This window comes from Ruegeria sp. ANG-S4, from assembly GCF_000814005.1.
Classification (GTDB): domain Bacteria; phylum Pseudomonadota; class Alphaproteobacteria; order Rhodobacterales; family Rhodobacteraceae; genus Ruegeria.
The window spans coordinates 286,959-401,529 of record NZ_JWLK01000006.1 but is presented as its reverse complement, the minus strand read 5'-3'; the positions used below and the strand labels follow the sequence as shown (position 1 = coordinate 401,529).

112 protein-coding genes and 1 tRNA gene (2 of these 113 only partly in view) are annotated in these 114,571 nt (G+C 57.1%); 57 read left to right on the top strand and 56 right to left on the bottom strand.

What is annotated here, in order from left to right:
* The 3 genes from RA28_RS19800 to RA28_RS19790 all read left to right on the top strand — a co-directional run.
* On the top strand, positions 1-65 hold the end of the coding sequence (locus tag RA28_RS19800) for a TolC family protein (RefSeq protein ID WP_241481174.1). The gene continues 1,348 nt to the left of window position 1, outside the view; only the last 65 of its 1,413 coding nucleotides appear in the window; the start codon falls outside the window, past its left edge; it ends in the stop codon at positions 63-65.
* Positions 66-164: 99 nt separating this feature from the next.
* Positions 165-2,324 carry a type I secretion system permease/ATPase gene (locus RA28_RS19795; RefSeq protein WP_241481173.1) on the top strand — a complete coding sequence of 720 codons (2,160 nt, stop codon included), beginning with the start codon at positions 165-167 and terminating at the stop codon, positions 2,322-2,324.
* A complete protein-coding gene (locus tag RA28_RS19790) occupies positions 2,321-3,640 on the top strand; it encodes an HlyD family type I secretion periplasmic adaptor subunit (protein WP_039532510.1) in 1,320 nt (439 codons plus the stop codon). Before RA28_RS19795 ends, RA28_RS19790 begins: the two co-directional genes overlap by 4 nt.
* Positions 3,641-3,646: 6 nt before the next feature.
* Here the strand turns inward: RA28_RS19790 and RA28_RS19785 are convergent, their stop codons facing one another.
* Entirely contained in the window at positions 3,647-14,641 is a 10,995-nt protein-coding gene (locus RA28_RS19785; RefSeq protein ID WP_052261523.1) for a cadherin-like domain-containing protein, read from the bottom strand.
* Between the two features lie 320 nt (positions 14,642-14,961).
* Here RA28_RS19785 and RA28_RS19780 point away from each other — a divergent pair, with 320 nt between their 5' ends.
* From RA28_RS19780 to RA28_RS19735, 9 genes are all read left to right on the top strand, one after another.
* Positions 14,962-15,396 (top strand): hypothetical protein, encoded by a 435-nt coding sequence (locus RA28_RS19780; protein WP_039532508.1) that lies wholly within the window; start codon positions 14,962-14,964, stop codon positions 15,394-15,396.
* Entirely contained in the window at positions 15,393-16,058 is a 666-nt protein-coding gene (locus RA28_RS19775) for a MotA/TolQ/ExbB proton channel family protein (protein ID WP_039532506.1), read from the top strand. Before RA28_RS19780 ends, RA28_RS19775 begins: the two co-directional genes overlap by 4 nt.
* Positions 16,051-16,416 carry an ExbD/TolR family protein gene (locus RA28_RS19770; protein WP_241481172.1) on the top strand — a complete coding sequence of 122 codons (366 nt, stop codon included), beginning with the start codon at positions 16,051-16,053 and terminating at the stop codon, positions 16,414-16,416. The genes RA28_RS19775 and RA28_RS19770 overlap by 8 nt, the downstream gene beginning before the upstream one ends.
* 4 nt (positions 16,417-16,420) lie before the next feature.
* Positions 16,421-16,798, top strand: coding sequence for an ExbD/TolR family protein (locus tag RA28_RS19765; RefSeq protein ID WP_039532505.1), 378 nt, complete (start codon positions 16,421-16,423; stop codon positions 16,796-16,798).
* Positions 16,795-17,811, top strand: coding sequence for a TonB family protein (locus RA28_RS19760; protein WP_039532504.1), 1,017 nt, complete (start codon positions 16,795-16,797; stop codon positions 17,809-17,811). The genes RA28_RS19765 and RA28_RS19760 overlap by 4 nt, the downstream gene beginning before the upstream one ends.
* Before the next feature lie 874 nt (positions 17,812-18,685).
* Complete coding sequence (locus RA28_RS19755; RefSeq protein WP_039532502.1) at positions 18,686-19,102, top strand: hypothetical protein; 417 nt, start codon at positions 18,686-18,688, stop codon at positions 19,100-19,102.
* 258 nt (positions 19,103-19,360) lie between these two features.
* The gene (locus RA28_RS22705; RefSeq protein ID WP_152612116.1) at positions 19,361-19,717 is read left to right on the top strand and encodes a hypothetical protein; all 357 of its coding nucleotides are present in this window, start codon (positions 19,361-19,363) and stop codon (positions 19,715-19,717) included.
* An 849-nt stretch (positions 19,718-20,566) separates the two neighbouring features.
* Positions 20,567-21,064 carry a DUF995 domain-containing protein gene (locus RA28_RS19740; RefSeq protein WP_241481171.1) on the top strand — a complete coding sequence of 166 codons (498 nt, stop codon included), beginning with the start codon at positions 20,567-20,569 and terminating at the stop codon, positions 21,062-21,064.
* Between the two features lie 284 nt (positions 21,065-21,348).
* Entirely contained in the window at positions 21,349-21,564 is a 216-nt protein-coding gene (locus RA28_RS19735) for a hypothetical protein (protein WP_039532496.1), read from the top strand.
* 3 nt (positions 21,565-21,567) lie between these two features.
* On the opposite strand, the gene RA28_RS19730 is transcribed toward RA28_RS19735, so the two are convergent.
* Together RA28_RS19730 and RA28_RS19725 are read right to left on the bottom strand one after the other, a co-directional pair.
* The gene (locus RA28_RS19730) at positions 21,568-21,801 is read right to left on the bottom strand and encodes a hypothetical protein (protein ID WP_039532494.1); all 234 of its coding nucleotides are present in this window, start codon (positions 21,799-21,801) and stop codon (positions 21,568-21,570) included.
* A gap of 581 nt (positions 21,802-22,382) precedes the next feature.
* Positions 22,383-22,877: a hypothetical protein gene (locus RA28_RS19725; protein WP_193747435.1), complete on the bottom strand. Its 495-nt coding sequence runs from the start codon at positions 22,875-22,877 to the stop codon at positions 22,383-22,385.
* Positions 22,878-23,159: 282 nt separating this feature from the next.
* Between RA28_RS19725 and RA28_RS19720 the strand changes: the two genes are divergently transcribed.
* The 3 genes from RA28_RS19720 (at position 23,160) to RA28_RS19710 (ending at position 25,923) form a co-directional block, all read left to right on the top strand.
* The gene (locus RA28_RS19720) at positions 23,160-23,480 is read left to right on the top strand and encodes a hypothetical protein (RefSeq protein WP_039532493.1); all 321 of its coding nucleotides are present in this window, start codon (positions 23,160-23,162) and stop codon (positions 23,478-23,480) included.
* Between the two features lie 120 nt (positions 23,481-23,600).
* Complete coding sequence (locus RA28_RS19715) at positions 23,601-24,569, top strand: hypothetical protein (protein ID WP_039532492.1); 969 nt, start codon at positions 23,601-23,603, stop codon at positions 24,567-24,569.
* A gap of 247 nt (positions 24,570-24,816) precedes the next feature.
* Entirely contained in the window at positions 24,817-25,923 is a 1,107-nt protein-coding gene (locus RA28_RS19710) for a hypothetical protein (protein WP_193747434.1), read from the top strand.
* Here the strand turns inward: RA28_RS19710 and RA28_RS22900 are convergent.
* The 7 genes from RA28_RS22900 to RA28_RS19680 form a co-directional block, all read right to left on the bottom strand.
* A complete protein-coding gene (locus tag RA28_RS22900) occupies positions 25,920-26,066 on the bottom strand; it encodes a hypothetical protein (protein WP_193747433.1) in 147 nt (48 codons plus the stop codon). The genes RA28_RS19710 and RA28_RS22900 overlap by 4 nt on opposite strands.
* Positions 26,067-26,471: 405 nt before the next feature.
* Entirely contained in the window at positions 26,472-27,200 is a 729-nt protein-coding gene (locus RA28_RS19705; RefSeq protein ID WP_039532489.1) for a M48 family metallopeptidase, read from the bottom strand.
* Positions 27,200-30,475, bottom strand: coding sequence for a type I restriction endonuclease subunit R (locus RA28_RS19700; protein WP_039532488.1), 3,276 nt, complete (start codon positions 30,473-30,475; stop codon positions 27,200-27,202). Before RA28_RS19700 ends, RA28_RS19705 begins: the two co-directional genes overlap by 1 nt.
* 177 nt (positions 30,476-30,652) lie before the next feature.
* Entirely contained in the window at positions 30,653-31,117 is a 465-nt protein-coding gene (locus RA28_RS19695; protein WP_039532487.1) for a hypothetical protein, read from the bottom strand.
* The gene (locus RA28_RS19690; RefSeq protein ID WP_039532485.1) at positions 31,117-31,815 is read right to left on the bottom strand and encodes a DUF3800 domain-containing protein; all 699 of its coding nucleotides are present in this window, start codon (positions 31,813-31,815) and stop codon (positions 31,117-31,119) included. The genes RA28_RS19695 and RA28_RS19690 overlap by 1 nt, the downstream gene beginning before the upstream one ends.
* Positions 31,805-32,971: a restriction endonuclease subunit S gene (locus RA28_RS19685; RefSeq protein WP_039532483.1), complete on the bottom strand. Its 1,167-nt coding sequence runs from the start codon at positions 32,969-32,971 to the stop codon at positions 31,805-31,807. Before RA28_RS19685 ends, RA28_RS19690 begins: the two co-directional genes overlap by 11 nt.
* Complete coding sequence (locus RA28_RS19680) at positions 32,961-34,469, bottom strand: type I restriction-modification system subunit M (protein WP_039532482.1); 1,509 nt, start codon at positions 34,467-34,469, stop codon at positions 32,961-32,963. The genes RA28_RS19685 and RA28_RS19680 overlap by 11 nt, the downstream gene beginning before the upstream one ends.
* Before the next feature lie 460 nt (positions 34,470-34,929).
* On the opposite strand from RA28_RS19680, the gene RA28_RS22895 reads away from it, so the two are divergent.
* The 8 genes from RA28_RS22895 (at position 34,930) to RA28_RS19635 (ending at position 39,454) form a co-directional block, all read left to right on the top strand.
* Positions 34,930-35,211, top strand: coding sequence for a hypothetical protein (locus RA28_RS22895; protein ID WP_193747432.1), 282 nt, complete (start codon positions 34,930-34,932; stop codon positions 35,209-35,211).
* A gap of 324 nt (positions 35,212-35,535) precedes the next feature.
* Positions 35,536-36,027: a terminase TerL endonuclease subunit gene (locus RA28_RS19670; protein WP_039532478.1), complete on the top strand. Its 492-nt coding sequence runs from the start codon at positions 35,536-35,538 to the stop codon at positions 36,025-36,027.
* A 207-nt stretch (positions 36,028-36,234) separates the two neighbouring features.
* Positions 36,235-36,474 (top strand): hypothetical protein, encoded by a 240-nt coding sequence (locus RA28_RS22890; protein WP_193747431.1) that lies wholly within the window; start codon positions 36,235-36,237, stop codon positions 36,472-36,474.
* 410 nt (positions 36,475-36,884) lie between these two features.
* Complete coding sequence (locus tag RA28_RS19660; RefSeq protein ID WP_039532475.1) at positions 36,885-37,136, top strand: hypothetical protein; 252 nt, start codon at positions 36,885-36,887, stop codon at positions 37,134-37,136.
* Between the two features lie 168 nt (positions 37,137-37,304).
* Positions 37,305-37,595: a hypothetical protein gene (locus RA28_RS19655; RefSeq protein WP_039532472.1), complete on the top strand. Its 291-nt coding sequence runs from the start codon at positions 37,305-37,307 to the stop codon at positions 37,593-37,595.
* On the top strand, positions 37,592-37,981 hold the full coding sequence (locus RA28_RS19650) for a hypothetical protein (protein ID WP_039532470.1): 390 nt from the start codon (positions 37,592-37,594) through the stop codon (positions 37,979-37,981). The genes RA28_RS19655 and RA28_RS19650 overlap by 4 nt, the downstream gene beginning before the upstream one ends.
* Positions 37,982-38,359: 378 nt before the next feature.
* Positions 38,360-39,091, top strand: a complete 732-nt coding sequence (locus RA28_RS19640) for a hypothetical protein (protein ID WP_039532465.1) — start codon at positions 38,360-38,362, stop codon at positions 39,089-39,091.
* Between the two features lie 45 nt (positions 39,092-39,136).
* Positions 39,137-39,454 carry a hypothetical protein gene (locus tag RA28_RS19635; protein WP_039532455.1) on the top strand — a complete coding sequence of 106 codons (318 nt, stop codon included), beginning with the start codon at positions 39,137-39,139 and terminating at the stop codon, positions 39,452-39,454.
* A 490-nt stretch (positions 39,455-39,944) separates the two neighbouring features.
* On the opposite strand, the gene RA28_RS19630 is transcribed toward RA28_RS19635, so the two are convergent.
* Both RA28_RS19630 and RA28_RS19625 read right to left on the bottom strand, forming a co-directional pair.
* Positions 39,945-41,252 (bottom strand): hypothetical protein, encoded by a 1,308-nt coding sequence (locus RA28_RS19630; protein ID WP_039532450.1) that lies wholly within the window; start codon positions 41,250-41,252, stop codon positions 39,945-39,947.
* Between the two features lie 285 nt (positions 41,253-41,537).
* A tRNA-Thr gene (locus tag RA28_RS19625) sits at positions 41,538-41,613 on the bottom strand.
* Between the two features lie 262 nt (positions 41,614-41,875).
* Between RA28_RS19625 and RA28_RS19620 the strand changes: the two genes are divergently transcribed.
* Positions 41,876-42,670, top strand: coding sequence for a hypothetical protein (locus tag RA28_RS19620; RefSeq protein WP_241481170.1), 795 nt, complete (start codon positions 41,876-41,878; stop codon positions 42,668-42,670).
* Positions 42,671-42,993: 323 nt separating this feature from the next.
* Here RA28_RS19620 and RA28_RS19610 read toward each other — a convergent pair whose 3' ends face one another.
* Positions 42,994-43,278, bottom strand: a complete 285-nt coding sequence (locus tag RA28_RS19610; RefSeq protein ID WP_241481169.1) for a DUF2312 domain-containing protein — start codon at positions 43,276-43,278, stop codon at positions 42,994-42,996.
* A gap of 430 nt (positions 43,279-43,708) precedes the next feature.
* Between RA28_RS19610 and RA28_RS19605 the strand changes: the two genes are divergently transcribed.
* Positions 43,709-43,927 (top strand): hypothetical protein, encoded by a 219-nt coding sequence (locus tag RA28_RS19605; RefSeq protein WP_039532438.1) that lies wholly within the window; start codon positions 43,709-43,711, stop codon positions 43,925-43,927.
* Between the two features lie 9 nt (positions 43,928-43,936).
* Here RA28_RS19605 and RA28_RS19600 read toward each other — a convergent pair whose 3' ends face one another.
* Positions 43,937-44,152, bottom strand: coding sequence for a hypothetical protein (locus tag RA28_RS19600; protein WP_039532436.1), 216 nt, complete (start codon positions 44,150-44,152; stop codon positions 43,937-43,939).
* A 241-nt stretch (positions 44,153-44,393) separates the two neighbouring features.
* On the opposite strand from RA28_RS19600, the gene RA28_RS19595 reads away from it, so the two are divergent.
* From RA28_RS19595 to RA28_RS19580, 4 genes are read left to right on the top strand one after another with little or no spacing between them, the layout of a single operon-like run.
* Complete coding sequence (locus tag RA28_RS19595; protein ID WP_039532433.1) at positions 44,394-45,257, top strand: MBL fold metallo-hydrolase; 864 nt, start codon at positions 44,394-44,396, stop codon at positions 45,255-45,257.
* 27 nt (positions 45,258-45,284) lie between these two features.
* Positions 45,285-45,713 carry a YeeE/YedE family protein gene (locus tag RA28_RS19590; RefSeq protein ID WP_039532430.1) on the top strand — a complete coding sequence of 143 codons (429 nt, stop codon included), beginning with the start codon at positions 45,285-45,287 and terminating at the stop codon, positions 45,711-45,713.
* The gene (locus RA28_RS19585; protein ID WP_039532427.1) at positions 45,713-46,144 is read left to right on the top strand and encodes a DUF6691 family protein; all 432 of its coding nucleotides are present in this window, start codon (positions 45,713-45,715) and stop codon (positions 46,142-46,144) included. The genes RA28_RS19590 and RA28_RS19585 overlap by 1 nt, the downstream gene beginning before the upstream one ends.
* 9 nt (positions 46,145-46,153) lie before the next feature.
* Positions 46,154-46,585, top strand: a complete 432-nt coding sequence (locus RA28_RS19580) for a TIGR01244 family sulfur transferase (RefSeq protein WP_039532426.1) — start codon at positions 46,154-46,156, stop codon at positions 46,583-46,585.
* Between the two features lie 109 nt (positions 46,586-46,694).
* On the opposite strand, the gene RA28_RS19575 is transcribed toward RA28_RS19580, so the two are convergent.
* The 5 genes from RA28_RS19575 to RA28_RS19555 form a co-directional block, all read right to left on the bottom strand.
* The gene (locus RA28_RS19575) at positions 46,695-47,792 is read right to left on the bottom strand and encodes a flagellar motor switch protein FliM (RefSeq protein WP_052261522.1); all 1,098 of its coding nucleotides are present in this window, start codon (positions 47,790-47,792) and stop codon (positions 46,695-46,697) included.
* A 75-nt stretch (positions 47,793-47,867) separates the two neighbouring features.
* Complete coding sequence (locus RA28_RS19570) at positions 47,868-50,549, bottom strand: sensor histidine kinase (RefSeq protein ID WP_039532422.1); 2,682 nt, start codon at positions 50,547-50,549, stop codon at positions 47,868-47,870.
* Positions 50,537-50,845, bottom strand: coding sequence for a hypothetical protein (locus RA28_RS19565; protein WP_039532420.1), 309 nt, complete (start codon positions 50,843-50,845; stop codon positions 50,537-50,539). The genes RA28_RS19570 and RA28_RS19565 overlap by 13 nt, the downstream gene beginning before the upstream one ends.
* Entirely contained in the window at positions 50,842-51,222 is a 381-nt protein-coding gene (locus tag RA28_RS19560) for a response regulator transcription factor (protein WP_039532417.1), read from the bottom strand. The genes RA28_RS19565 and RA28_RS19560 overlap by 4 nt, the downstream gene beginning before the upstream one ends.
* Positions 51,223-51,300: 78 nt before the next feature.
* Positions 51,301-52,593 carry a helix-turn-helix domain-containing protein gene (locus RA28_RS19555; protein WP_039532414.1) on the bottom strand — a complete coding sequence of 431 codons (1,293 nt, stop codon included), beginning with the start codon at positions 52,591-52,593 and terminating at the stop codon, positions 51,301-51,303.
* Between the two features lie 175 nt (positions 52,594-52,768).
* Here RA28_RS19555 and RA28_RS19550 point away from each other — a divergent pair, with 175 nt between their 5' ends.
* From RA28_RS19550 to aat, 4 genes are all read left to right on the top strand, one after another.
* On the top strand, positions 52,769-53,305 hold the full coding sequence (locus tag RA28_RS19550; protein ID WP_039532412.1) for a helix-turn-helix domain-containing protein: 537 nt from the start codon (positions 52,769-52,771) through the stop codon (positions 53,303-53,305).
* 151 nt (positions 53,306-53,456) lie between these two features.
* A complete protein-coding gene (accB, locus tag RA28_RS19545; protein ID WP_039532409.1) occupies positions 53,457-53,960 on the top strand; it encodes an acetyl-CoA carboxylase biotin carboxyl carrier protein in 504 nt (167 codons plus the stop codon).
* 9 nt (positions 53,961-53,969) lie between these two features.
* A complete protein-coding gene (accC, locus tag RA28_RS19540) occupies positions 53,970-55,319 on the top strand; it encodes an acetyl-CoA carboxylase biotin carboxylase subunit (RefSeq protein WP_039532407.1) in 1,350 nt (449 codons plus the stop codon).
* A gap of 39 nt (positions 55,320-55,358) precedes the next feature.
* The gene (gene aat / locus RA28_RS19535; RefSeq protein ID WP_039532405.1) at positions 55,359-55,991 is read left to right on the top strand and encodes a leucyl/phenylalanyl-tRNA--protein transferase; all 633 of its coding nucleotides are present in this window, start codon (positions 55,359-55,361) and stop codon (positions 55,989-55,991) included.
* Here aat and RA28_RS19530 read toward each other — a convergent pair.
* From RA28_RS19530 to RA28_RS19505, 6 genes are all read right to left on the bottom strand, one after another.
* On the bottom strand, positions 55,955-56,314 hold the full coding sequence (locus RA28_RS19530; RefSeq protein WP_039532402.1) for a DUF2155 domain-containing protein: 360 nt from the start codon (positions 56,312-56,314) through the stop codon (positions 55,955-55,957). The genes aat and RA28_RS19530 overlap by 37 nt on opposite strands.
* Complete coding sequence (gene mlaD, locus RA28_RS19525; protein ID WP_039532400.1) at positions 56,311-56,763, bottom strand: outer membrane lipid asymmetry maintenance protein MlaD; 453 nt, start codon at positions 56,761-56,763, stop codon at positions 56,311-56,313. Before mlaD ends, RA28_RS19530 begins: the two co-directional genes overlap by 4 nt.
* An 11-nt stretch (positions 56,764-56,774) precedes the next feature.
* Entirely contained in the window at positions 56,775-57,158 is a 384-nt protein-coding gene (locus tag RA28_RS19520) for an NADH:ubiquinone oxidoreductase subunit NDUFA12 (protein ID WP_039532398.1), read from the bottom strand.
* A gap of 73 nt (positions 57,159-57,231) precedes the next feature.
* Complete coding sequence (locus RA28_RS19515; RefSeq protein ID WP_039532397.1) at positions 57,232-57,609, bottom strand: RidA family protein; 378 nt, start codon at positions 57,607-57,609, stop codon at positions 57,232-57,234.
* Positions 57,610-57,675: 66 nt separating this feature from the next.
* On the bottom strand, positions 57,676-58,941 hold the full coding sequence (gene clpX / locus RA28_RS19510; RefSeq protein ID WP_039532395.1) for an ATP-dependent Clp protease ATP-binding subunit ClpX: 1,266 nt from the start codon (positions 58,939-58,941) through the stop codon (positions 57,676-57,678).
* A 134-nt stretch (positions 58,942-59,075) separates the two neighbouring features.
* Positions 59,076-59,708, bottom strand: a complete 633-nt coding sequence (locus RA28_RS19505; protein WP_039532393.1) for an ATP-dependent Clp protease proteolytic subunit — start codon at positions 59,706-59,708, stop codon at positions 59,076-59,078.
* 369 nt (positions 59,709-60,077) lie between these two features.
* Here RA28_RS19505 and RA28_RS19500 point away from each other — a divergent pair, with 369 nt between their 5' ends.
* Together RA28_RS19500 and RA28_RS22560 are read left to right on the top strand one after the other, a co-directional pair.
* Positions 60,078-60,419 carry an ArsR/SmtB family transcription factor gene (locus RA28_RS19500; protein WP_039532390.1) on the top strand — a complete coding sequence of 114 codons (342 nt, stop codon included), beginning with the start codon at positions 60,078-60,080 and terminating at the stop codon, positions 60,417-60,419.
* Positions 60,420-60,517: 98 nt separating this feature from the next.
* Entirely contained in the window at positions 60,518-60,655 is a 138-nt protein-coding gene (locus tag RA28_RS22560; protein ID WP_082029870.1) for an entericidin A/B family lipoprotein, read from the top strand.
* A gap of 320 nt (positions 60,656-60,975) precedes the next feature.
* Here the strand turns inward: RA28_RS22560 and RA28_RS19495 are convergent, their stop codons facing one another.
* The gene (locus RA28_RS19495) at positions 60,976-61,425 is read right to left on the bottom strand and encodes a hypothetical protein (RefSeq protein ID WP_039532388.1); all 450 of its coding nucleotides are present in this window, start codon (positions 61,423-61,425) and stop codon (positions 60,976-60,978) included.
* A 187-nt stretch (positions 61,426-61,612) separates the two neighbouring features.
* Here RA28_RS19495 and RA28_RS22300 point away from each other — a divergent pair, with 187 nt between their 5' ends.
* On the top strand, positions 61,613-61,978 hold the full coding sequence (locus tag RA28_RS22300; RefSeq protein ID WP_052261521.1) for a hypothetical protein: 366 nt from the start codon (positions 61,613-61,615) through the stop codon (positions 61,976-61,978).
* Positions 61,979-62,577: 599 nt separating this feature from the next.
* Here the strand turns inward: RA28_RS22300 and RA28_RS22700 are convergent.
* Together RA28_RS22700 and lepA are read right to left on the bottom strand one after the other, a co-directional pair.
* Positions 62,578-63,438: a DUF2971 domain-containing protein gene (locus tag RA28_RS22700; protein ID WP_152612112.1), complete on the bottom strand. Its 861-nt coding sequence runs from the start codon at positions 63,436-63,438 to the stop codon at positions 62,578-62,580.
* A gap of 138 nt (positions 63,439-63,576) precedes the next feature.
* Positions 63,577-65,376, bottom strand: coding sequence for a translation elongation factor 4 (gene lepA, locus RA28_RS19475; protein ID WP_039532382.1), 1,800 nt, complete (start codon positions 65,374-65,376; stop codon positions 63,577-63,579).
* 53 nt (positions 65,377-65,429) lie between these two features.
* Between lepA and RA28_RS19470 the strand changes: the two genes are divergently transcribed.
* From RA28_RS19470 to RA28_RS19455, 4 genes are all read left to right on the top strand, one after another.
* Positions 65,430-66,524: a hypothetical protein gene (locus RA28_RS19470; protein ID WP_152612111.1), complete on the top strand. Its 1,095-nt coding sequence runs from the start codon at positions 65,430-65,432 to the stop codon at positions 66,522-66,524.
* A 260-nt stretch (positions 66,525-66,784) separates the two neighbouring features.
* Positions 66,785-67,885 (top strand): Hint domain-containing protein, encoded by a 1,101-nt coding sequence (locus RA28_RS19465; protein WP_082029866.1) that lies wholly within the window; start codon positions 66,785-66,787, stop codon positions 67,883-67,885.
* A 1-nt stretch (position 67,886) separates the two neighbouring features.
* Entirely contained in the window at positions 67,887-68,198 is a 312-nt protein-coding gene (locus RA28_RS19460) for a hypothetical protein (RefSeq protein ID WP_039532376.1), read from the top strand.
* Between the two features lie 67 nt (positions 68,199-68,265).
* Positions 68,266-69,207: a LysR family transcriptional regulator gene (locus RA28_RS19455; RefSeq protein WP_039532625.1), complete on the top strand. Its 942-nt coding sequence runs from the start codon at positions 68,266-68,268 to the stop codon at positions 69,205-69,207.
* 106 nt (positions 69,208-69,313) lie between these two features.
* Here the strand turns inward: RA28_RS19455 and RA28_RS19450 are convergent, their stop codons facing one another.
* Complete coding sequence (locus tag RA28_RS19450) at positions 69,314-70,180, bottom strand: FkbM family methyltransferase (protein WP_052261520.1); 867 nt, start codon at positions 70,178-70,180, stop codon at positions 69,314-69,316.
* 352 nt (positions 70,181-70,532) lie between these two features.
* Positions 70,533-70,982: a low molecular weight protein-tyrosine-phosphatase gene (locus RA28_RS19445; RefSeq protein ID WP_039532374.1), complete on the bottom strand. Its 450-nt coding sequence runs from the start codon at positions 70,980-70,982 to the stop codon at positions 70,533-70,535.
* A 28-nt stretch (positions 70,983-71,010) separates the two neighbouring features.
* Here RA28_RS19445 and RA28_RS19440 point away from each other — a divergent pair, with 28 nt between their 5' ends.
* Complete coding sequence (locus tag RA28_RS19440; RefSeq protein ID WP_039532621.1) at positions 71,011-71,718, top strand: NAD-dependent deacylase; 708 nt, start codon at positions 71,011-71,013, stop codon at positions 71,716-71,718.
* 58 nt (positions 71,719-71,776) lie between these two features.
* Entirely contained in the window at positions 71,777-72,385 is a 609-nt protein-coding gene (locus tag RA28_RS19435; RefSeq protein ID WP_039532372.1) for an HdeD family acid-resistance protein, read from the top strand.
* A gap of 83 nt (positions 72,386-72,468) precedes the next feature.
* Here RA28_RS19435 and RA28_RS19430 read toward each other — a convergent pair whose 3' ends face one another.
* The 4 genes from RA28_RS19430 to meaB form a co-directional block, all read right to left on the bottom strand.
* The gene (locus RA28_RS19430) at positions 72,469-72,930 is read right to left on the bottom strand and encodes a copper chaperone PCu(A)C (protein WP_039532370.1); all 462 of its coding nucleotides are present in this window, start codon (positions 72,928-72,930) and stop codon (positions 72,469-72,471) included.
* Positions 72,931-72,948: 18 nt separating this feature from the next.
* Positions 72,949-73,326 carry a hypothetical protein gene (locus tag RA28_RS19425; RefSeq protein ID WP_039532367.1) on the bottom strand — a complete coding sequence of 126 codons (378 nt, stop codon included), beginning with the start codon at positions 73,324-73,326 and terminating at the stop codon, positions 72,949-72,951.
* A 393-nt stretch (positions 73,327-73,719) separates the two neighbouring features.
* Positions 73,720-74,007 carry a 50S ribosomal protein L28 gene (gene rpmB / locus RA28_RS19420; RefSeq protein ID WP_039532366.1) on the bottom strand — a complete coding sequence of 96 codons (288 nt, stop codon included), beginning with the start codon at positions 74,005-74,007 and terminating at the stop codon, positions 73,720-73,722.
* 231 nt (positions 74,008-74,238) lie between these two features.
* The gene (gene meaB, locus RA28_RS19415) at positions 74,239-75,210 is read right to left on the bottom strand and encodes a methylmalonyl Co-A mutase-associated GTPase MeaB (RefSeq protein ID WP_039532363.1); all 972 of its coding nucleotides are present in this window, start codon (positions 75,208-75,210) and stop codon (positions 74,239-74,241) included.
* 132 nt (positions 75,211-75,342) lie between these two features.
* On the opposite strand from meaB, the gene hrpB reads away from it, so the two are divergent.
* Together hrpB and RA28_RS19405 are read left to right on the top strand one after the other, a co-directional pair.
* The gene (hrpB, locus tag RA28_RS19410; protein ID WP_039532620.1) at positions 75,343-77,799 is read left to right on the top strand and encodes an ATP-dependent helicase HrpB; all 2,457 of its coding nucleotides are present in this window, start codon (positions 75,343-75,345) and stop codon (positions 77,797-77,799) included.
* 74 nt (positions 77,800-77,873) lie between these two features.
* A complete protein-coding gene (locus tag RA28_RS19405; protein ID WP_039532361.1) occupies positions 77,874-78,332 on the top strand; it encodes an NUDIX hydrolase in 459 nt (152 codons plus the stop codon).
* 88 nt (positions 78,333-78,420) lie between these two features.
* Here the strand turns inward: RA28_RS19405 and RA28_RS19400 are convergent, their stop codons facing one another.
* The 3 genes from RA28_RS19400 to RA28_RS19390 form a co-directional block, all read right to left on the bottom strand.
* A complete protein-coding gene (locus RA28_RS19400; protein ID WP_039532359.1) occupies positions 78,421-79,395 on the bottom strand; it encodes a 2-dehydropantoate 2-reductase in 975 nt (324 codons plus the stop codon).
* 63 nt (positions 79,396-79,458) lie between these two features.
* Positions 79,459-80,424 carry a pirin family protein gene (locus RA28_RS19395; RefSeq protein WP_039532356.1) on the bottom strand — a complete coding sequence of 322 codons (966 nt, stop codon included), beginning with the start codon at positions 80,422-80,424 and terminating at the stop codon, positions 79,459-79,461.
* A gap of 113 nt (positions 80,425-80,537) precedes the next feature.
* Entirely contained in the window at positions 80,538-81,380 is an 843-nt protein-coding gene (locus RA28_RS19390; RefSeq protein WP_039532618.1) for a phytanoyl-CoA dioxygenase family protein, read from the bottom strand.
* A 157-nt stretch (positions 81,381-81,537) separates the two neighbouring features.
* Here RA28_RS19390 and RA28_RS19385 point away from each other — a divergent pair, with 157 nt between their 5' ends.
* Positions 81,538-82,017 (top strand): twin-arginine translocation pathway signal, encoded by a 480-nt coding sequence (locus RA28_RS19385; RefSeq protein WP_039532616.1) that lies wholly within the window; start codon positions 81,538-81,540, stop codon positions 82,015-82,017.
* A 3-nt stretch (positions 82,018-82,020) separates the two neighbouring features.
* Positions 82,021-82,617 (top strand): ferric reductase-like transmembrane domain-containing protein, encoded by a 597-nt coding sequence (locus RA28_RS19380; protein WP_039532353.1) that lies wholly within the window; start codon positions 82,021-82,023, stop codon positions 82,615-82,617.
* 13 nt (positions 82,618-82,630) lie between these two features.
* Here RA28_RS19380 and argF read toward each other — a convergent pair whose 3' ends face one another.
* Together argF and RA28_RS19370 are read right to left on the bottom strand one after the other, a co-directional pair.
* Positions 82,631-83,557, bottom strand: coding sequence for an ornithine carbamoyltransferase (gene argF / locus RA28_RS19375; protein WP_039532350.1), 927 nt, complete (start codon positions 83,555-83,557; stop codon positions 82,631-82,633).
* A gap of 74 nt (positions 83,558-83,631) precedes the next feature.
* Entirely contained in the window at positions 83,632-84,819 is a 1,188-nt protein-coding gene (locus RA28_RS19370; RefSeq protein WP_039532614.1) for an aspartate aminotransferase family protein, read from the bottom strand.
* 294 nt (positions 84,820-85,113) lie between these two features.
* Here RA28_RS19370 and RA28_RS19365 point away from each other — a divergent pair, with 294 nt between their 5' ends.
* Positions 85,114-86,004 carry a DMT family transporter gene (locus tag RA28_RS19365; RefSeq protein ID WP_039532348.1) on the top strand — a complete coding sequence of 297 codons (891 nt, stop codon included), beginning with the start codon at positions 85,114-85,116 and terminating at the stop codon, positions 86,002-86,004.
* On the opposite strand, the gene RA28_RS19360 is transcribed toward RA28_RS19365, so the two are convergent.
* A complete protein-coding gene (locus tag RA28_RS19360; RefSeq protein ID WP_039532346.1) occupies positions 85,986-86,789 on the bottom strand; it encodes an ABC transporter permease in 804 nt (267 codons plus the stop codon). The genes RA28_RS19365 and RA28_RS19360 overlap by 19 nt on opposite strands.
* A 126-nt stretch (positions 86,790-86,915) precedes the next feature.
* Between RA28_RS19360 and RA28_RS19355 the strand changes: the two genes are divergently transcribed.
* The 3 genes from RA28_RS19355 (at position 86,916) to RA28_RS19345 (ending at position 88,364) form a co-directional block, all read left to right on the top strand.
* Positions 86,916-87,485, top strand: coding sequence for a GcrA family cell cycle regulator (locus RA28_RS19355; RefSeq protein ID WP_039532612.1), 570 nt, complete (start codon positions 86,916-86,918; stop codon positions 87,483-87,485).
* Positions 87,486-87,674: 189 nt separating this feature from the next.
* Positions 87,675-88,055 (top strand): hypothetical protein, encoded by a 381-nt coding sequence (locus RA28_RS19350; protein WP_039532340.1) that lies wholly within the window; start codon positions 87,675-87,677, stop codon positions 88,053-88,055.
* Positions 88,056-88,061: 6 nt separating this feature from the next.
* Positions 88,062-88,364 carry a hypothetical protein gene (locus tag RA28_RS19345; protein WP_152612110.1) on the top strand — a complete coding sequence of 101 codons (303 nt, stop codon included), beginning with the start codon at positions 88,062-88,064 and terminating at the stop codon, positions 88,362-88,364.
* Between the two features lie 2 nt (positions 88,365-88,366).
* Here the strand turns inward: RA28_RS19345 and RA28_RS19340 are convergent, their stop codons facing one another.
* On the bottom strand, positions 88,367-89,443 hold the full coding sequence (locus RA28_RS19340) for a DUF2235 domain-containing protein (protein WP_039532611.1): 1,077 nt from the start codon (positions 89,441-89,443) through the stop codon (positions 88,367-88,369).
* Between the two features lie 686 nt (positions 89,444-90,129).
* Between RA28_RS19340 and RA28_RS23020 the strand changes: the two genes are divergently transcribed.
* The 3 genes from RA28_RS23020 to RA28_RS19325 all read left to right on the top strand — a co-directional run bounded on the left by RA28_RS23020 (position 90,130) and on the right by RA28_RS19325 (position 95,107).
* Entirely contained in the window at positions 90,130-93,426 is a 3,297-nt protein-coding gene (locus RA28_RS23020; protein ID WP_039532335.1) for a valine--tRNA ligase, read from the top strand.
* A gap of 145 nt (positions 93,427-93,571) precedes the next feature.
* Positions 93,572-94,735, top strand: a complete 1,164-nt coding sequence (locus RA28_RS19330) for a benzoate/H(+) symporter BenE family transporter (RefSeq protein ID WP_039532333.1) — start codon at positions 93,572-93,574, stop codon at positions 94,733-94,735.
* 39 nt (positions 94,736-94,774) lie between these two features.
* The gene (locus RA28_RS19325; protein ID WP_039532331.1) at positions 94,775-95,107 is read left to right on the top strand and encodes a DnaJ family domain-containing protein; all 333 of its coding nucleotides are present in this window, start codon (positions 94,775-94,777) and stop codon (positions 95,105-95,107) included.
* 14 nt (positions 95,108-95,121) lie between these two features.
* Here the strand turns inward: RA28_RS19325 and RA28_RS19320 are convergent, their stop codons facing one another.
* Both RA28_RS19320 and RA28_RS19315 read right to left on the bottom strand, forming a co-directional pair.
* Positions 95,122-95,904: a crotonase/enoyl-CoA hydratase family protein gene (locus tag RA28_RS19320; protein WP_039532330.1), complete on the bottom strand. Its 783-nt coding sequence runs from the start codon at positions 95,902-95,904 to the stop codon at positions 95,122-95,124.
* Positions 95,905-95,970: 66 nt separating this feature from the next.
* Positions 95,971-97,041, bottom strand: coding sequence for an SMP-30/gluconolactonase/LRE family protein (locus RA28_RS19315; RefSeq protein ID WP_039532609.1), 1,071 nt, complete (start codon positions 97,039-97,041; stop codon positions 95,971-95,973).
* Positions 97,042-97,135: 94 nt separating this feature from the next.
* Here RA28_RS19315 and RA28_RS19310 point away from each other — a divergent pair, with 94 nt between their 5' ends.
* Entirely contained in the window at positions 97,136-98,245 is a 1,110-nt protein-coding gene (locus RA28_RS19310; protein WP_039532328.1) for a pyridoxal phosphate-dependent aminotransferase, read from the top strand.
* Between the two features lie 74 nt (positions 98,246-98,319).
* Here the strand turns inward: RA28_RS19310 and RA28_RS19305 are convergent, their stop codons facing one another.
* From RA28_RS19305 to RA28_RS19280, 6 genes are all read right to left on the bottom strand, one after another.
* Positions 98,320-99,516, bottom strand: coding sequence for a pyridoxal-phosphate-dependent aminotransferase family protein (locus tag RA28_RS19305; RefSeq protein ID WP_039532326.1), 1,197 nt, complete (start codon positions 99,514-99,516; stop codon positions 98,320-98,322).
* Between the two features lie 51 nt (positions 99,517-99,567).
* Positions 99,568-100,200, bottom strand: coding sequence for a bifunctional 4-hydroxy-2-oxoglutarate aldolase/2-dehydro-3-deoxy-phosphogluconate aldolase (locus tag RA28_RS19300; protein WP_039532323.1), 633 nt, complete (start codon positions 100,198-100,200; stop codon positions 99,568-99,570).
* Between the two features lie 4 nt (positions 100,201-100,204).
* A complete protein-coding gene (edd, locus tag RA28_RS19295) occupies positions 100,205-102,010 on the bottom strand; it encodes a phosphogluconate dehydratase (RefSeq protein ID WP_039532321.1) in 1,806 nt (601 codons plus the stop codon).
* Position 102,011: 1 nt separating this feature from the next.
* Entirely contained in the window at positions 102,012-103,457 is a 1,446-nt protein-coding gene (gene zwf / locus RA28_RS19290; RefSeq protein WP_039532319.1) for a glucose-6-phosphate dehydrogenase, read from the bottom strand.
* 179 nt (positions 103,458-103,636) lie between these two features.
* On the bottom strand, positions 103,637-105,880 hold the full coding sequence (ptsP, locus tag RA28_RS19285) for a phosphoenolpyruvate--protein phosphotransferase (RefSeq protein ID WP_039532317.1): 2,244 nt from the start codon (positions 105,878-105,880) through the stop codon (positions 103,637-103,639).
* A gap of 46 nt (positions 105,881-105,926) precedes the next feature.
* The gene (locus tag RA28_RS19280) at positions 105,927-107,165 is read right to left on the bottom strand and encodes an aspartate kinase (RefSeq protein WP_039532315.1); all 1,239 of its coding nucleotides are present in this window, start codon (positions 107,163-107,165) and stop codon (positions 105,927-105,929) included.
* Positions 107,166-107,322: 157 nt separating this feature from the next.
* Between RA28_RS19280 and RA28_RS19275 the strand changes: the two genes are divergently transcribed.
* On the top strand, positions 107,323-107,679 hold the full coding sequence (locus RA28_RS19275; protein ID WP_039532312.1) for a hypothetical protein: 357 nt from the start codon (positions 107,323-107,325) through the stop codon (positions 107,677-107,679).
* Here RA28_RS19275 and RA28_RS19270 read toward each other — a convergent pair.
* The 5 genes from RA28_RS19270 to RA28_RS19250 all read right to left on the bottom strand — a co-directional run bounded on the left by RA28_RS19270 (position 107,673) and on the right by RA28_RS19250 (position 110,703).
* Entirely contained in the window at positions 107,673-108,311 is a 639-nt protein-coding gene (locus tag RA28_RS19270; RefSeq protein ID WP_039532311.1) for an SDR family NAD(P)-dependent oxidoreductase, read from the bottom strand. The genes RA28_RS19275 and RA28_RS19270 overlap by 7 nt on opposite strands.
* Positions 108,312-108,314: 3 nt before the next feature.
* Positions 108,315-108,764, bottom strand: a complete 450-nt coding sequence (locus tag RA28_RS19265; RefSeq protein WP_039532309.1) for a DUF1178 family protein — start codon at positions 108,762-108,764, stop codon at positions 108,315-108,317.
* Positions 108,765-108,836: 72 nt separating this feature from the next.
* Positions 108,837-109,298, bottom strand: a complete 462-nt coding sequence (locus RA28_RS19260; protein ID WP_039532307.1) for an NUDIX hydrolase — start codon at positions 109,296-109,298, stop codon at positions 108,837-108,839.
* A 107-nt stretch (positions 109,299-109,405) separates the two neighbouring features.
* Positions 109,406-110,155 (bottom strand): EcsC family protein, encoded by a 750-nt coding sequence (locus tag RA28_RS19255; RefSeq protein WP_039532304.1) that lies wholly within the window; start codon positions 110,153-110,155, stop codon positions 109,406-109,408.
* 53 nt (positions 110,156-110,208) lie between these two features.
* Positions 110,209-110,703 (bottom strand): GNAT family N-acetyltransferase, encoded by a 495-nt coding sequence (locus RA28_RS19250; protein ID WP_039532303.1) that lies wholly within the window; start codon positions 110,701-110,703, stop codon positions 110,209-110,211.
* Between the two features lie 73 nt (positions 110,704-110,776).
* On the opposite strand from RA28_RS19250, the gene RA28_RS19245 reads away from it, so the two are divergent.
* Positions 110,777-111,382 (top strand): flavin reductase family protein, encoded by a 606-nt coding sequence (locus RA28_RS19245; RefSeq protein ID WP_039532300.1) that lies wholly within the window; start codon positions 110,777-110,779, stop codon positions 111,380-111,382.
* A gap of 132 nt (positions 111,383-111,514) precedes the next feature.
* On the opposite strand, the gene RA28_RS19240 is transcribed toward RA28_RS19245, so the two are convergent.
* Complete coding sequence (locus RA28_RS19240) at positions 111,515-113,149, bottom strand: SulP family inorganic anion transporter (RefSeq protein WP_039532297.1); 1,635 nt, start codon at positions 113,147-113,149, stop codon at positions 111,515-111,517.
* Positions 113,150-113,353: 204 nt separating this feature from the next.
* On the opposite strand from RA28_RS19240, the gene RA28_RS19235 reads away from it, so the two are divergent.
* Entirely contained in the window at positions 113,354-114,226 is an 873-nt protein-coding gene (locus tag RA28_RS19235; RefSeq protein WP_039532295.1) for an S-methyl-5'-thioadenosine phosphorylase, read from the top strand.
* A 12-nt stretch (positions 114,227-114,238) separates the two neighbouring features.
* Here the strand turns inward: RA28_RS19235 and RA28_RS19230 are convergent, their stop codons facing one another.
* Positions 114,239-114,571: the 3' portion of an alpha/beta hydrolase gene (locus RA28_RS19230; RefSeq protein WP_039532294.1), read on the bottom strand. The gene runs 534 nt beyond the window's last position; only the last 333 of its 867 coding nucleotides appear in the window; the start codon falls outside the window, past its right edge; its stop codon occupies positions 114,239-114,241.

Below are 114,571 nucleotides of genomic sequence, written 5' to 3'. Positions count from 1 at the left end.
AAACCGGGGGCGAGCAGCGGCTGGACGCGCGGGCCTTCAAGGACTGGCGAAAGTCGCTTGACTGAGCGCGTCGGGGAACGCCCGAATACGGAGAGAACGCAATAGCAACCAAGGATCAACGGAACCGACCCCCATCAGCGCGTGTCAGCATCGCGCCGCGAGTCGTGTCTGGCGGCCCCAAGGACACGGCAGCACCGGATTGGTCATTTCAGAACCGCCCGTTTGATCCGCTTGCCAGTTCGATTTCCGAATGTTTGCGCCTTCGGGGTCGGGATGTCGGTGTCGATAGCCTGTTGTCGGGGCACGCATTGGACGGCGAGGGTCGCCTGAGCCCCCGCGAAGGCGTCAAGGCGCTCGAGTCCCTCGGGTTTCGCGCCCATTTGACGCGCCGGGACCTCGGCGACCTGCCCGCGTCGGTTCTGCCTGCCGTTTTGTTCCTGAAGTCCCGAGATGCCTGCGTGCTGGTGTCGCTGGACGAGGAAAAAGCAACGGTTATCTGGCCTGCCCGGTCTGACGACGCGTTGGAGCTTGCTTCGTCCGAGCTTCAGGACAGTTACGCCGGTCACGCTTTGCTGCTTCAAACCAAAAAAACAACGGACCAAACCGGAGACTCTCAGGATACACCGCGCCATTGGTATTGGAGCATCGTGAACCGGTTTTGGCCGGACTACATGCAAGTCATTTTTGCGTCTGCCATGATCAATGTGCTGGCGCTTGCGACGCCATTATTTACCATGAATGTCTATGACCGCGTCTTTCCAAATGCCGCGCTGATCACGTTGTGGTCTTTGGTCGCTGGCGTCGGCCTGGCGCTGTTGATTGATGCGGTTCTCAAATGGGTCCGCGCCAGAGTTGTCGACAAAGTGGCCCGGCGCGTCGATCTGGCCGTATCCTCCGAGCTTTTTCGCCACATCGCGGACCTACGGTTGGATGGACAGATACAAACGTCGGGCGGTCTTATCAACAACCTCAAGGACTACGAACAGGTTCGGGATTTCTTCTCGTCCCAGACGCTCGCCTCGTTGACCGATCTGGTGTTCGCCGTCCTGTTCATTGCGGTTATCGCCTATATCGGTGGTCCGCTCGCCTATCCGCCCGCGCTGGCACTCAGCTTCGTTTTGATCATGGGCCTGTTGATCCTTGTCCCCTTGCGCCGCGCTTCGAACGCGGACCGGCAGATGAGCGGCGTAAAAAACGCGGTTGCTGTCGAAGCTGTAACGGACCTCGAGACCCTTAAGGCCGTTGCCGGTCAGGGGCGGATGCAGGCGCGATGGGAAAAGATGGTGTCAGAGTCTGCAGGCACACAGGAACGCAGCCGCAGATTGGCGACTTTCGCCACGACCCTGACCGCCTTCGCCCAGCAGGTTTCGTCCATAGGGATCATCGTTATCGGCGTGTATCTGGCACTTGAAGGCAATCTGACGATGGGTGCCGTCATCGCCGCGATGATCCTGTCTGGCAGGGCAATGGCCCCAACCGCCGCGCTGTCCGGTTTGTTCGTGCGCGCAAGCTTTGCCTTTTCAACGCTGCGCGGTTTGAACGCGTTGATGTCACAGCCGTCTGACACCGAAGCCGCCGACACATCGCTAAACGCCCCAACGGAAGAAGGCGCTTTTGAGTTGCGGGATGTTTCGCTGCAATACGCTGGCGCAAAGGTTCCATCGCTAAAAGGTGTCTCGTTGACGACCCAAGCGATGGAGCGTGTGGGAATTGTCGGGCCGGTCGGCGCTGGAAAAACCAGCCTTGTGCGCGTTTTGTCCGGCCTTTATGCGCCAGCCGAAGGCATGGTTCTTCTTGATGGGTTGAACATGTCCCAGATCGCCCCTGCCCGCTTGCGCAAGGACGTTCAGCTTGTCCCGCAAGAGGCGGTTTTGTTTTCCGGGACGCTTGCCGAGAATGTCGCCTTTGGCGTGCCACAAGCCACGAACGCAGACGTTCTGCGCGTCGCCCGCCTGACAGGCGTGGACCGGATCGCCGCCGCACATCCGCAAGGATTTGCAATGGCGATCACAGAACGCGGCCGCAACCTGTCGGGCGGTCAACGGCAATTGGTCGCTTTGGCCCGCGCGCTTTTGCCCAGACCGCGCGTTTTGCTATTGGATGAACCTACATCTTCGATGGACACACAGACCGAGAAATTGTTTGTCGAAAATCTGGCCCGTGTTCTGGCGCATTGGCCGATGACCCTGATCGTTTCGACCCATCGCAGCAGCCTGTTGGCGCTGGTGGATCGTCTTGTCGTTCTGGACCAGGGCCAGATTGTCGGAGATGGACCCAAGGCCGATGTCCTTCAAAAACTCGCCGATGCCGGAACCAAGCCATGAGCGACCGGGATTGGGAGTTGATTGATTTTGCACAGGGGCGAGACGCCTCAGGTCTTCGACGTTCGTCCAGTTGGTTGTGGGCGGTGCTTCTGGCGCTGATTTTGATCGTGGGTTGCGCAATCGCTTGGGCATCCTTGGCCCGGATCGAAGAATTGGCCCGCGCAACGGGACGCGTTGTCCCGTCCGGGCAAGCCCGCGTGGTCGAAAGCCTGGAAGGTGGCATCGTGCGCAACATTCTGGTTCGCGAAGGCGACGAGGTGCAATCAGGCGAAATTCTTGTCCGGCTGGATGATACAGGCTCATCTGCCAGCTTGGGCGAGTTGCGGGCACAGCAAATGGCCCTGCGCGCCCGTGCCCTGCGGTTGGAAGCCGAATTGGGCGGCGCGGATGCGCCGGATTTCTCAAACGCCGGGATTGATCCGGATGGTTCTCTGGCGGTCCGGGAGATCGCGTTGTTCGACAGTCGCACGGCATCATATCTGGGTCAGAGCGCGGTGTTGGAGGCGCAGGTTCAGCAGCGCGTTCAGGAAATCGCCGAACTGGGTGCAGCGCTCGAGCGCGTGTCTGAAAACATTGCCTTGCTGGATGAGGAAATCCAGATCAAGACCGACAGTGGCATCGTACCCCGCGCGCAGTTACTGCCGGTAGAGCGTGAACGCACCGCGCGCCGACAGGAACGCGACGCGCTGAGCAGCCAGCGCGAACAGGCGCGGGCCGCTTTGTCCGAGGCCAACGCCCGCGTGACCGAAGCAGAATTGCAGCGCCGTGCCGAGATCAACATCGAACGCTCGGATACGTTGAACCAGCTCAGCGTAATCGAGGAAAGCATCAAGAGCGCAACGGATGTCGTGAACCGTGCAGCGTTGCGTGCGCCGGTGGATGGCATCGTGTCATCTCTGAACGTGCATACGATAGGTGCGGTGATTGCGCCCGGCGAAGAAGTTCTGCGCATCGTTCCCGCTGACGACAACCTGATGGTGGAAGCGCGCGCCAGACCCGAGGACGTAGCCTTTATCCGACCCGGCCTTCCGGCCAATGTCAAACTGACGTCGTTTGACTTCACCGTTTACGGCGCGCTGGACGCCGAGGTCGTTCGCGTCGGTGCTGACGCCGAACAGGATGAAGCGACAGGCGAGGTTTATTTCCCCATCATCGTCGAAACCCATAGCAACGCCTTGGAAAAAGGTGATCTTCGACTGGAAATTCGCCCCGGCATGGTGGCATCCGTCGATATCCTGACCGGAGAACGCACGGTTCTGGATTACATCCTCAAGCCGTTTCGCAAGGCGCGTTTTGAGGCATTGCGAGAGCGGTGAACTGGCTCAGATCACCGCCGTTTGCTGCGCCCCGCTGGCATCGTTGAAGATCACCTCGACCTGAGGCGGTACGCCGCCGCCAGTGACGTTGACGGTCGCGACCTGCGATCCGCTGACCTCCAACGCCCCGGAACCCGCGTTGAAACTGACTTCGGTGGCCAGATCGGCGGGATCGACGCTGACCAATGCTGTTAGGTCGATCTGATCTCCGCCTGCAGGGCCTTCGTAGTCGGTAATGACATCGGACACGGTCAGATCGGTCATTACAAATATGTCCGAACCGCCACCGCCTTGCAGCGTGTCCGCGCCATCACCACCGGTGATTGTGTCGTCGCCGGTGCTGCCAATGGCCCAGTCATCGCCAGAGCCAAGGTTTATTGAATAACCGTCCGCACCAGCGGAAAGATCGATGAAATCATCGCCGCCCAGCAAATCGAACCCTTCGATTTCCGCGTACGGAGATGTCAGAGACAACACCACTCCATCATTGCCCGACGTGCCTTTGGCAATATCATTCCCACCGACCGCGCCGGTTACATCGTCCAACAAGTCATATGTGCCTCCGCCCGGATCCGTCACCGGTGTTCCCGTACTTTCCATTTGGAGCGTGTCGATATCCAGGTTGGCTTGCGTTGACGTGCTCGCCGGACCTGGGCCGCTGTCCACCACATCATAGGTCAAAACAGGCGTGCCGACATAGGCGTCCGGTACCGTGATCTGGACCCCGGTCGCTTGGACATCAATGGTGACATCCGGGTCAGAGGTTGCAACATTCGCAACGCTCAACGGTTGGTCTGCGTCGGTCGCATTGGCCAGCAAAGTCGCAAAATCGATGAATAGGACCGGGTCCGTTGACGTCACGCTAACCGGTCCGGAAACATCCGGTTGATCGTTGATTGCGATGCTGAATGCCTCGTCCGGCGCGGTGCCGTGGTTGGTCGATACCGAAACCGCCCCTTCGACCGTACCGGCGAACGTACTTGGCAACGTGATTGAAAGCGCAGCGACAAGCAGCGCAAAATCGGCGGGTGATGTCGCGCCGCGGGTCAGCGTCAGTGTTTGCCGATCCGTTGAAAGGGTTCCGGCAGATACCGTTGTGCCCGCTGGCAAAGGCGCAGTGAACTGAACAGTGACCTCCTCCAAAGTCTCGGACGGGGCCGCCTGGCTGTCCGTGACCATTGCGTCGATACCAAAATCAACCTGCATTGGCGTTCCGGTTTGTGGCGCTGACAGTGGCATGGGGTCGATGGTGACCGTCAAGTCCAATTCACCATCTATCTCGATTGTAAAGGTGCCGGTTTCATCCCCACCTTCGTTGGTTGTGACCCGAAGTGAGCCGTCCAACGGTGTGCCGTTGGTGGCGAAATCGGCGGGGAAATTGACTTGCAACTGATTGAAATCAGCAAGGGTTCCCGCGAAGATCAGATCGCCTGTAACGGCCACGGGCGCCGCAGCGCCGATCTGATAGGTTGTCCCGGCGGGGACTCCAACAATCGTGTAAGTGACCGAATCCACAATTTCGGACCCGTCTGTGTCGGTGACCGTGATATCAAAATCCGGCGCGGGCGAATAACTGACCACATCATCCGTTTCGGTCAGCACAACATCCGGATCATTCACCGTGACAACCAAATCCGGTGCGGGCGTTATGGTCAGATCAATTTGCGCTGGTGGCGAGGTTTCGCTGTCCGAGAACCCACCGCCGACGGCTGTGTCGGTCGTGACTGAGACGATATCCAAGGTGATATCGCCCGCAAAATCAGCCGGCGGTTCAAATGTCACCGTTCCATCAGGCTGAAACGAAGTGCTTCCTGGAATTGACGCACCGGCCCCGCTTGGCAGGGTTACGACGCCGCCAACCGGAACCTGCTCGACACCATCCAGGAAAATCCGACCGCCCGGTGGCACCGTGATCTGGAATTCCATGTCTTCGTGGGGATCAGGCGTCGTACCTGAGATCGACAGCAAATATGTGGTGCCGTCATCCTCCTGCCCGGTCGCGGGAATGACAATGGCATTCACGGTCGGACCGTCGGCATCCGGTCTGACCACCACAAGGAAATCGGACGAACCGCTGGCACTGTCCGAATTCGCGAGTTCCAGAGTGTTCACCGTCAGCGTCAGCGGAATCTGCGCCGGAAGTGTCGGGTCCAGCGCGTCCGGCGTGCGGGCATGCTCATCGCGCAGAACAATCTGAATTTGCTCAAACGCGGCAGGGGTCATCGTGAACGTGCCATCGCCATTATCAATGAACCCTGTGGCAGGACCTGTAACCAGCAGGTAGTCAGGCACATTCTCCAGAACGATCGTGACCTCTTCGGACCCGTCCTGATCTGGTGAGTTCGCGTCGATGACATCACCCAGAGTGAACGGAATATCTTCGACAATCGTGATCACCGGAACCGGGCCGCTTTCGTCCACGAACGGCTGGCCCGTGTCCGGATCAACAACCGTTTCATCGAAGTCGAAGACCGGGACATCGGCAACCGGGATAATGTCCAGTGTCCGCGTAACCGTGCTGGACCGTGTCGATCCATCAATGTCTTCGCTGGTTGCGGTGATCCGATACTCCAACGGTCCGCTGTAGTGTTCATTTGCCGTGATCTGAACACTTGCCAAGTCGGCAGGACTTACCGTGTAAGCTATGAAACCACCTGCAACAGGCGTTCCGGCAATTGGATTGCCGCTGCCATCCAAAAGCTGACCTCCGTTGGCACCGTCTATCTCAATCACGATATCGCCCGTGGGACGTTCGCCGGGGTCAATCCCGCGAATTTCGATGTCCGGCGAAAATGGCGTATCCTCCAATACCGAACTGCCGCCCGTGGTTACGATTTCGGGACCGTCGACGACGGGATTTATGACAATGTTGAAGGTGCTCGTGGCGCTGTCGGATGTGCCGCAGGTGAAGTTGTTCAGCAGCATCTCGTATTCGAGCTGATTGAGGTTGTCGTATGGGTCGTCAGGACCAAAGGTCTCATCAGTCGGGAAGGGGTTTACCGGGCTCGATTCATGCTCGGGCGGGGTGAACAAAATGGATCCCGCCGTTTGCGTTGGATCAGCCGGATCGACGCCCAGCGCGTCGATGTCAATCGCATAAAGCCCTGTCACCGGGTCGAACAGGACCGCGCCCGGTGGATCACTGCTGAGCGTCGCGCCCGGAGGCAGATCAATTCCCAGGCCAAAATCGCCGACCACGCCATTTGGCAGGTTCGCGAGATCATCGATGCTGTCGTAAAATGGTGGATTTGGTGTGATCCGCAGTTTGAAGGCGATCTCGGTATCCTCGTCGCCGCTGCCGACCAGTTCCAGCACCGGTAGCGGCAATTCCTGCTCGGGCTCGCAATCATCCCCACCACCGCCATCGGGATCAGGCACCACGACGATCGTGAAATCCTCGGACACGACCGCGCCACCTGGAACCGCGTTGATTGCGGCAATTGCGGCCTCGGGCGACAGCCCCGACAAGTCAGGCAGGTTTGCGTCATTCTCGACCACGATCGCGTTGAACGTCAAATCGTAATAGGTCGGCTCGGCCACATCGACGGGAACAAATTCCAGGTTTGGCAATTGGGTCTCGGTTACCAGATAGCTGGTTCCGGTTGTGTCCAAAGGTGTCGCGTTGGTGAACGCGGTCGCCGGGTCGACGCCGGTGATGATGTAATAAATCGTTTCCGAGCCATCGAAATCCGCCGCCGGATCGCCTTCGGGCACAAGGATTTCCGTCATCACCCCTGTCAACGGCGTGACCGCCCTACTGAATGTCACATCCTCGACCGGTGAAAACAGCCCAGTTTCGATGCTGAGGGTCCTCAGCCTTTTGTCCAAAAGGAACGGGCCGTCATCGAACCCGGCATAGCCAAAAATTCGATCTGAATTCGGAATGCCGTCGACGACGTCACCGGGTCTGAAGCTTCCGTCTATGGTCGATGGATCAAATGGGTATCCGGTTTCGTCTTGAACCGTGATGACCGGATCATCGGCGACGCCGGTGACCGTCAGCGTCGCGGTCCCAGTCGCGACCAGCGTCTGCGTCGGGTCAATCGTTTCAAAGTATTCCAGCGATACGTCGAAGACAAAATCTTCATTGCTGTCTTGTCCGGGTAACACCCACAGGTTGGAGGCCTGCGCAACCGTCAGGTTCAAAGACCCCACGCCCCTGATAAAGAGCGGCGTCAACTCGACCGACGATGGATCGCTGGGTGGGCCGTCAAAAAACTGCGGCACGCGCCCGCCTGAATCGGGGATAATGTTGCTGATTATGACGATGTCCAGAATGGCCTCGGGCGATTCCGGCGAATTCGTCGGGTTGTCGATCAGGTTTCCGTCGATCGGGAAGAAAACCGCCCTGTCTTCGCGGGTTTCATAGCTTTCGCTCGGATCGCCGCCGTCAACCACAGGATCAATCGTCAATTGCTCGGGAAGCGTTGTAACACGGGTCCCGCCGCCGTCTGCTTCGGTCGTCACAACCTCGACGTTCACTGCGACCGTTCCCGCGAAATGCAAAGGTATGCCGCGCGCTTCCGCTTCCAGCCAGCCGCCGTTCTCAAGGCTCCAGGTGTTGAATCCGGGCGGCGTGTTCACCTCGGTCAGCAGCGCCGGAATTTTTGGCCCGCCCGGATTTGCCGGATCAGGGACGAAGATCTGAATACCATCGGGCACTTCACGCAACACGACAGCGGTTACCTGTTCACTGCCGTCCTGATCCTGAATGATGGGTTCAAAGGGAATTTGCCAGACACCGCCAGCAGCATCAATGACGCCCTCGTTGCCTTCGGGCAGTGTTAGGATGACGGCGAAGTTGTTCACCGGATCAACATCGACATCAAATGTCGCGTCCGAGACCTGATCATCCGTCGTGGCGGTGTTGTCGTCCTGCGTGGTCAGCGTGATGGTCAGATCATCGCCGAAGAAATCCCCAACCGAGGTGAACGGATCACCATTGTCCCGATCCACATCATAGTCTTCATACAAAGACGGGCGAAGTTGGATAGACGCTTCAAAACTCGTGACATCAGGCACAAAGGTAATCGTAAGCTCACCCGTCGCGGCGTCGTAGGTCGCGCTCTGGATTTTGTCCAGCTCGGCCTGCGTCAGAGGCGCAGTCCCGTCAGAGGTAAACAAAGCGGAAGGTTGGACCGCCGTTCCGCTCAGAAAGTCGGCAATCCAGTCCGACGGCACGTTCTCGACCACCAGCGTGCTCAGCTCTTCGGACCCGTCCAGATCGGGCGTGGACGCGTCGAGGCCAACAAAAAGCTCGACCTGCCCCGGACCGGACCCGTCACCCGTGCTTTCAAGCAAGGTCAGGATTTCCGCACCGCTGACGGAACCGTCCTCAACACTGGCAGACACAGCGGTGGGGCTGCCCGCGGCAACCTCGGTCGCCATCAGTACGAAAACAGACGCTGTCAGGTCAGCCTCGGCCCTTGGGTTGACCGTCTGGGTAATCTGGAAAACGCCAGTGTTGAAGTTGTCGCTCAGGTCGTCCTCGACATCGCCCGTGGTCGTTTCGTTCCAGGCTAGCGTGCCATCAAGGGTCAGGATTCCACTGAAATGCTGGGGAACAGTGGTTTGCAGCGATTCCAGCGCAGAAGAAAACTCGGCGTTGGTCGTACCGGGCGTGGGTTCGATCGAATAGGTCACGCTGTCCGCGGTTGAACCGGTCTGGGTTATGGTCGCAAAACCGCGTAGCGCACTGTCACTGACACGCAGCCCCAGTTGGTTTGGGTCCGAAGGATCGAACACATCGCTGGCAGTGGCCACCGAAATGGTTAGTTCGAGACTGGTTATGGTTTCCGAACCGTCTGTGTCGTCCAAAGCGGTTCCCGTCAGATCGACATCAATACGGCGCACGTTGTTGCGGTTTTCGTTGACCGTTGTGTCAGCTGGCGTCGTATTTAGATCGTCAACAATGGCGTCAACATCGACGTCAACGCTATCGGTCGCTGTCTGGGTATCAGTGGGAAGTGTCGCAGCCTGATCGACTGATGTCACAGTCGCCGTCAACTCATCGCCGACAATCGTGGCAACATCCCGGTCATCATTCAGCAAGGGTGCCATCCGCAGGGCACCGTCAAAATCGGTGACGCCCGGCGCCAAGGTTATGGTCAGCGTCGTTCCGGCAAGCGTGGCAGAGGTGATCTGCGCGGCCCCTTGTTCGAACAGGGCCAGATCGACGGCGCCACCGATATCAGGAACCCAACCTGCCGGGATGTTCTCGATCACGATTTCGGTCAGCGCCTCGGACCCGTCCCGATCCGGGGTCTCAGCATCGATCAGCAGAAGGAACGTCGTGTCTTCGTCAACGATGAAATTGTCGAGGCCGCGCTCGTCCACATTCGGCGTGCTGTCATCGACGGACAGAACGATGGTCGGCTCGGCCACCGGGGTGACATTCAATTGGAAGCTTTCCGTGGCAACCGTGGGGTCGCCTTCATCCGTGTCCACCGTAATGGTTATGTCGATGACACCGGAATAATGTGTAGGCAGGCTCGCAACGGCGAGAGCCCCTACCTCGGCCTGGGTTCCGGTCCATTGCGTGTTCGCGGCATTCAACACCGTTCCATCGCTAAGGATCGTGTCTCCGGCAGGCAGATTGGCGAAATCCAGAGTGATTGACGTGATGGACTCGGAACCGTCGATGTCGGTGATATCGACATCAAGATTCAAGGGGATGGGCGTGCCCAGATCCTCGATCACAGTGATATCCTGCGACGTTATTTCAACGTCTTGTTCTGATGACACTGTAATCGAGAACACGCCGGTTTCGACCCCGTCGTCCGGGCCCGTATCCGTTTCACCGGCCAGCAATGCCTCGTCGGTGGTAAAGGTCGCGCTACCCGTGATCGGGGTCGTGGTCGAAAAATCGTCCGGCAGGCGAATAATCACGTTCTCGTAGTCCGCCAGCGACGACAAAGTCAGGTTGAAAACCGGTCCTGTCGGAACGGCTTGGAACGTCACGCCCCCATTCGTGGAATATTGCGTACCGGGCGGCAGGCCGTTTACGACCAGATCGACCGATGCAATCGTTTCCGAGCCATCCGCGTCGGTGGCTTGTCCGGTCACAGCATCAGCAATCCGCACATCCAGCGGGGCTTGGCTGGTGGTATCTTCGTCCGTATCGCCAGGCGCGTCATTTTCAGCAATGGCAATCACACCGGGTCCGCTTAGGTCAAGGTCACCTTCCGCATCCAGAGTGATGGTCAAAAAGCCATCATCGACACCGTTTTCGTCTGTTGTGGCGACTATCTGGGCCTCAAGCACCGATGCCGGGTTTTCGGTCGAGAAATCTGCCGGAAGCTCGATGACCAGGTTTTCGTAGGCCGCAAGGTCGCCCACAAAATTCAGCGTCGCAGTCGCCGGACCAAAACTGGCCCCGCCGTCCGTCGACACGCGCGTTCCGGGCGGCAACGTATTGAATACAACGGCGACCTGATCGACGCTTTCCGACATGTCGAGATCCGTCGCACGCGGCAAAATGAAATCTGACGGGGTAATGAGGACAACCGAGTCGGTCTCGGCCAGCGCAACTGTTGCGTCATCTACGACGACATCTCCCTCGAAATTGACAGTCACGGGTATCGTCCCGGTCGAAGGCCCTTCGTTGGTGACAACGTTCAAGGTCGCCGACAAATCCACCATGGGGTTTTCGGTCGAATAGTCGGTTGGGAAGACCAGCCTGACGTCACGCGGATCAGTGCCGGTGCCTGTGAATTCAAAGAGAAAGTCAACTGTGCCGTCGGGGTTTGTGCTGAAAGCGCCAACAGGGGTTCCCGAACCATCCACGGCCAGCGTTCCCGCCGGCAAACCGTCCAGATCGAATGTCAGAGACTCGATCGTCTCGCCAGCCGGGACCTGAACGTCGATGAAAGCAGATAGCAGAACTTCGACCGGCGCGTCGGTTTCGTCGACAATGACCTCTCCGTCAATCACGACGTCCGTAACCGGTTCAACCACGATGACCTGAGGGACCGCCGATTGGCCTTCGGGCGTCGTGACTGTAATCACGTTGAGGATGGTGCCGTTATAGTCGCCTGGCAAGTCCAACCGCAGAGCCTCGGCCTCCGCTACCGATCCGGTCCAGACGCCGGTTGCGTCGTCATAGGTGCCTGCGGAAAACACTGTCCCTGTCGGGATACCGGTGAACAGGATCTCGACATCGGCCGAGAAAAAGGAACCGGGTGTCTCGGTCTCGGACCCGTCGATGTCCAGCACTTCGATCTCAATCTCCAGATCGACCGTGACACCGGCCGAGCTGTCGGGAACGCCGCCATCTTCTTGGGCTTCAATCAGAATAGGTGCGGTGAGTTCGATATCGGGCTCAAAGTCGATTTCGACCACACGGGTTGCCGTCGCGGTTCCGTCGACGGGCGTGTCGGTTGTGGGGTCCTGATCCTCGTCCGTTTGCACGTCCAGTTGGAACGTCAGGGGCAGCGCGGTGTTGCCATTGGTGAGATCAGCCCGGTTTGCCGTGGAAAAATCGCGCGGAAGCGTCAGTTCAAACGCATCATAAGCGGCTAAAATGTCAGCCGTCGCGGCAGAGGTCATCGACAGCGTCAGCGTGGCCGCCCCGGTTGTGGGGTCGTCAACCAGAGTTGCGGTGGCACCTGCTGGCACTGTGATCAACAGTGACGCAAGGGTCGAACCGGCGGGCAGGCCATCGATGGTAAGCGTCAAGGTCTCAAGCGACTCTGAACCGTCCTGATCCGTTACCACAGGCATTAACAAGTCGGACGGTGCGATCAGTGTCGGTGAATCTGTTTCGTCCGGCACCGTGTCGGGCATGGTGTCGTCTATGAACACATCCCCTTCGGTCTCAATCACGACATCGATTGTTTCTGAAACAGGCGCTGTCAGGACGCCATTCTGGCGCGTCACGACGGTCAGATCGGCCTGAAGCGTGGTCGGCGGGTTCTCGGTCGAATAATCGGTCGGAAATTCTAACGTGACGCCAGCTGGATCGTAAGGCGACGTGTCAACATCATAGCTGAGCGACAAGTTGATTGTACCGCCTGCCCCCGGATCGCTGGTACCAATAACGTTGCCGTCTTCGTCCAGAATGCGCGTACCGACCGGCACGCCATCCAGCGTGAACTGAAACTGTGCAAGCGTTTCGTTCGGGTCGCTGATCCGGATTTCGATGAAATCTGACAGAACGACTTGTAGCGGCGCGTCGGTTTCCTGTGTCAGGATATCACCAATAATCTCGACGTCAGATGTTGGTGTAACCACGATCAACTGATCGACCGTTTCGCTTCCTTCGCGTGTTGTGACCGTGATGGTAGCGTCGATTTCTCCGGCATAATCGCCCGGCAGCGACAAAATCAGCGCCTCGGCCTCGGGTACCGTGCCGGTCCAAGTTGCGCCGGCCAAAGTCCCGCCATTGACGCTTGTTCCGGGTGGAAGCGTGCCAAACTCCACCGTGACCAGACCCCGGAAAACCAAATCGGTCGGATCTTCGGTCTCGGATCCGTCGATGTCGTCGATGGTGATCTCGATGCCCATATCGACATCCACCCCAACGGAGGAATCCGGGACACCGCCATCTTCCTCCACTTCGATCCGGTCCGGTGCTGTCAGGTCGATGTCTTCCTCAAAACCGATGTCGACGACACGCGTTACGGTGACCGTGCCGTCATTCGGTAGATCATCGGCGGCAGAAACATCTTCGTCGGTCTGGATGTTCAGCGTCAGGCTGATAGGCAGTTGCGTTCCGGATGTCAGGTCCGATCGGTTGTCAGTAGAAAAGTCTGCCGGAACGGTGATCTCGAGGCTCTCGTAGGCGGTCTGAATATCCGCAACCTGTGCCGCATCCATCGAAACGGTCAAAGTCACCGATCCATCAACCGCCGTGGCGACCGAAGCAAACGCCCCGACAGGCACAACCAATCCAAGACTTGCCAGAGTTGAACCGCCGGGCAAGCCCGTCACGACCAATTCCAGCGTTTCGTACCCTTCGGAGCCGTCTATGTCAGTGACTTGCGGTTCCAACAACTCGGACGGCCGGAACGTAATCGGATCGTCGGTTTCATCCGGGACCGTATCGGGCAGCGTGTCGTCTATGATCGCGTCGCCTTCGGCGAAAACGTCAATATCAAAATCCAGCTGAGCAGAACCTTGGTAGTTGGTCTCGAATGAAACGGAGGCCTGCAATGGGCCGGGCGGGGCATCGTTGCGGCTCTCGGTTGAGAAATCCGTCGGGAACGTCAGCGTAAGTGCATTAAACTCTGATTCAGAACCGGTGAACGACAGGGACGCCACACCTCCGGCAGCCGTTATCTGCCCGAAGTTTGATGTCGTACCCAGAGGCAATCCATCAATCGTTAAAGTGACTTGCGTAACCGCCTCGCCCAGATCCGCCTGATCCAGATTGAACTGAACAAAAGAAGCGGGCCGGAAATCAAGCGGAGCATCCGTTTCATTCGCCACCGGCGGACCGGACAACGTGATCGAGTTATTGCCTGGCCCCGGCGCCCCATCATCGTCAAAGGCCTCGCCCGCAAAGAACTCCTGCTGTCGCTGCAGTTCCGGCGGGTAGTCCGTCGGCGGCAAGAGGGGGTTGTATTCCAACCCTTCCAGTGGATCGCCAACGCGAACCGGTTCCTGCTCGCCTGTTCCGGGCCGGGCCGTGCCAAGGTCCAAAAGCTGACCTAAAGTCAGGCGCGGGGCATCGCCCAGTGTGTCATAATCGCCCAGTGTTTCTATGGCGTTTCGAAGATTTATCGCCGAAACGGGAAAGCCATCGGCCAAGATGACAAAGTTGTTTTCGGCGCCAGCAAGCAGGACAACGACCCGCCCATCGGGGTCAATCAGAAACAAATCGTTGTCGACAATCAGAAACCTGTCTGCTGAAAACCCATCGGGAAGCTCGACTGCCTTCAAGCCATCCGCGTCGACAACCAATTGAAACTGCTCCGGGAATTCCCCTAGTGCGGCCACCAATTGAGCAACGGTGGTTTCATCGGGAAACTGATGAACTTGATCAACCGTGTCGCGTGCCAAAGCCGAAGCCTCTTGTCGATTAGAGTTAAAATTATGTTAATTTATCATCTAAAATGAATGCGCCCAAGCAAGTTAATTTGCGGGTTCCGTAGGGTCAGGTTTGAGCATCGAATCCACCAGTCCGCCACGCAGAAAAATCAATCCTGAACTGTCGTGTTGAATTTCGGATGTCGCGGCGTATTTGATTTGCCTGCACCTAATGTGATCGAATTCGCAACCACCGCCCCTTCCCCGCCGTTTCCGGCTGCGGTAGACAGGTGTAAGCCGACGAACCGGCCGCCAGAAGCCGGTTTCCGGAAGCAAGAGATTTGGAGCGGTCCATGATGTTACGAAGCCTCGTTCTTGCAACACTTTGTGCCGGGATTTTACCGTCGGTTACGCTTGGGCAATCTGCAGACACGTCATCGTCGGGATTGCTTGTCGAATTGAATGCCATCCAGGATGTCGACGGGGCCTGTCGCCTTACGTTTCTGATCCAGAACCAGACGGGCACATCCATTGACAGCGCCATCTTCGAGACCGTCATTTTTGACGCCGAGGGCAGTTTGGTCAGCCTGTCACTCTTTGACTTTCGCGATCTTCCGGCGGACAGGCCCAGAGTGCGCCAGTTTGATCTTTCCGGCAGACAATGCGCCTCGGTCGGGCGCGCGTTAATCAACGGCGCAAACACATGCACGGTCGATGGTTCAGACAGTGATCTGTGCAACAAGGCCCTGACGCTCAGCAGCCGGGTCAGAATGGAGCTTTTGGGATGAACCCTTTGACAGCCCTTCGGGAAATTCTGGCGCTCGGCGGACCGGTGGTGGCGATTTTGATCGTTATGTCGGTTCTGACCCTAGCCGTGACCCTCTACAAACTTTGGCAATTCGCAGCCTGCGGCGTCGGGCGCCACCGCGTCCTGTCCGAGGCGCTGGCCGCCTGGGACGCAGGCGACCGAAGTGCGGCCCGTATGCGGCTGAACCAAAGTAGCAGCTACCTCGCGCCGATCGTGGGTGCTGCGATGGACGCGTCGGATGTTCCGGGCGTGGACGACCGTTTGGATGCCGAAGCGGGATTGGCACTCGCCGGTTTGGAACGCGGCTTTCGCTTGTTGGACACTGTGGCTCAGCTTGCACCGCTGTTGGGCTTGTTCGGAACGGTCCTTGGGATGATCAACGCCTTTCAAAGTCTTCAATCCGCCGGATCATCCGTCGACCCGTCACTTTTGGCAGGCGGGATTTGGGTTGCTTTGGTCACCACAGCAGTCGGTTTGGCCGTTGCCATGCCGACGTCGATGGTATTGTCGTGGCTTGAAAGCCGAACGGCCCGTGAACGTGTTTTTGCCGATAAGGCGCTTCGGACCGTTCTGGTGCCTGGTCAGGCCATTCCGGCCACCGATGCAGCCAGCAGTCTTGCGGCCACGCCCGAGCATGCGTAACCCGGCACCCTTCGTGCGCCGACCCATGTCGATGACACCACTCATCGACGTGATCTTTTTGCTGCTCCTCTTTTTCATGCTGTCTTCGACGTTTTCAAGGTTCGGGGAAATTGAGTTGACGCAGGCATCCGCCGGAGCCGCGGAAACCACCGAACCGTCAGAACGTTTCTTCGTTCAGCTGGGTGCCGAAAGGTTGTCATTGAACGGCGTGCCGCTGGCTCTGGACGAATTGGCAACTGAACTCCAGGCCGGCCAGGTACTCGTCAGTCTTGATCCGGACACTACGGCACAGCGCCTTGTGGACCTGCTGGTTGTTTTGCGCGGGCAAGATGATCTGGCGGTCACCGTTTTGGAGTGACGCTATGATCCGATACGCCCGCCCCCGCCACAAGCGAGACTCGACCATACCCTTGATCAACGTCGTGTTCCTGATGCTGATCTTTTTCCTGATCGCAGGCACAATCGCAACGCCGTTGGATCCAGATCTTGAACTTGTGGATACTCGGGAGTTAGAGGGGCGCGACCCGCCTGATACTCTGGTTCTGCGTCGCGATGGAACGCTCCGTTTTCAAGGGTCGCCGATTGATCCCGAGACCTACATGGCCCGTCATGCCACGGAACCGGTACGAATTGTCCCGGATCGCGACGCCTTGGGTCCCCGCTTGATCGAAGTCACTGCACAGCTGCGCGCGTTTGGTGCGCAATCCGTGCTTCTTGTGACGCGGCAGGCGCTGGAATGATCCGCAAATCCGCATTTGTCGCGGTTTTGGCCATTTTATTGTCCGTGGGTGCGCATCTTTTTGGGCTCATGTTCAGCACTGCAGATCTGCCAAGACAATCTTCGGAACAACGGCGTTCCAATTCGGTTGAGCTGACGACCACGTTCGAGGATTTCGCCGATCCTGCGCCTCAACCGGTCGAACCGGAACCAGAGATTGAACCGGAACCGCCCGTCGAACCCCCACCCGAGCCTGAAAGCGCCGAAGTTCCGACCAGCGACGCGAAAGTAGCCTCACCTGATCCTCAGCAGGTCTTTGCCCCGGACACCGGCGCTTCGGCAATCATACGACCAAACACGCCAGAACCCGATGTGACAGAAACTGTTGAGCCGTCCGAGGACTCAACGCCGTCAAACGCCGAGGCACCACAGACGGTAGAGCCAGTTCAGCCTGCGACAGAAACAGCCGAAAGCGCAGAACCCGTCGAAGCGCCAAGCCCTGAGCCGCCGCTTTCCCCTGCGCCGACCGAGGAAGCAACCACGGCGGCCGAGGAGTCGGATCTGGCCGTCACCGCGTCAATTCGGCCCCGTCTGCCAGAAGAAAGACCGCTCCAACCGCAAGACAATGCCGAAGAGGAATTCGATGAGTTCGCGATTTTTCGCAACCCGCAGCGAACCGTCGTTTCACCTCTGGCGCAGTACCGGCAGGACGGAACCGACGCTTTCAGTTCCAGAAACCGCGCGTCCCGGTCTGGCGGGCGCGGACCCGGCAACGCCGACGAGACCAATTATGCTGGCGAGGTTTTGGTTCATTTGAATCGCGCGCCGCTTGTTTACGTGGCATCCAAAGGTTTTGCGCAGGTCTTCTTTGAAATAAATCCTGACGGCTCTTTGGCATGGGTCGATGTCGTCGACAGTTCAGGCTCGCCAGACATTGACCGCGCGGCGAAGGACCAGGTTCGAAGTGCCGCCCCCTTCCCGCGCCCGCCGGGAGGGGTCAGTCGCAAGCTGTCGTTCTTTTACCAGATCAACTGATCCGCCCGGATTTCCCAAGCAAAATCTGGATCGTCAGTCTTGTTCGGTTTGGGACCGTTTGTTGATGCTGGGTTGACCGGCCAAACTGACCAAAGCAAAGAATGCTCTGCGTCGTGCAAATGGTACGACGCGCCGAACTCGTACCCCCTCAAAGAAAATCGTCAGACATCCCCAGACGCGCCGCACCTGTTGGTTAGACCGAATACATGGTTGAATTGTGACAGTTTGATTAAGTGTTGAGCCCTTTGGCAAAAAGCGATCAGCCACTGATTTTGTTGGTTCGCGTATTTTGGAGGGATGCGGTGGGGCGGCACGTCGTACTCATAACCCCCTCTAAAGCCAGTTTAAAAACCAGTACATACTAAAATCTGGACATGCCGCCCGCACACTCACATTGGCATTGTGGCGAAATTGTGTCCACGATTCTCTTGGAAACTCACTGTTTTCGGGCGTGAAACCATAACCGAAATGCAACAAAAACTGCGTCTCTAGGGGATTCCCCTAATACCGCGCGATCCGAAACCGAGATATCGTCATTCGCAAGGACAATAAGCTCAACGCGAATATCGCGCAGTGAACCCGGACCCCAATAGGCTTTTACCCCCTCAGCCTGTGTGGTCCGGGTTTAGTCTTTTTGGGTTCCGAGACAATTGATCGTTGATTGGAGAGCGAAGAAGCGCAAGGACCCGGCGAATGACTGGACTTGTTTTGAAGCCGGAGCCGACCCAATCCGCGGCCGCAATCCCAAGCGCATGCAAATCAACTTAAAGCGAACCGCTTGAGACTACCCTCGCAACCCGGCGTTCAATAGCGAGCGTCGACAGATACCTGTAGTCGTGGCATTGCTGGTTTCGTCTCGCTTACAGGATCATCAATGCGCGCCTTTGAAATCCTCTGGATAGTCTTGTTTCGGTTCAGACCATTGTCCAGGCTCTGGGCCGTTTGTCTGATCCTCGTAAACCTTGCATCGCTCCTGTTCCTCGACAGCTACTACGCTTGGTACAATCTCATTGCGGTTGGAGTTGGCGTTTCCCTGATGATCGTCATCTACCTACGGCTCGGGTTTGTGAGGTTGCTTGGGATTGGCCATGCTTTATGGATCCCCATGATCGGTATCTTTCTTGCCGACATGCCGGACCGGTCAGCAGAACCGGCCCTGTATGTTTGGCTTGTTCTTTTGATCGCGTTCAACACCGCTTCACTGGTGATCGACGCTGTTGATGTCGCGCGCTTTGCCCTGGGCGAGCGTGCGCCGCACTATTCATGGGAACCGCGCGACCCCGCCCTGTGAAGCTTTGGATCGGTTTTCGATTGGAAAGGTGAATGTGCTGAATCAAGTAAGGCGGTGGCTACCCTGTCGCGGGATAAACCCAGACTTGCAAAGTCAGATGCAGAACGCTCAAAAAAGCAGGGAAAACGGCCAAGTCTTGCACTTATCGCTTTGAACTTTTCAAGCGCGACCTTAACAAAGACAGATAGGTATTTTGTTCCGACGGTAAGCCGTATTGCGCATGCGAACTACGCGCTGGCCATTTTTTGCGAGTTTGAAGTGAGTGATATTGTCCGAAGTGATAGCCTGAACGGGCCTTCTCAGCCGATCGCCGAACTGCTGCGCCCAAAATTTCTGACCAATTCATTCGGGGTCGTCGTGGCAGCCGAGTTACCGCAACTCGGGTTGTCGCGAGTAAGCCGGTTTGTTGATGAGGCTGAGGCTGATTTTCGGGAACGCGTGCATCTGGAATTGGTTAGGGCTCACTACAACTGGTCCGGCCCATTCTACGAGTTGCTCGACACATCGACGCTGACGGCGTGCAGAACCGCGATTGTGGCTGCGCTTACGACGCGCAACCCAGATCAGGACAAGAAAATCCACGACAGCGGAGAGTTCTATTTCTTGTCCGATTGAGGTTTCCGAAAGCAGTAAGGTGCGACGCGCCCCACTCGTACCCCCTCTTTGAAATCGCAAATCCCATCAAGGCGCGCCGCCCTGCATTGGTACATGTGTTAATTGTTCCAATTACGACTGTTAGATGAAATATGCGCCCGTCGCGTGACATTCAAAAAACGCAATTCGTTCTTCAATTACTGACAGAAGGTTTCGTGGGGCGACATGCCGTACTAGGTAACCCCCTCAAATCCAGTCGAAAAAACCAGAACGTGCTAAAATCAAGACATGTCGCCCGCAAACACAAGATCGCATTGCGGCAAAATTGTGTCTACGATTCATTGTGAAACTTACAGTTCCCACACTGGAAACAAACCGTTTCGACTTAATTTGAGGCATTACGGGAATCCCCCAATACCGAAAGGGCGTCCAATTGCGTAGCCTGGGAACAGAAATACCACTCACCCCCTCGAATCAAAGACAGGGGCTGGTTTCTACCCCCTCAACCAGCCCCTACTTTTTTCCCCGTCCATTTAAGCCACTGTCGCAAGAACGAAACCAGGACAGCTTGATGCGCCAAAAGCGGGCAAGCAGCTGTTCAAAGGCGTCGCATCGCCATCATCGCAGCGAACCGTGCCCGAGTAGATAATTGAAAGCCCCGAATTCTGCGAAACCTTATATTGCAAGATGGCAGCGACCACGCGGCGTGAACCTGACAAGGCCGCTTGAAGGGTCGCAGATTTGCTTAGTTGCATCGCTTTCGACATAATGTGATCCGGCAAGGTGCCCCTTTTTGGGCCCGTGCACAGGATCGTTTTGCGGCAACCACGGCTGAAAACGCGCCTGTTCACGCTGCCAAATACAAACGACGTGAGTTTACAAGTGTTGGAGGAAATAATGAGAAACGTCGCATTTTTGATCGCAACTTTCACGGCTGCATTTTTTGCAACATCTGCCTTGGCAGAAAAGAAACCGAAGGGTGCAAAGCCCACGGATCCTCAGCAAATCGCCAGCCTTTATGCCGGTAAGACAAGCCATTGGAACAATGGTGGATTTGCATATTGGGGTCCCGGTGGCGAATACCAAGGTCTTAACAAAACCGGCGACGCTATCGGTGTAGGAAAGTGGTACGTGACCAATCGTGGCAAGCTGTGTCACGAAAGCAAGTGGTATTGGGAAGAAGGCGGCGTCGCCAAAAGCGATGACGGAACCTGGTGCTGGGATTTTGTAACCGCACCGGATGGCGTGGTCTGGGAACGTTTCCAGGAAGACAAAAAGAACTGGTATCGTCACAGCGCAGAGAAACAGCGCAACGGGAATACTCAGAAGAAAAAATTGGCCTCAATGAGGGCAAAATTTGGAATATAGGCTCTGGAGTTGCGCAAGAAGATAAGCGCACATTAATGATCTCTCCCGATGGTCGAGGCAAAAATGCCCCACGGCTGCGGGTGATAGGAAAACGGGGCGCGCCTATTTTAGGCGCGCCCCATTAACAGGGAGAAAAAATTTCGCGTTCTCAAACACACCAACGCAACATACCAATGTGGTCAGAATGATCGATTCCGAGCGGGCGGTCAGTAACCCAATTCACGCAAGAACTTTTGATTTGGATTCTTACCCGCAAAAGGTTTGGATAAAGCCGGAGGATCACGATGAAAAACCCGGAAAGCTTTGAAAAATTCTACTTTGCCAAAGTTGGTATGGGCGAAGCCTGCGGTTGCGCTGAAAGGGTCATTGATGTGTACGAATTCAACCGACAAGGCGGAAAACAGGCGAAAGAGCCGATAAAAAAGGGACGTCGAAAACGGCGGTCCTTACGATCCTGGGCCGTGAAGTACGGATTGCTCAGCCGCAAGCGCGGGACATAGACCTCAATGCAAGCTCAACAAGACTTCGATGTCTCTTTGACTGAGGCGTTTCAGCAGCGACTTCTCCTCAGCCAAAAGGCCAGAATCGCCATCTATGTATTTGGTCAAAAACAAAGCGATTTCGCTGGTGGGTCGATAGTATAAATCTGGCTCGGTCCGGCTCAGGTCCTCGACAAGCTTTCTAAGCAACCGCTTTTGTTTTTCCGAGTCCAAGTCCTTGCGTTTATCTTCCAACATCCGCCCAAAGCCCTTTTGTTTCCCACCAAAAACCTAGGACGTCGGGCACGTTTTCCAACGGATTGTTGTCGTTTGGGCGGAAAGCCCCATGCAATTTGACGCCAATTCCTTGTCGCGCACGGCGTCGTTTGCTTCGCCCACCATGAATTGGAGCATTCCCTTCCCCGCTCAATGGCGACACGGCTTTGGCACCGACATCATTTTTGAAGCATCAAGGCTCGGGCCAAATCCTGAGTGCCAAGCTCCTAGACAATCTCTTTCCTACCGAGAATTGGATGGTAGCTGGTCAGTACAGACGTTCTTTCTGCACAATCTCCGCTAGCTTCAAGAGGCCTTTAGGTAACCGAACATCCATAACAAAAAGCCCGAGTTCCATTCACATGAAACGGAAAGACCTTTGAAAATAATCATTCTGGTGCCCCCAAACGAACAAACTTCGAACCAGATTTTGGAGGAACTGGCGGACTGGTCAAAAGTAATAAATCAGATGGCCAGCACCCCCTAGAGTCAGTGTTAATTGGTTGACCTTGTGCAGTTGTCACTTGTCACAAGGAAAGGATAGTGACTCCGTGCATGCCTGACTACATGTCAGCCCATTTGACTATGACTTTGCCCTTTCTCTTGGGTATGTCCTTTCGGTCGACAAGTTTGCGAGACAGGTCAAAGTCTTCGTTAATACGAACCACTAACAATTTGCTGAAGTTCCCATCCATGTTGACGACGACCTCGTCTCTATTCTTGAATGGTGTAATCGTCTTTACCTCAACGAAATCATTGCCCATGCGCCCGTCTGATCCCTGTGCGTAGTTCCTATGAAGCTCAAGACCGTAAGTGATGGCGCCATAAAGTTCACCGATGTCACCGTAGACCTGAAGATGGCTGCCTGTGGTATCGTAATACGCGGCAGCAGCGTCCAACAGTTGCTCGAAAATAGGCACAAGTGAGAGCCGGGCGTTCGGATACCTTGCTCGCCACTCTTTGCACTGAATCTGCCAGTTGATCTCATCCCAGCTAATCCACTCACCGTCGCCGAGCCAAATTGCGTTGTGAGGACCAAGTTCATTTGGTGTAGTCAAATTGTAGCTTCCGTTCGATCAAGAATTCATTGGCGGCAATGCCTTGATTTTGCTTGGCAATCGCAAGAAAAGGCAATCTTATCAAGCGATTTTTCCGGCAAAGACTGTTGCAGCGAGAATTTGGCATATCCCTGTATCTGACTCTTCACTCGATGATAGCATGCTGTGATTAATTCTGCTCTCTCAATGAGACAAATTGTTCGATACGAAAAAAGTCGTATCGGACGTCTTCCATGTGTTGAACGCATGCGTAATGGTTGCAACCAACCATGAGGTGATTAAATGAAGAACGAAACAACTATTGGTATCGTAGTGGCACTAGGATTGATTTTAGCTATTCCGACGATGGCACAGGCATACATATCTTCTGACGGGGTTCAATACACCGCCACTAGGAATGAGCACGGTGCCGTTCTTAACGGCGAAAACGGCGACTTGATATATTTGGGAAAACGCTGTGATGCGGTTGATCCAGATGCTGGCAAGGGATCCTGGAGCTGGGCAAATGGCGGGTTTTGCGTGAACCTTCCGGCAAGAAAAATTTGCTTTGCACGTCAAGAAGTTCCAGTTGAACTAGAGGGCCCCAACGACTGTTTGATGTGACCAGGTAGGCTTGGCAGCTGCTCGGAAAACTTCCACTACCGCCGATAACATTACACCAGTTAAGGTGGGGTGTCCTTTGGCTACCTCTCTCTAAGCTCACAAAAAATACAAAGGTTTGAAATGACCGACCTGTTTGACAACGCCGTCGCCTCAATCCGCATGGGTGTCGAGGATTTTCAGCGGCAAGACCCGGAGCGAGATGTTTCTGCTGTTAGAAATGTGTACGCCGGCGTGCTTCTCCTAGCAAAAGAGGCTCTCATTCGAGCGGTTCCAGATGCAGATCCAGATTTAGTCATCGCGGCAAGGCTGAAGCCAGTGCCTGACGAAGAAGGAGGCCTAAAACTTGAACAGACAAGCAAGGCAACTGTAGACTTTGGCCAGCTTGGTGAGAGGGCCAAAGACTTCGGAGTTCCTCTGGATCCTAGTGCCCTAAAAACCCTGAACCGAATTCGCAACGACATGGAGCACCGCTGCTCGACAGAATCTGTCGGCGCAATCAGGGAAGCGATCAGCATGGCTTTTCCTGTTGCGGCAGGGCTCTTCAAGCATATTGAAGAGGATCCCATAGTCCATCTTGGTGAAGCATGGGCCGAGATGCTGAATACGAAGAAACTCTACGATATTGAACTGGCGGCCGCGCGGGAGACGCTTAAGGACGTCAAATGGATTTCTCCCTCGATTGACGGTTCCAGTTTTCGCTGCCCTGACTGTAGATCCGACTTGATCGAGCAAATCGAATCCGAGAACGAGGTGCAGGAACACGTCGAATTGAAGTGTCGGTCTTGTGGTACTATGCCGGAATTGGGTGTGACCATAGAAAACGCACTCGAAGATCTCTTTGGGGCCGACAGCTACATACGGGCGCGGGATAGTGCAGAAGATGGGCCGTTGTATTCTTGCCCGGCATGCAGTCGCCACACCATAATTGAGACGGAGCTCACATGTGCCGCATGTGGGGAAACCATCGACTTTGACCATGAGTGCATCCGGTGCTCGAACGGTATTAGCATCCAGGACTATCTTGACGGCCTGGATGGCGGTCTCTGCTCCTATTGCACATATGTGAGTGAAAAAGCGCTAAGGGAGTAAACTTATGTTCAGCACTAAGCGTATGCGGCTTCTATTTAAAAACGTTATCCAAGATCACACGGGCGAGCTGGGGTTGACGGTTTAGAAGTAGGCCCATCGAGAAAGCTAAGCAGCGCCTTCAGCGTGGACGTCAGTGGTTTGATGGCCTAAACGTGGCGAGTAGACTGAATATCGTACGGCTTGCTTTCAGGTATATCAATGGAGTGACCAGTTGCCCGCCTCGGTCGGTAGGTGGGTGCGAAAAACTGTGTTTATCAGCAGTTTTTCTCCAATTTCAATTGCGGAAAAAAACGATAGAGCCAACGAAATGTACTTTTTCCCGGAACCTCAAGACGCCTTCAAAATTGTTGGTCGTAACTACGCATCTCATATCTTGGGGGGTAAATCGGGCAATGAAACCGCCTACAGAGCCCTCCAGAGGGCTCTTCTAAAAAACACACCGGTTGTTAAGATGAAGAATAGTGAAGGTGGGCGTGCTGCCTTGAAGGCATTCGCTGAGCTAGTCAAAAGACTGAATATCAAAGAGGCGGATCTAGAATGGTATCGCACAGCCACTCTTGAGGATGTCGAGACCCGCTGGTCACTTTTTCTTTTTATGTGGAAGCTGAAGAAGACTATTCCGCAAACGGTTCACTTTGCAAACAGGCTCGCCAAGAATTCGATTATGTGTCGCCACCTTTGGGATAGTGGGGATCGCGCAGCTGCGATTCAGATGGTGTCTCATCTACCTTGGGCACACATGAACACAATGCAATGGTATCTGTCTGTTCTCCGGACGAATGAAAGAGATCTCCCTGAAGAGTGGCACTTGCCGGCTCAGGTTATGAGCTTGTTTGCCATCACGCAGATGGCGGTTCTTGAGGGTTTGGAGCTCGGATCTCCGGCAGATCGCTCATGGAACGTTTATGAATTGATGGCTGCCAGACATCCAGATACTGGTCAACTTGCAGCTATTTGTTACTTCCTGGAGCGAACGAAAGCAGCCACCAGCATTGAGACAAATGTTGAGTTCGATAGAGCGGCGTTCGGGTGTATTCAAAACCCAGAAACCTGGCATCGTGAAATAAAGGCATACCGGGCAGGGAAAAGCATTCCATCTCACCAGACATGCCTAAACATCAACTCAAACATGATCGTCCACATGTCAAAGAGATCGGCCGAAGAACTATATTACCTCGCCAGCGCTGCGTGCTTCTGTCAAAAGGCATTTGATCGCTTGCAAAAAACTCGTGACCTTACGCTCGAACCGATCTCTCTTTTTGACGATTTTCAGGAGTTTCGCGGAATGTCTAAAGAGGCATTGTGGGAGACTTCAAGCACTAAGAACTCACTTGATCCCGCTATGACGCCTTAGTCGTCTTCGTAAGCACTCTCCCAGTCGTGCGGTCGCTCATCATGGCCGCGGTCGCTCCAGTATGTGTCGTTGTTCGAGTTCATCTGATCCGAGTGATTGTCATTCTCGTCCTGGCTGTGGTCGTTTCCGTTGTAGCGTCCCATGTGCTTTCCTTTCGTTGCTTGGGTATCTACAACATAGGTAACGGGAGAATTCCGCGGCAGTGGGGAATTGGGGACAAAAACTCACCTCAAGAAATCACTTCAAGGCGGAATCTCAGATCAGGAACAGGACTAGAACGTGACCCTCACGCACCGCTTACGAACCTGAAGCGCTTGAATAGCTTAGCAAAAGAAGCAAGTCGGATCTGTCACAATTTTTTTGCAAGAGGCGAAGCACGAACGATGCGTTGGTCCCTGAACCAAAATAATCAAATCACGTCGAAGATCGCTTGCTTGTGAAATTCCTAAAAACCGTTTAAAAACAATGTGCAGTATCCAAGATACTTTAGGCGCTAAGCGAGATAAAGTCTAAAACCGACTATATCGAGTGTGATCCAGGAATTCATCTCACTCCACAGTTAATAGCTCGACCAACTCATCTAACTCCGTTTTCGCTTTCTTCCACAAAGGCTGATGCGTTTCGATTAGCTTCCAAAATTCGGCACTATGATCGTGGTGTTTTAGATGAGCCAGTTCATGCAGAATGACATACTCAATACAATCTCGCGGAGCCTTGATCAGATGGGGGTTCAGGATCAATTGCCCTTCGGGTGAACAACTGCCCCATTGCTTGACCATATCCATCAAACGGAATGCTGGGATGTCTTCGACCCATGGCAGTCGTTCAGACGCTTCCGCAACTTTCTTAGCAAAATAGTCCCGTGCTTTCACCCGATACCATGCACGTACACGCCCCTTTAAGTCATCAGCTTCATCGGACCTAGTTTCGACTTCCAGCCTATTTCCTCGAAGGCGAACACCTTGGGGTTTCTGATCCGTTCGGACTACCTTCAGCACGTAGCGCCGCCCCAGATACATAATCTGCTCACCAGAGACGTATTCCCGGGGCCGTACATGCGCGAAACGCGTCAATGCCTCCCCGACATGCCCCGCTACCCACCTGGCCCGTTTCTGGACCGCAGTATGTATTGCAGACAGATCAAAATCAGGCGGGGCATCAACGACGACCGAACCATCAGGTTCGACATGGATCGCAATCCGTACATGGCGCTTTGGATCGGGTTTGATGGTGTAGGGGATGACCTGATCACCATAGATGATCTTGTGCGTGGCCATTAGTAACCACCCTTGGCCGCACCAGCACGAACAATGCCAATCACCCGTTCGATTAATCCATTCGCGTTATCTAGAGCACCGAAGAAGTTGAAGTAGCGCGGCAACATGGATTTGCGGATTTCAGCTTCGATACTGGCGGGATTGATAGAATGGGACTGTACAGCATTGTTGACCGCATCATCGATCCAAAGGGCTTCTGTGACCAAATCATCTTCTGATTTATCGTGGGCCTTTTCTCCCAATTGATCGAGGAAGGCACCGTAGTACGCCTGCGCACGTGGACGATCAGTGAACCTATCAGGTACGCCAGGGGTGGCCCGCGCATCCAGCATCTCTTCGAGGTCCTTGAAAAGGGTGTATTGCTTGTTTGGGTGATCAAAATAGGCTTCAGCATTCGCGATAGCCTCTTTCAACATCTCCGAGAAAACCTTCTGGGCATGAGGGTCATCGATCAGTTCTTGTTCAATGGTCTTTCGCAAACGGGTTTTGATGACATCCGCCTCTGAACGAGTTTTCTCATCGGACCACTCTTCAGGGTTATCACTGCCCAAAGTGTCCACGAGGATCACGCCCTTAGGGTCGGTAATATCCTGCCCCACTACCTGCTTGTCCACAAGTTTGCGGATCTGTTTTTCATAAACGGTGAAGTCCACAGTCTCCTGCGCATCTTGTTTGGCTTGGGCACGGAGATGGGTGAAAAACTTCAGGTCGCCTTTGTATTTCTGAATGGTTGACTCATCGAATGCGCCATCTTCAAAGAAGGCACGGGATGACAGTGCGAGTTTCAAACACATTCCGAATTGGGTCAGTGCGTCGTAAAAATCCTCCCTGATCTTCTGGTGATCATCTACGCTGGCACCACTGTCGTCGGTCCTAAATGAGGGGATCAGCACCTGACGGTATTGTTCCATGTCAGCCTTGTTTTTCACATCAGCAAAGATGGCCCAAAGCGCATCATGCAATGACGGCAGTCTTTTGTACTCGGTCGAGACATTTGTAATGGTTCCAGCAAGATCATCGATGTCAAACCCAGCTTGCGTCTGTGCCGCGAGGTCTTGGTAGTCTTGAATTGATGTATCAAGTTCAGCAAGAATACCACGATAGTCCACCAGCACGCCATGCTGTTTGGCTTCATGCAGCCTGTTCACCCGTGCAATTGCTTGTAGCAGGTTGTGGCTCTTAAGATGCTTGTCGATGTAGAGCACGGCATTGCGCGGCTCATCAAATCCAGTGAGCAGTTTATCCACGACAATCAGGATGTCGGGATCGCCATCCGTGGCGAAGCCTTCAATAACGCGAGCCAGATAGGCTTCTTCGTCGCTGCCGACGTTTTCCTTCCACCATGCCTGCACTTCAGGCAGCTTACTCTCATCGGTGCTCTCATGTCCCTCACGGGTGTCCGAAGCCGAGATGACAATCGCGCTTGTGACCATACCCGTGGCATCAAGGGCCTCTTTGTATCGGATCGCTGATAGTTTGCTGTCGGTCGCCAATTGCCCCTTCAGGCCCAAGTCCAGCGATTTGAAGTTGGTATTGAAATGCTCGGCGATATCCCATGCGATAAGATCAATCCGATTGGCAGCGCCGTAAATCTGTCCTCGTGTCGAGTACTTCTTTTTGAGATCGGCCTTCTGCCTTTCACTGAGACCTGCCGTGATTTTGTCAAACCAGGCATCGATAGCCTTGTCGTTGACATCGACGACCGGTTTGCGTTCTTCGTAAACAAGCGGCGTAACAGCGCCATCTTCAACAGCCCGCTGCATGGTATACGCATGCAGGATCGGGCCGAACTTGTTTCGGGTTTTATCGTCTTTCAGAAGCGGTGTGCCAGTGAACGCTATGAACGCAGCATTAGGTAAAGCCTTGCGCATCCGTTCGTGATTCTCGCCTCCTTGGGAACGGTGTCCTTCGTCCACCAGAACCAACAGCTTGTCGGACGGGTTGTAGCACTCTGGCATCCTGGTGGCCGAGTTGAACTTCTGTAGCAGTGTAAAGGTGATGCGATCATTGCCCTGACCAATCCGCAGCGCCAGATCACGACCTGATTGGACCTTAGCTTTCTCACCATCCTTCTTTGTCGCAACAGCCGATCCAAAAGCTCCGCCTGTCAGGAATGTCCCTGCCAACTGCTTTTCAAGATCGACACGGTCGGTGACGATGATAATGCGAAAGTTTGCAAGGGCCGGATCAAGCAGTAGCGCTTTTGTCAGCAATACCATCAGGTTTGACTTCCCGGAACCAGTGGTATGCCAGATCACGCCTCCCTCACGGCTACCATCGGCTTTTTGTTTCGAGACCTGGTCAACGATGGACTTCGTACCTTGCACCTGTTGATAGCGCGCTATGATCTTACCGATCTTCTGATCGAAGAAAATGAACCGATGCACCATGTCGAGCAGCCGGTCAGGTCGAAGTATTCCGATAATTACCCTGTCTTGCTCTGTGAGCGCCACAGGGCCTTTGTGCAGAGACTCGTAGCCCTTGCACTCGTAATGTGCCCTATCGGCGAACAGGGCGCCTTTCTGGGCCTTTGTGAGGGGTGTGTTTCGGATCGCGGTCATCTCCGCGTCTGACAGGACTTCCTCTCGCCAGATTGACCAAAACTTCTTGGGTGTATTGGTCGTGGCATAGCGCCCATCACTGGCCGAGATCGACAAAAGCACTTGGGAATAGGCATAGAGGTCTTGGATACCATCGCCCATCTGGTTGCGGAGGTTTTGGCTGATGCCTTCGTCAACCATAGCCTTGTCCTTGGTCGAGGATACCGGGCGTTTGGCCTCAATGACCGTCAGCGGAATGCCATTCACAAAACCAACAATATCGGGTCGGTACATTCCCTTGCTGGCCGGACGTTCAACCGACATTTCCTCAGTCACATGAAACGCATTGGCATCTACGTTCGACCAGTCGATCAGCGGCACAGTGACCGATGTCTTCTGACCATCCACAAACTCGGTGACGGTCACCCCTTTGGTTAGTTTGACATAGAGCGCGCGGTTGGCGGCCAGCAGGCCCTCACTCAGGCCGGTTGATGAAACCTCACGGATGACCGCATCGATCCCTGCGGGTGACAGAGCATGTTCCCTCCCTTTGAAGTGGAAGCGATGTTTCTCCAGCCATTCCCGCAAAACAGGTAACAGCAAAACAGCTCGCTCAGATCCACGCAGGGCCAGAGCTTCGGACGGGCCTAGATACCGCCAACCCATCACCATCATCACATGCAATGCAGGCAGTTTGGCAGCGGCTTCTTCGCGGGTATCGGGAACTTCAATCATCGGCTTTTGCCACTCACACAATCAAATAAGTTTTCAACACGTCAAAGTGCACCCATCGGCCTGTGCATTGACAAGCCAGTCAAACAATACATATAGAGGTAGTGAGTTCGCTGCCTATCGGCATTGAATCAATCGAGGTTTCGGTCGCTGAGCCAGCGTAGCAAATCAGCGACCATATCACACTCCCAACGCAGTTCGACATTCTTCCAACGCCCATGCTGGAGACTGTCTAATCTTACCAATACTGTTGTCTGCAAAGTAGCAGGTCATGAAATTTGCCGCCAATTGCCCATCACGGCGTGCGTGAAATCTCAACACCACCACAAAGTCCCCGCAAGCAACAGCAACCGAACGTGTCGAATCATAGGTTTTAGTCCGTCGGATCCAACCCTTGTACCAGTCAGCATTTGCATCGTTGATAGTGTGTAGAATCCAATCCATTCTCTGCGAACGGTCAGCCGAAAACTGATCCTTCACGCCATTGCGTTGAGTAGACTCAAAGAACGCGTGTCCAAAATCGGCTTCTTTAAAGTGTACTCGAATACCGTGATGCGTTGTCACTTCGGCGTGTACAAAATTAGCGTTGAAATGCGCGCGGTAAGCCGCTTCGTCAGGCAAGTTCAAAAATGGAGGTAGTGTCATTACCAACCGCCACGAAGGTTGATTTTAAACACGTTAAACTTACGCTCGTTTTGCCATGTTGGTGCGATTTGACGACCTAGGCGTTCTTCGATTTTATGCACGACCGCTTCCTTTGCGGACCCTACACGCAGTGTTCTATTCAGACGACTGCCCGCCGCTCCTAGCAACAAATCAGCCAGTTGAATGAGTACCACCTCACGTGATGGTAATGCTTGAACGCACTCGACCTCTGCATCGAGGTTCGCATTGCTCAACACCTTGCGAAGCTTGCCGAACCGTTGCGGGTCCCGGTTTGATTTCATGTCGCAGAAAATGCGGTAGGTGTTGTTGTGCAAAATCCAGTGATGCAGCACCTGATAGTAGAATTTGTAAAACCCAAGCTCATGATCATCTTCATGATGGGCCATGTTCACATTTGCATGGTTTACTGCGATGCATCGAAAGCGCATTGCGTCTCCGAAACCAAAGAACATGTCCACAAGATCTAAATAGAAGTCTATCTTTGATGGGGACACTTTGGTCCATTTGATCTCCCCCCATACACTATGCTTTTCTCGCAACTCTGCGATACGTTCTTTAGCTTGGGCCCGCAGATCAGACGGCAACCAAAGGCTCCCAATCATCAGATAGTCAGCATTGGGGTTTTGGGATGTCAACAGATCGGGAAATGCTTCATCACAGTAGACATCAAACTTCATGGCAGCCCTCCACAACAACCCTCCGTTTGCCGGTGAGCAGTTGCTGCATCAGGGCTTTCTTCTCGGTGCGGAGTTTGGTGATTTGGTTTTCGATGTTGACCACGTCACTGTCACAAATGGAAAGGGTTTCAGCGATCTTTCTTTGCTCGGTCAACATAGGCAATTTGAGTTTAACCGAACGAATGTCTTTGCCAATGATTTGTGGCTGTGCTGAACCAGATATTATGTCATCAAAGCCTCTTTTTTGTAGCGCAAAGAAAAGAAACTCATCATCCACACGAGTGGCGTCGACATCATCGAGAGACATCGCATTTCCTGTAATGTATGTGCTTGGAGGCGTCCGGCTTACGGTTCCGCAGGTTGCACCCCGACATGTGACAACTGTGGTGGGGTGTTCGTGATTGAATTCAGAGTAGAAGCCAATAAACCCATTGGCACCAAATACGGGATAGCCGCTATCAGTCATATCGTTTTTGCCAATAGTCGGCCACTGTTTCGGAGCGCAAACATCCCCTAACCTAACCTCTTTCCACTCTTCTGCTTCGAACTCTGGGAACCGGCGTTTGCCTGTTAGGAGTTGCTGCATGAGGGCGCGTTTGGAGGTGCGGGCGGCCTCTAGCTGGGCCTCGGCCACCTCAACCGCCCGATCCCATGTGGACAGGATTTCCGCGATTTTGCGTTGCTCGGTGATGGGGGGGAAGTTGAAAGTTAAAGATTCTATCTCCGCACCGCTAACATTTGGCTGCGCTCCACCAATTGCCTCGATGCTTACCAGGTATTGAAAACGTTCAGTGGATATAAGATGCCATACAAAGTCTGAGCAGAGAAGATTTTCGTCTTTTATCTGAAAGCGGCCAACTCGCTGGTTTAGGTACGCGTTAGGCGTTGAATTAGACGCAAAGAATCTACCAGTCTTGCCGGTTGTCGCCCCAGACATAGCGATAAGAATATCGCCATCTTCGAGAAGAAACCGCTCTAATTTAATGTCTTCCTCGTAGCAGGGCGCTCCATCTAGTTCGACTATTTCTCCCTGTATGTTTGAAATACGAACAATTGGAATACCAAGCTCGCCAAACTCGCTACTCTTAAAGGCAAAACCACCTTGCAGATTGATACTGCGACCCAGTGCTTTTGTTGTCCACCCCTTAGGCACCATAACCCAACTCCTTGAGATAAGCCGCCATGCGGGTTTCCAGATCGGCCATCTCTAATGCCAGTTCCTGACGCTCAGCTCGTACCGCCATCAGATCGATCTCGGCCTCTTCCTCGAACGTGTCCACATAACGAGGAATGTTGAGGTTAAAGTCGTTTTCCGCGATCTCCTCCGCCGACGCCACATAGGCGTATTTGTCCACTGTTTCACGGGCGGTAACGGTGGCGGTGATCTTACTCAGGTGATCCTCGGTCAGGGCGTTCTGGTTTGTGCCTGCCTCGAACTCGCGTGAGGCATCGATGAATAGCACCGTGTTGTCACTCTTGGCCTTGTTGAACATCAAGATCGCGGCGGGGATACCGGTTCCAAAGAAGAGCTTTTCCGGCAGGCCAATGACAGCGTCGAGCAGATTTTCCTCGATCAGTTTTTGCCTAATCTTGCCCTCGGACGAGCCACGAAACAAAACGCCGTGGGGCACCACCACGGCCATGCGACCGGTGCGTGGTTTCAGGGTTTCGATCATGTGCAGGATAAAGGCGTAATCGCCCTTTGTCTTGGGCGGGATACCGCGGCGGAATCGCGAGAACTTGTCCGTCTCAGCCGCTTCTATACCCCATTTGTCCAGACTGAACGGTGGGTTAGCGACCACCACATCAAAGTGACGCAGCATATCGTCAGAGGTGCGCAGTTTGGGGTTGCGGATGGTGTCGCCCCATTCGATCTGGTGGTTGGTTTCGCCATGCAGGAAAAGGTTCATTTTTGCCAGGGCCCATGTGGAGCCAATCGCCTCTTGCCCATAGAGCGCGTATTGCTTGGTGCCAGTGGCCTCGCGCACCTGGCGGCCACATTTCATCAAGAGCGATGCAGAGCCACAGGTGGGGTCGCAGATGTCATCCCCTTGCTGGGGATGCACCAGACGGGCCATGAGGTCCGAGACCTCGGCAGGAGTGTAGAATTCCCCAGCTTTTTTCCCAGCGGACGCGGCGAACCGTGAAATCAGATATTCATAGGCCCCGCCGATGATGTCCAGATTGCCCACACGGGATGGACGCAGGTCGAGTGCAGGTTTGGCGAAGTCTTCCATCAGGTGGCGGAGGATGTCGTTCTTCTGTTCCTCATCACCCAGTTTGTTGGAGTTGAAGCTGATGTCCTGAAACACGTCGCGCAGCTTGTCGCCATTGGCTTCTTCGACAGCATGCAATGCCTTGTCGATACGTTCGCCATTCCCAGCCTCGTGTCTGCGGGCATGAATGGCATCAAAGGACGCATCCATGGGCAGTTTGAAGCTTTCCTGCTCCATCATAGCCGCAACTAATTCGGTGTTGTCTGGGTACTGCGCCTCATAACCTGCTTTGTGGTCCTTCCACACGTCAGAGACATATTTCAAAAACAGCATGGTGAGGACGTAATCTTTGTAGATTGACGGATCGACCACTCCACGGAAGGTATCACACGCGCCCCATGCGGCCTTGTTGATTTCGGATTGGGTTACTTGGTTCATTCAAAACTGCCACAGAGCCAAAACAGGCTAGGTGCCTCTCTACTCAAATTGTTGGTTTACCGGGACCATGAGTTAATTCTCAAAAGGATTCAATTGGCTGTTTGCAAATGGCGGCTAGCGGAAAAGGCTGGTGACGAGTTACTAGTTCTACTAGCCCCGGGTTGTAGTGCCGCAATCCTAGTAATAACAACGCTTTGTCAGTATGAAGAGGCGCAGAATGAGCAGACGACACCCCATTTGGTATGGCATAGGCATTACTATAATCCCCTTGGTCGTTCTGATTTTCGGGTACTTAAATATCCACCCAGAAATCTATCGAGGAATCCCACAAGGATTTGGATCAGAGCGAGACTCCTCGCGATCTGGTATCGCGTGGGATGATGATGAAAAGGAAGATCCGCCCTTGGAGTATGTGTCTGATTCTTTTGAGGGATTGTACATTTCAACCGAACGGGCGTCCGTGACTAGCTTTTGGAGCCTTTGGAACGCGCCAAGGTCAGAAATCGAGTATGAATGGCGATACCGAGTTAAGAACCTGACTGATGATGACCTACGTATTTCCGTCGAATATGAACTCGTTGGAAGACATGATCGGGTTTTTGCTACGTCTGACGGCTACGAAGATGCCGAACCCGGCGAAACGGTGGAAATCACCGGCAAGGGCCGTATCGACTATTTCGACGCCAAACAGGTTTTGGGCTCAAGTTGGGGAATTCGTCGAAGGCCAGTTCCTGGATCGTAGCACCAAGAGACTACAACGAGCACAGGGTTTGCCGCAAAACAAGGACTCAGGCACAGTGTCCGCACGGGGGGTAACCGGGTAGGATTGTGCCCGCGGACACATCTAAGTGTGGCATGAGAGGCACTTCACAACTGTCACATCTTGAGCTATGCCTAAGGTATGACTTGCAACGTACACCAATTGAGCACCCGAATAACTCGCTGACTCAGTGAGCCTTTGGGAGTGCCATGGTGGGCCAGGAGTCTTATAAGCTCTTTACGCCAGATTAGCGTCGACGGTGAGGGATCATGCCCCTCCACTCCTACCATTTAGGAGGAGTCCGTCATGTCGGATAGCAATATCGGCGTCGTCGATTATGACGACATCAAGAATTCAGTTGAGAAAGAGTTGGGTTACACGCCCGACGGCTGGGCAGGTCAGGTCACGGATCTTTTCCAGAAGATCAAGGAGCACTGCGACAAGCAGGAGATCGAGTATGCGGGCAGCAGCCTCTATACGCCAGCCGAGGAACGCGGGTACGACATTGACGGGTCAGAACCTGATATTCTCGCCATCCGTCAAACCATTCAGGGGTTGAACGCGCCCATTCAGCGCATTGAGCGACAGATGCTCGAAGGCAAACTGATCGCTGACAATGGTCCGGCGTTGGCATGGTGCGTCAGTAATGTGCTGATTTCGCAGGTCGGTGCGAATACAAAACTGGAGCGGGAACAGCAGGGCGGCAAGATTGATGCATTGGCAGCGATGATAGATGCTGCTGGGATGATTGTTATGCGGCGTCCGCGCGTTGTTGATTTGGCTGCGATGATTGGGTGACTTATGGCACAGCTAAGAGCAGCGCGAGAGAGGCTAATTTCAGCCGAAACCCGGCTATCCCACCCGGAAAAACCAAACCACCTTTCTGCAGACGCTTTAGAGCGCGAGCAGCTATATTTGGGTGACAAATGGCGTTCTGTGCGCCGCGCGGTTCTGAATCAGTTGGGACCATCGCCAAAAGAACGTTCCTGCAATATCTGCGGCGCTATGGGCGCCAATCAGTTGGACCACCTTTACGGCCATATTGACGCGGTGGCTGACGAGTTGGAATTTTGCTTGGTGTTGGGTGCTGCGCCGCATTGGCGTGACCGGTTTTACACTGGCCCGTTCATCCTGCTTTGCCACCACTGTCACTCCCGTAAGACGATGCACGAACAGCGCGGAACATTGGTTGATTGGGTTCAGGCGAATTGGGACGTTTTGAAACAGCTCAGGCCGACCGCCTAACAAAACCCAGGTTCTCTCAAGTCTCTGATAACAAAATAAAACCTTTAAAAATTTCGTTAGGCGCACATACGTCTACACGCTAAAGTTGTAGGCACTTAAAAGTCTGTCTGACGGGTAGCTGGTGGGTCCCATATTTTGGGACGGTGTCAAGACATCGCCACCCACTCCTTAGAGCCCACCGGCTGGTTTACCGGCTTTTAGGTATCCGCAGTGCCGACGCTAGAGGCCCAGCGGACTTTAGTAGCGGGTTGAAGGTTGGCGTGTTCTTACGAACCCACGCAATTTATTGGCCCCGCGTTTCAGTTTCTCGCGCCAAGTGGCGCAGGCAACGGAGGTAGAAAGTGTTTGTTCGTAACGTCCCTACGGCCAAGGTAATGTCGCCAGATTTTACATTTACGTTGTCCTGAAAGGTGGGTTCCGCACTGGTAAAAGCCGCCACGACCTTTGTCGTCGGTTTGAAAGGCCCGGTGCTGAAATCCGAAACACTGGACGACGCGCTTGACCGCCTTGAGGACGCCCACGTAACCGTTGACCTGATTGACCACTATTTGGCCGGAACTGCCGCAGAAATTGCGCAGTTGAGGGCCGCGCTTAGCGTTTTGAAGGGGGCCGAGGAAGTTACAACGAACGGCGCATTGGTAGAAGCCGCAGTTAGTGCCTAAACGTATCTTGAGGCCCTACACGCCGCCGACCCCGACCTTGAACCCCTGGACGAACTGGACGCCGCCAAAAACCTTCTGAACAAAACCCTTGTAGAACTGGTTGCGCAGCGGGACGCCGTTACGCGCAAGCGCAAAGACCTTGACGCCAAGTGCCGGCAGCTAACGCTTATGGCTGCTACGCACAAAGACCTTGGCGTTAAAAACGCGCAAGGCACGACACCCACAATTTGGGTTATAACCAACCGCTTTGAACTGCCCGCCGATATAGCGGCAGACGCAGAGGCCATTGGTTCGTCGCGTGAGGCCACTGAATACGTGAAAGAGCTTGCGTTACAGGAGCTTAAGAACGCTTCGACCGCGGCCAAATTTAAGACCCAACGGTCGCAGGCCAGCGCGGCAAAAAGCCGTAAGGCCAGCGCCGACCGGGCGAAATCAAAAATGCGGAGGGCTTGGGAATGAATAAACCGGTAAACGACGCCGCGACCAAATTTGCCGAAAACGTCCGCAAGATTCACAAGCCTCCCCCGGCCACCCCCGCCGCACCGACCATTGAAACCGTTGGCAAGGCGATTGGGGCGGCGTTGCGCGAAGAACGCGCGGACGTAGACAAGGCTTTGGGTTCAGTTGAGAAGAACCTACGGCAAGAGCTTGAAGGCCAACGCGCCGAAATTGAAAAGCAAATTGCTGCGCTGGACGACAACCGTTTAGCCAAGGGGGCAACCACAGACCTCGCCAGAGGCCACCTAAAGGCCATCATATCGCACTGCGAAAGCATTATGCTGCGCAAGTCGGCAGTGGTCGCCGGTTCGCCGCCCAAAGGTATGGGGGTCGTGTTCTGTGAGTAACCGAATTCTTGTACACGAACTGCGGCATATTTGCGGTGCGGCCATAGCGTTCCCGGCTTTGGGCTTGCCCGAATATATGTACAACGCCAGCGAGGTTTACATTGAAGCCAAGACCCAGGAGGGGTCCGCTTTGGTGGTTTTGCCGGACGCAGAAAACGTGCGCAAGGTATTCCGAAAAAACGAAGAGGTTATGGCCTTGTGCGCTTTGGCCCCGTTAGCGCGAGTTGGGGTTGATAAGGCCCCTGAAATTATCCGACGCGGGAACACCGACGAAATTGTAGAGGCCGGGGGGTTACCTCTATTTCCGCAAAGGCATTGCGTTTGTGTCATTGCCGTTGGTTGGTGGTTCGATGACTTTAAACGCTGTGAAGTTTGACCTTGGAAGCAACTGAAGGCGAACCCCAGACAGGCACGTCGATCTGCGTGGATGACCTGCGAAACGGCGATTTCCTGTTGCACAGCCCGATCAACAATGGCTTGCTGAAAACTGCCAAAATTCAACACTTTGGTTCGTTTCGTGGCAGGAAATCACAAGCGAGCGAACACCGGCCCGACTATGTGCCGAAAGAAGGAGAACCGGACATGAAAAAACTACTTATCCGCGCATTGGTTGGTTTTTTAGGACTGTCGGCCTCAGCTTTGCTTGGGACAAGTGCGATGGCGCAGGGTTGGCAGTACGGCGAAATCGTCGACCCATTCACTGACGAGGTCATGAAATTTGCTGGAATTACATCCAAAGAGCAGCCAAGTCCAAATTCAGAACAACCGCAGGGCCTAATTGTCGCCTGCGACAGTGACGGTACATTTGCAGTCGTTGCAACGACTGGATTTCTTGGCAACGTAATAGAAGTTCCTACCCGTTGGCGGTTTCTAAGCGAGTATTATGGGAACGCTCCAGCTCAGAGCGGCATATTGCTTCCTACGCAAGATCAGGAGGGAGTACACTTCGAAATTTCTGACCCAGAGTTTTTTACGCAATTGAGGCAGATGGATACGTTGGTCATTGAATTCACGATGGCCGACGATAAGACGCGATTACTCACAATAGAGAACTTGCCGATTAAGTCGCCTTCCGTAAGCAGGGTGATGAAACACTGCGAAATTGAATAACCGGCGCACTCTAGGGTTGCTGGACCTAAGATAAGGAGCGAGACGATGAGCATAGCAAGCAAGTTTTGGGGCTTGGCTGGTCTCGGTGTTGTTGGGTTCGTGGGCTATGGAGCGTTCCAGTATTTCACTGATCCCAAAGCGCCTCACAACCTGACGTGTAAGCAGCTTTGGTATGAAGCACTGCAAGACGCGGGCAATTCGGACAAGGTTATTTGGGGTAACGTGACCGTTTGGGAAAAACTGACCGACACCCGCTATCGAATTCTCATCCGGTTGGAAGACAAAGTTGGCATGGCGGTGGACCCCGGCGTTTGCCTTTATGACAGCAATACCGACGAGGTGTGGATGGTTCCACTCACCTGACCTTACCTACAATAGTTGACCAGCGAACCCCGCCCAGCGCGGGGTTTTGTTTGCACCTTGACCAGAGAAAATGCGCCGGTATTGTAAGATCGCAGGACGATGTTGGGTGTTTAGGCGACTACTTGACTAAATGTAGCAGAACATCTATTAGTCTGCGAAACGCAATATTCCGTGTGACGGTTTGAATCGCTCCCCCCGGTGGGAGCTTTTTTCGTTTCTGGGTCTGCGTTTTAATCACACAACCAAAATGAGGTTCCGCGTGGATCCAATCTTATTGATTGTGATCGGCGCTGGAGCACGTTTGCTGGTCGGTATCGCTTTGGTCGAATACCGCCGCTTTCGTGACTCCTCGCGTCGTCGCTAACCCCTGATCTGAGTTGACGCCTTAGCCCAAGGCCAACTCTCGTACCTTTTGTGAAAGGCGATTCAGGGCGCGGGAGAGGTGTGTCTTGTGGGAACCTCAATTTATTGGATTGATAGAGCGTCCTGCTCAAGTAACCTTCTTTGCATCATTGGATATTTTCTTCGCGCTTTTTTCTGACACGTCCATCTTGGTCCCGTCTGGACCAACCGACAATGAAACGCCGTAGCCCATTAGCATTCTAAGGGCTTCTGTTGGACCGCTAGCCTGTTCTTGTGCATTCGGCCGCTCAAACAGTCCGTTGGTTACACCTTGTATCCAGGCTTCTGGAACGTCAGCATCGTGTTCGTGTTTTACTTCCAAAATCGTTTCGATGACCCAGCCAGCGCGCACCAAATCTGCATTAAATTGTTCAATATCTCTGTTGGCTTGCTGAATGGCATTGTAATAACCCCGCAACCAATTCGCAGCGTAAATCAACGCTCCAATTGCTACCAGTGAAGCAAGACTTGATCTAGCGATCAAATACCAGTTCGTGGCAAACATCGATGAATCCAATACCAGATTCCAATCATTTTCCTGCGCTTTCTCTGGAGAAATTTCATTCAGGAAGGCGATCATACCCTTTGCATCAACGGAGTTCATGTCCAATTGAGAAATACTTGTGAATGCTAACAAACCGGCAAAGACAGCAAGAACCAAACTTGCTGCAAATACCCCCCAACTTGCCCGAGCCGCCGCTGGAGCAGTGAGGGTTTTCCGAAGATCATTCGTCGCACCGCTGGAAAGACTTTGGAGCATATTTCGGCGTTCAGAACGATATGACTCTAGCTTAAGTTGCTCTCTTTCCCTTTCGATTTCTGCCAGCGCTTCCGCAAGTTTTTCAGAACGCTTTTTTTCCGCCTCTTCAAACTCTGCCTGCGCCTCAATTCGGCGCTGCTCAGCGTCGACTACTGATTTGTTGAGCGAGGCCAGCATCTGCTTATGTGCAGCGCCGAAACCCAAGATTTGCTGTCGCAAGGTGTCGTTGTCTTCGCCGGTGCTTTCAGCACCCCCAGGAACGTCTAGTGCGCCTAGGATAGCGTGAACGGCAGCGACGATATCTTTGTCATCTTCCCAACTACTGACATCACGTCCGTAGCTAACGGTAAATTCGTCGTATTTCGCGGAAGGACCGGAACTCGGTGTTCGGCTAAAACTTACGGAAACGCTCTGATCTCCGCCAAGGTTCGTGCTGAGGACACCTAGTTGAAACGCGTATCTTCCAATCAACTCCGTTTCGTCGCCAACGTCTTGCAATCGGGTGTTCAGCCCCTGAACCAAAGAAACGTTGCAGTTCACTTTTTCTTCAGGAAACAACTCCTTGATGGACTGTAAAGTTGTTACGAGCACTTGGTCGTCGATTTTGTGAACCTGAATAACGAAATTTGCGGCCATAAACCATCTCACTTAAATTCATCGTGTGGTTGTTTCAGTAGTAGCTTCGGCCGTTCGGGACTTCCAGTGCCAGCAGATCAGCAATTGAGATAATGCGCTCGCTCTAAAATGAGTGATACCGCTTGAGATGCATTAACTTGTGTATTCGGGCATAGCTTGAGATTCGCCGATAGCAAAAGAAGCTGGACGCATTTGAAAGCGGCCCCTCTGCGGCCCCCGGCTCGTCCCAGCTATTATAGCCGACACCCGCCAACTGAATTAACGGTTCTTTAACAATAGGTTAGATGGTGCCCCCACACGGACTCGAACCGCGGACCTACTGATTACAAATCAGTTGCTCTACCAGCTGAGCTATAGGGGCACAGGCAGTCGCTTACTGGTTCGGAACTCGGACTGCAAGCCTGAAAATTCATGGTGATACCGTGTGACCGCAATTTCCCTGTCCAATCCAGACAGTGGATCGCGTTGCGCATGATTTGACTGTGTCTGCCGCAGGCTGTAACCCCGGCTAAAGGCACAAGAACGCGAAGGCAAATCAGATCATGCAGGTCGTCATCCATGCCGGTGTTGCTTTTACGGATGAAGACCGGATTTTTGGTCTTTTGAGAGACAATGCGGAGGCGATGAGTAACCATAGCGTTGCCTTCTGGGGCGCCCGCGTGTTCCGGCGACAGTTCCGGACAGCGCTGAATGAGCGGGACCATGGTTCAAATCGCGAAATCTTGCGCAGCAGTTTCATGGATCTTGTTCCCAACGACAAAACCGTGACCCGCACGATCCTGACAAACCCTGGATATTTGGGCCCCATCCAGACCTCTATCATGGACGGTCAATTCTACCCGTTGGCGGGCGAGCGTGTCGCGTTCATGGAGGACGCTTTTGAAGGAATGCCAATCGAGCTGTTCCTTGGTCTGCGCAATCCGGGCAGTTTCATTCCAATGGCCGTCATGGCGCAGACCGATGCTGATCGACAACGCGTTCTGGCCGAAACTGATCTGAGCTGTCTCAGTTGGCTCACGTTGATCGACAATATCCGCGATCTGGCTCCGGATGTGCGCATCACGCTGTGGCGCAATGAGGACTCTCCGCTGATCTGGGGTGATATTGCACGCGCTATGGCCGCGCTGCCGGACAATACGCCGCTGAACGGTGAGTATGCTTTGCTTTCCTCTTTGGTTTCCGAGGCGGGCCGCGCAGAGATAGAGGCATTGACCGCAGAACGACCGGTGCCTATCGATGCCGACACCCGGTTGGAACTCAGCCGGATTTTTGAAACCTATGCTCTTCCAGAGGCGATCGAAGAAGAATTGGACCTGCCCGGGTGGAATGACGACATTATCGCGGCATTCAACGAGCTTTACGAACAGGACATGGATGTCCTGCAAACCATGTCAGACGTTCGGTTTCTAAAACCATAAAGCGGGGGCAGAAATACTCTGGGCCTTTAAACGCAGGCGTAGTTTTGCAATTTTCTGTGCGCCATCGAAGATTTTTTGGATAAAAACGCTCGGGTTTCGGACCAATCGTTAGACCGGATGACTTTTGTACCGCGCGCAGATCGGGCCCGCCTGACCTGCGCGTGCAACCGCCCCGTATTTCGTGTGCCGAATTCGCCGGACAGCGGCATCGGCATTATGCCGATCGCGCGAATGTACGCCCTGGGTTCACACAACGCGCGCAGGCAAGAGAGTTTAAGGAGCGAACACGTCGATCGACGGCCAGCGCCAAATCTCTCAGGCGGTCACATCCCCAAGGCTTCTTTATACATCTCAAGTACGGCCTCTTCCTCTGCGATGTCATCCTTGTCGCGCTTGCGGATGGCAATCAGCTTTGTGAGCACCCGAACGTCGTAGCCCCGAGCCTTGGCTTCGGCTTTCACCTCTTTGATCTGTTCGCCGATATCTTTCTTCTCGGCCTCCAGCCGCTCGATGCGTTCCACGAACTGGCGCAACTCACCGGCTGTGACTTTGTAATTCTCGGATTGCGTTTCTTGATCCAACGGCTCGTCCTCTGGTGTCTTGTTCAAGCGTATTGCTAAGATATTTTTGGTCACCTGCAAGCAGTTTCATACTGGCCGTTTTTGAGCCGCACAATGAACCTGCGACTGACTGGTCTTGTTGCCGATCCTTGAGAGATCGATTGGCCGCAGTCGAAGGTCTGCTTGGGGTTAAGTTTCATTCTATTGACTGCATGCGTATTTTGTTGACCATCCCGCGTATCAACGAACCGCCTGGAAAAAGCGGGGCTGAACCCATTTGGTTCGGTATCAGGCAGCAGCTTGAATTTTGATGATGGCTTCCTTCTGCGTGAGTCGCAAAACCGCGCCGCGATGCGGGCACGGGTCCGATATAACTCGCGCGCAGTCAGCGCAAGCAAGCAATCCTGTTGCCGGGCTTGTGCCCTGACCTGCAATCCGCTAATCGCGGTCCAACCTTTTTTGGCATCCGAGAGGGACCATGTTCGACATCATTGTCTGGGGCGGGGCCGCCCTGTCGCTTGCTGGGCTCGTCGGGCTTGTCTGGTGCATTCTTCGCGTAATGAAGGCGCGCAAAGCCGGGTTGTCCGACGATGAACTGCGGACCGCAGTTCAGGGCGTCCTGCCCTGGAACATGGCGTCGTTGTTTCTGTCTGTCATAGGTTTGATGCTGGTCATCCTGGGTATTTCCTTTGGATGACCAACGTCTTCACACGGGCATGTTGTCGAACTGAGCTTCGATCGCGTCCTCGCACAAGGCGGCGTCCAACCGACGAAGCCGCGAAGGAATCTGAACGCCGCTGGCGCGCATACTTTCAATAACCTGGCTGAGGCTGGGTTGAAGTGCCAAGCGCGTATCCAGACAGGCACCATTCAGCTTTTGTTCAAGCTTTTCCGCCTCGAAATAGAGATCTTGAGCTGTCATCTGCGTCCTCCCACTTGGTGTTACACTGCCAGATATAGGTAACGAGATTAAGACCATCATGCGGATACATGAATGTCGCGACATTTTATGGCTGGGGCGGCGTAATTTCGCCAAAGCCTTGCGCTTTGGTTAATCGTTACGCAAGAATTGTTGCAAATGCCATGACCTAAATCAATTCGCAGATTGGAAAACGGCTCACATTCCATTACTGAAATATGAAATCGGCCGGGCGGAGGACACGATGACCCCCAAAGTGACAGCTTTCTTTGACGAGCAAACATTCACAGTGTCTTACGTCGCGCAGGAGCCGGAAGGTACTGCCTGTGCGATCATCGACAGCGTGTTGGACTTTGATCACGCGTCAGGGCGTACGGGAACCCAGGCCGCGGACCGTGTCATCGCGCATGTGAAAGACCACGACCTGACCGTGCAGTGGATATTGGAAAGCCACGTTCACGCCGACCACCTTTCGGCAGCCCCTTACCTTCAGCAGGAACTGGGGGGCAAAATCGGAATTGGCGCAAACATCGTCCTGGTCCAGGACACCTTCGGCAAAGTCTTCAATGAAGGTACCGAGTTTCAGCGCGATGGCAGCCAATTCGATGCGCTGTTTTCCGAAGGCGACAGCTTTCACATCGGGCAAATGCGTGGGGACGTCCTGCACACGCCCGGACATACCCCGGCCTGCCTGACCTATGTGATCGGGGACGCAGCTTTTGTTGGCGACACGCTGTTTATGCCCGACTTTGGAACCGCCCGCTGCGACTTTCCGGGCGGCTCTTCGGCCACGCTGTTTGAGTCGATACAAAAGATTCTGGCCCTGCCCGACGAAACGCGGATTTACGTTGGGCACGACTATAAGGCCCCTGGACGGGACGAATACGCGTGGGAGACGACAGTGGGCGAACAGAAGGCCCTCAACATCCACATCGGGCAAGGCCGCAGTATCGAAGAATTTGTAGAGATGCGAGACGCGCGTGATGCGACGCTGGCCATGCCGCGCCTGATCTTGCCATCGCTGCAGGTAAACATGCGGGCAGGACAAATGCCGCCTGCTGATGAGCAGGGCGACGTCATGCTGAAAATCCCAGTGAACAAACTGTAGAACGTACGGCGACCAAAGGACATTAACATGCAAGTGGAATGGGTTTGGGGCTTGATTGGCGGCCTTATGATCGGCTGTGGGGCCGCAGTATTCTTGTTGGGCAATGGCCGCATAATGGGGGCCAGCGGCATTCTGGGCGGGTTGTTCAGCCCCGCCCCGCGCGACGTTCAGTTTGAGCGCCTTGTTTTCATCTGTGGCCTGATCGGAACGCCGATGTTGCTGCGTCCTCTCATCGCACCCGAGACGCAGACGCATCTGACCGGCAGTGTCGCCATCGGGATTGTTGCGGGATTGTTGGTCGGCGTTGGAACGCGTATCGCCAATGGGTGCACGTCTGGGCACGGTGTCTGCGGAATCTCTCGCTTCTCGCGGCGTGGAATTGTCGCCACCTTGGTGTTCATTTCGAGCGGCGCCGTCACAATGACACTGTTGCGGCATGTCTGGAGCGTGATTTGATGCGCGGCGTGATTGCATTTGTTGCCGGGGCGCTGTTTGGCACAGGCCTTTTGATCTCGGGCATGACAGACACACTAAAAGTACAAGGTTGGCTGGATGTCTTTGGCAACTGGGACCCCACGCTTGCCTTTGTGATGGGCGGCGCAATTCTGCCCATGCTGCTGGCCTGGCGATTGACACGTAACCGAAGGCCAATCGCCGGCGGGCAATTCCCCGCCCCGGTCGCATCCGGGATTGACCGGCGGCTTGTCGTTGGCTCGGGGCTCTTTGGCGTAGGTTGGGCATTGGCAGGATTGTGCCCCGGTCCGGCACTGGCCTCACTCAGCTATGGCGGGTTGAACGGGTTTGTCTTTCTGATCGCGATGGTGGCCGGCATGGTGGCCGCGCCAACACTGGGGGCGCAACTGGACAGAGTGGCCAATGCGCCCTAATCAATTGCCATGGAGATTCGCCCGATCACACCCCGCTATGCCGTCTCACCGCAGATCACAGTTGAGGACGTGCCAGCCATCGCCGAGGCAGGTTTCGTCAAGGTAATCTGCAACCGACCCAACGCCGAGGTCCCCTTCGACATGCAATCCGACGCCATTGGCGACGCGGTTCGGGCCGCGGGGATGGAATACGAGGTTTTGGAACTTACGCATCAAACGATGACGCCAGAGAACGTGGCCCGCCAAAAGGATTTGGCCGAGAGCTGCTCGGGGCCTGTCCTGGCCTACTGCGCCTCGGGGACGCGATGTTCGGTTGTTTGGGCTTTGGGGCAGTGCGACCAAATGAGCGCCGAAGAGATATTGGATGCGACTGGCAGGGCCGGATACGCGCTGGATGGCTTGCGCCCAACGCTGGAACAGCTTAGCGGCACGCCAGAGTAATTCTCAGGTTTATTGTGCAGGGTCAAAGCAATATCCGATGGGCGACGGGCCAAGCTCCCAAATCTGCACGGGCGAATGCTGGGCCATCTCGGGATCGAAGCCTTCGAAATCAGGCGAAATTGGAATCGTCTGTACGATCCTTTAACCCGGCCAGTTCGGAAATTTCCGCAACCATTTTGTCCGAATTCACGTAGTTTACCGCGCTTTGGTCTAAAGGCACAATTTCCGACGGTTCCTGCGGGGTGGGTTCATCGGGCGGGATGATATCGACCTCCAAATCTGCCGGATGGGCTCGGGTCTCGTTTTCTTTGAACTCGTGACGGCTTGCGTCAGTCAACTCGGGCAGTGACATCTGTTCATTGATCCGAACCGCCCGCATTCCGCCGCATTGGCCAAGCCGCCCAACCGCTGTGCGTGTACCGTCGATTGTGGTGATTTCAGTCCTGTCCAGACGGGCACCCGTCAACGGAAGCACGTCGCCCACCTGCAACTCGGACAGCTTGGCAAGTGGCAGCGACATCCGGCAGGTTACGCTGTGCAATTCCGCGCGTATTGCGCCCGCCGCTTGATCCAGATTGGGTCCTTTCATGGCCGTATCATCGGCAAGGGCGCTTTCGGCTTCAGGCGAGTTTGGGAGCAGAGCGCAAATCTGCCCCTGCCGCGCACCCCCAGCGATTTCGACCGTCAAGTCGAACACCGTATAATTATCTTCTGTCAGGGCCAGACCAACGCTGCGCCGATCGGGAACCCGTGACGCAAAGGCCAGTCCGGACAAGCTGACCGGATCTTGCGGACCATCGACCAGAGTTTGTGCCCGGTTCAGCATGTCCTCGATCAACGGAAGGCTCATGGCGGCATCCGTGTCGGTCAGCTGCCTTGGGTTCGGCGGCGCTGCCGCGACCTGACCAATGGTCTGCATTTGGACGATGGCGGAAACACAGCCCGGATCCAGGCAGATTGCCGCTGTCCCGGACTCTGAAGCGAACACCAGCAACAGCCAGTCATCGCTGATCACTTTGTCAAGGTCAGTTGGCGCGCGCAGCGTTTGTTTTGCGCCGATCACGGCCAGAGGCAGGTTCAGGCATTCATCTGCAGCCCGCGCCAAAGCCAGACGAAACGCGCGCAGCACCGAACGACCGTTGGATACGGCCATGTCTTGTCCGGCTGAGAGTTTGCGCGCCAAGGCCGAATTGACCTGCTGATTCATGGCATCAAGCCGCCGTTTTTTTCCGTTGAACAAAGATGTAGCCCGGCGACAGTTACGATTTTCTTTATGGCCGTGCTATTGGGCCGCCTGGCGGTAAGCCAAGGGTAGACTGAGGCGGAAGCCTGCACCGCCCTGCCCTGGCAAGTAGGTGATGTCGCCACCCAGGCGCTGCATGATTTCACGGCAGATCGCCAGCCCCAGACCAGCCCCGCCCGCCTTGTCCGAGCCTACTCGGGCGAACTTCTCGAACACCATGGATTGCGCCTCGGGCGGGATACCGCTCCCGTTGTCGACAAAGTCTATGACGACCTGCCCCCCCACATCATGGGTCGAGATGGTCAACACGGGCTCAAGCGCGTCGCAATACTTCTGTGCATTGGAGATAAGATTGATAAAGACCTGCCCAAGCCGATCCAAATCCGTGTGCAGCTGAATCCGTTCGGAGGGGCGAACCCGCCTTACAATCAAGCTGCCGTCTCCCCCAGCCAGGGCGCTGGATACCGCGCGATCAAGAACCGATTTAAGGCTGCCATCGCCCACATTCAAACTGACCTGCCCGCTTTCCAGAACGCTCAGGTCCAGTAGGTCGTCAAGCACACGCGTAAGACGCAGCGCCTCGTCGTGGATGATCGCGGCATAGCGGATCTGGTCGTCCGCGCTCAGGTCGTCTGCATCACGCATAATCTCGGAAAAGGCCCGGATTGACGTCATGGGCGTGCGCAATTCGTGGCTCACCTGGCTTAGGAAATCGTCCTTTTGTGCCGAGACTTGCGTCAATTTCGTGTTCGCCTCGCGCAACTTGCGTGCGGTGCGCGTCAATTCCGCCGACTTTTCCTCCAATTGGCTGGAATATTCCAGCAACTGAGCGGATTCATCAGCCACCGCCAGCAGGTCTTCGACCGATACGGACGATCCGCCTACGATCTGGCCGATCATCGCATGGGCTGTGGCTGCACCAACCGAACCGCTGAGTTCGCGTTCCAGCCGCTGCAAGAAACCGGGCGTCGGTTCCGGCAATCGCCCCGGTCGACCGTTTTGGCGTTCGGCTTCGGCCTGAAAGAATTCCTGCGCAGGCACGGTGCCCAAAATACGCTGCGTCATGATCATCAGGTCTTCGCTTTGCGCAACGGAGCCCGTCCATCCTTGCGGCGCTACCGAATGATCAAAGACGTTAACGAACTGGGCGCCCTGCAATCGCTCCAGCGGGCTTGGAAAGCTCAGCAGCGATGCAACGCAAAACCCGATCGTATTCAGTGACAGCGACCACATCACGCTGTGCACCATCGGATCGATTCCTTCGATGCCGAACAGCGCTTGCGGTCGGAGGAAACCCCAGCCGAAGGGGCCGTTTTCAATCACTGAAACGGGTATGAGACCACCGCCCATGCCGGGCAGCAAAAGGGTGTAGATCCACAATCCAAAGCCGATGCTCAAACCAACCAATGCGCCCGTGCGCGTGGCACCGCGCCAGAATAGTCCGCCGACCAGCGCAGGTAAAATCTGGGAAATTCCGGCAAAGGCTACCAAACCGATTGATGCCAGTGCCGCGCCGCCGCCAGACATTCGATAATAGAAATAGCCCAACGCCATAATCGCCGCGATCGATACCCGCCGCGCCATCAGAACGATGGTCCGAACATCGCCGGATACCGAGGCCGAGCCTTCCTGTGCGCTCAGCCAGATCGGCATGACCACATGGTTTGACACCATCGTCGACAGGGCCATTGCTGTCACGATTACCATCGACGTGGCCGACGAAAAGCCACCGATGAAAGACAGCATGGCCAACCAATCGTTGCCTTGTGACAGTGGAACGGTCAGCACAAACAAGTCGGGGTTCGCCCCCGCGGGCATAAGGTCCAGACCGACAACTGCGATCGGAACCACAAACAGGCTCATCAACAACAGGTACAAAGGGAACGCCCAGGCCGCAGTCCGCAGATGACTTTCATCGTCGTTTTCCACGACCATGACCTGAAACATGCGCGGCAAGCAGATGAAGGCAGCTGCGGACAGAAACGTGAAAGTTGTCCACCGACTTGCGTCAATGTTCCACTGCCCGATTGGTGAACTGTCAATCCGGTCCATCATCTGTTCGATCCCGCCGGCGATGGTCCAGACCACAAAGATGCCAACAGCCAATAGCGCAACAAGTTTTACAACCGCCTCCAGCGCAATGGCGGTCACGACACCGTGGTGTCTTTCATTCGCATCAAGGTTTCGGGTTCCGAACAGGATCGCGAATAACGCCAACCCGGTTGCCACCCAGAAAACACTGGAGCCTTCGCGGTAAAGCCCGGTGGGGTCTGCTTCGGCAAAGATCGAAAAGGACAGAGTAATTGATTGTAATTGCAGCGCAATATACGGAGTGCCACCAACCACGGCCAGGATCGTGACACAGATAGCCAAAGTGTTGGACTTACCATAGCGTGAGGAAATCAGGTCAGCGATTGACGTCACGCGCTGGCTGCGTCCAACCCGGACCAGCTTGCGCAGCCCCCACCACCAACCGACCATAACCAGCGTAGGTCCCAGATATATTGTTACAAACTCCAGCCCTGACCGCGCCGCATTGCCGACCGCACCGTAAAAGGTCCAAGCCGTACAATAGATGGACAGCGAAAGCGTATAGATAAGCGGAGATCGCAACCATCTACCCCGCCCCGCCGCTGCCAGCCGGTCTGCTGCAAAAGCGACACCAAACAACAGCACCACGTAGCCCAGACAGACGAGTATCAGGACATTCAGCGTTGCCATTTGCCCGCCTCCGGCTCATCCTTTTCCCGCGCGCTCAGACGCCTCGCGGCAAAGCCGAACAACAAGCTGATCAAGATCAGGATGCCCCAGCAGGCAAAAATGTAGACGATTGCGGCCGACATTGGCACCGCACCCGCGCCGCCGCTTTCGTCGGGCCAAAGCAGTGGCAAAGCGATCATCGCAGCCCCGAGCAAGGGCAGCAGGCGTGCCGCGTCCATAAGCCTGCGCCGGCGATAGCTTTGCCTTTCAAGAAAAAGCGACGGTCGACGTCGCTCATCCTGATCGGGCGCGGTCATAACCGTGTTGCCTGAGCGTGCAAGTCACGCACGGCGGTCAGCACCTCGGTATTGGAAAACGGCTTGGTCATAAACCTGCTGACACCGGCATTCTCGGCCATTTCCCTGTCGCGGGATTGCCCGCGTGCCGTAAGCATGAGAATAGGCAGGGCTTGCATACTCTTTAACTCACGCAAATCGCGAAGGATGTCCATTCCGCTTTTGCCCGGCAACATGACGTCCAGAATAACCAGATCGGGCTGTGCGGCGACGATCACCTGAACGGCATCGGCCCCATCAGCATGCGTTTCAACCTGCCACCCCTCACGGGTCAGCAGAAATCGGATCGCCTCGGTAATGTTGGGCTCATCCTCGATCAGCAGAACCTTTCGGCTCATATTTTCAGTTCCTCCCCATGACAGGTCACGCAATCGCCCACCCGCCGAGGGCAGATTAAGCGCTGTGTCGGGGACCTGTCAAAAACCTTCGCTCAGGATTGATGGCTCGCGGCGGGCGGTGCAGTCGGATTTCGGGCAAATACGACAATTCGTACCAACTTGAGTGACGGTTTCCTGAGGTTCGGAAACCTCATCAACTGGCAGTACCAGCATCACAGATCGATAAGTGGGTTCTGCGTCAAACCCTTTGGTGGGCTGCGGCCAAGCGATTGCGTAACAGTCAAACTCGGCCGGCGTGCGCCCAAGCTGAACAACCCGTCTTCGGATCGGCACCAGAGGGCGGTTCAATGCTGTGAAGATGGGCCAATGCGGACAGGTTTCTCCGTGGCGTGGCAAGGCGAAACCGGCGACTGGCTTATAGAACAAGACCCCGCCGGAGGCATCACATGTGACGATCCCGGCTGGTCTGGCCAACACACCTTCTGGCAGGGTGGCGAGGCGGCGCAGCATGGTCGGCAGATCGACGGAAAACCTGTTCGCCAGTTCCAGTGGGTCTGGTCGTGTTTCACCAATTGCCAGCGTCAACTCGTGCATCGGCACAACCTGTGCGTCAGCGGCGTAATCCCTGAGCAGGTCTTCAGCCACCGAACGTGCCGCTGCAGCCAAAGGGGCGAGTTGGGGGCTTTCGCCACCTTCGGTTCCCTCAAGCTCGGGAAAGTGAAAGCCTTTTTCGGCAAAAAACGCCTCGACCGCGTCCAAGGGGGTACCGCGCAGGTCACCTTGCCCCTCATTGTCGTCAAGGTAGGCAACCAGAGCTTTCGAACTTTCGGCAAGGCGCTCGGCATCCTGATGAATGTTGCGATGAAACCGGTCACGCCACTCGGCCTCAATCTCACCAGGTTCAGCCAGAATTGCAGCCGTCGACCGGATTGCAGCAGCGGTAGACAGGACTTCATGCATAGACGCCGCAAGATGCGGGTCATTTGTCAGGCGGTCTGAAAGCGTTTCAACCGTTCGTTCCAAGGACACGACGCGGCGATGCATGTGCGCCAATACGCCTGACCAGCCTGGAAACCGGCTTGCAAATTCTTCCAGCCCGTCAAGTTCCGCCTGCTGGCCAACAGCATCTGCGGCAGCCTCGCGCAAGGCCGAGATCAAAGTTTCTTCGATACCTTGTGTCAAAAGCGAGGGCTCAACCGACAAAGCTCCGGCAATATCCACCAAAAGCTTGCCGCCGATCCGGCGACGATTGTGCTCAATCAGGTTCAGGTAAGACGCTGATATACCCACCTGGCGCGCCAGTTCGGCCTGCCGCAGCCCGCAGATCTGCCGTCTTTCCCGTATTCGGCTACCTGTCAGCGTGTCTCTCATCGCTACCGGACCTCTGGTCGCTATGTCTGGCTTTTCAGAATTCCATTGTGATTTTTAACTATTGCACATGAGTTTTCAAAGCCAATTTACAACGTTAACAAGCGAGGGCCGGGAAATTCAGCCCTTTTCCCTGCGCCCCCTTCTCTTTCCCTAAAATACGCGTCACCATACGTATATGAGCGATCCAGCCTTTGAATACGCACCAATCGGTCTGGTCGAGTTGGAAAATCGGATAATCCGCCGCTGTAACCTGCAGTTTGCACGCACTTTCGGTGGAGATGAAGCCGAGTACCGCAATATGCCGCTGTTGCACCTGTACCCCTCCGTCGCCGATTGGGAGCGGATCGGTGCGCGCAGCTTACAAGTGATGCGAGATACCGGGTATTACACCGACGAAAGAGTGATGCGGCGGCGCAGCGGTGATTTGTTCTGGTGCCGGGCGCGCGGCCGATCGCTGACCCCGGACGACCCGTTCCGGCACGGAATCTGGAGCTTTTCTGACATTTCGGAAGAACGCCCCTTGGTAGAACTGACAACCCGCGAACGAGAAGTCGCGATTTTGTCGTGCCGGGGCCTGTCCGCCAAGGAAATCGGCGCCGATCTTGGGCTGAGCTACCGGACAATCGAGGCCTACCGCGCCCGTTTACTGGAAAAGTTCGGGGCCCGAAAACTGCCCGAGTTGGTGGCCAAGCTGTCGGGAATGCCACTGTGAGGAAAACAAAGCTTATCAGCGCTGCAGAAACCTGTGCTTTTCACCGCCAGACTGCGCTTTTCATGGCCGTGCGCATGGCTTATAACGCTGCCTAATCAGATCAAAGCCCGCGGGGAACAGACGGGCCAAAGGGGAACCTTCGAGGACACTCATGACAGATACCAAACACGAAGCGGATGTCGCGTTCATCAAGGCACTGGCCGAACTGCTGCGCGAAAATGATTTGACCGAGTTGCAGGTCAAACGTGAATACGGCGAGGAGGACAGCCTGAATGTGCGCGTCAGCCGTGCGACACAAGCCGTTGCCGCTCCGGTTCAAGTGGCGGCACCGGTAGCTGCCGCCGCCGCGCCCGCTCCAGCACCGACCCCTGCGCCTGCGGCAGCCGAGGCCCCGGCGTCAACGGATGATCCGGCAAGCCATCCGGGTGCCGTGACCTCGCCCATGGTCGGAACCGTCTATCTGCAGCCCGAACCGGGCGCGCCCTCTTTCATCAGCGTTGGCGCCTCGGTTTCCGAAGGCGACACCCTGTTGATCGTCGAAGCGATGAAAACGATGAACCACATTCACGCGCCCAAATCGGGCTCGATCAAGCGCATCCTCGTGGGTGATGGCGACGCCGTGGAATTCGGCACCCCTCTGGTGATCATCGAGTAAGGCGGGACCATGTTCGACAAGATCCTGATTGCCAACCGAGGCGAGATCGCCCTGCGCGTGATCCGCGCTGCGCGCGAGATGGGGATTAAGACGGTTGCCGTGCATTCGACCGCCGACAGCGATGCGATGCATGTGCGCATGGCAGACGAATCGGTTTGCATTGGTCCACCGCCCAGCCCGCAAAGCTATCTGTCCATGCCCGCCATCATCTCGGCCTGCGAAATTACCGGGGCGCAAGCGATCCACCCGGGCTATGGCTTTCTGTCCGAGAACGCCGAGTTCGTGCAGATCGTCGAAGACCACGGGATAACATTCATCGGCCCCACCGCCGAGCATATTCGGGTCATGGGCGACAAGATCACCGCCAAAGACACGATGAAGGAACTGGGCGTGCCTTGCGTTCCGGGGTCTGACGGCGGCGTTCCCGATCTGGCAACCGCCAAGAAAATCGGTGAGGAATTCGGATACCCCGTGATTATCAAAGCCACCGCTGGCGGTGGCGGGCGCGGCATGAAAGTAGCGATGAACGCCGATGAAATGGAAAGCGCGTTCATGACCGCTCGGGCCGAAGGCAAGGCCGCCTTTGGCAATGACGAAGTCTATATCGAAAAATACCTGACCACGCCCCGCCATATTGAAATCCAGGTCTTTGGCGATGGCAAAGGAAAAGCGGTTCATCTGGGCGAGCGGGATTGCTCGCTGCAACGACGTCATCAGAAGGTTTTTGAAGAAGCCCCCGGCCCCAGCATCACCCCGGAAGAACGGGCGAAGATCGGCAAGGTCTGTGCCGATGCGGTTGCAAAAATCAACTATATCGGCGCGGGCACGATCGAATTCCTGTACGAAAATGGCGAGTTCTACTTCATTGAAATGAATACCCGTCTGCAGGTTGAGCATCCTGTGACCGAGGGCATATTCGGCGTCGATCTGGTGCGCGAACAGATCCGAGTGGCTGCTGGTGAGCCCATGTCGTTTGGTCAGGATGATCTTGAGATCAATGGACACGCAATCGAAGTTCGGATCAATGCCGAGAAACTACCGAACTTCTCACCCTGCCCGGGCAAGATCACCGCATACCACGCACCCGGTGGGCTGGGCGTCCGAATGGATTCGGCGCTTTATGACGGGTATTCGATCCCGCCCTACTACGACTCGCTGATTGCAAAGCTGATTGTACAGGGGCGTGACCGGGACGAGGCGCTGGCCCGCCTTGAACGCGCCTTGGGCGAGTTGATCGTGGATGGTATCGACACCACTGTTCCCCTTTTCCACGCGTTGTTGCAGGAACCCGACTTGCACAGCGGTGACTACAACATCCATTGGTTGGAGCGTTGGCTTGCGGAGAACATGGCGCAATAAGATCTCGGGACCGGTTCATTCGGTCCCGGTTCATCTGACATGAGCCTTTCGCCAGAACTGCTGTTGCACGGGTATTCCATCGGCATTTTTCCGATGGCCGAACATCGCGACGACCCGGACTTGTTCTGGGTCGATCCCAAGTTTCGCGGAGTGTTCCCGTTGGACGGATTTCATATCTCGCGAAGTCTTTCCCGCCGTATCCGCAGTTGCGAATTCACGATCACAATCAATCAGGATTTTGATGGTGTCGTGGATGGCTGCGCCGACCGCGCCGATACGTGGATCAATCTGGAACTTCGCAAGCTGTATCAAACGCTGTTCAAAACCGGTCAGGCTCATTCGCTTGAAGTCTGGGACGCCGACGCTCTGGTCGGTGGTGTCTACGGTGTCGCCCTCGGCGCGGCGTTCTTCGGCGAGAGCATGTTTTCCCGTCGCACAGACGCTTCAAAAATAGCTTTGGCTTATCTGGTGGACCGATTGCGAAGAACAGGTTTTACGCTGTTTGACACGCAATTCCTAACCGCGCATCTCGCTTCGCTTGGGGCAATCGAAATCCCGCGTGCCGTCTACCATTCCGAACTGAAACAAGCCCTTGATCTGAGCGCCGACTTCACGGCTGACCTGCGCCAGAGCCCTCAGGGCGTGATACAGCGGATCACCCAGACATCGTAACGGGCATGATCCAGCGCGTTCAAAGCTGGCGATGTTGCTATCATCCAACCGTCAAAGAGCTGTTCGGACTTGCCCTGCTCCCAGACCGTCAGATAGGCGAAGGCATCACCGGTCGGGTTGTCCACCGGATACCGGCAGTCCCCCAGCGCCACATCCAGTCCAAAAACGGTCGCTGTTTCACCAGACTGCACCTGAACGTCAACGGACTGCCCGCTCACCTTATCCAAACCGCGCAGCATTGCACCGGGTCCGGATTCGACCTTTTGCTGAGCGGATGCACCGGTTGCTGCCAGTGACAGGGCAAACAACGCACACCGGATCATTCGCTGCCATCTCCGGCCACGAACTTCACCAGAAGCGAAATCAGGCTCACCGCACCCTGCGTATCCTCAATCTCATCACCGGCTTCAAAATAGAACGGTGAACCGCCAGGCATCACCTCGACAAAATTGCCGCCCAGCAGACCTTCGGAAGAGATGACTACGGCACTGTCGTCCGGGATAAGGATGCCATCGGCCACGGAAAAACTGGTATCCGCGCGATAGGTGTCCGGGTTCAACTCCACTTGGGTTACAGTGCCGATCTTTACACCGGCCAGCCGAACGTCCGTGCCAACGCCGACGCCTTCCAAAGACCGGAACGATGCGCCCAGTTGATAACCGGCGTGGCTTTGGGACAAGCCCGTGGATTGGCTGGCATAGACACCAAACGCCACGGCACAGGCCAGAACGGCCCCGCCAACCAGGACTTCGGTCGTATTGTAGCTCGACATATTCGCCTCGTTTATTCCGGGCTCCAGGCCTCGTAATCCTTGCGTTCAACCGGGTTTGGTCGGCGCAGCGAACCGGCGGGCGCATAGGCCAATGCCGTTCCGGTAAGGTTTTCCTGATGCGGTTTTTCCCAGGATTTATGCGGCAGCGGCTTATCGGTCGGAGGTTCGTCCCACGTGCGATGCAACCACCCGTGCCAGTCAGGGTCGATGCGGCTGGCTTCGGCCTCACCGTTGAAGATCACCCAGCGCTTGCTGTCATCGGCATTGCGATAGAAGACATTGCCTTCATCATCCTCACCAACCTTGACGCCTTTGCGCGCGGTGTAAATCTGGGTGTTCAGGGTTGCCCCGTTCCACCACGTTACGGCCCGCAATAGAGTGTTCAGGATGCCCATCGGTCGCCTCCGACAATTCCGTTCCTGCAGATATGAACCAAAGGTGGGCTAAGGTCCAGTGCATGGCAAGGTATCAGGTTTTTTCCGGCAATGCTGCGGTGACTTCAATCTCGATCAGGTCTTGCGGCGTGATCAGCTTGCTTTCAATCACGGTTGCAGCTGGCGGATTGGCACCAAAGGCTTCTTTCAGCAACGGCCAGCACAGTTCAAACTCGGACATATCCGGCAAATAATAGTTCACCCGGACCACATCCGCAAAACTCGCACCAGCCTCTTCCAGGGCCTTTCCGATTGCGTCCAACGCGGATTTGCATTGGCCCACGAAATCGTCGGGAACGTCATCGCCTTGCGCGCAGGTTCCGGCGACAAAAACAAAACCATTTGCCACCACAGCGCGGCAATACCCAACCTTCTCTTCGTATTCGCCGCCGGAATGAATTCTTCTAATCATTTGATCTTCCTCAATGAAAAACGACGCGGGTTTCGCCGCGCCGTCAAACTCAAATTCTTTATCTTGTTAGCCTGCCGAGGCGGACTCGGCCGCATCCGCATAGATTATGAGCGGCTGTTTGTCAGACGAAACAGCCTCTTCATTCACGACCACTTCGGTAACGTTCTTCATACCCGGTAGCTCGAACATCGTGTCGAGCAGAATATCTTCGAGGATCGAACGCAAGCCGCGCGCACCGGTTTTCCGTTCGATGGCCTTCTTGGCAATCGCCTTCAAGGCATCGTCGGTGAAAGCCAGTTCGGCATCTTCCAACTCGAACAGGCGCTGGTACTGCTTGACCAGAGCGTTCTTTGGTTTGGTCAGAATCGTGACCAGCGCGTCCTCGTCCAGATCTTCCAGCGTCGCCAGAACCGGCAAACGACCGACAAATTCCGGGATCAGGCCGAATTTAAGCAGATCTTCCGGCTCCAGGTCCTTAAAGATCTCGCCGACGCCGCGATCGTCATTGTCGCGCACATCTGCACCAAAGCCCATCGCCGAACCTTTGCCGCGCTGTGCAATGATCTTATCCAGACCGGCAAACGCGCCGCCGCAAATGAACAGGATATTTGTCGTATCCACCTGCAGAAATTCCTGCTGCGGATGCTTGCGGCCACCTTGCGGCGGAACGCTGGCAACTGTGCCTTCCATCAGCTTCAGCAATGCCTGTTGAACACCCTCACCCGATACATCGCGGGTGATCGAAGGGTTCTCGGACTTACGGGTAATCTTGTCGACCTCGTCGATATAGACGATGCCGCGCTGTGCACGTTCGACATTGTATTCGCTGGCCTGCAACAGCTTGAGAATGATGTTCTCAACATCCTCACCCACGTAACCAGCCTCGGTCAGCGTGGTTGCATCCGCCATCGTGAAGGGCACGTCAAGGATACGCGCCAGCGTCTGTGCCAACAGGGTCTTACCGCAGCCCGTCGGACCAATCAGCAAAATGTTGGATTTGGCCAGTTCAATATCACTGCCCGCTTTCTGGGCGTGGTTCAGGCGCTTGTAGTGATTGTGGACCGCAACCGACAGCACGCGCTTTGCTGTGGCCTGACCGATGACATAGTCATCCAGAACTTCGCATATGTCTTTGGGCGTCGGAACACCGTCCGAGGACTTCAGCCCGCTGGCTTTAGTCTCTTCCCGGATGATGTCCATGCACAACTCGACGCACTCATCGCAGATGAATACGGTCGGCCCCGCGATCAGTTTGCGGACTTCATGCTGGCTTTTGCCGCAGAAGCTGCAATAGAGCGTGTTTTTGCCATCACCGCCTGAATTCGTCGCCATGTTGTACCTTTCTGGCTCCGTCCCTGCGGCCCGATTTGGGCCGCGCTTTTCGCCTGTTGCTGCAGCTTAGGCCAGCGCCGTGGCGGCTACAATGTCAAAATCACACCCCGCGCACGATGCACGGGGTTTTGAAATCAAGACGCATCGTCATCCATTTTGGCGCGGTTTTCGACGATTTCGTCGATGTGACCCCACTCCTTCGCCTCTTCCGGGCTCATGAAGTTGTCGCGGTCCAGCGCTTTTTCAACCGCCTTTTTGGTCTGCCCCGTATGACGCACATAGATGTCATACAGGCGATCTTTCAGCTTTTGCGTCTCGGCGGCATGGATCATGATATCGCTCGCCTGACCCTGATACCCGCCGCTGGGCTGGTGAACCATGATCCGGCTGTTGGGCAGCGAGAATCGCATTCCGGTTTCGCCACCGGCCAACAGAACCGACCCCATCGAAGCCGCCTGACCGATCACCAATGTTGAACATTTCGGCTTGATGTACTGCATTGTGTCGTAAATCGACAATCCGCTGGTCACAACGCCGCCCGGAGAGTTGATGTAAATCGAAATCTCCTTGTTCGGGTTTTCTGCCTCAAGATGCAGCAGCTGCGCAACGACCAGATGGCTCATACCGTCGTGAATCGGGCCATTGATGAAAATGATCCGCTCTTTCAGAAGGCGCGAGAAAATGTCATACGCGCGCTCCCCCCGGCTGGTCTGTTCGACGACCATGGGGACGAGCGTATTCATATAGGTTTCAACTGGATCGAACATGCGGAACCTGCCTGATTTGCTGAGGATTGGGACAATACCCGAAGAGAAGTTACCTGAGTCTTAGTGCTGCTGCCGGGGGGGTGCAAGGGGGGCTGAAATGACCATCAGACCTGCGATATCGGAAAACAAGCACCAAAACCCGATTGCAATTCCGCCCGTTCCAATCCATCAAAACCCGCGAAAAGTCTGCTTCAGACTGCACATTTTTTAGTCAAAGACGGAAATTCCTGAATTTTCCCCTCAAATTCTCACGGTATTTTGATCCATACATATGAAAATACATGATTGAATCATGTGGACATTATAACATCACCACCACTCTAGCATGCCTCCTCGACACGTCGGGTGAGCACACAAGGAACCACAGGTATGGGACTCCCACAGTTTTCGAAGGAAATGGAAACTCAGGATTTAAATCACATGGTCGCGAACGCGACGCGTGCATCCAACTTTCTGAAAGCGATCAGTCACGAAGGCCGCCTGATGATCCTTTGCCATCTTGTATCCGGCGAGAAATCGGTAACCGAGTTGGAAGAACTGCTGTCCGCACGGCAAGCCGCTGTGTCGCAGCAGTTGTCGCGGTTGCGACTGGAAGGCCTCGTTACGCCGCGCCGCGAGGGCAAGGCGATCTACTACCGGTTGGCCGATGACCGACCGCGCAGAATGCTTGAGGTCGTCTACGAACTGTTCTGCACAAAATCCGAAACCTGAACCGCGGTTCCGCCTTGGGTCGTGAGGCAAACAAAACCTGTGGCTCTGCCCTTTGAAAGCTGCTAGTCCATGCGGGACAAGCACTTATGGAGTTACTGATGATCCGCGCAATTCTGATTGGCCTGGCCCTGTTTACACTGACCGCTTGCGAAACGGCAAAAGGCGCCGGAAAAGACATTGAAAAGGCCGGAGACGCCATTCAGGACGCGGCGACGGACGTTCAGGAAAACATCTGACAGGCGGCGAACCCCGCACCTTTTCCAATTGCTCAAAATCGGGCCGGACGGCGCAAGGCCTAACCCAAAGCGGCGGTGCGCTGAAGGTCCGCTTGGCCCAGACCGACCCCGTGCCGGGGAACGCCGATTTCCGGCGCGGTTGGGTCCGGACCCTTGCCGCGGGCGGCGTCTCGACCGCCCGGCCCTTCTCCCTCCCTGAGGAGACGTCTATTCCGTTTTCATGAGAAGCGTTCCGGCCCGCCCGCGCTACCTATTACGCGCTGCCGCAGTCTTGGATCAACGGCAGTCTACCCCCTACTTGCGGACAGGCCGGAAACGCTTCAGTTCACCTGACGTTCCAGAACGGTGCTGTAGGTCGTTCCGTTCCTCAGGCTACGAAAATCGGCATAAATCTTGCCATCCTGGTAATGCGCATCAATCAGCGCGTTGGCCCCGATCACCAGCGGAGAGGTCTCGACCAACCCGATCTTGCCGGACCCATCCAGACTGATCGTTCCGGTGACCTCGTATTCCTGCCACTCATCGATATCGTCGCCACGCCACTTGCTTGGCCCCCAGAACACATTGTCCTGCTGCTGCTGGATGTCGATCACCCATTCCGCCTGATTAAACCGCGGCTGATCGCCCTTGTAGTAATGGCTGGGCTGAACAGTGGTGTAACTGCCCGTCCAGATACCGCGCAGGTCCGGCGTCGTGTCGGCCATCGCGACGGTTCCAAGGGTCAGGCTGGTGGCCAGAGCGGCTGCTCCGGCAGTCATGAATCTGGTCATCGGCTCTCTCCGTTTCGTTGGCCCCGATTGGCCTTGTGAAACAGATTGGGCGCGTGCGGGCCGGTTACAACTTACCTGAGGGAAACTTCATAAAGACTTTAGAATGGCGTTAGGCCGGGCCCCCGCAGGCTTGACTCGATGCTGCGCTGCAGCGGAAGCTGGGTCTTATTTGCTGACAGGAGATTTCATGATGTTTGGCCCCTTTTCCGTTTGGTCGCCCGAGTTCCGCTTTCCGCTCAGCGGCGATGTACAGCAGGACATTGACCCCATTCTGGCCGGCACGATCAAGGGCATTCCCGCCATCGAAACCCGTGTGCAGCGCGAGGTGGCAAGCTATGGCACGCAACTGGGCAAGGTGCTGGAGGCGCTGCAGGCCCTGTCCAAGGCAACCGGGGTCGAGTTGACCGAGATCGACACGCTGGTGCACGGGGTTGAGACCGTGAAGACCGAGTGCAAAGAGGCCCTGCGCGACAATGCCGAGGATGCGTTGCGCAGGTTGAAACAGGCCGATCCGGCGGCGTTTGCCGCCGTGCTCGCCGAGGCCAAACCCTAGCGCACCAAGGGCGGGCCCCAGCCTGCCGCGCCACGTTGTTGTCGGTGAGACACTGATATGTGCCACCCATCGGACATTGGGTGAGTGCCCTCACCAACCCCCGCAGGGCGGGCGTCAGCCCGCCACCCGAGTGTTCACATGATGGGTTAAAAACCCATCCTACGTAGGGTGGGTTTCCAACCCACCATCCCACCCATCCGATCCATGCGCGTTGGGTTTGGTCGAGCGATTGGCGGGCTGAAGCCCGCCCTACGGTGTTTGGTGAATGGTCGTTTTCTTGGAAGAAGGTCAAACGGCGCCGCCCCGGGGCGCAAATGCGCTTGCATCGTTTGATGAGCAGAACGGAGGGCCGCGACCGACCTGAGGGGGTGAGGCCCGTCTTGGAAACGGTCCAGTGGATCGTTTCAGGGCCGAACGGGCGGAGCCCCGGGGCGCAAATGCGCTTGCAACGGTTGATCAGCAGAACGGAGGGCCGCGACCGACCCGAGGGGTGGTGCAAACGCGCCGCCCCATGGGGGCGGGTCGGCGCGGCCCGGCGGTGCCGCCGGGCGGGACGGACCAAGTGACAAAAAAACTGACCTAAATAGCAATGCCTCAGACTACGAGATCTCCACTTCGTCAAACCCAAATTTATCTTTGGACACAGTCAGTTTTAGAACTTCAACTCGCGAATTCACGATTTCCTGAACGGTTCGAACAGTTTCTTCTTCTGCCCGCAAGCCGACGATAACACTCTGTAATTCTAGCGAAGGCACGTAATGGTATTTTGGGTCATCATATGAAGAATCAAATAATCGCCACTCTTTTTCGTATGACCAGTGCTTGCTTTTGCGCAGATAGACCGCCTCCATAACCTTTTCAGGAGTCATTGAATCCTCAAGTTTACCAGCAAATTTGTTTGCAAAGCGCATTAGATCAAGCGTACTTAACACTGGTCTAACATCTTGATACTTAACTTTAAATGGCGCGATATCGTTTACATAGTCTACTAATTCTGAGCTTAGCCGATATACTAGGCAAACTCCCTTGTGATCGTTCGCATAGTGAGCCCACATTGGAATATTCTGTTTCTCTTCGGAGAAACAAGCGAGGCGACCGAAACGGCCTTGATCTTGGATTATTTTTTGGCCGGTAACGATTTCAGCCTTAGCCAGCAAGACACTGGGGCGAAGCCTTTTTGAATATCGGCGATATTCAGCACGGGAAAGAGGTCTCTTAGCTATTCTCTCCACCCGTTTGCGCGAAATAGACGGCTTTCGCCCGTGTATTTTCTTTAAGAGTTTGTACACATCTTTGAGGTCGGAGGGTTCGTAACTAGGCCTAAAATCAAAAGGATCGTTTAAATTACCAACGGAGCTAAGAAATACTTTTCCCTGTAGAGCTTTTTCAATTTCATCTTCAAAGTAGGAAGTTCCATTTGGTCTATATCGGTAGAGCCATTCCGGATGTGGTTCCAACACTTAAATCGCTCCTTGTCTTCGCATAATAAAGTCGAGCGCGAATACTCTAAATTTTCTTCAGTATTTTTTATCAATTTAGGCGCTGCGCAATATACAGGCCATTGAGCAATTTCGATGTACATCAAAGAAGGACAGCCTTTAGCTATCCATTTTCAACGCAGAGATAAACGCCTCCTGCGGGATATCGACCTTCCCGAACTGGCGCATCTTCTTTTTCCCCGCCTTCTGCTTGTCCAGCAGTTTGCGTTTCCGCGTGGCATCTCCGCCATAACACTTCGCGGTCACGTCCTTGCGCAGGGCCGAGAGGGTCTCGCGGGCGATGACCTTGCCTCCGATGGCGGCCTGGATCGGGATTTTGAACATGTGGCGCGGGATCAGGTCCTTGAGTTTTTCGCACATCGCCCGGCCACGCATCTCGGCCCGGTCGCGGTGAACCATGGTTGACAGCGCGTCCACCGGCTCATCATTCACAAGGATCGACATCTTGACCAGAGCGTCCTCGCGATACCCGGTCATCTGGTAGTCGAACGAGGCATAGCCCTTGGTCACCGATTTCAGGCGGTCGTAGAAGTCGAAGACAACCTCGTTCAGCGGCAGGTCATAGACGACCATGGCGCGGCTGCCCGCATAGGTCAGGTCCATCTGGATGCCGCGGCGGTCCTGACACAGTTTCAGCACGTCGCCGAGGTATTCGTCTGGCACCAGAATGGTCGCCTTGATGCGCGGCTCCTCAAGGTGGTCGACCTTGCTGAGGTCCGGCATGTCGGCGGGGTTGTGCAGCTCGATCATTTCGCCGTCTTTCATGAAGACGTGGTAGATCACCGACGGCGCGGTGGTGATGAGCTCGATATCATATTCGCGTTCGATCCGGTCGCGGATGACCTCAAGGTGCAAAAGCCCGAGGAAGCCGCAGCGGAAGCCAAAGCCCAGCGCGGCGGAGGTTTCCATTTCGAACGAGAACGAGGCGTCGTTCAGGGCCAGCTTCTCGATCGCGTCGCGCAGGTCTTCGAATTCGGCCGAGTCCACCGGGAAGAGGCCGCAGAACACCACCGGCTGCGCGGGTTTGAAGCCCGGCAAGGCCTCCTCGGCGCCGTTGCGGTCATTGGTGATGGTGTCGCCCACGCGGGTGTCGCGGACCTGTTTTATCGAGGCGGTGAGAAAGCCGATCTCACCGGGGCCGAGGCTGTCGACCATCTCCATCTCAGGCCGGAAAACGCCAACGCGGTCGACATGGTGCAGGGTGCCGTTCGACATGAACTTGACCCGCATCCCCTTTTTCAGCGTGCCGTCCATGATGCGGACCAGAACGATGACGCCGAGATAGGCGTCGTACCACGAATCCACCAGCATCGCCTTGAGCGGCGCGTCGAGATTGCCCTGCGGTGCAGGCAGGTGTTTGACGATGGCCTCGAGCGTCTCATGGATGCCCTGCCCGGTTTTGGCGGAAACCTGAATGGCATCGGTTGCGTCGATGCCGATCACATCCTCGATCTGTTCGGCCACGCGGTCACAGTCAGAGGCGGGCAGGTCGATCTTGTTCAGCACCGGTACGATCTCATGATCGGCGTCGATGGCTTGGTACACGTTCGCCAGCGTCTGCGCCTCAACCCCTTGGGTCGAGTCGACAACCAGCAGCGAGCCCTCAACCGCGCGCATGGATCGCGAGACCTCATAGGCAAAGTCCACGTGACCGGGAGTATCGATCAGGTTCAGCACGTATTGCTCGCCATCTTCGGCGGTATAGTCGATGCGAACCGTGTTGGCCTTGATGGTGATGCCCCGCTCCCGCTCGATATCCATGCTGTCGAGCAGCTGTTCCTTCATGTCGCGATCCTGCACCGTTCCGGTCTCTTGGATGAGCCGGTCAGCCAGGGTGGATTTACCATGGTCGATATGCGCGACGATGGAGAAATTGCGGATATGAGCGAGGTCTGTCATGGGTTGGGGATATGTAGAGGAATCGTGGGTTGGTCAAGCGGGGAGAGTTTTCGTTGCAGCTTAATTTTGAGCGCGAAGCCAAGTTAATCCATTCTCTAAGAACCGAGCAAAACAAGGTAGCGACAGCACGCGTTTTTTTACGATCATTATTTCTTGTTGCAACTGATCATAATTCACTGAGCGAGGACAAAATTTTAAGTGCTTTTAGATTTGCAATTAACGTGAGCGCGGAAGGTGGGCCAAGTTTCCGAACTGCCGAAATGAGCTGGGGGTATAACGCGGACGATTGGGAAATTTCCTTCGCTGGCCATAGCCGAGAGATTGAATTTCGTGCCGTGCACAGCGCTGAAACACAAATATATGAATGCGTTTGGGTTAAGAACCTCGACTTGGAGGACGGCGACAAAGACATATTTATTGATCTTCGAGATGGGCAGCTTGTGCCAAACAATTCGGTGGACGAAGGTAACTTACTGACTGACTTGGAGTTCCTTAGTACACATCAAAATGCGGAGAACCTTCGCAGACGACCGCTTTGGGCAAAACTGCCAGAACACATTGATCTAGAGGTAAGTAGCTTGCTCAGCTTCTTTACCTCCGATCCGAGGAAATGGGAGTTTTGGAATGAATGGTACCAAGGCTATTTAACTGGTGATCCGGTCGAAGAGGTACTTGAGTACCATGTTTCCCAAATACCGGAAGCAATCTGGGACGAAGGAGCAGAAGCCATAGCTCGCGAAATCGAACAAATACGCAAGCGATTGGCGGTAGAGAGAGCACTATCAGACCTAAAAAGTGGTCTAATTGTTCAAGCCACTGCCCGCTACGGCATCGGAGGGAACAACCCTCCTGAGCGCATCGAAGATGAACGTTTGTCGGGCGCGATCACATTGATTTGGGAAGCTGAACAAGAGCTCTCAAGCGCTTTGGAAGAGGAGAAACCAGCTCGCGAGCGGATTGAAGCAGTTCTCAAAAAGCTAATGGCTGGATGTTTGGTGCTCACAAAATGGTTAGGACGCAAGGCCGATCTTGCAGTGGATACGGCTATCGCAACTGCGATTAAGCAAGGTGGGCTGTTGGTGGGCGGTTACTATGCACTCGACAAGCTAATCAAAGCCATCGAAGACTGGTTGCCTTACCTGCCCTGACCAGTGCCGGGCTGAAGCCCGGCCTACGGGGTGCGGAGGACGGCGGGAGTGATGAGGCGTGCTGTCACTTTTGCGCTCTGCGCGATTGATCGCGTGTCTGCTCAAGCTGGAACGGTATCCGCGCTCCCCATCCCGCAGCCAAGCGTTGCAAAAAGGGCCGCCCGCGTCGCTTTTTTTCGGCCAGCATTTACGTGATTTTGGCAATTGGATAGGATGCTGGCACCGACTGATCCAGATAGAAATCAGAGAGCAGATATCCGTTGGCTGACTACTCCATCTTTGTATTGGGCGAAAGCCAGCTGACCATTTCGGTCGCGCAAGGGTTGGATGGCCTCAATCAGGGTACGGGTATCCATCTGATTGGCGAGACGATCACGATCGACTCCCGCACCGCGACCGAAGTGTTCATTACCGATGCGGGCAGCGACACCAGTTTTGCGGATAATGATGGCAATCAGCTTCTGGACGGCGACCAGACGATTGACGGAACCCTTTTCACCGACGGGACAACGGTTGAGGCCGAATATGGCATCACCCTGACGGACGGGACCAATACGTGGCAGGCGGTTGCGTTCAACGTCAATAACTCTTCACCGGCTTACGCAACCGTCGAAGGCATCGCTTTTATCGGTGGTCCCGGCGGCTTTCCACCTTCGGGCGTGCCGCTGACCGTTGTCAGCACGCAGGAGGGGCCGAGTTTTGAATCCTCAGATTATGCAAGCCCGATCTGCTTTTGCCGTGGAACGCTTGTTGAAACCGCCAAAGGTCAAGTTCCGATCGAAACACTGCAAGCGGGTGACGAGATATGGACCAAGGATGACGGCTATTTGCCTGTCAGATGGGTCGGATCGCAGGACGTCATCGCCAGCGCTTCGTTCAAACCGGTTGAGCTGCCCCAAGGCAGGCTTGGCGGGACGCAAAAGCTGAGCGTCTCCCAACAGCACAAGATATTGGTTTCCCATCCGGCCGCAGAACTTCTGTTTGGTGCCAAAGAGGTGTTTGTTCCCGCAATCAGTTTTGTGGATGCCGGGCTTGCCAAACTGTCTGATGTGAAATCCGCGCAGTATTATCATGTCCTGTTGGACCAGCACAGCATCATACGGGCCAACGGCATCGAGTCGGAAAGCATGTTCCTTCAAAATCAAAGACCTGAGGGCAACCCGGACGCGCTGTTCTTTCCGGATGTGCACCGCTTTGCAGACCGACCGATGATGGTTGCAAGATTGACCCTCAAGCGACGGGAAGCCGTAACACTTTTACTTGAAATCTTGCGTATTGATCCGGATTCCACTTTGATTCATACTCTGCCGCAGACCGAGAGGGGCGCAAGATCCCTCCGGGCAGGCAAAACGAGGCATTAGCATGAAACAGTTCCTCTTAATCGCATTTTGCGCCACGTCGATGGCTGCGATTTCGTCGGCGCAGGTTGAGGCCGCGCAGATCAAACGGGCATGTCTGGCGTCGGACCGATCCGCCGCCACGCGGGATCGCTGCACCTGCATTCAGCGCGTTGCCAATCAGGCGTTGACCCGCAGCGATCAGAAAACCGTTGCCAAATGGTTCACCGATCCGCATCAGGCGCAAGAATTGAAGATGTCAAAGACCGAACGTGATGACGCGCTCTGGGATCGGTATCAGAACTTTGGTCAGATGGCGCAGGCAATCTGCAGCTAACCCTTCGGACAGTCCTTGACCTGCCTCATGCCGCGCCTCAGAAAAGGCGCAGCGAAAGGTGTGCATGATGGTTATGAAAGGGCTGACCCTGCGCGGGCTCGAAGTGTTCGAGGCGCTGGCGCGAACGGGATCGGTGGCGCAAGCTGCCGAAGTCACGGGGCTGAGTCAGCCCTCTGTCTCGCAGCAGTTGCGCAACCTGGAAAACGCCTTGGGTACAGAGCTGGTGGATCACGGCCGCCGCCCAATGCGGCTGACTCAGGCCGGTCGCAGCTTTCTGGCCCGGACCGAAGCCGTTCTGGCCGAACTGCAGATGGCCCAGAGCGAACTGACCGTAATGGACCTGGGGCACCTGACGACGCTGTCGATCGGTTTGATCGACGACTTCGACAATGACCTGACGCCACGCCTTGCGACGTTGCTGGCCGACAGCCTGACGCGGTCAAAGTTCAAGCTGATCACGCTGCCCAGTCTGGACCTGTTCGAGGAACTGGAGGCGCAGCGCCTGCATATGGCGGTATCGGCCCATTCCGGCGAGGTGCTGGAGGGCGTGGTCGAGTATCCGCTGGTGCAGGATCCGTTCATCCTTGTCGCGCCCAAAGGGGCCGAGCAACCGATGCAGGACCTGCCGTTTCTGCGCTATGCGCGCGAGCAACTGATCAGCCGTCAGATCGAAAGCCACCTCGCCCGACAGCAGATCGAGTTCGAGGAACGGTTCGAGATCGGCTCTCACCTCGCGCTGATGGCAATGGTGGCGCGGGGGCTGGGCTGGGCGATCACCACGCCGCTGGGCTTTATGCGTGCCGCGCGGTTCCATGACGGGCTGGAGGCGCACCCTGCCCCGTTCGGAGAGTTTGCCCGCACCATCTCACTGTTGACCCGCACCGACTGGTCGGATCAGGTGCCGCAGGAGGTGGCGGACATGATCCGGCGGCTGATGCAGAGCCAGATCGTCGACCCCGCGATCGGGCAACTGCCGTGGTTGAGCGGGCAGTTGAAGGTGATGGGGTGAAGGAAAGTAAACAGCTAGGCACTTGTATTTGAGTTATGCGTGGTCCGCCCTGCGAACCAAGAAATCCTTCAATGCAGGTTTTTCTCGTCTGGAATAAAGGCTGTTTTCACCTGCTGAATTCAGCTTCTACTAACGCCTCATATGCGTCCAGTTCAGCCTCTTTGACGACGTCGCGATCAGCCAGCACTTCCAGAGCCATAAGTGCGACATCGGGGCTTTGAAACACTGCGTCCGCCAGGATCGCAAGATGTTTCAAGCTTTCCGTCGGTGAGTCCTCCAGTGCGAAGAACCGTTTTAAGAACACGGCGTCGCCATCAATGGCTTGGTTGCGCATAGCGCGCATCTTCAGGCGGGATGAGGCACGGGTCTTGACCGTCAGTGACTTCAGAAAAAGAAACTTATGGAAGTGAAAGCCCTGAGCAGACAACTCGCTCATTTGTGAGTCAAGCAGAGGCTGACCTTTGTAAAGCGGCACCATTGCGATTTCGGATACCACTGCGACCGCATTCTTGAGTTTTTCGCGCGCATTCCTGAAGACATCCAGTTCCCCGCCTTGCACATCAATCTTCAGCAGATCGAACTCTGGCAGCTCTTTCAGGTCGTCTAGTCGATGGGTGGTAATTGGCACTACTTCTTCGACCTGCATTTGTCTGGGCCACCTTCCCATGACTTTGATGAATTCGGGGTTGGGCTCGTATAGCGAAGTGAATCCGCTTCCCTTGCAAACATGAAGGCGCTCACTGCCTCCTTTGCCGATCGCGTAGGGAAGGTAAGTTTCATTTTCTCCTCGCTCTTCCGAGAGCCGTGCAAATGCGTCTTGCTGTGGTTCGAACCCCCAGACCTCGCAAATGCGGTTCTTCAGAAGGGTTGAATATGGGGTAGCGCCAAGGGGATTGGCCCCAACATCCACGACCCGCGTCAATCTTTCCGGTGACAGAGTTTCGTGCAGGAACATCGCGCGCTCGTCAGTCATTTTTTGTCACTAACCTTTGAGTTATTCAGGTGGCTAAACGTGCCTGTGATCATATGTTTAGATCATTTGGATTGAAGTGCTACCGTTACTCATTGGGCGTTGAGATATATGCGCGCCGATGACAGCCTCGTGCGTGCATCAGGATTTATATCATTCCCTCAAATGACCATTCAGGATCGGACTATCACTCTGCACACTAAATGCGAGTATGCGCGTATGCACAAGGGTTCGCACCAAGACGGCGGATGGTTTGGCCGCTGTCGCTGATTGCAATGCGGCCTGCGGAAGTTGAACAAACGGGGGTTTTGGGCTCAAGCGAGCGATTGCCCTCGATTGATTGCGAAAGGCAAAATTACGACTGAGCCCGCACATGCCCCTCTAGCCCGGCGACCGCCGCTTCAATCAAATCCAGCGCGCCGCCGAAGTCGCGGGTGTAGTATGGGTCGGGAACGTGGTCGGCACCGGCGTCGGGGGCGAAATCGGTCAGCAGGCGCACCGGGGTGTCGTTGCCGTCAGGACGCAGGTTTTCGATATTGGCGATGTTGTTTGCATCCATGCCGATGATCAGGTCGAAGCGGTGGAAGTCTTCGGCTACGAATTGCCGCGCGCGCAGGTCGCTGAGCTCGATATCGCGGGCGCGGGCGGCTTTTTGCATCGGCTCATAAGGCGGATTGCCTATGTGCCAGTCCGAGGTTCCGGCGCTGTCGGTGGACAAGTGCGGCGCACGGGCGCGAAACACACCCTCTGCAGCAGGCGAACGGCAGATATTGCCCAAACAGACAAAGAGGATACGCTGTGTCATGACACAACCTGTACTGCATGGAGTGGACATGGGAAAGATCGTCATTCTGACCGGCGCCGGAATTTCTGCTGAAAGCGGTCTCGGCACCTTTCGGGATGAGGGCGGTCTGTGGGCGCAACACCGGATCGAAGATGTGGCGACACCCGAAGGTTTCGCCCGCAACCCGGCGCTGGTGCATCGCTTTTACAATGCGCGACGCGTCCAGGCGGCGGGCGCGGACGCCAATGCGGCACACCGGGCGCTGGCCCGCCTGCAACGCGAATGGCCCGACGATGTCATCCTCGTGACCCAAAACGTTGACTCGCTGCACGAGGCCGGCGGCGCGCGCGACGTCATTCACATGCACGGAACACTGGCCGGTGCGCTATGCAGCACTTGCCAACATCGTTGGGTTTCAGAACCTGAAATGACACCTGCTGACACCTGCCCGGCCTGCGGACAAAGATCCGTTCGGCCGGATGTCGTGTGGTTCGGCGAAATGCCTTATTTCATGGATGAAATCTATGATCATTTGGCCAATGCGCAGATCTTTGCTGCAATCGGAACATCCGGCCAGGTCTATCCGGCGGCCGCTTTTGTGCACGAAGCGACAGCCGCCGACGCGGAAACCGTGGAGTTGAATCTCGAGCCGTCCGAAGGTGTCTCGTATTTCGACAGGAAGATCCTCGGCCCGGCAACGCAAACCGTTCCGCTTTGGGTGGATGAGCTGCTTAACCGGGCACGCCGGCAGAACTGAAAGACAAAACGGAACGTTTTGGGCTAAGCTGGCCTGACGACAATACCGAGAGTGAAAGATGACAGATCAGGACCCCAAGACCGGCGAGATTATGGATGACGGCAGCATGCAGGGGCGCGATGCGCTCGGTGCGCAATTGGCCGACCTTTGGTGGACCTTCCTGATCCGAGGGATATTGGCTGCATGCGTCGGCGTCGCGGCCCTGTTCTGGCCAAGTGGAAGCATAGCTGTTCTGCTGCGGCTGGTTGGGCTGCTGCTGATTGTGGACGGTGGCCTTACACTGCTGGGTTTTGGCCGACGGGGGCTGGTGGGCGGCGTCGGGATCGGGGCGATCCTGATCGGTCTAATACTATTGATCTGGCCCGAAGGTACGGCCAAGTTGGCGTTCTTTCTGTTGGGCGTGTGGGCCTTTATCATCGGCATCGGTTCGCTGGCCACATGGCGGCAGATGCCCGAGCGGGACACGCAGCGAAATGCGATGCGCAATTCCGGCTTCGTCGCGCTGGCAATCGGATTGGTGCTGCTGTTTTCGCCCGGCATCGGGCTTTTTGCCCTTGGTTGGATCATCGCCTTTTCTGCTCTGGCGATGGCCGTGGTCATGTTCTGGCTGACGTCTCGCTTCAAAAAAGCGGGTGACAAGGTCGGGATGAAAACAATCAATCGCTGACCTTGTGAGATGCGGCTCAGACCGGGGCACCCCGGTCTGTCGCATGGATGACGGCCGCAAAGCGGCCCGAAGACAGGCGAGCGTCAGTGCGAGTGCGCGCCGCCCTTGCGGTCCAGATCGACCGGCACTTCAATCTCGACCTCACCGGCCTGTTCGAAAATAAGGGTCACAGGGATCTTCTGATCTTGCTCGAAAGGCTGATTCAACCCCATGAACATCACGTGATCGCCACCCCGTTCCAGCGTGTAGGTGGCCCCCGCCGGGATCACGAAACCTTCTTCGACGTGGATCATCTTGGCGACGCCGTTGTCGTCCACCTCGTGCGTGTGCAACTCAACCCGACCGGCCACGTCCGAAGTCGCCCCGATCAGGCGGTCATCCGAGTCGCCAGAGTTGACGATCATCATGAATGCTGCGCCGGCTTTGGCATGCTTTCCCGTTGATCGAGCGTAAGCATCATCCACTTTGATCGCACTATCGGCGAATGCGGTTGTCGCAAATGCGGCAAGAGCCAGCGAGGGCAAAAGTTTGAATTTGAAGGTCATTGGAACCTCATCTGTATTTCAGGCGTTTGATTTTGGATGCAGAAATGACAGAAGTTGAGGTGGTGCCCTTGCCGGGCTTGGTGGAACAGGCGCGGCGACCAAACTGTCGCGAACCCGTTCTGGTCCAATTAGCAGGTTGGCGGCCTCAGGTGGTACATCTACCTGAGCGCCCAGTATCGCACCCAGCAACGACAGCGCGTAGTCAGGGCAGTAATGCGGCGGGCGTGTCGGTTGCCCTTGATCGTCGACATAGACAACAACGGGTCCGGCACCGGTACAAAGAACCATCTGCCCGGCGGCACGATCCATGCCGCGCGTTGCTGCAATGCTCTGCCCTGTCAGCCCCAGCAAGGCCGACAGCGCCAAAGCCACCGTTATGCGCAGAAAACCCGTCATATCGACGCCTGATATAGCGTGAGTAAAAACCTGCCTTCAAGCGCGAAAGGGCTTGCCGCGACGACCCGTCAGCTATCCAGCCCCGGTCGCTTGACCACATCGACAGTCAGGCTGTTGTGGCGCCGGTTGACCCGACGTTGCATCCGCGTGCAAGTGTTGAATGTTCTGCCCAGAAAACTCGGAACGCGCAAAATGAAATCAAATACCTTCAAGGGCATCGAAAAGTCCCCCCATTGGAATAAGCGGCAGCTTAACTCACATTCACTGATCCTTATGTGAACAACTTCACACAATGGGTTGGATTGTCCCGAATACAGAAACAACGCAGGTCCACGCGAAAAAGCCCCGCATCATCGATACAGGGCTTCAGCAATTCGAGTTAAGTGGAAAGACTTAGGCCGAGGCTTGCGCCTTGGCGATTTCTTTCTTCACTTTCAGTGCGTTGGCCGACAGCTCTTCGTCTTTTGCTTTGGCCAGGAATGCGTCCAGACCGCCGCGATGATCCACCGAGCGCAGCGCAGCGGCCGAAATCCGCAGCTTGACACCACGGCCCAGCGTTTCTGATTGCAGGGTGACGTCGTTCAGGTTGGGCAGAAAACGACGACGAGTTCTGTTTTTGGCGTGGCTGACATTGTTGCCAGTCATCGGGCCTTTTCCGGTCAGTTCGCAACGGCGCGACATGGTTTCTTCCTTTGTTTCTGGAGGCCAGGTACAGGACCCTCGGCCAAATCACAAGGGGCGCAACCCGAAGTCGCGCCCGAAAACTGGTTGGATGCGTTTAGTGGGAATCGGCACAAGGGTCAAGACAGGCTGCGCGAATTCTTTGACACTGCCGTCCACTGGGACAGGACCCCCCGTGGCCATGCTCTCGTCATCAGTATCTGGGGGCACACGATACGGCAGTTCAGCCCGTCAAGACAAACTCGCCAGCATCTGTTCGGCAGCCAGAGTTGGGCTCAAACGCCCCTTGGAAACTTCATCGTTCAGACGCGCCATTTCGGCCCTAGCCGACGCGGTATCCAGACGCGCAAGAAGCGTATGCCGGACTTCCTGATCGAACCAAAAGCGCGCCTGCGCCGCGCGGTTTGCCGCCCACTGGCCGGTCTCGCGCCGCCACCCCGACAAGGACTGCATCTCGTTCCATGCCTGGTCCAAACCTTGTTCTTCAACGGCGGAGACAGTCATTGCCTTGGGAAAACCCTCGGGGTCTTGGGGACGTTTGCGCAGCAATCTCAGCGCACCGGCGTAGTCGGCGCAGGTTCGGGTTGCGGTGGATTTCAGGTCTCCATCCGCCTTATTGACCAATATGATATCAGCCATTTCCATGATGCCGCGTTTGACCCCCTGCAACTCGTCACCACCCGCAGGCGCGAGCAACAACAGGAACAGATCCGACATCTCAGAAACCATCGTTTCCGACTGACCCACCCCGACAGTCTCGATCAGCACGACGTCAAACCCCGCCGCTTCGCACAGAGCGATTGCCTCGCGCGTGCGGCGCGCCACACCACCAAGGTGGCTTTGGCTGGGCGACGGACGAATAAAGGCGTTTTTTTCGCGGCTTAGTCGCTCCATCCGGGTTTTATCGCCCAGGATCGATCCCCCGGACCGGGCTGAACTTGGGTCGACGGCCAGAACCGCGACGCGCTGCCCTTTCCCGGTCAACATCATGCCAAAGCTCTCGATGAAGGTGGACTTTCCAACACCGGGTGTGCCCGACAGACCAATTCGCAGCGATTGCCGCCCGGCGCCCGACAGATGATCCAGCAACTCAGCCGCTTGTGCCCGGTGATCGTCGCGCCCGCTTTCGACAAGCGTAATGGCGCGGGCCAAGGCGCGGCGCTCACCGTTCAGTACATTGTCACCCAGCTCGGCGATATTCATGCGCAGCCCCTTCACCCGTTTTTTTGCCTAAATGAAGGCGCATTGCGGGTTTTGTCCAGTACCAAGCACGGAAACACAAGCCGCAACGCGCTTGAACTGGACCTTGTCCCAACGTTGACGGATAAAGCCGACATGACGCGCCTGCCAATCGACGATGCGATACCAGACCTGCTGACCGCCCTCAAAGGGTCGGGCCGTGCTGTCTTGCAGGCCTCTCCGGGCGCAGGCAAGACGACACGCGTACCCTTGGCGCTGCTGGATGCAGGGTTGAACGATGGCAAGATCATCATGCTGGAACCGCGTCGGTTGGCAGCGCGGGCCGCGGCCGAGCGCATGGCTGACACACTCGGGCAACGCGTCGGAGAAACCGTCGGCTACCGCATACGCGGCGATTCCAAGGTTTCTGGGTCCACAAGGATCGAGGTGGTGACCGAGGGAATTCTGACACGGATGTTGCAATCCGATCCCGATCTTCCCGGAATTGGCGCCGTCATTTTCGACGAGTTTCACGAACGGTCCTTGAATGCGGATTTCGGACTAGCCTTGTGTCTGGAAGTTACCGAAGCGCTCCGCGAGGATCTGGTGTTGCTGGCGATGTCAGCGACATTGGATGCCGAACCGGTCGGACGCCTGATGAACGCGCCCTTGGTAACATCTGAGGGTCGCAGCTATGCGGTCGAAACGCGCTGGCTTGACCGCCCCTTGGGCGCGAATGCACGCCGCCTGGATGCTCTGGTTGATCTGGTTGTCCACGCCGAACGCGAAACGCGTGACATCGGTGGCGGTATTCTGGTTTTCCTGCCGGGCGAAGGCGAGATACGGCGCGCCGAGTCCGCCTTGTCAGGTCGCGTCCCGCCCGACTGCGCACTGCGTCCACTATTCGGCGCTATGCCCTTTGCCGCACAAAGAAAAGCGATTGCCTCGATGGACAAGGGGCGAAAGATTGTTTTGGCCACGTCGATTGCCGAGACGTCATTGACCATTCCCGACATTCGGGTCGTGGTGGATATGGGACAAGCGCGACGGGCGCGTTTTGATCCGGGGTCCGGCATGTCGCGCCTTGTCACAGAACGTGTGACCCGCGCCGAGGCCGTTCAGCGCGCAGGACGCGCGGGCCGGGTGGCTGAAGGCGTTTGTTTTCGGCTGTGGACCAAGGGCGAAGAAGGCGCATTGGCGGCCTTTCCACCCGCTGAAATAGAAGCGGCTGATCTGACCGGTTTGGCACTTGAGCTGGCGCTTTGGGGGGCTGATCCGGGTGATCTGGCCTTTCTGACCCCGCCGCCCGCGGGTTCTCTGGCAGAGGCGCGCGCGTTGCTGACGATGTTGGGAGCGCTGGACACCAATGCACGGATCACTGATCACGGAAAGGCATTGGCTGCGTTGCCGCTTCACCCGCGCCTCGGCCATATGTTGCTGGTGTCAGGCGCACAGGCCGCACCCTTGGCAGCTTTGCTGGCCGAGCGCGATCCCTTGAAAAACGCGCCGGTCGATCTGTCACTACGCCTCGAAGCAATCCGGGATCGGCAAGCCTATCAACGCAGACGCCCCTGGACGGCGAACACGGCGACGCTTGACAGGATCGCTGCCGAGGCAAAACGGCTGCGACCGAAGGCCGGCGGAGCGGATAAAGCACTATCAACCGCAGCTATGGCAGCTTTGGCTTATCCTGACCGAATTGGGCAACGTCGCAAAGGTGATGTTCCCCGGTATCTGCTTTCGGGTGGCAAAGGCGCGGTCTTGGATGCGGGCGATCCGCTTGCGACGGCACCATTCTTGGTAGCATTGGACACCGACGGGAACCCCCGCGAGGCCCGCGTCCGGCTGGCCGCGCAAATCTCCGAGGGTGAAATCCGGGATCTTTTTTCCGATCAGATATCATGGGTGGAAAGCTGCGTTTGGTCCAAACGCGATCGTCGGGTCATCGCCCGTCGGCAGGAGCGTTTTGGCGCGATCACGTTGGACGATCGCATCTGGAAGGACGTTCCGCCCGACGCTGCGGCCCGCGCTATGCTGGACGGCGTGCGGGACCTTGGGCTGAGGTTGGAGGGCGCCGCGGCGCGGCTTGCAGCCCGCGTGGAATTGGTGCGTGCGGGCGGTGCGAACCTTCCCGACTTTTCCGTTGCGGGCCTTATGAATGACCTCGATCAGTGGCTCTTGCCCATGCTGCAAGGGGTCCGAAGCGCCGAAGACTGGAGGCGTTTTGATCCATTACCGGCACTGAAAGCCCGACTGGACTGGGCCCAGACACAAGACCTGGACCGCCGTGCCCCGGGATCATTCCTGACCCCGCTTGGCAGAAAGATTCCGATTGACTACAGCGGCTCCGCTCCGGAAATCTCGGTCCGCTTGCAAGAAGTCTTTGGCGTCACGACACATCCCACCATTGGCAAAGAACCGTTAAAGATCACACTTCTGTCACCGGCCCAAAGGCCGATCCAGATCACGCGCGATTTGCCGGGGTTCTGGGCGGGGTCTTATGCGGACGTCCGCAAGGATATGCGCGCGCAATACCCCAAGCACCCGTGGCCCGAGGACCCGACGCAGGCAGACCCCACCTTGCGCGCCAAACGGCGCAATCCAGACCAATAGCATTGAGAATTGGACACAACGTACCTATTTACCCGTGATCCGGGGGAACTGTGCCCTTTTGAGGCTGGCATGCGATGTCAAAATGGCTGCGTAACATATGGGAAGATATCCCGGGGCCTCTGTCCCCGCGCCACCGGCATGTGCAGTGCGCCGCCCTGTGTACGCGCATCAACAACGGGCAACCCGAGGTCCTGCTGATTACAAGCCGAAACACGGGGCGCTGGATTATTCCCAAAGGTTGGCCGATCGACGGGTTGGACGGTGCGGGCACTGCCCGACAGGAAGCCTGGGAAGAGGCCGGTGTTCGGGCCATGTCGGTTGATCCGGACCCCATCGGACGCTTTACTTACGACAAGGTTCTGAAAGACGGCTCTGCACAACCGGTTCTGACCTGGATTTATCACCTTGAGGTGAAGGACTTGGCCGAGGACTATCCCGAGGTTGGGCAACGCAATCGGGTCTGGTTGTCCCCGGCCATCGCAGCTGAGCGTGTACAAGAGCACGAGTTGCGTGACTTGTTGCAAAAAATGTAACGCGTATTGCGGTGAAAACTCGGCACGCACCACCCGCCGACTGTCCGGTTTCAGACGGGCTTGCAAATTTCTCAGTTTCTTTCTGTTGCTAGGCTCTGATTTGATCCGGGCGCAAAGTCGTTTTATTGCCTTCGTGAATCAGACCAGCAACACGTGTGCATAACGGCGTCGCGACACCAGTTTCAGCCCCAAGGCGGATGATTTCGCCTTGCAGGCTGTCGATTTCGGTGGGGCGGCCTGCCATCACGTCATAGGCCATCGAGGTGCGTGCGCTGGGATCGATGGTCAGCATTTTTGCGGCGATGCGGGTGAACAGCGGTGTGGGCAGGCGCAGGATATGCGGTGTAATCCACACGGGCAGCGGGGTGGTTGAGGCTGCGGGAATATCGGCAGCCTTGAGCACGGCCAAAGCCTCGGCCATCTGATCGGCCATCAGGCGACGCCAGCCGCGGTCGCGCAGTTGCGCGTGCAGGGTCAGGCCGGAGAGCGCGTTCAGTGCGTTGTTGAGGTTTACCACCAGCTTGCCCCATTGGACCGTCTCGATCTCTGCGCTTTCCTGCACCGGCAGATCGGCTGAGGTGAGTTGTTCGGCCAGAGCTCCGGGGCCCGTTTCAATGATGATCTCGCCCGAGGTGGCGCGGTGGTATGTGGCCTGCCCCACCGGGACCACGTTGAAAGGGACCATGCCCGCGCGAACATCGCGGTTTGGCAGCGCGGCGCGCAGGGTCTGCGCATTGTTGAGCCCGTTTTGCCACGACAGAACAGGGACTTGGGGCGACGCGTGATCGACGATCAGCTTGGCCATCTGAGCCGTTGCGCCGGATTTCACCGTGACGATGATCAGGTCGGCGTCGGCAAGGCAACCTGGGTCTTCGCTCAGGATAAGGTGATCCGCGGGGATCGTTTTGCGCAGACCGGTGAAATCGGTGACCGTCAAACCTTGCGTAAGGATCGGGTCGAGGATGCGGGCACGGCCCAGCAGCGTCACGCGATGGCCCGCTGCCGCCAGCAATGCGCCACAATAGCAGCCGATGCTGCCTGCGCCCGCGATGACGATCTTCATTGTGCTCCCTCCGTTATCCGAAGGATCACCGGGTTCAGCGCATGAGACCAGCGTGACGTGAGGTCAGACGCGGGCGCGCCGTGGGCTGGTGCGCTCCAGCTCTTCCGAGATCGGGATGAATTCCTGGTCGTCGCCGGGCGGCAGATGGAAGGCCCCGTTGGCCCAATCGGCGGTTTTCCATTCGCGGGTGGCGGTTTCGATCTTCTCTTTCGAGGAGGACACGAAATTCCACCAGATATAGCGATCTTCGTTCAACGTCGCGCCGCCCAGCAGCATCAGGCGCGCGCCAAGCGGTCCGGCCTTGACCGAGAGGTGGTCGCCTGGGCGGAACACCATCATGCGGCCAGCCTCAAAGCTGTCTCCCGCGATCTCGACCGAGCCTTCGGTGACATAGACGCCGCGATCCTCGTGATTGTCGGGCAGCGGGAAAGACGCGCCCGGATCGAGTTGAACGTCGAGATAGAAGGTCTCGGACAGCATGGTGACCGGGCTGGTTTCGCCATAGGCCGAGCCGAGGATCAGGCGGGCGCTGACGCCAGCGTCCTGAATATGCGGCAGCGCGCCCTGTTTGTGATGTTCGAAATCGGGGGCCATGTCCTCGTGCGCTTCGGGCAACGCGATCCAGGTCTGGATGCCAAACAGCTTGTTCCGCATGGCGCGGGTTTCGTCGCTGGTACGCTCGGAATGGGTGACACCGCGCCCGGCGACCATCCAGTTGACCTCACCCGGATAGATCATCTGGTGGGTGCCGAGGCTGTCGCGGTGTTCAAACTCACCCTCATAGAGATAGGTCACGGTGCCAAGGCCGATATGCGGATGGGGGCGCACGTCGATGCCGCCTTCGGTGATGAATTCGGCCGGTCCCATCTGGTCGAAAAAGATAAACGGGCCAACCAGTTGCCGCTTGACCGAGGGCAACGCGCGGCGCACCTCGAAGCCACCGAGATCGCGGGCGCGAGGAATGATCAACGTGTCCAATGCCGGATTCTGTGACTGGCATTCGGGATTGTGGGTCGGGTTCCAACTCATTCCGGCTCTCCTGCAACACGGGCTATCACGTTCATATTTGCAGAATGTAGGGCAGTTTGGCGCAGATCAATTCGCATTGGCGCACATATTTGGTGCGGAACGCGCCGCTGCGTTCAGGATGCGGCCCGTGGCCAAAGCTGCGGGAAGAACGCGCCATCAATCCGGTCGCCCTCGCCATAGCCTGCGGCTTCGAACTGGGCGCGTTCATCCTTGGCCCAATCGCCGCGATAACGGATCACGCCATCCGGTGCCGTCATCCTGAGCGTGAAACGGCGCACTGTTTCGGTGGGCGTGACCGAGGACAGACCCCCATGCAGGGTGCGCATGTCGAAGAAGATGCAATCGCCCGGCTCCATATCCCATTGCAGCAGGTCATAAGCTGCCGGGTCGGCATTGATGTCGGGGGGCGGATGATAGGTCAGGCCCGCGACCTGCGCCGGTTCATAGCTGGGATGCCCATCGGCAAACCGCACGCGCATGAACAGCTTGTTCCACAGGTGAGACCCCTTGACGAAGGCGATGCCGTTTTCCTTGCTGACGGGTTCGAGCGGCAGCCAGAGCACGCACATCGTGCCTTCAAAATCGAAATAGGACAGGTCCTGATGGAAGGGCGGGCGCGAGGTTGATCCGGCCTCGCGCAGGAACCAGTTATCCATCACCAGGTTGATCGAAGGCGCGCCCAGAAGCTGCGCAGCCAGCGGTGCGCAGGGAGAGTTGAAGACGAAATCCCTAAATTGCGGAATTTTGTTCCAGGCCCAGAAATCTTCGAAATACGCAGGCGCCTGCGGGTCTTTGGTGTGCCGCGTCAGGTTATCGGTCGGGGTGGCGAGGTCTGCGTCGATGCCGTCGCGCAATTCGGCCAGCCAGTGATCGGTGAACTTGGCGCGCAGGACAACGGCCCCGTCGCGCTGAAAGGCGGCGATTTCTTTGGGACTTATGCGATCCGTAGGGGTCATGTCATTGGCCTTTAATGGCTGAAGGCAAGCTGCGTTCAGGATTGCAGCCGCCCCGGCCTGCGTCAAAGTAAATCACATTTCACAACCGAACCTCGGAATGCGCGGCAATCGTGCTATATTTTATCAACAGATGAGGTCGCTGAAAAAAGAGGGTTGCATGACCGGTTCATTACTCACGCGTCGTTCTTTGATCGCCGCGGGCGGGGCTGTTCTGGCTTCGGGGCTGATTGTTCCAGCGCGGGCCAGCGGAGTGGCGCCAACCCCGTCCATGCGGGGCGGGTCGAACAACTATCGCCCCGGTGCGCCAATTGTTGACCGCATCGGCGGTGGCGGGTTCTGGATGACCGGCACGGTACGCCGCGCGGGCGATGGTGCCCCCCTGCCCAGTCAGCGCATCCAGATCTGGGCGCATACCACCGAAGGGCATGAACGCGACGAACGCAGCCATGGCGCCACGCTGACGGATGCCAACGGAGAATTCCGGTTGGAGATGCCGCAGATCGTACCTGCATTCGGTCAGCCGCACGGGCATCTGGCCTATGACAGCGGCGAGTTCGAGACCGTGTTCCTGCGCCCCGTGATGTCGAGCGCGCGGGACAAGACGCTTGCCGCGCATTTCGTGTTGCAACCTGCCTGATAGGTGCCGACACGCGTTGCGATCTGGGCGGCTTTGATCGCCACCCTTCTGGTGCCGATCATCGCGGCGGCCTTCAGCCCCTATTTGGCGTGGCGTGAGCCGATTTATATCCTTGCAGGATTTGCGGGCATCATCGGGATGTGCCTGCTGCTGATGCAGCCCGTTCTGGCGGGGCGCTGGTTGCCGGGGCTGTCGCCCGTGACCAGCCGCCTTTGGCACAGATGGTGCGGTCTGGCCCTTGTCGCTGCTATCGTGATCCATGTTGGCGGGTTGTGGATCACAAGCCCGCCAGATGTTGTGGATGCCCTGCTGTTTGTGTCAGCCACACCGTTTTCCGCCTGGGGTGTCATCGCCATGTGGACCGGGTTCGGCGCAGCGGCGTTGGGGATTTTTCGTCAGCGCCTGAACCTGCGGTTCAGGGTCTGGCGGCTGGGTCATGCGTCATTTGCCACCGTGACCATTCTGGGCAGTGTCATTCACGCGCTGCTGATCGAAGGTACGATGGAGGTGATGACCAAGTTCGCCCTGTGCGTTCTGGTGGTGCTGGTGAGCGTCGGCACGCTCACCAAATTGCGGGTATGGGAGGTTCGGCGTCGTTGAAGCGCGGGGCACTTCAGACCCCGAGGCACCAACGCATGACCGCCTTTTGGGCATGCAGGCGGTTTTCGGCCTCATCAAAGATCACCGAATTGGGGCCATCCATGACCTCGGACGTGGCCTCTTCCTCGCGATGGGCGGGCAGGCAGTGCATGAACAGCGCGTCGGGTTTGGCATGTGACATCAGGTCGGCATTGACCTGATAGGGGCGCAGGAGGTTGTGGCGACGCTCTTTTGCGGATTGGGAATCATGCATCGAAACCCATGTGTCCGCGACCACGAGGTCGGCCCCTTCGACCGCCTTGTAGGCATCCCGTTCGACCACGATCTTCGAGCCTTTCTGGCGGGCAAAGCCCATGAACTCTTCCTCCGGGTCAAACTGGGCGGGGCCGGTGAAGGTCAGATCAAAGCCGAACTGACCCGCGGCATGCAGGAACGAGGCGCAGACATTGTTGCCGTCGCCCGTCCAGACCACCTTTTTGCCCGCGATCGGGCCGCGATGTTCCTCAAAGGTCAGCACGTCAGCCATGATCTGGCAGGGATGGGTGCGGTCGGTCAGGCCGTTGATCACGGGCACGTCCGAGTATTGGGCCATCTCGGTCAGAATGGTCTCATCAAAGGTGCGGATCATGATCATGTCGACATAGCGCGACAGGACGCGGGCGGTGTCGGCGATGGTTTCGCCGTGACCCAGTTGCATGTCCTTGCCGGACAGCACCATGGTCTGCCCCCCCATCTGGCGCACGCCCACGTCAAAGGACACGCGGGTACGGGTCGAGGGTTTTTCGAAGATCAGCGCAACCATGCGGCCCGCAAGCGGCTGTTCGTCGTCCGGGGCCGCTTTTGGGCGGCCGAGACGCGCCTGCTTCATGGCACCCGCCTGATCGATCATGGCCCGCAACGCCGTGGCGTCGGTTTTGTGGATATCGAGGAAGTGGTTCATATCATGTCGCTTTTGGCTAATGGCGCGTGGGGGCTGGCCCCCACACCCCCAGAGTATTTTGGAAAAGATGAAGGTCAGGCGGTGGCCAGAGTGGCCTCGACCTGCTTGGCGGTTTTCTCGAGGCGGATCAGCGCCTGGGCGATGTCATCTTCGGTCAGGGTGAGCGGCGGCAGCAGGCGGATCGCATTGTCGGCGGCCGGGATGGTGATGACCTCGTTGTCATAACCGGCGTTGACCACATCGATATTGGCGGGCTTGCATTTTAGGCCGAGCATCAGGCCGGATCCGCGCACCTCTTCGAACACGTCGGGATGTTCCGCGACCAGACCTTCGAGTTTCTGACGCAGCATCCCGGCCTTGCGGTTCACACCTTCGAGGAACGCGGGTGTTGCGACGTGATCCATCACCGCGCACCCCACGGCGCAGCCCAGCGGGTTGCCGCCATAGGTCGAGCCATGGGTGCCCGCGGTCATGCCGCTGGCCGCCTCTTCGGTGGCCAGCACGGCGCCGAGGGGGAACCCGCCGCCGATGCCCTTGGCGATCATCATGATATCGGGGGTGATGCCCGCCCATTCATGCGCAAAAAGCTTGCCGGTGCGCCCGACGCCGCACTGAACCTCGTCGAGGATCAGCAATAGGCCGTTATCGTCACAGATCTGGCGCAGGGCTTTGAGTTCGGCATCCGGCACCGGGCGAATACCGCCTTCGCCCTGAATCGGTTCGATCATGATCGCCGCGGTGTTTTCGGTGATGGCGTTGGTCACGCCGTCAAGGTCACCAAAGGTGACGTGCACAAAGCCGGGCAGCAGCGGGCCAAAGCCTTTGGTCATCTTCTCGGACCCGGCAGCGGCGATGCCTGCCGACGACCGCCCGTGGAAAGAGCCGCTGAACGTGATGATCTCGACCTTTTCGGGATGTCCTTTCTCGTAGAAGTACTTGCGCGCCATTTTCACGGCCAGTTCGCAGGATTCCGTGCCGGAGTTGGTAAAGAACACCGTGTCGGCAAAGCTGTGTTCGACCAGCTTGTCGGCCAGCGCCTGCTGCTGCGGGATGTGATAGAGGTTCGAGACATGCCACAGAGCGTGCGCCTGTTCCGTCAGGGCGTTGACCAGCGCCGGGTGCGCGTGGCCTAGCACGTTCACCGCGATACCCGCGCCGAGGTCGAGAAAACGTCGGCCATCCGCCTCGGTAAGCCAGGCGCATTCGCCCTTCACGAAAGTCAGGGGCGCGCGGTTGTAGGTCGGCAGAACGGACGGGATCATCGGATCATCCTTTTCAGGTAGTTGGAGCCCAAGTGAGTGATACACCGGGGCCGGGTTCGTCAACATCTTTGGTGGGGATTGCGCAGATTTCAAAGGCGCAAAGGATCAAAAGGCCGGTTACGCGGTCAGGCGTCGGCGTCGGAGGCGCAGGATATCGGCGGTTTTGATCATGCCGGGGCGTATAGCGGGATGTGGTCCACCTGAAAACCCCGTTTTTGCGAATATGTCAAAATTCAAGCCGGGGCCGGGATTTTGCTGCTTGCCATTTGCCCGGGGCTGGCGCACGGGTGAGCCATGACCCCGACGCGTCAGAACCCAGCCCTTGCGGCCCTGCTGATCCTTGCCGCAAGCGCCTTGCTGGCGGGCACGACGTTGCTGGCCAAGGCGTTGGGGACGGATGTTCTGGGCCCCGCCTTGCATCCGATGCAGATCAGCCACGGGCGATTTCTGTTTGCCTTTCTGGTGATCGTCACGGCGGTGGGCACTCTTCGTCCGCGCCTGAGCCGCCCGCATTGGGGTCTGCATGTCGGTCGCACGAGTTTCGGCTGGCTTGGCGTTACGCTTATGTTTGCGGCGGTTGCCTTTATACCGATCGCGGATGCCACGGCGATCTCGTTCCTGAATCCGGTCTTTGCGATGGTGCTGGCGATCCCACTTCTAAAGGAAGGCGTGGGCCCGTGGCGCTGGCTGGCCGCCATTGTTGCGCTGGTTGGTGCGCTGGTTCTGCTGCGTCCGACCCCGGCGAGTTTTCAGCCCGCCGCCTTGCTGGCCCTGACGGCGGCGGCGATCATCGGGATGGAGCTGATTTTCATCAAGAAACTGTCGGGTCGCGAGATTCCAATTCAGATTCTGCTGATCAACAATGCGATGGGGCTGACCATCGCCTCGGTCGCGGTGAGCTTTGTGTTCGAGATCCCAACGCCGCAGCAATGGGCGGCGCTTGCCGGGATCGGTGTGCTGATGGCGTGTGCGCAGGCCTGTTTCGTCAACGGGATGGCGCGGGCAGATGCGTCCTTTGTCGCTCCGATCAGCTATGCCACGCTGGTCTTTGCGGGCTTTTACGATTTCGCGGTGTTTGGCGTGATCCCGGACACGATCAGCATCGTGGGGTCCGCCATCATCCTGACCGGAGGTCTGATCCTGGTCTGGCGCGAGGCGCGGCAGCGTCAGGCCTTGAGCCGATAGCCCGTGCGCAGCATCTGCCAGGTCAGCGCCCCCACCAACAGAGTTGAGACTGTGCAAATCACCATGCCCAGCCACGGTGAACTGTCCGAGACGCCGATCATGCCATAGCGCAGGCCGTCGATCAGGTAGAAGACCGGATTCACATGGATCAGGCGGTTCAGCACCGGCGGCAGGGCCTGGACCGAGTAGAACGTGCCCGACAGGAAGGCCAAGGGCGTGACGATGAAATTGGTGATCGCCGCCATCTGATCGAATTTGTTGGCAAAGATCCCGGCGAAGAGGCCCAGCGCGCCCATGAAGGCACCGCCCAGAACCACAAAAATCAGGGCGATCAGGGGGTATTCCGGGACGATCCCCAGAACCAGCACCAATGCAAGTGCCACGACGAAGGCAATCATGATGCCTCGGGCGATCCCGCCGGCCAGATAGCCCAGCATGATCTCGAGCGGGGACAGGGGCGGCATCAGCGTATCGACGATGTTGCCCTGCACTTTGGCGATCACCATCGAGGAGGAGGTGTTGGCAAAGGCGTTCTGGATCACGGTCATCATCATGATACCGGGCGCCAGAAAGGTCAGGAACGAGACACCCATCACATTCGACCGGCTGGGTCCGATGGCAATGTTGAAGATCAGAAGAAACAGGCCCGCCGTGACCAGCGGGGCCACAAGGGTTTGCGTCCAGACCGCCATGAAGCGCAGCGTTTCGCGCTGTGCCAGCGTATAGAGGCCCATCCAATTCACCGCCCCAAAGCGGCGCGCGTCGTGATCCATGAGATTCTGCATGACCTGCCCTATAACTGATTCGAAGACCGCTTGTAACTCGGCCCACAGTGATTAGAATAGGGGGCTGAAACGAATTCCCAAGGCGGCCCGAATCCGGGGCCGCTTTCCGCTTTTGAAAGGCAAATGATGTCCTGGACTGACGAGCGTGTTGAGCTGCTGAAAAAGATGTGGGGCGAGGGCCAGTCGGCCAGCCAGATCGCCAAGGAACTGGGCGGTGTGACCCGCAACGCGGTGATCGGCAAGGTCCATCGTCTGGGCCTGTCGAACCGCGCCACCGGGGCCGCGCCCGCCAAGTCAGAGCCCAAGGAAAAGCCTGCACCCGCGCCCAAGGCAGAGGCCAAGCCCAAACCCGCGCCCAAGACCGAACCGGCACGCCCGACCCCGGCGCCCGATGCCAAGCCTGCCACCCCGGCCCGCCGCCAGATCATCCCGGCCGGTCAGCCCTTGCCGCCACAGCCTTCGGCCAACGAGATCAGCCCCGAGGCCCTGGCCAAGGTCAACGAGGTTGAGAAGAAGGCCAAGAAACTGACGCTGATGGAACTGACCGAGAAAACCTGCAAATGGCCCGTGGGCGACCCCGCGACCGAAGATTTCTGGTTCTGCGGCCTGCCTGTCGAGCCCGGCAAGCCCTATTGCGAGGCGCATGTGGGCGTGGCGTTCCAGCCGATGAGCTCACGCAGAGATCGTCGGCGGTAAGGCATTCCGAAAAGCACCAGATTTATGACGGTGCGCCATTTTCTAATTTGAGATTTTCGGCCGACCATTCAGCACAGCGCAGATGGTCGGTCGCTGAGTATTTTAGACCAAAGAGATTACGTTATCCGACCGCCACTCAAGTACAAGGCTTTGTTCTGTGCCTACGCAGCGCTGATCTTCGCTGCCTACATGCAGCCCATAGATCCGTATCTGTTCGACGCCGGCACGGACAAACACGCCATTCTTTTTCTCATTCAAGGCTTGCTTTTGTGCGTGTGGCTCATCCCCGCTATACCCGCATTCCTTGGCATTCTTGCCCTGCTTGGAATTTGTCCGATCCCGCGACTGCTTGCCAGAATTCTTGCGGGTGCTTCGGTCGTTCTGGGATTATTTCTGACAGTGTTATCCGGCGTCTTCGGACCGTTTACTGACACGCAGGCCTTTCACGGTGTCAGCTTGACCATTGCCATCGCCTCCAGCTTTCTGATCTGGTCTGGCCGCGATGGGAAACCACGACCGTCTTGGGCGGCAATGGCCGGAATATCGGTTGCGACCGTAGCAGCGCTTTGATCCCTTTTGACCGTTCCGGTGGTTCTGATCCAGTCGCGCTTGATTGCAGACGGGTCGCCCTACTGCATCGCCGAACACGCAGAAAACTCACCCGTCAAAGCCCTTCACGAACTACGTGGATTCGCGTTTTACACGACAAAAACCGGCTACAAAACAACGTCTGCATGGTACTTTCACGGATTGCTGGTGGTCGATCATCCTGAAGAACAACGCATCTATAACTGGTCGCCCCGACGATGGCGGTTTGATCGCATTGCCGAGCCCGACAGACTAATCAAGTCTGTCAGGAACGTGTGCACTCCGGACTAGGTTTACTGCGCCGGATGAGACGGCAAATCCGGCATCGGCACCCAATCGGGCAGATCCTCGGGCGAGACTGAAACGTGCAGCCGTTCTGACCTGTCCAGCCCCACACTCCGGTGCTTGCGCAACAGGAAAATCTTGCCCCAACCGCGCCAGGTACCCACGGATTGGGCGTGCGAGTCCGTAGGGTAGCGGTCACGCCATTTATCCGGCAATGGCAGACCGTGCTGTTCGGCCTTGTCCAGCATCCAAATCAACGAGATGTTGCTGAGGGGGCGGGCCTCTTCAAACCCGTTCAATTGTCCGCCGACATCCCCATGTGTTCCGCGAAACCAAACCTGCTCTACATGCCCCTCGAACTCGGGCGTGCAGGTCCACAGAATGGGTTCGAAAACCTCGCGCGTTTCGTCCAGCGCCAAGGCGTGATAGCCGTGGCGGATCGCCGGGCCAAGCTTGTGGTTGTGGAAGGCGTGACGCTCTTCGGCCCATCGCCAGAGCAGCGGCAGGCGCAGGCCCAGTGCCTTGACCGTGTCCCAGACACCCACCATCTCGATCGCGACATCCTCGTGGCAGAACATGCGGCTGAATTCCACGGCGGCTTCGCCTTGGGAATTGCATTCATAGTGACGATAGGCTTGCTTTATATTGCGCTCGGTCGCGTGCTCGGCCTGCAGCAGACCAACTTGGTCGATGACACCCGCCAGGCTGCGCACACCATATGCCCCGCGCGAATAGCCAATGAAGAAAATCCTGTCTCCGGGTTTGTATCGAGACGCTAGATACCCATAGGCACGCCGAATTTGCCGGTTGATCCCCCGCCCCATCATCACATCCAGCGAGGACTTCCAACTGTCCCACTGCACACCTGCTTCATAAAAGACCGAGACTTTGCTTCCCATTTCGCAGCACAGGCGAAGGGTCTGGCCTGCATGCGTTTCCCGGCCCGGTTCCAGCGTGGACATTGTGCCGTCAAGAATGATGACGTGACTGATCGGTTCGCGGCGGGGCGCCTCGGCAGAATGTTCGGATCTGAACGGCCGTCCGAGCCATCCCAGAACCTTTCTGCTTAGACGTGACAGAACCATATCTCGGCGCTTTCCAAATTCTGGGATGCGCATGACGTCACCGCCCGCCGCACCCCGCATTGACAGAGCGCCAGTCCAACCGCTTGTGCCGCAACCGACACCTTAACCATGCTGCCCACTGCTTCTCGGTCATTGGCGGTTGGCAAAACCAGCGCAGGGGTAAAGTCAATCATGGGTGTCTCAACCGCTGGGGGCAAGGCAAAATCCGGGCACGTTGCTGTGATCCGTTGCCCTCGCGCATCAAGACTAATGTCAGCAACGAAACAATAACGCGCGCCATGGCTGCTTTGTGCCTATTAGGCCCATCGGTCCATACCCAATTGATACTGCATTGGAAATCATAGCCCTTGCGGAACGAGATCGGTCATTCAGGTTCGCCGCAAGGGGACATCACCAATTTGGCAACAGGTCCGGGCATTCAACCCCATCGCGTCTGTGTCCAAACCGGAACTCGGCTTTTTGAGGTCGGTGGTATCATTGGCCTTAAAGCAACAAGGGGACACGTTGGCAGTGTTTCATTTTCACTGTGTACCAGGCCCGGTGCCCGCCGGAGCGACGCGCCGGTTCCAAACGCGCCAGAGCCTGCACACCCGGCGGCGGGTTGCGTGCGCGCGGCCCCTTCCCCTTCCTGCACGCATTCGTTATTGCAGGCGCTGACCCGAGAGTGATGACGCAGGACGCACCCCATGGCGATGGAAAAGACATTCAACGCAGCCGAGGCCGAGGCCCGTATTTACGAGGCCTGGGAACAGGCCGGAGCCTTCAAGGCAGGCGCGAACAAATCGCGCGACGAGAGCTTTACCGTCATGATCCCGCCCCCCAATGTGACAGGGGCGCTGCATGTGGGGCATGCGTTCAACAACACCTTGCAGGACATTCTGATCCGCTGGCACCGGATGCGGGGGTTCGACACCCTTTGGCAACCCGGTCAGGACCACGCGGGCATCGCCACCCAGATGCAGGTGGAAAAGATGCTGATGCTGACGCAGCAACCGGGCCGGCGTGAGCTGGGGCGCGAGAAATTCCTTGAGAAGGTCTGGGAGTGGAAGGGTGAATACGGCGGCACCATCATCGAGCAGCTGAAACGGCTGGGCGCGTCCTGCGACTGGTCGCGCAACGCCTTCACCATGGCCGGGGCAAAGGGCGACCCGCGCACCGGGCACGAAAATTCTGCGAATTTTCACGACGCGGTGATCAAGGTTTTCGTCGACATGTACGAAAAGGGCCTGATCTATCGCGGCAAGCGGTTGGTCAACTGGGACCCGCATTTCGAGACCGCGATCTCGGATCTGGAGGTCGAGAATATTGAGGTCGCCGGGCATATGTGGCACTTCAAGTACCCTTTGGCGGGCGGTGAGACATATGAGTATTTGGAAAAAGATGAAGATGGGAATGTGATCTTCCGCGAAGAGCGGGATTACATCTCCATCGCCACCACGCGCCCCGAAACCATGCTGGGTGACGGTGCGGTTGCAGTTCATCCATCGGATGAACGATATGCGCCAATCGTCGGGAAGCTCTGTGAAATTCCGGTTGGTCCGAAAGAGCATCGCCGTCAGATTCCGATCATCACAGATGAATATCCTGACCCCGATTTCGGCTCGGGCGCGGTGAAGATCACCGGCGCGCATGACTTTAACGACAATATGGTGGCCAAGCGTGGCGGCATTCCGATGTACCGCCTGATGGATACCAAGGGAGCGATGCGGGCCGATGGCGCTCCGTATGCCGAAGCGGCGGGTCTGGCGCAGGAATATGCCCGCGGCAAAGAGTTTACCGAGAACGAGATTGACGCGATCAACCTTGTTCCCGATCACCTGCGGGGGCTCGATCGGTTCGAGGCGCGTGAGCTAATCGTTAAGCAGATCACCGAAGAGGGTTTAGCGGTGATGACCGATGCTGACGACCCAGACACATCTCTTCCACGTGTTTCAATACCGGAGCGCAAAAAGAAGGAAGAACTGGGTGTTTGGGAGGACCCGGACGGAAGATACTATGTTTTTGCGTCGGTATCGGACGCCATACAGGCCGCCCAAACTCACTATGAAGGTTCATTGGTCAAGTTTGACGAGGAACTTTCGGGCGAAGATGGTTTCTACGACCCGTTAAGCAAGAAAGACATTGTGGCACTCCGCAAGGCATATCCGAAAGTCGAAAACAAGCCGATCATGCAGCCGTTCGGCGACCGCTCGAAAGTGGTGATCGAGCCGATGTTCACCGACCAGTGGTTTGTCGACGCCGAAAAGGTCGTCGGCCCCGCGCTGGACGCGGTCAAGGACGGCACGGTCAAGATCATCCCCGAGTCGGGCGAGAAGACCTACTACCACTGGCTGGAAAACATCGAGCCCTGGTGCATCTCGCGCCAGTTGTGGTGGGGGCATCAGATACCGGTTTGGTATGGGCCCAAGAAGGATGCTTCGAATTCTCTTGGCGTTGACTATACTTCCGGCGAACTAGTTCCATTCTGTGGCGCTACTTTCGATGATGCGGCAAGCGCCGCTCGGGAATACTATGGTGTTTCGAGCGTGCGTGAGTTCTTCGAAGACCAGACGACCTCACTTGATCCGTCTGAAGTGCACCCAAACGTCCAAAGCAACGCTTGGCAAGATGAAGCTTTTGCAACGGCTGTAGAAGGTGGTCGCGATTTCGTTTTGCTCAAAAGAGACCCCGACGTCCTCGACACCTGGTTCTCCTCCGGTCTCTGGCCCATCGGCACGCTCGGCTGGCCCGAACAGACCGAGGAGCTAAAGCGCTACTTCCCGACGGATGTCCTCGTCACCGGCTTCGACATCCTGTTCTTCTGGGTCGCCCGGATGATGATGATGCAACTGGCCGTGGTGAACGAGGTTCCGTTCCACACCGTCTACCTGCACCAACTCGTCCGCGACGAGAAGGGCAAGAAGATGTCCAAGACCACCGGCAACGTCATCGACCCGCTTGAAATCGTGGACGAGTTCGGTGCGGATGCGCTGCGCTTTACCAACGCCTCGATGGCGGCGATTGGCGGCGTTCTGAAACTGTCGCGTGAGCGTATCACCGGCTATCGCAACTTCGGCACCAAGCTGTGGAACGCCGTCCGCTTTGCCGAGATGAACGAGGTCTTCACCGACACCGTGCCGCGACTGGACGTGGCCGACCTGAAACCCAAAGCCGCCGTGAACCGCTGGATCATCGGCGAAACCGCGCGCGTGCGGGAAGAGGTCGACGCGGCGCTGGAAAGCTATCGCTTCAACGACGCGGCCAACGGGCTTTATGCCTTTGTCTGGGGCAAGGTCTGCGACTGGTACGTGGAACTGTCGAAACCCCTGCTGCAAGGCGACGACGCCGAGGCTCAGGCCGAAACCCGCGCCACAATGCGCTGGGTTCTGGATCAGTGCATGATCCTGCTGCACCCGATCATGCCTTTCATCACCGAGGAGCTCTGGGGGCTGACCGGCGCCCGCGCCAAGATGCTCGTACACGCCGACTGGCCAACCTACGCCGCCGCCGACCTGATCGACGCGGAGGCTGATCGTGAGATGAATTGGGTGATCTCGGTCATCGAAAACACCCGCTCGGCACGCCAACAAATGCGCGTTCCTGCTGGTCTATACGTCCCGATGCTGGTCACTGAAATCGACGCGCACGGACAGGCGGCGTGGGATCGCAACGAAGCGCTGATCAAACGCCTGGCGCGGATCGACAGCCTGACCAAGGCGGACGAACTGCCCAAAGGCACTATCTCGATCGCCGCCCCCGGCGCATCCTTTGGCCTGCCGCTCGCCGATATCATCGACATCGGCGCCGAAAAGGACCGGCTCGAGAAAGCCAAGGGCAAACTGGCCAAGGAACTCGGCGGTCTGCGTGGGCGTCTAAACAACCCCAAATTCGTGGCCTCCGCCCCGGAAGAAGTAGTTGAAGAGGCCAAAGCCAACCTCGCCGCCCGCGAAGAAGAAGAGGCGAAACTGAACGAGGCGCTTGCCCGTCTCGCAGAAATCGCTTGATCTTCATCTTTTCACAAATACTCAAATCCAAACCCCTCCGCTAAACCAGGCCGAGGGGTTTTTTCTTTATCCTCATGGCTTTCCCCTTGTTCCCGCCACCCTGCGCTTGCTAGCACTCCGGCACAGTAATACTTCCGAGGCCCCGATGGCGCGACCTTTCCCTCCGATGCAAACCGTCTCGACCGGGCTGGTCGTGGCGATTGTCGGGTTCTTCAGCTCGTTCCCGATCGTCCTGCAGGGGCTGAGCGCGATGGGGGCGTCGCGGGCCGAGGCCGCTTCGGGTCTGATGAGCGCCGCCATCGCCATGGGCCTTGCCGCCATCGTCCTGAGCCTGTGGTACAAAGTGCCGATCAGTGTTGCCTGGTCGACGCCGGGCGCTGCCTTGCTGGCCGTATCCGCCGCGCCGGTCGAGGGGTTTTCGGGCGCGATTGGCGCATTCCTCTGCGCCGGGGCACTGACCGTTCTTGCAGGGCTGTGGAAACCGCTCGGGCGCTTGGCGGCGGCAATCCCCACGACGCTGGCGCAGGCGATGCTGGCAGGCGTTTTGCTGCCGCTCTGCCTCCTGCCCTTCAAGGCGGCGATCGAGATCCCGGGACAGGCGCTGCCGGTGATCGCGACATGGTTCATCGCAGGCCGCATCAACCGGCTTTTTGCCGTTCCGGCGGCTGTGATCGCAGCAGCTATTGTCGTCACGCTGAGCGCCGGAAGGGCGCAGGTGATGCCGGAACACCTGATCGCCGCCCCGGTCTGGACCACGCCCACATTCTCGGTCGCGTCCGCAATCGGGATCGGCGTGCCGTTGTTCATCGTCACGATGGCCACACAGAACATCCCCGGCGTCGCGGTCATGCGCAGTTTTGGCTATACGCCGGCTCCCGGACGGCTGTTTTCGGCCGTGGGCGGCGCAAGCCTGCTGTCCGCCCCGTTCGGCGCACCCGCCACCTGTCTGGCCGCGATCACCGCCGCGATGTGTTCGAACGAAGACAGCCATCCCGACCCGGCGCAGCGCTATTGGTCCGCCATCATGGGCGGCGTGTTCTATTGCCTCTTTGGTGTGTTCGCGGTGGCCATCACAGGTTTTGCCGCCCATGCTGACCCCCTGCTGATGGGGACGCTGGCCGGGGTTGCCCTGATCGGCGTTATGGCCAATTCCATGCACGCCGCGCTGGACGTGGCGGCGGAGCGCGAGGCGGCGATCCTGACGCTGGCGATCACCGCGTCGGGCATCACCGTTTTCGGGCTGGGGGCTGCGGTCTGGGGTCTGCTGGCCGGTGGCATTGCGCTTCTGGTGGCAAAGCGGATGCGCTAGACGCTTTCGCAAACCCGCAGCGGGCGGTATGATCCGCGCATGTTCGGATCGCTTGGAAAACTGGTGGAGCGCCAGATCAGGAAGGCACAGGCCGAAGGTCAGCTTGAGGGCCTTGAGGGTGAAGGTGCGCCCCTGCCCGACCGCTCGGGCGAGGCGCAAAGTGATCCCGCCATCGCCGCCGGTCACCGGATCATGGCGCAGGCCGGGGTTCTGCCCGAGGAATTTGACATCAAGAAAGAGCTGGACGCGGCCCGCAAAGGCTATGCCGCGCTGACCGATCCCGAGGCCCGCAAGGCGGCAATGGCGCGGATCGCCGACCTTGAGATGCGCTATAACATGGCGCGCGATGCGCGGCGGGCCTTTCTGCGCTAGGGCGGTTTGCGCGCTTACTTGAACTCGGGCTTGCGGCCCTGCATTTGGGCCATCACAACCTCCATCTGATCCGGTTTGCCGATCAGGTCCACCTGCTCGGAGGATTCAGCCAGCAAGACGTCGGCGCGGTCACGCGATTCGGCCACCTCGATCAGCCGCTTGGCAGCACGGATGGCGGACGGGCTTTTCCCGGCGATATCCTCGGCCAATGCAAGCGCTTCGGTCAGCGGATCATCCGAGAGTTTTGTGACCAGACCCCAATCTGCGGCTTGCGGTGCGCCGATGGGACGGGCGGTATAGGTCAAAAAGCGCAGCACGTCCGAGCGCACGAGGTTCGGCAGCAGGACCATGCCGCCCATATCGGGAATGATGCCCCATTTCATCTCCATCACCGCCAGTTTGGCCTCGGGTTGCGCGATGCGGATATCCGCCCCCAGCGCGATCTGAAGCCCGCCGCCGTAAGCCACACCCTGAATGGCACAGATCACCGGGACCGGGACGCGCCGCCAAATCATGGCAAGCTCCTGCATCTCGTTGGCGTCCTCATAGCTGCGCGTCATCAGCCACTCGGTCGGGTCGGTGTGCGCCATACTGGCAAAACTGGCCATGTCCAGCCCGGCGCAAAAGCTTTTGCCCTCACCCGACATCACCACCGCGCGGATGTCAGCGGCGGCGACCTCTTGCCCCGCGGACAGGATCGCCTTGATCATCGCATCGTCCAGCGCGTTCATCTTGTCGCCGCGGGTCAGCGTGACATGGGCGATGTGGTCTTTGTACTCGATAGAAACGCGTGACATGGGGCCTCCGGTTCGTGACTTCTGTTGCGATCATGCCAGCTTGGGGTCAGCAGCGCCATCACGACGTCAGGGCAGATCAGCCGCAGGCATCCGTCCGAACCACGGAGAATCGAGGGTCATCACATAGAACTGATCCCCGATACGCTGACCAGCCGTGGAGATCCCCAGCCGTCCATCGGGGTCCTGTAATGTACGCAGGATCGTTCCATCGCCATCGAACTGCACCATCATGCCGCGATGAATCGGCGCGGGTCGCACCATTGGACCCAGCCGCCAGATCACCTTGCGCAGGAACGGATAGGGCAGCAGTTTTTCCGAAGGCACGCGCGGGCTGGCAAAGGCCATCCAATAGGTGCCGTCTGCTTGCGCCTTGATGTTGTCGGGATAGCCCGGCAGGTTATCCAGAAGAACCTCTTGCGTTCCGGCCTTGGGGCCGGTCAGCCACAGCTTGTGTACCCGTGCCCGTCCGGTTTCGGCGATCAAAAGGAAGTCTTCTTCCGGTGAAAGCGCAATGCCGTTGGTATAGACAAAGCCATCGGCGATCTTCTCGGCCCCACCATCGGGCGAATACCGGGCGACGTAGCCGGTTGGGGATTGCTCCCAGATTGCAAGGACCGACGTGGGTTTGGTGCCCCCCATCGTCTTGGGGTCAAAGCGATCGGTGGAATTTGAGAAATAGACCGTTCCATCCCGCGCCACGTCGAGATTATTCGCATAGATCACGGGCACGCCGTCGATTTCCGAAACCAACGTTTCCAGCGTTCCCGGCCCGGTCCAGCGCATCAGCCCCCGAAAGCTGTCCGCGATGTAAAGCGCGCCATCTGGTCCGGCGCGCAGGCCGAGCGGGCGGCCCTGCAAGCGGTCGACCTCGACCGGCTGATCCCCGTCGATGCGGTAGAGAATACCCGAGAGACTGGTGGTGTAGACGCTGCCATCCGGCAGCACCGCAACATCCTCGGGCCCAATCTCTGCGTCCGGGAGGGTGATCAGCTGAAGCGCGTCAAGGTGCCGATTTTCGGCAAAATCGCCGGTGAAGCCCGGCGGGTCCGGCATCCGGTGTGCAACCGGGTCAACCGGGACCGGCCAGAAGACCAGATAGGCAAGTCCGATAACGACAAGTCCCAGTAGATAACGCATGATACCTCCGACCCGCTTCTTGCAGGCACCCTGACCGTGATTGCGCGCTGGTGCAAGGCTTGCCCCCTTCGGGACGTTGGGTTTATCTGCGGCCATGACTGGACCTCGCTATACCCCGCTGACGCAATCGCTGCCTGCAACCGTGCCTTTTGTCGGCCCCGAAACGCAGGAGCGCCAGCGCGGTGCGCCGTTTGACGCGCGGATCGGCGCAAATGAGAGCGTTTTCGGGCCATCCCCGCGTGCGGTCGAGGCCTTGCAGCAGGCGGCGCGTGATATCTGGATGTATGGCGACCCCGAGAACTACGATCTGCGCCACGCGCTGGCGGCCCATCACGGAGTTGCGCCCGAGAATATCGTTGTGGGCGAAGGCATTGACGGGCTGCTGGGGTATCTGGTGCGGCTTATGGTTGCGCCGGGCGATGCGGTCGTGACCTCGGACGGGGCCTATCCCACCTTCAACTACCATGTGGCCGGGTTCGGCGGTGTTTTGCACAAGGTGCCCTATCGCGATGATCACGAGGACCCGGTGGCCTTGTTCGCCAAAGCGGCGGAAGTGGATGCGAAGCTGGTTTATCTCGCCAACCCGGACAATCCGATGGGCAGTTGGCATTCAGGCGCTGAGATCGTGACCGCGATGGAGGCCTTGCCGGATGGTTGCTTGCTGGTTCTGGACGAGGCCTATGTGGAATGCGCGCCCGAAGGCACCGCCACGCCAGTGTCGGTGGATGACCCGCGGGTGATCCGGATGCGGACCTTTTCGAAAGTCTATGGCATGGCGGGCGCGCGCGTGGGCTATGCGCTGGGCGCGGTGGAGTTGATTGCGGCGTTCAACAAGGTGCGCAACCATTTCGGCATGAACCGGGCGGCACAGGCCGGGGCATTGGCAGCGCTGCAGGATCAGGCTTGGCTGGCCGAGGTACAGGCCAAGATCGCGGCGTCGCGCGATCAGATCGCGCAGATCGCACGGGACAACGGATTGGAGCCGCTGCCATCAGCCACGAATTTCGTTGCCATTGATTGCGGGCGCGACGGGGTGTTTGCGAAATCCGTTCTGGACTCGCTGGTTGAACAAGGCGTTTTTGTTCGGATGCCATTTGCGGCACCACAGAACCGGTGCATTCGGGTGAGTTGCGGGGGCGAGGCGGAAATGGCGGCTTTTGCATCCGCTTTGCCCCGGGCTTTGGTCCGGGCTCGGGCGGTTTAAGGGGGGCTGTCTGCCCCCCATCGCGCTTGGGCGCGATTCCCCCCGAAGATATTTTTAGCCAGATGAAGGGCGGATCAGGGCGATTTGGCCAAGGTTGCGGCTGCGGCCTCGAGCGCACCTTGACCGCGCGGGATGTCGAGCGCGGCCATGGCGGTTTCGATGCCGCCGAGCATCGCCATGATCATCTGCGCGTTCAAATGGCCCATGTGGCCCAAGCGGAAGCAGCCATCCCAGTCTTCCATACCCAGACCGATGCCAAGCGTCAGGCCGAGCGTGTTCTCGGTGTAATTGCGCAGGGGTGTCCCGCGCCCTTCCGTCAAGCGCAGTGCGGTGACGGCGTGGCTGCGGTGAGCCGGATCGGCGACGTTGAACTCAAGCGCGCCGCCTTGGGTCCAGACCTCGCACGCGGCCCAGATGGCGCAGGCGAGACGTTCGTGCCGCGCCCAGACCGCTTCGATCCCCTCGGCGTGGATCAGATCAAGCGCGGTGCGCAGGCCGTAGAGGTGGTGGGTTGGCGCGGTGCCGTTGAAATGCTGGTAGAACAGCTCGGGATTGGCGCGCGGCTGCCAGTCCCAATATTGCGAGACCCTTGGCATGGCAGCGCGTTTGACCTGCGCCTTTTCGTTGAAGAAGACAAAGCCCATGCCGGCAGGGGTCATCAGCCCTTTCTGGCAGGCGGTCACGGTAACATCGACGCCCCAGGCATCCATCTCGAACCGGTCGCAGCCCAGCGAAGCGATGCAATCGGCCATCAGCAGCGCCGGGTGGTTCAGGTCGTCAAGCAGCGCGCGCAAACCGGAGATGTCATTTCGGATTGAGCTTGAGGTATCGACATGGACCGCAAGTACGCCTTTGATCTTGTGATCCGTGTCGGCGCGCAGCACATCGGCGATCTTGTCGAAATCCCAGGCCGCGGATGTGCCGAAGTCGATCAGCTGTGCCTGTGCGCCGATCCCCTCGGCCATCTCGGCCCAGCCGTGGGTGAAGCGACCCGAGGCGGGAGCCAGCACGGTTTCGCCGGGGGCGATCACGTTCGACAGGGCAGCCTCCCACGTGCCGTGGCCGTTGGCGATGTAGATGGCAACGTTATGCTCGGTCCGAGCGACGCGGCGCAGGTCTTGCAGCAGCGCGGGCATCATATCGACCAGTTCGCCATCGTAGATGTTGGGCGACGGGCGGTGCATCGCCTGCAGCACCGCATCGGGCATGACCGAAGGGCCCGGAATGGCCAGATACTCGCGACCTTGCGCGAGGGAAAGCTGGTTTGTCATGAGATCAACCTGTTTAAATTGCCGCCTACCCTAGCGAGAGGGCGCGGAGCGTCAATCCGTCAAGTTGGCCGCCTCGCGCGCAAGGGACTCGATCCCGGCCCAATCGCCGCTTTGCACCATCGCCTTGGGGGCAACCCAGCTGCCGCCTGCGCAAATCACGTTGGACAGCGACAGGTAATCACGCGCATTCGATGGTGAGACACCGCCGGTGGGGCAAAAGCTGATCTGCGGCAGAGGTGCGCCGATTGCTTTCAGGGACGGCGCACCGCCGGAGGCTTCGGCGGGGAAGAATTTCAGCATGTCATAGCCTTTTTCCAGCAGCGCCATCGCTTCGGTCGCGGTGGCCGCTCCGGGCAGAAGCGGCAGGCCTTCGGCTTCGCAAGCTGCGATCAGGGTATCGGTTGCGCCGGGAGATACGCCAAATTGTGCGCCTGCTTCCTTGGCGGCGCGGACATCTTCCGGGGTGATCAGCGTGCCTGCACCGACCACACCGCCGGGGACCTCGGACATCGCACGGATCACGTCCAGAGCTGCGGGGGTGCGCAGTGTCACCTCGAGCGCGGGCAGACCACCAGCGACCAGCGCCTGAGCCAGCGGTCGGGCGTGGGCCACGTCATCGACCACCAGGACCGGCACAATCGGGGCCAGCGCGCAAATCTCGCGGGTGCGTTGGGTTTTGGACATTTCGTTAAGCTCCGAAAATGCTGGCGCCGGTATCGGCAGAGCCGACGGTCTGGCGGAAGGTGCCGAAGAGGTCGCGACCAACCCCGTGCTGGTTTGCCGTAATGTCTGCGGTGGCCGGGGCGCGGTCAAGGACACCGGGGGTCAGGATTTCCAGATCCCCTTTCACCGCGTCGACCCGCAAAAGATCGCCGTCCTGCAGATAAGCGATCGCACCCCCGTCCAGCGCCTCGGGGCAGACATGGATGGCGGCGGGGACTTTGCCGGAGGCACCGGACATTCGGCCATCGGTGACCAGCGCCACCTTTTGACCACGGCCCTGCAGGATCGACAGGATCGGCGTCAGGGAATGCAGTTCGGGCATGCCGTTGGCTTTCGGCCCCTGAAAGCGGACCACGACGATGACGTCATCCGTGAACTCTCCGGCCTTGAAGGCGGCTTTTACGTCGTCCTGATCGTGGAACACGCGCACGGGCGCTTCGACCACCTGATGTTCCGGGGCGACAGCCGAAACTTTCATAACGCCGGTGCCCAGATTGCCGGTCAGGCGCGACAGGCCGCCGGTGGGCTGGAACGGGTCTTTGGCCGAGCGAACGATCTTTTCGTTCAGGCTGTGACCCGCGCCATCTTCCCAGACCAGTTCCCCGTCCTTCAGCTTGGGTTCCTTGGTGTAATTATGCAGACCTTGGCCCGCGACAGTCAGCGTGTCGGGGTGCAACAGCCCGTCGTCCAGCAGGGTGCTGATGCAATAGCCCAAGCCACCCGCCGCGTGGAAATGGTTCACGTCGGCCAGACCGTTGGGATAGACCCGCGCGACCAGAGGCACCACGGCGGAGATTTCCGAAAAATCCTCCCAATCCAGTACGATACCACCCGCGCGCGCCATCGCGATCAGGTGAATCAGCAGATTGGTGGAGCCTCCGGTCGCCATCAGGCCGACGATGCCGTTGACGAAGGCGCGTTCGTCGAGGATCTGGCAGACCGGGGTGTAGTGATTGCCCAGCGCGCTGAGCGACAGGGCGCGGCGCGCGCCTTCTTCGGTCAGGGCATCGCGCAGGGGCGTGTTGGGGTTGATAAAGCTGGCGCCCGGCAGGTGCAGACCCATGAACTCCATCAACATCTGGTTGGTGTTGGCGGTGCCGTAGAAGGTGCAGGTGCCGGGGCCGTGATAGGCGGCCATCTCGGCCTTCATCAGTTCGTCGCGGCCCACTTCACCGGCGGCGAATTTCTGGCGCACCTTGGCTTTTTCGTCGTTGGGCAAGCCGCTGGTCATCGGACCTGCTGGCAGGAAAACGGCTGGCAGATGTCCGAACGCCTGCGCACCGATCACAAGACCGGGCACGATTTTGTCGCAAACGCCAAGGAAGACAGCCGCATCAAATGTGTTGTGGCTAAGCGCCACACCGGTCGCCAATGCAATCACATCGCGCGAGAACAGCGACAGTTCCATCCCTGCCTCGCCTTGGGTGACGCCGTCGCACATGGCAGGCACGCCGCCTGCCACCTGCGCGGTGCCACCCGCCGAGCGGATCGCCTGACGGATCAGTTCGGGATACCGCTCGAACGGCTGATGCGCCGAAAGCATGTCGTTATAGGCGGTAACAATGCCGAGATTCCCGGCTGTTCCTTTCACCATGGATTGCTGATCCTCACCCGCCCCGGCATAGGCGTGCGCCTGACCGCTGCAGGACAGATGCGCACGGGCGGGGCCCTTGGATTTGGCCTGCTCCATCCGTTCCAGATGAGGGCCGCGCAGATCGGCGCTGCGGTCAATGATGCGTTGGGTGACTTCGGCGATGACGTTGTGAACCATTCTAACCCCCAATCTGACGCCAGCGGCGTCCGTCGCGGTGCATGAGCATCAATGCTTCTTCGGGTCCCGAACTGCCCTGATCGTATTTCGCAGGTTTATCGCCGCGCTCTTCCCAGCCGTGAATGATGGGATCGACCCAGGCCCAGGCGGCCTCGGCCTCGTCGCCGCGCATGAACAGCGTCTGATCGCCCCGGATCACATCCATGATCAGGCGTTCATAGGCATCCGGAGATTTCGCATTATCGCCCAAGGCATCCGCAAAGCTCATATCCAGCGCCACATCGGACAGGCGGAACCCGCCCTGCCCCGGCTCCTTGATCGTTGTGCGCAGGGTGATGCCCTCGTCCGGTTGCAAGCGGATCACCAGCACATTGCCGTGCAGCGGCCCGACATTCGGGAAAATCGTATGCGGCGGGTCGCGGAAGAACACGGCAATCTCGGACTCGCGCCCACGCAGCCGCTTGCCGGTGCGCAGGTAAAACGGAACACCGGCCCAACGCCAGTTGCCGATATGAGCCTTAAGGGCAATGTAGCTTTCGGTTCGACTGCCAGGATCACCAACATGGTCGAGATAGCCGTCATCGCCCTTCTCGGTGCGATACTGACCGCGCGCGATATCCTTGGGCTCGACCGGTTCCAGAGCTTCGATCACTTTGACCTTTTCATCCCGAACCGAGTTGGGTGAAAACTTGGACGGAGGCTCCATAGCCGTCAGGCACATCAGTTGTACAAGGTGGTTCTGGATCATGTCCCGCATCGCACCTGATTGGTCGTAGTAGGCACCGCGCCCTTCCACGCCGACCGTTTCGGCCACGGTGATCTGTACATGATCTATATGGGTGGCGTTCCACAGCGGTTCAAACAACGAATTGGCAAACCGCAGCGCCATCAGGTTCTGAACGGTTTCTTTGCCCAGGTAATGATCGATGCGGTAAATCTGATGCTCTTGAAAGCAGGCACGCAAACCTTCGTTTAGTGCCTTCGCCGAAGCAAGATCATGCCCGAACGGTTTTTCAACAACGATCCGGCTGTCCGACGTTGCAAGCCCTGCATCATAAAGGCGTTGGGCAATGCCGGAAAAGAGGCCCGGTCCAACCGACAGATAGAACGCGCGAATAACGTCCGACCGCAGCGCTTTGGCCAGGTCCGACCACCCGGCATCGCCAAGTGCGTCGACCGGTACATAATCCACTTTGCTTAGAAAGCGGTCCAGCGTGTCCTTTTCGTAGCTGGGCGCAAATTCCTTTATCGAGTTGCGCACCACGGCGCGAAAACCGTCGCTGTCCATATCCGAACGCGCCGTTCCAATTATCCGCGCCTCTTCCGGCATCTGACCGACTTCGAACCGATGATACAGGCCCGGCAGGATTTTGCGTTGGGCCAGATCACCTGTTGCGCCGAACAGCACAAGGTCGAACGGGTCCACCGGTATTACGCGTGAAACCATTTGTGGCTCCTTACCAAGTGCGCGGTCACTGGCTTGGTTGCGCGTTCAATTCGAGAATAGTCTGAACCGGACGGATCAAGCGGAGTCGCGCTTACTGTTATCGCTAACATTTGCCGCCTGAATAGAAAGCCAGCGCAGAAAAATCAAGCTGAGAATCTCGAAAACGCCGAAATTCGACCTCAGTTTTGATTGCGCAACCACTCCATGACCGAAGGTCGCACGGATTGTTCGCCTCTATGGCGTGCATCGGCAATGATCTTGCGCACGTCCTGAAGATTGGAACGCAGCAGCAGGCTTTTGACAGGTCCCACGGATGCCGGGCGCATAGACAGTGTCCGGATACCCATTGCGGCAAGGCACAGCGCTTCGACCGGGCGGCCCGCGTCCTCGCCGCAGAAACTGACCGGCGTATCTGACACTTCGCACCGTTCAACAATTCGTTCAATGAAACTCAGGAAGCTGACATTCAGTGTGTCGTAGCGGCGGCGAACAAGCTCGTTTTCGCGGTCGGCAGCAAAAAAGAACTGTTTAAGATCGTTGCCCCCGATCGAGATGAAGTCCACTTCGTCAAAGAATTTTTGCGGGGCGAAGGCCAGCGAAGGCGTTTCAAGCATCGCGCCAACTTCCAACGTTTCTGGCAGAACATGGCCCAGACGTTTTTCGCGCTCGATGGTCTTGTTTACCTCCCATCGGGCCTCTCGAAATTCATCCGCTTGCGCCACGAAAGGGAACATGACAGTCAGCGGACGTCCATTGGCTGCGCGGATCAAAGCCTGCAATTGCATGCGCATGACACCGCGTTTGTCGAGACCGACGCGGATCGCTCGCCAACCCAAGGCGGGATTGGGCTCGGCGACGTGCTTCATATAGGGCAGCACTTTGTCCGAGCCGATGTCCAACGTGCGAAACACGACACGCTTTTCGCCCGCTGCGTCCAGAACACGCTGATATTGCGTCACTAGTTCCTGCCGCTTGGGCATTTTGTTACGAACCAGAAACTGTAGTTCGGTACGGAATAGGCCAACGCCTTCGGCACCGGAGTTTTCCAGCGACGGCAAGTCAGCCATCAGCCCGGCATTCATCACCAGATTGATCCGCGCCCCATCCTGCGTCACCGTTGGCGTTTCGCGGATCGAGGCGTAGCGCTCTTGTGCCTTGGCCTGCATGGCGATCTTGTCACGAAAGGCCGAAACAACGCTGTCTTCGGGCCGCAGATGAACGACGCCATTATCGCCATCCACAAGGATATGGTCCCCGTTCAGGGCTTCGGTTGTAATCCGGCCGACATGCACCACCAACGGAATTGCCAAGGCGCGCGCCACAATAGTTGCGTGACTGCCGACCGACCCTTCCTCAAGCACGATCCCTTTCAGGGACCGACCGTATTCAAGAAGATCACCGGGGCCGATATTCCGGGCAATCAGGATTGGATCTGGCGGCAAGTCTGCCGCACCATTGCCACCCTGCCCCGTCAAAATGCGCAGCAAACGGTTGCTGAGATCGTCCAAATCGGCAAGACGCTCGCGCAGATATGGGTCCGAGACCTGGCTCATACGCGCCCGCGCCTGCGATTGTTCCTTTTCAACCGCCGCTTCGGCACTGAGGCCAAGCGCAATGTCTTCTTCCATCCGGCGCATCCAGCCCTTGGAATTGGCGAACATCCGATAGGCTTCCAGAACCTGAAGCTGCTCTTTGTCTCCGCCCTGCGAAATCTCAAGCATCTTGTCGACGCCAACTCGCAATTCCTCGACGGCTTCGGTCAGACGCTCACGTTCGCGGTGCGGATCGTCAGCAATCGGGTTCGTTACGACGACGCGGGGTTCGTGCAGCCAGACATGTCCCTCGGCGGACCCTTCCTGTGCCGGACCGCCACGCAGCAAAACCGACTGCTGGTGCAAGGGTGACAGTGCCGCGCCCTCGCCCACGAAAGCGCCCAGTTCGGCCATTTCGGCCAGCACCATTGCGACCACTTCCAGCGCATAAACTTCGTCGGCTGAAAATTCGCGCGCCTCGCGGGACTGAACGACCAAAACGCCAAGTTTTTGGCCGAGCCGTTGCACAGGCACGCCAAGAAATGAAGAAAACCGTTCCTCTCCGGTTTCCGGCATGTACCGGAACCCCTTGGCCGACGGGGCATCAGCGGCATTCACGACTTTGCCGCTTTCGGCGACGCGTCCCACAAGGCCTTCGCCCAAACGCATGCGGGTTTTGTGAACCGCCTCAGGCGACAAACCTTCGGTTGCGCAAAGCTCCAGCGTGTCTTCATCGCGAAACAGATAGATCGAGCAAACTTCGCTGCGGATGCTGTCCGCAATCAGATGCGTTATCCGGTCAAGGCGTTCCTGACCGGCGGCTTCGCTCGCCATTTCTTCGCGCAGCCGACCAAGCAGCTTGCGGGATTCTGTTTCGGTGCCGTCCGCCATGGCCCACCCACGTTACGGTTTCAGACGGGCAAATTGGCTGAAATGATCAGGCCGCCTTGTCCAGTTCAAAGGCATCATGCAGTGCCTGAACAGCAAGTTCCATGTATTTCCTGTCGACAAGGACGGAAATTTTTATCTCAGAGGTTGTAATGACCTTGATGTTGATCCCCTCATCCGAGAGCACCTTGAACATCTTGGCCGCCACACCCGACTGCGAACGCATGCCTATACCTACGACCGAGACCTTGCAGACGTCTTCGTCCGCGACAAGTTCAGCATAGTTCAACTCGCCCGCGTTCTTGATACCCAACAATGCCTTTTCCGCGCGCGCGACCTGGTCGGTCGGGCACGAAAACGTCATGTCGGTGCGCCCCTCGTCCGAGATGTTCTGAACAATCATGTCAACGTTCACGCCTTCGTCGCTGAGCGCCGTGAATATCGTCGACGCAATTCCGGGGCGGTCGGCCACAGAAACGACGGTCATCTTCGCTTCGTCGCGGGAATAGGCCACACCGGCCACAACATTGGATTCCATAATATCCTCCTCGTCGCAGACCAGTGTACCGGCCTCGTCGGACTGTTCTTCAAAACTGGAAAGGACCCGCAGTTTCACCTTGTAGCGCATCGCGAGTTCGACCGATCTGGTCTGCAGAACCTTGGCACCCAATGAAGCCAGTTCAAGCATCTCTTCGAACGCGATCCGGTCCAGCTTGCGGGCCTTTTCGCAAATACGCGGGTCAGTCGTGTAGACACCGTCGACATCTGTATAGATATCGCATCGTTCCGCACCAAAAGCAGCCGCAAACGCGACTGCGGTGGTGTCCGACCCGCCGCGCCCAAGGGTTGTGATACGACCCTCAGGGCTCAGACCCTGAAATCCGGCCACAACGGCCACCCGCATGCCCTCGTCAAACTTCTGGCTGATGTTCTCGGTCGGAATATCCTCGATCCGGGCCTGGCTGTGGGCGCTGTTTGTCAGCAGGGGCACCTGCCACCCTTGCCAACTGCGCGCAGGCACATCCATTTCCTGAAGCGTCAGCGCCATAAGACCGGCGGTCACGTTTTCACCCGACGACACCACGGCATCATATTCGCGCGCGTCGAAAAGCGGGGATGTTTCGTTCACCCAACCGACCAGTTCGTTCGTCTTGCCCGACATCGCCGAAACGATCACGATAACATCGTATCCTTTGGCCACTTCGACGCCAACGCGTTTTGCCGCGCGGCGGATTCGGTCAAGATTGGCAACCGACGTGCCGCCGAATTTCATTACAAGTACTGGCATGGGGGCTGATGTCTCCGCGCCTCAGAAGTCAGGTTTCGAGCGTCTTATGCGAGGGGGACCACAAGGGCAAGTGGGCAAGACCGACGCGATGCGCGGCTTTACAAGCAGACCCGCTTGTGTATGCGTGTTTGTAACCGCTTAGTTCAAGAGGATTTCCATGTTGCGTTTTGCTTTGGCCCTGGGCCTGCTTTCCTCACCAGCCATGGCGCAAGTCGCCACCCAATCGGGCACCGACGGTCAGAATGCTCTGGGCACGGTTCCCTGTGCAGCGGCCGCTGGAGCACCGCTGCAAAGCTGTAACGCGGAACTGCGCCGCCGTGACGACGGAACGGCAACCTTGGCGGTTCTGCTGCCGACCGGAGACGTGCGCAACATCTATTTCACCAACGGAATTCCGGATTCCAGCAGTTCGGCGTCGAAATTGTCCTACGAAACCCTCGGGGACATGATGGTCATCTACGTCGAACCCGGCGAAGTGTTTGAGATTCCGAAAGCGGCGTTGAACACTCAGTAAGCGTGCTCGCGGCCATCCCAGGTTTCAAAACACCCCGTTGTGTCCAGCGACAACGCGTCAAAACGCGCCAGTAGTCCTTCGGCGGCCTTATCGACTGTGATCTCGGCGGTGTTGCCGCCCATGTCAGTCTGAACCCAACCCGGGTGATAGATGCCGACCGGCACACCATCAGCTTTCAAATCCGCGGCCAGATTTCGCCCCAAATTCAACGCCGCAGCTTTTGACGCCCGATAAATGTAACTGCCACCCGGCGCGCGCGTATGTGACGCCATCTGCGACGACAAAATCGCAACCTTTCCCTTTGACTGCAACAGGTTGGGCAGCAACGCCTGTACGGTCAGGAACACGCCGGTCACGTTGGTTGCAAAGCTTTGCGCCCACATTTCAACCGGATAACCTTGGATATTCTGACCCTTATCCAGATACACACCCGCGTTGCAGATCAGCAAGTCGATGGGTCTGTCTGACAAGCTGCTGGCCACCGCAGCATGTTGTTTCGGGTCCGTGACATCCAGTGCCAGCCCTGTACTGGCATCCCTGGCCGTGCCAGTCACCGAGTGCCCCTGATCCCGATAAAGATCGGACAACGCCTTTCCGATGCCCCGATTGGCACCGGTAATCACGATATGCATAGGTCAATTAGTCTTTCTGCTGGGAACAAACGGCAGTGGGGCAACTGGAACACCGTCTTCGATCAACGAGCGGGCCTCTTCCGGTTTAGCCTCTCCATAGATTGGGCGTTCTGGTGCGTCGCCCAAATGCATCTTGCGCGCCTCGTTGGCAAAGGCCTTGCCAACGTAATCCGAGTTCTCCTCGACCTTGCGGCGCAACTCCGACAACACCTTCTCGATGTCCGGCGTCGCCGAGGACACATCAATCTGCCCGCTTTCCGAGGTGTTTTCGGGTGCATTGGTTTGCCGCGCGGAACGAACGCGAGGCGTCATAACCGCCTTTTCAACATGGGTGCATCCGCACACTGTGCAGACAATCATTCCTGCCGCAGCAAGTTTGTCGTAAGCTTCGGCCGACTGAAACCAACTGTCAAAGCTATGGCCTTCGCGGCATTTAAGTGCGTATTGAATCATAACCCGTCCAAATTGCCGGTTGCTGAATAGATACCGAGCAACCGGGCAAATTCAAGTCCTTCCAGTGGTCGTTCAATTAAGTTTCGGCCCGAACCCTTGCAACAACGCCGCGAGCTCGGGAAATGGCACGCGATGGGACGCTTTCTTGGGCGAAAACCACTTGCGTTTTCTCTCGTCCGATTCCGGATATCGGGTGGACACCCGCTGCACGTAAAGGGGGAAGACCTCGACCATAACCATTGCGGCGCCTTTGCCAGAACGATTTTTTACGTAAGTAAACTGCCCGATGGGTCTGCGTTCACAAAGTCCAACGACGCCTGCCTCTTCCCACGCCTCGCGGCTGGCGGATTGGCTTGGGGTCAGCCCCTCGTTCAACCACCCTTTTGGTATGATCCAGCGCCGCGACCTGCGCGTTGTAATCAACAGAATTCGCGGTTTTCCCTTTTCGATGCGGTAGCACAAAGCTGCTGATTGCGACAAAACCGGCAGCGTATCTGCATGCGGAAACGTCAACACTGTCAGCTTGGAACTCATCGCTTTGCTGTCACCTCCCGAGATGAAAAACCAGCTTATCTTGCGATCAGTAGAGCATTCGACACAATATATGTAAAGTGATCCAGCGTCGAACCGGTAAAAGTTCCCTAGTGCCCCATTCGATGCGACAGACGCTCAACAAGTTCCGAATGGGGGATATCGGCGTCGATCGCCAATCTGCGCAGACCAAAATGTACCAGCGCGATCTGTTGGTAATATCTGGAGTAAACGTAGTTCGTACCGCCGCCTGCCAGTGCACCCAGAACCGGTACGGACTGGGCCGCCAGTTTCTGACCCAAGACGACAGACAGGCGCGGCGCAACCGCCGCAATCAACCGCTGCATTGTCGGTCCGGTCAACGTCAGACGCACCGAAAAAAAGCCCAGATCGGCGCCGTCATCTTCGGACAGCGGTCCAGCCGCCGACAAAACGCGAACCGAATCGAACATCACGTTCTGCGCCGCAGGATCAAACCCCTGACGTGCAGCTGCGCCCTGAATCGCGCGCAGCAACATCGCGGTGGTTGCGGGCAGTTCGACCAAGGACGACGTGACACCGCCCAATCCGCCAGCTGCACCCATAGCCGTTGTAACCGCCGTGTTGACCCAGGGGCTTTGATCCGGAACAGCACGGCGCGAACCTTGCGCGGCATACATCGCCAACCACAACGCCTGCTCCGTCGCGCCTGTCAGTCCCGTTCGGACCGGTTCAGGCAATTGTTCCAGCAAGGATTCGGCGGATCCGCCCAAACGATTCAACAGCTTTACGCCGGCACCACCCGCCGACTTGTAATGCCGCGCCAGCCGGTCAAGTTCGGCGTTGGCATCCACTTTTTCAATCAGAACAACGTCCTGCATATATGCCCTCCTGCCCAAAAGACATTGGCATCACTATGGCAGTTTTCAATGGGTCAGCGCACCCAACGCTTAACAGGGCCCGCAACGCCCAGCCATGACCCGGGCGAGAGTTCCAGCCCCAGAACGCGTTCCGGATTGGTCGGAGGCGGCATCTCAACCCCGGCCAAAGGTTTAAAGCCAAAGCGCGCATAGTAAGGCGCATCGCCCACCAGCATGACGCGATTCCAACCCAATACGCGGCCTGCGTCCACGCCTTGATGGATCAAATAGCCGCCCAAACCTTCGCCCTGATGCGTTGGATGAACGGCGACCGGACCAAGCAACAGCGCTTCTTGGTCATAGATCATGACGGGCCAGAAACGAATAGCGCCCGCCAGAATGCCCTGACCATCACGTGCGACTAATGAAAGCCCTGCAATGGGATCGATGTCGTCGCGCAATCGGTATGATGACAAAGCCTCGCGCCCCGGTGCAAAGCACAGGTCGTACAGCGCCTCAACTTCCCACCAATCCTCGGATTCTTCTGGCCTGATCTCGAACTGCTGCACCCGGGCCCTCTTTTTCCCTGCTGGAAATCGCCCTAGCACTTCGCTACGCCTTGAGCAAACGCTTGGAGTTCAGATGTTCTACCGCCCCGAAGACGGCCACGGTCTGCCGCACAACCCGTTCAATGCCATCATCACGCCCCGCCCTATTGGCTGGATCTCATCTCGTGATGCGAACGGGGTCAACAATCTGGCCCCATATTCCTTTTTCAACGGGGTCGCCTACACGCCGCCGCAAGTGATGTTCGCCTCAACCGGGATGAAACACGACCAAAACGGCACCAAGGACAGTTTGGCCAACATCGAAGCGACCGGTGTTTTTTGCGTGAACATCGTGGGCTACATGCATCGGGATGCCATGAATGCCAGTTCCGCTGGATTGGACAAACATATCGACGAGTTCGAACATGCCGGGCTGACGCCAAAAGAATGCGAGACGGTACCCTGTGCACGCATAGACGGCGCGCCGGCGGCTTTGGAGTGTAAATTGACGCAAATCGTGACCCTGCCCGGCGCCGCTAACCGTGTTGTGTTCGGAGAGGTCACCGGTGTGCATCTGCATGACGATCACATCCGAAATGGCAAATTCGACGTCACCTCGTTCCAACCCCTGGCGCGGTTAGGGTATCGGGACTATGCGGTCGTGACAGAACTTTTCTCGCTAAATCGTCCCGACGACTGAGCCTTGGGGGGCGCTGCCCCCGCCGCCGCAAGCGGCGACTCCCCCGGGATACTTCCAGCCAGATGAAGCAGGGGATCCAGTCTTCATCTGGCCCCAAATATCCCGGAGCGCGAGGCAGAGCCTCGCATACTTTCAGTGCCCGCCAAGAATGCCGGTTCGAACTGAATAATCTACCGCCAGGCCATAATCGGGGTCATCGTCGCTGTCGACCATCAGGTGGCCGGCCTTGTTCAGCAACCTGTGGCAATCGCGGCTAAGGTGCCGCAGCATGACGCGCTTACCCGCCGACTGGTACTTTGCGGCGACGTTTTCGATCGCCTGCAGCGCAGACTGGTCCACCACCCTGCTGTCTGCAAAATCCACGATCACAGTTTCCGGATCGTTTGGAACATCAAACAGTTCCACAAATCCTTCAGACGAGCCAAAGAACAGCGGGCCTTTAATCTCATAGACTTTCGCGCCCTCTTCCGTCACCGACTCGCGTGTTTCTGCGTGGATTCGTTTGGCGTTGTTCCAAGCGTATGCCAGCGCCGAAACGATCACGCCAACGACCACCGCGACAGCCAAATCTTCCATCACGGTCACGACCGTCACAAGGACAATGACGAACGCGTCCATCAGGGGCACTTTCCGCATGATGTTGAACGAGTTCCAGGCGAAGGTGCCGATCACCACCATAAACATCACACCGACCAATGCGGCCAGCGGGATCTGTTCAATCAGCGGTGCCGCGAAGAGGATGAAGACCAGCAGGAACAACGCTGCGGCAATGCCCGCAACGCGCGTGCGGCCACCGGATTTGACGTTGATCATCGACTGGCCGATCATCGCACAGCCGCCCATGCCACCGAAGAATCCGGTAACGACATTGGCCGTGCCCTGCGCGATACACTCCTGCGAGGCTCCGCCACGCTTGCCGGTGATTTCGCCAACAAGGTTCAAGGTCAGCAAAGACTCGATCAAACCAATTGCAGCCAGAATGACAGCGTATGGAAGGATGATGTTGAAGGTTTCCCAATTCAATGGAACCGTCGGGATATGGAATTTAGGCAAACCGCCCTCGATCGAGGCAAGATCGCCGACGCGGGGAACTTCCAAACCAAATGCAATGACCAAGCCTGCCACGACCATGATTCCCGCCAATGGCGCAGGAATGATGCGGGTGATGCGCGGCATGACCCAAATCACCGCCATCGTCAGCGCGACCAGACCCAGCATGGTGTATAGCTGCATGCCTGACAGCCATTCGCCGCCGCCCACGCCATGGCCTGTGTTTTCCATCGTTCCGGGGACTTTGAACTGACCCAGCTGCGCCAGAAAGATCACAATTGCCAGCCCGTTTACAAAGCCCAGCATCACGGGATGCGGTACAAGGCGGATAAACCGCCCCCAGTGCATTACACCGGCAATGACCTGCAGGATGCCCATCAGCACCACTGTCGCAAACAGATATTGGACCCCATGCTGGGAGACCAATGACACCATCACAACTGCCAAGGCCCCGGTTGCGCCGGATATCATACCCGGCCGCCCGCCGATCAGTGCGGTTATTAGCCCGACCAGAAACGCAGCATAGAGACCGACCAGAGGGTGCACATCGGCCACGAAGGCAAAGGCGACAGCTTCCGGCACAAGCGCAAGAGCGACTGTCAGACCTGACAGCAACTCGATCCGGATGCGGGACACGGTGAACCCTTCGTCGGGCATCCAACGCAGATCGGGTATGGCTAGGCGATTGGCAAAGCTTGCCAGCAAGGCTCGGTTCATCGGACGGTCCTGTGGGTCATCATGTTCGCGCGAAAGGGGCCTTCTAGCTGCCAAAAGGCGCTAGAGATACCGCGCTGGCCGGGACCCTGCCATGCACCACGCGCATAACGGCCAACACGATCACACAAACGGTTGAACGCACTTGCCAAATCCGCCGCGCCCCCGCACAAATCCCAGAGTAGAAACCTGACGTGGAGAACCGAAGTGACCCAAACGAAAATCGCCGTCATCGGAGGATCGGGTATTTACGAGATCGACGGCTTGGAAAATGCGGAATGGGTCACTGTCGAATCTCCTTGGGGCACGCCGTCAGACCAAATCCTGACCGGGTCCCTGAATGGCGTCGAGATGGCGTTCCTGCCACGGCACGGGCGGGGCCACGTGCACGCACCGACAGACGTGCCGTACCCGGCCAATATTGACGCACTGAAACGGCTGGGCGTGACCGACGTAATCTCCATCTCGGCCTGCGGGTCATTTCGTGAACACATGGCGCCCGGTGACTTTGTGATCGTCGACCAATTCATTGACCGCACATTTGCCCGCCAAAAGAGCTTTTTTGGCAGCGGCTGCGTCGCTCATGTGAGCGTTGCCCACCCGACCTGCCCGCGCCTGTCTGATGCATGCGAGGCCGCAGGAAAAGCGGCAGGTATCACCATTCATCGTGGCGGGACCTATTTGGCAATGGAGGGCCCACAGTTTTCATCGCTGGCGGAGTCCAAAATGTACCGCGAGCAGTGGGGTTGTGACGTAATTGGAATGACAAACATGCCCGAAGCGAAACTCGCGCGCGAGGCCGAGCTTTGTTACGCGTCGGTCGCGATGGTGACGGATTATGACAGTTGGCACCCTGACCATGGCGAAGTCGACGTGACCGCCATCATCGCCACGCTGACCGGCAACGCGGACAAAGGCCGTGCGCTTGTCAAAGGGCTCCCCGCGCTGCTGGGACCAGAACGTGCGCCTTGCCCTTACGGTTGTGACCGCGCATTGGAATACGCGATCCTGACAGCGCCTGAGAAACGCGATCCGGCCTTGCTGGCCAAGCTTGACGCCGTCGCCGGACGGATCCTCTGACCGCGGGCCGTTCTACGTTCCCGACAGGGACTTTTGGACGTCATCCCAAAGACCATGAGACCAAAGGTCATTGTGGGTGCCGTCCGGTATGACGAATAGCTGTGTGCTGTCGCCGGACATTTCCGCCAGCGCCTTACCGTGATGCACCGGGACAGTTTCATCCTCGGTCCCGTGGAAAATCAGGGTCGGGACGGTTATGCGCTCGATCAGGTCGCGGGTGGCGAATTGATCCTTCATCAAGGCTGAAACAGGCAACCACGGATATCGCTCGGCCGCGACGTCGACGGTGGCCGTAAATGGTGCCTCAAGCACCAACAGCTGTGCGTTTGGGCGCTGTGCCGCAAC

Excerpts from the sequence above, each read along its gene's own strand:
- RA28_RS19790 (WP_039532510.1), top strand. The coding sequence starts at position 2,321 with ATGAGCGACCGGGATTGGGAGTTGATTGATTTTGCACAGGGGCGAGAC.
- RA28_RS19780 (WP_039532508.1), top strand. The coding sequence starts at position 14,962 with ATGATGTTACGAAGCCTCGTTCTTGCAACACTTTGTGCCGGGATTTTA.
- RA28_RS19775 (WP_039532506.1), top strand. The coding sequence starts at position 15,393 with ATGAACCCTTTGACAGCCCTTCGGGAAATTCTGGCGCTCGGCGGACCG.
- RA28_RS19770 (WP_241481172.1), top strand. The coding sequence starts at position 16,051 with ATGCGTAACCCGGCACCCTTCGTGCGCCGACCCATGTCGATGACACCA.
- RA28_RS19765 (WP_039532505.1), top strand. The coding sequence starts at position 16,421 with ATGATCCGATACGCCCGCCCCCGCCACAAGCGAGACTCGACCATACCC.
- RA28_RS19760 (WP_039532504.1), top strand. The coding sequence starts at position 16,795 with ATGATCCGCAAATCCGCATTTGTCGCGGTTTTGGCCATTTTATTGTCC.
- RA28_RS19755 (WP_039532502.1), top strand. The coding sequence starts at position 18,686 with ATGCGCGCCTTTGAAATCCTCTGGATAGTCTTGTTTCGGTTCAGACCA.
- RA28_RS19735 (WP_039532496.1), top strand. The coding sequence starts at position 21,349 with ATGAAAAACCCGGAAAGCTTTGAAAAATTCTACTTTGCCAAAGTTGGT.
- RA28_RS19730 (WP_039532494.1), bottom strand. The coding sequence starts at position 21,801 with ATGTTGGAAGATAAACGCAAGGACTTGGACTCGGAAAAACAAAAGCGG.
- RA28_RS19720 (WP_039532493.1), top strand. The coding sequence starts at position 23,160 with ATGAAGAACGAAACAACTATTGGTATCGTAGTGGCACTAGGATTGATT.
- RA28_RS19715 (WP_039532492.1), top strand. The coding sequence starts at position 23,601 with ATGACCGACCTGTTTGACAACGCCGTCGCCTCAATCCGCATGGGTGTC.
- RA28_RS22900 (WP_193747433.1), bottom strand. The coding sequence starts at position 26,066 with ATGGGACGCTACAACGGAAACGACCACAGCCAGGACGAGAATGACAAT.
- RA28_RS19705 (WP_039532489.1), bottom strand. The coding sequence starts at position 27,200 with ATGGCCACGCACAAGATCATCTATGGTGATCAGGTCATCCCCTACACC.
- RA28_RS19700 (WP_039532488.1), bottom strand. The coding sequence starts at position 30,475 with ATGATTGAAGTTCCCGATACCCGCGAAGAAGCCGCTGCCAAACTGCCT.
- RA28_RS19695 (WP_039532487.1), bottom strand. The coding sequence starts at position 31,117 with ATGACACTACCTCCATTTTTGAACTTGCCTGACGAAGCGGCTTACCGC.
- RA28_RS19690 (WP_039532485.1), bottom strand. The coding sequence starts at position 31,815 with ATGAAGTTTGATGTCTACTGTGATGAAGCATTTCCCGATCTGTTGACA.
- RA28_RS19685 (WP_039532483.1), bottom strand. The coding sequence starts at position 32,971 with ATGGTGCCTAAGGGGTGGACAACAAAAGCACTGGGTCGCAGTATCAAT.
- RA28_RS19680 (WP_039532482.1), bottom strand. The coding sequence starts at position 34,469 with ATGAACCAAGTAACCCAATCCGAAATCAACAAGGCCGCATGGGGCGCG.
- RA28_RS19670 (WP_039532478.1), top strand. The coding sequence starts at position 35,536 with ATGTCGGATAGCAATATCGGCGTCGTCGATTATGACGACATCAAGAAT.
- RA28_RS22890 (WP_193747431.1), top strand. The coding sequence starts at position 36,235 with ATGGGCGCCAATCAGTTGGACCACCTTTACGGCCATATTGACGCGGTG.
- RA28_RS19655 (WP_039532472.1), top strand. The coding sequence starts at position 37,305 with ATGGCTGCTACGCACAAAGACCTTGGCGTTAAAAACGCGCAAGGCACG.
- RA28_RS19650 (WP_039532470.1), top strand. The coding sequence starts at position 37,592 with ATGAATAAACCGGTAAACGACGCCGCGACCAAATTTGCCGAAAACGTC.
- RA28_RS19635 (WP_039532455.1), top strand. The coding sequence starts at position 39,137 with ATGAGCATAGCAAGCAAGTTTTGGGGCTTGGCTGGTCTCGGTGTTGTT.
- RA28_RS19630 (WP_039532450.1), bottom strand. The coding sequence starts at position 41,252 with ATGGCCGCAAATTTCGTTATTCAGGTTCACAAAATCGACGACCAAGTG.
- RA28_RS19620 (WP_241481170.1), top strand. The coding sequence starts at position 41,876 with ATGAGTAACCATAGCGTTGCCTTCTGGGGCGCCCGCGTGTTCCGGCGA.
- RA28_RS19605 (WP_039532438.1), top strand. The coding sequence starts at position 43,709 with ATGTTCGACATCATTGTCTGGGGCGGGGCCGCCCTGTCGCTTGCTGGG.
- RA28_RS19600 (WP_039532436.1), bottom strand. The coding sequence starts at position 44,152 with ATGACAGCTCAAGATCTCTATTTCGAGGCGGAAAAGCTTGAACAAAAG.
- RA28_RS19595 (WP_039532433.1), top strand. The coding sequence starts at position 44,394 with ATGACCCCCAAAGTGACAGCTTTCTTTGACGAGCAAACATTCACAGTG.
- RA28_RS19590 (WP_039532430.1), top strand. The coding sequence starts at position 45,285 with ATGCAAGTGGAATGGGTTTGGGGCTTGATTGGCGGCCTTATGATCGGC.
- RA28_RS19585 (WP_039532427.1), top strand. The coding sequence starts at position 45,713 with ATGCGCGGCGTGATTGCATTTGTTGCCGGGGCGCTGTTTGGCACAGGC.
- RA28_RS19580 (WP_039532426.1), top strand. The coding sequence starts at position 46,154 with ATGGAGATTCGCCCGATCACACCCCGCTATGCCGTCTCACCGCAGATC.
- RA28_RS19575 (WP_052261522.1), bottom strand. The coding sequence starts at position 47,792 with ATGAATCAGCAGGTCAATTCGGCCTTGGCGCGCAAACTCTCAGCCGGA.
- RA28_RS19570 (WP_039532422.1), bottom strand. The coding sequence starts at position 50,549 with ATGGCAACGCTGAATGTCCTGATACTCGTCTGTCTGGGCTACGTGGTG.
- RA28_RS19565 (WP_039532420.1), bottom strand. The coding sequence starts at position 50,845 with ATGACCGCGCCCGATCAGGATGAGCGACGTCGACCGTCGCTTTTTCTT.
- RA28_RS19560 (WP_039532417.1), bottom strand. The coding sequence starts at position 51,222 with ATGAGCCGAAAGGTTCTGCTGATCGAGGATGAGCCCAACATTACCGAG.
- RA28_RS19555 (WP_039532414.1), bottom strand. The coding sequence starts at position 52,593 with ATGAGAGACACGCTGACAGGTAGCCGAATACGGGAAAGACGGCAGATC.
- RA28_RS19550 (WP_039532412.1), top strand. The coding sequence starts at position 52,769 with ATGAGCGATCCAGCCTTTGAATACGCACCAATCGGTCTGGTCGAGTTG.
- accB (WP_039532409.1), top strand. The coding sequence starts at position 53,457 with ATGACAGATACCAAACACGAAGCGGATGTCGCGTTCATCAAGGCACTG.
- accC (WP_039532407.1), top strand. The coding sequence starts at position 53,970 with ATGTTCGACAAGATCCTGATTGCCAACCGAGGCGAGATCGCCCTGCGC.
- aat (WP_039532405.1), top strand. The coding sequence starts at position 55,359 with ATGAGCCTTTCGCCAGAACTGCTGTTGCACGGGTATTCCATCGGCATT.
- RA28_RS19530 (WP_039532402.1), bottom strand. The coding sequence starts at position 56,314 with ATGATCCGGTGTGCGTTGTTTGCCCTGTCACTGGCAGCAACCGGTGCA.
- mlaD (WP_039532400.1), bottom strand. The coding sequence starts at position 56,763 with ATGTCGAGCTACAATACGACCGAAGTCCTGGTTGGCGGGGCCGTTCTG.
- RA28_RS19520 (WP_039532398.1), bottom strand. The coding sequence starts at position 57,158 with ATGGGCATCCTGAACACTCTATTGCGGGCCGTAACGTGGTGGAACGGG.
- RA28_RS19515 (WP_039532397.1), bottom strand. The coding sequence starts at position 57,609 with ATGATTAGAAGAATTCATTCCGGCGGCGAATACGAAGAGAAGGTTGGG.
- clpX (WP_039532395.1), bottom strand. The coding sequence starts at position 58,941 with ATGGCGACGAATTCAGGCGGTGATGGCAAAAACACGCTCTATTGCAGC.
- RA28_RS19505 (WP_039532393.1), bottom strand. The coding sequence starts at position 59,708 with ATGTTCGATCCAGTTGAAACCTATATGAATACGCTCGTCCCCATGGTC.
- RA28_RS19500 (WP_039532390.1), top strand. The coding sequence starts at position 60,078 with ATGGGACTCCCACAGTTTTCGAAGGAAATGGAAACTCAGGATTTAAAT.
- RA28_RS22560 (WP_082029870.1), top strand. The coding sequence starts at position 60,518 with ATGATCCGCGCAATTCTGATTGGCCTGGCCCTGTTTACACTGACCGCT.
- RA28_RS19495 (WP_039532388.1), bottom strand. The coding sequence starts at position 61,425 with ATGACCAGATTCATGACTGCCGGAGCAGCCGCTCTGGCCACCAGCCTG.
- RA28_RS22300 (WP_052261521.1), top strand. The coding sequence starts at position 61,613 with ATGATGTTTGGCCCCTTTTCCGTTTGGTCGCCCGAGTTCCGCTTTCCG.
- lepA (WP_039532382.1), bottom strand. The coding sequence starts at position 65,376 with ATGACAGACCTCGCTCATATCCGCAATTTCTCCATCGTCGCGCATATC.
- RA28_RS19460 (WP_039532376.1), top strand. The coding sequence starts at position 67,887 with ATGAAACAGTTCCTCTTAATCGCATTTTGCGCCACGTCGATGGCTGCG.
- RA28_RS19455 (WP_039532625.1), top strand. The coding sequence starts at position 68,266 with ATGGTTATGAAAGGGCTGACCCTGCGCGGGCTCGAAGTGTTCGAGGCG.
- RA28_RS19450 (WP_052261520.1), bottom strand. The coding sequence starts at position 70,180 with ATGACTGACGAGCGCGCGATGTTCCTGCACGAAACTCTGTCACCGGAA.
- RA28_RS19445 (WP_039532374.1), bottom strand. The coding sequence starts at position 70,982 with ATGACACAGCGTATCCTCTTTGTCTGTTTGGGCAATATCTGCCGTTCG.
- RA28_RS19440 (WP_039532621.1), top strand. The coding sequence starts at position 71,011 with ATGGGAAAGATCGTCATTCTGACCGGCGCCGGAATTTCTGCTGAAAGC.
- RA28_RS19435 (WP_039532372.1), top strand. The coding sequence starts at position 71,777 with ATGACAGATCAGGACCCCAAGACCGGCGAGATTATGGATGACGGCAGC.
- RA28_RS19430 (WP_039532370.1), bottom strand. The coding sequence starts at position 72,930 with ATGACCTTCAAATTCAAACTTTTGCCCTCGCTGGCTCTTGCCGCATTT.
- RA28_RS19425 (WP_039532367.1), bottom strand. The coding sequence starts at position 73,326 with ATGACGGGTTTTCTGCGCATAACGGTGGCTTTGGCGCTGTCGGCCTTG.
- rpmB (WP_039532366.1), bottom strand. The coding sequence starts at position 74,007 with ATGTCGCGCCGTTGCGAACTGACCGGAAAAGGCCCGATGACTGGCAAC.
- meaB (WP_039532363.1), bottom strand. The coding sequence starts at position 75,210 with ATGAATATCGCCGAGCTGGGTGACAATGTACTGAACGGTGAGCGCCGC.
- hrpB (WP_039532620.1), top strand. The coding sequence starts at position 75,343 with ATGACGCGCCTGCCAATCGACGATGCGATACCAGACCTGCTGACCGCC.
- RA28_RS19405 (WP_039532361.1), top strand. The coding sequence starts at position 77,874 with ATGTCAAAATGGCTGCGTAACATATGGGAAGATATCCCGGGGCCTCTG.
- RA28_RS19400 (WP_039532359.1), bottom strand. The coding sequence starts at position 79,395 with ATGAAGATCGTCATCGCGGGCGCAGGCAGCATCGGCTGCTATTGTGGC.
- RA28_RS19395 (WP_039532356.1), bottom strand. The coding sequence starts at position 80,424 with ATGAGTTGGAACCCGACCCACAATCCCGAATGCCAGTCACAGAATCCG.
- RA28_RS19390 (WP_039532618.1), bottom strand. The coding sequence starts at position 81,380 with ATGACCCCTACGGATCGCATAAGTCCCAAAGAAATCGCCGCCTTTCAG.
- RA28_RS19385 (WP_039532616.1), top strand. The coding sequence starts at position 81,538 with ATGACCGGTTCATTACTCACGCGTCGTTCTTTGATCGCCGCGGGCGGG.
- argF (WP_039532350.1), bottom strand. The coding sequence starts at position 83,557 with ATGAACCACTTCCTCGATATCCACAAAACCGACGCCACGGCGTTGCGG.
- RA28_RS19370 (WP_039532614.1), bottom strand. The coding sequence starts at position 84,819 with ATGATCCCGTCCGTTCTGCCGACCTACAACCGCGCGCCCCTGACTTTC.
- RA28_RS19365 (WP_039532348.1), top strand. The coding sequence starts at position 85,114 with ATGACCCCGACGCGTCAGAACCCAGCCCTTGCGGCCCTGCTGATCCTT.
- RA28_RS19360 (WP_039532346.1), bottom strand. The coding sequence starts at position 86,789 with ATGCAGAATCTCATGGATCACGACGCGCGCCGCTTTGGGGCGGTGAAT.
- RA28_RS19355 (WP_039532612.1), top strand. The coding sequence starts at position 86,916 with ATGTCCTGGACTGACGAGCGTGTTGAGCTGCTGAAAAAGATGTGGGGC.
- RA28_RS19350 (WP_039532340.1), top strand. The coding sequence starts at position 87,675 with ATGCAGCCCATAGATCCGTATCTGTTCGACGCCGGCACGGACAAACAC.
- RA28_RS19340 (WP_039532611.1), bottom strand. The coding sequence starts at position 89,443 with ATGGTTCTGTCACGTCTAAGCAGAAAGGTTCTGGGATGGCTCGGACGG.
- RA28_RS23020 (WP_039532335.1), top strand. The coding sequence starts at position 90,130 with ATGGCGATGGAAAAGACATTCAACGCAGCCGAGGCCGAGGCCCGTATT.
- RA28_RS19330 (WP_039532333.1), top strand. The coding sequence starts at position 93,572 with ATGGCGCGACCTTTCCCTCCGATGCAAACCGTCTCGACCGGGCTGGTC.
- RA28_RS19325 (WP_039532331.1), top strand. The coding sequence starts at position 94,775 with ATGTTCGGATCGCTTGGAAAACTGGTGGAGCGCCAGATCAGGAAGGCA.
- RA28_RS19320 (WP_039532330.1), bottom strand. The coding sequence starts at position 95,904 with ATGTCACGCGTTTCTATCGAGTACAAAGACCACATCGCCCATGTCACG.
- RA28_RS19315 (WP_039532609.1), bottom strand. The coding sequence starts at position 97,041 with ATGCGTTATCTACTGGGACTTGTCGTTATCGGACTTGCCTATCTGGTC.
- RA28_RS19310 (WP_039532328.1), top strand. The coding sequence starts at position 97,136 with ATGACTGGACCTCGCTATACCCCGCTGACGCAATCGCTGCCTGCAACC.
- RA28_RS19305 (WP_039532326.1), bottom strand. The coding sequence starts at position 99,516 with ATGACAAACCAGCTTTCCCTCGCGCAAGGTCGCGAGTATCTGGCCATT.
- RA28_RS19300 (WP_039532323.1), bottom strand. The coding sequence starts at position 100,200 with ATGTCCAAAACCCAACGCACCCGCGAGATTTGCGCGCTGGCCCCGATT.
- edd (WP_039532321.1), bottom strand. The coding sequence starts at position 102,010 with ATGGTTCACAACGTCATCGCCGAAGTCACCCAACGCATCATTGACCGC.
- zwf (WP_039532319.1), bottom strand. The coding sequence starts at position 103,457 with ATGGTTTCACGCGTAATACCGGTGGACCCGTTCGACCTTGTGCTGTTC.
- ptsP (WP_039532317.1), bottom strand. The coding sequence starts at position 105,880 with ATGGCGGACGGCACCGAAACAGAATCCCGCAAGCTGCTTGGTCGGCTG.
- RA28_RS19280 (WP_039532315.1), bottom strand. The coding sequence starts at position 107,165 with ATGCCAGTACTTGTAATGAAATTCGGCGGCACGTCGGTTGCCAATCTT.
- RA28_RS19275 (WP_039532312.1), top strand. The coding sequence starts at position 107,323 with ATGTTGCGTTTTGCTTTGGCCCTGGGCCTGCTTTCCTCACCAGCCATG.
- RA28_RS19270 (WP_039532311.1), bottom strand. The coding sequence starts at position 108,311 with ATGCATATCGTGATTACCGGTGCCAATCGGGGCATCGGAAAGGCGTTG.
- RA28_RS19265 (WP_039532309.1), bottom strand. The coding sequence starts at position 108,764 with ATGATTCAATACGCACTTAAATGCCGCGAAGGCCATAGCTTTGACAGT.
- RA28_RS19260 (WP_039532307.1), bottom strand. The coding sequence starts at position 109,298 with ATGAGTTCCAAGCTGACAGTGTTGACGTTTCCGCATGCAGATACGCTG.
- RA28_RS19255 (WP_039532304.1), bottom strand. The coding sequence starts at position 110,155 with ATGCAGGACGTTGTTCTGATTGAAAAAGTGGATGCCAACGCCGAACTT.
- RA28_RS19245 (WP_039532300.1), top strand. The coding sequence starts at position 110,777 with ATGTTCTACCGCCCCGAAGACGGCCACGGTCTGCCGCACAACCCGTTC.
- RA28_RS19240 (WP_039532297.1), bottom strand. The coding sequence starts at position 113,149 with ATGAACCGAGCCTTGCTGGCAAGCTTTGCCAATCGCCTAGCCATACCC.